Source organism: Thalassotalea sp. PLHSN55 (genome assembly GCF_052030545.1).
In the GTDB taxonomy this organism is placed as follows: domain Bacteria; phylum Pseudomonadota; class Gammaproteobacteria; order Enterobacterales; family Alteromonadaceae; genus CANMXU01.
This window is the reverse complement of the sequence record NZ_JBPDIH010000003.1, coordinates 230,687-346,029: the sequence shown is the minus strand read 5'-3', so window position 1 is coordinate 346,029 and position 115,343 is coordinate 230,687. Positions and strand designations below refer to the sequence as shown.

109 protein-coding genes (2 of these 109 running past the window's edge) are annotated in these 115,343 nt (G+C 39.9%); 68 read left to right on the top strand and 41 right to left on the bottom strand.

The window, feature by feature from the left end; genetic code table 11:
• The 7 genes from ACRRSQ_RS07415 to ACRRSQ_RS07385 form a co-directional block, all read left to right on the top strand.
• Positions 1-233: the end of a hypothetical protein gene (locus tag ACRRSQ_RS07415; RefSeq protein WP_440875077.1), read on the top strand. 703 nt of this gene lie to the left of the window's left edge; only the last 233 of its 936 coding nucleotides appear in the window; its start codon lies beyond the left edge, outside the window; its stop codon occupies positions 231-233.
• Positions 234-767: 534 nt separating this feature from the next.
• Positions 768-2,633: a TonB-dependent receptor plug domain-containing protein gene (locus ACRRSQ_RS07410; RefSeq protein WP_440875076.1), complete on the top strand. Its 1,866-nt coding sequence runs from the start codon at positions 768-770 to the stop codon at positions 2,631-2,633.
• A gap of 115 nt (positions 2,634-2,748) precedes the next feature.
• Positions 2,749-3,699 carry a ThuA domain-containing protein gene (locus ACRRSQ_RS07405; RefSeq protein WP_440875075.1) on the top strand — a complete coding sequence of 317 codons (951 nt, stop codon included), beginning with the start codon at positions 2,749-2,751 and terminating at the stop codon, positions 3,697-3,699.
• A 97-nt stretch (positions 3,700-3,796) separates the two neighbouring features.
• On the top strand, positions 3,797-4,720 hold the full coding sequence (locus tag ACRRSQ_RS07400) for a family 16 glycosylhydrolase (protein ID WP_440875074.1): 924 nt from the start codon (positions 3,797-3,799) through the stop codon (positions 4,718-4,720).
• Between the two features lie 50 nt (positions 4,721-4,770).
• Complete coding sequence (locus ACRRSQ_RS07395) at positions 4,771-4,959, top strand: DUF2065 domain-containing protein (protein ID WP_440875073.1); 189 nt, start codon at positions 4,771-4,773, stop codon at positions 4,957-4,959.
• A 132-nt stretch (positions 4,960-5,091) separates the two neighbouring features.
• Entirely contained in the window at positions 5,092-6,390 is a 1,299-nt protein-coding gene (locus tag ACRRSQ_RS07390; protein ID WP_440875072.1) for an adenylosuccinate synthase, read from the top strand.
• A 509-nt stretch (positions 6,391-6,899) separates the two neighbouring features.
• Complete coding sequence (locus ACRRSQ_RS07385; protein ID WP_440875071.1) at positions 6,900-8,141, top strand: malic enzyme-like NAD(P)-binding protein; 1,242 nt, start codon at positions 6,900-6,902, stop codon at positions 8,139-8,141.
• A 190-nt stretch (positions 8,142-8,331) separates the two neighbouring features.
• Here ACRRSQ_RS07385 and ubiK read toward each other — a convergent pair whose 3' ends face one another.
• Positions 8,332-8,583: a ubiquinone biosynthesis accessory factor UbiK gene (gene ubiK / locus ACRRSQ_RS07380; protein WP_440875070.1), complete on the bottom strand. Its 252-nt coding sequence runs from the start codon at positions 8,581-8,583 to the stop codon at positions 8,332-8,334.
• Between the two features lie 175 nt (positions 8,584-8,758).
• On the opposite strand from ubiK, the gene rep reads away from it, so the two are divergent.
• From rep to hemB, 10 genes are all read left to right on the top strand, one after another.
• Positions 8,759-10,783 carry a DNA helicase Rep gene (gene rep, locus ACRRSQ_RS07375; RefSeq protein ID WP_440875069.1) on the top strand — a complete coding sequence of 675 codons (2,025 nt, stop codon included), beginning with the start codon at positions 8,759-8,761 and terminating at the stop codon, positions 10,781-10,783.
• 335 nt (positions 10,784-11,118) lie between these two features.
• Positions 11,119-13,593: a TonB-dependent receptor plug domain-containing protein gene (locus ACRRSQ_RS07370; protein WP_440875068.1), complete on the top strand. Its 2,475-nt coding sequence runs from the start codon at positions 11,119-11,121 to the stop codon at positions 13,591-13,593.
• A gap of 189 nt (positions 13,594-13,782) precedes the next feature.
• Positions 13,783-16,398: an EAL domain-containing protein gene (locus tag ACRRSQ_RS07365; protein WP_440875067.1), complete on the top strand. Its 2,616-nt coding sequence runs from the start codon at positions 13,783-13,785 to the stop codon at positions 16,396-16,398.
• Positions 16,399-16,641: 243 nt separating this feature from the next.
• Positions 16,642-16,875, top strand: coding sequence for a Sec-independent protein translocase subunit TatA (gene tatA, locus ACRRSQ_RS07360; protein WP_440875066.1), 234 nt, complete (start codon positions 16,642-16,644; stop codon positions 16,873-16,875).
• 3 nt (positions 16,876-16,878) lie between these two features.
• Positions 16,879-17,256, top strand: a complete 378-nt coding sequence (tatB, locus tag ACRRSQ_RS07355) for a Sec-independent protein translocase protein TatB (protein ID WP_440875065.1) — start codon at positions 16,879-16,881, stop codon at positions 17,254-17,256.
• Positions 17,256-18,014 (top strand): twin-arginine translocase subunit TatC, encoded by a 759-nt coding sequence (gene tatC, locus ACRRSQ_RS07350; protein ID WP_440875064.1) that lies wholly within the window; start codon positions 17,256-17,258, stop codon positions 18,012-18,014. Before tatB ends, tatC begins: the two co-directional genes overlap by 1 nt.
• Positions 18,011-18,502 carry a hypothetical protein gene (locus ACRRSQ_RS07345; protein WP_440875063.1) on the top strand — a complete coding sequence of 164 codons (492 nt, stop codon included), beginning with the start codon at positions 18,011-18,013 and terminating at the stop codon, positions 18,500-18,502. Before tatC ends, ACRRSQ_RS07345 begins: the two co-directional genes overlap by 4 nt.
• A gap of 11 nt (positions 18,503-18,513) precedes the next feature.
• Positions 18,514-19,308, top strand: a complete 795-nt coding sequence (locus ACRRSQ_RS07340; RefSeq protein WP_440875062.1) for a TatD family hydrolase — start codon at positions 18,514-18,516, stop codon at positions 19,306-19,308.
• Complete coding sequence (locus ACRRSQ_RS07335; protein ID WP_440875061.1) at positions 19,301-21,163, top strand: sensor domain-containing diguanylate cyclase; 1,863 nt, start codon at positions 19,301-19,303, stop codon at positions 21,161-21,163. The genes ACRRSQ_RS07340 and ACRRSQ_RS07335 overlap by 8 nt, the downstream gene beginning before the upstream one ends.
• Before the next feature lie 3 nt (positions 21,164-21,166).
• Positions 21,167-22,180 (top strand): porphobilinogen synthase, encoded by a 1,014-nt coding sequence (gene hemB, locus ACRRSQ_RS07330; protein WP_440875060.1) that lies wholly within the window; start codon positions 21,167-21,169, stop codon positions 22,178-22,180.
• Between the two features lie 91 nt (positions 22,181-22,271).
• Here the strand turns inward: hemB and ACRRSQ_RS07325 are convergent, their stop codons facing one another.
• Positions 22,272-23,765 (bottom strand): Ppx/GppA phosphatase family protein, encoded by a 1,494-nt coding sequence (locus ACRRSQ_RS07325; protein ID WP_440875059.1) that lies wholly within the window; start codon positions 23,763-23,765, stop codon positions 22,272-22,274.
• 6 nt (positions 23,766-23,771) lie between these two features.
• Positions 23,772-25,037, bottom strand: coding sequence for an ATP-dependent RNA helicase RhlB (rhlB, locus tag ACRRSQ_RS07320; protein WP_440875058.1), 1,266 nt, complete (start codon positions 25,035-25,037; stop codon positions 23,772-23,774).
• Between the two features lie 226 nt (positions 25,038-25,263).
• Between rhlB and trxA the strand changes: the two genes are divergently transcribed.
• From trxA to fre, 6 genes are all read left to right on the top strand, one after another.
• Complete coding sequence (trxA, locus tag ACRRSQ_RS07315; RefSeq protein WP_440875057.1) at positions 25,264-25,590, top strand: thioredoxin TrxA; 327 nt, start codon at positions 25,264-25,266, stop codon at positions 25,588-25,590.
• Positions 25,591-25,834: 244 nt separating this feature from the next.
• The gene (gene rho / locus ACRRSQ_RS07310; protein WP_440875056.1) at positions 25,835-27,094 is read left to right on the top strand and encodes a transcription termination factor Rho; all 1,260 of its coding nucleotides are present in this window, start codon (positions 25,835-25,837) and stop codon (positions 27,092-27,094) included.
• A gap of 123 nt (positions 27,095-27,217) precedes the next feature.
• A complete protein-coding gene (locus ACRRSQ_RS07305) occupies positions 27,218-28,000 on the top strand; it encodes a substrate-binding periplasmic protein (RefSeq protein ID WP_440875055.1) in 783 nt (260 codons plus the stop codon).
• A 37-nt stretch (positions 28,001-28,037) separates the two neighbouring features.
• Complete coding sequence (locus ACRRSQ_RS07300) at positions 28,038-28,739, top strand: substrate-binding periplasmic protein (protein ID WP_440875054.1); 702 nt, start codon at positions 28,038-28,040, stop codon at positions 28,737-28,739.
• 103 nt (positions 28,740-28,842) lie between these two features.
• Positions 28,843-30,312 (top strand): 4-hydroxy-3-polyprenylbenzoate decarboxylase, encoded by a 1,470-nt coding sequence (ubiD, locus tag ACRRSQ_RS07295; protein ID WP_440875053.1) that lies wholly within the window; start codon positions 28,843-28,845, stop codon positions 30,310-30,312.
• Between the two features lie 33 nt (positions 30,313-30,345).
• Complete coding sequence (gene fre, locus ACRRSQ_RS07290; protein WP_440875052.1) at positions 30,346-31,041, top strand: NAD(P)H-flavin reductase; 696 nt, start codon at positions 30,346-30,348, stop codon at positions 31,039-31,041.
• Between the two features lie 88 nt (positions 31,042-31,129).
• Here fre and ACRRSQ_RS07285 read toward each other — a convergent pair whose 3' ends face one another.
• Positions 31,130-31,975, bottom strand: coding sequence for a peptidylprolyl isomerase (locus ACRRSQ_RS07285; RefSeq protein ID WP_440875051.1), 846 nt, complete (start codon positions 31,973-31,975; stop codon positions 31,130-31,132).
• A 187-nt stretch (positions 31,976-32,162) separates the two neighbouring features.
• Here ACRRSQ_RS07285 and ACRRSQ_RS07280 point away from each other — a divergent pair, with 187 nt between their 5' ends.
• From ACRRSQ_RS07280 to ACRRSQ_RS07270, 3 genes are all read left to right on the top strand, one after another.
• A complete protein-coding gene (locus ACRRSQ_RS07280) occupies positions 32,163-32,873 on the top strand; it encodes a DUF445 domain-containing protein (RefSeq protein ID WP_440875050.1) in 711 nt (236 codons plus the stop codon).
• 227 nt (positions 32,874-33,100) lie between these two features.
• Entirely contained in the window at positions 33,101-34,288 is a 1,188-nt protein-coding gene (locus ACRRSQ_RS07275) for an amino acid aminotransferase (protein WP_440875049.1), read from the top strand.
• Positions 34,289-34,565: 277 nt separating this feature from the next.
• On the top strand, positions 34,566-36,914 hold the full coding sequence (locus tag ACRRSQ_RS07270; RefSeq protein ID WP_440875048.1) for a TonB-dependent receptor: 2,349 nt from the start codon (positions 34,566-34,568) through the stop codon (positions 36,912-36,914).
• Between the two features lie 70 nt (positions 36,915-36,984).
• Here the strand turns inward: ACRRSQ_RS07270 and ACRRSQ_RS07265 are convergent, their stop codons facing one another.
• Positions 36,985-38,016, bottom strand: coding sequence for an AraC family transcriptional regulator ligand-binding domain-containing protein (locus ACRRSQ_RS07265; protein WP_440875047.1), 1,032 nt, complete (start codon positions 38,014-38,016; stop codon positions 36,985-36,987).
• Between the two features lie 128 nt (positions 38,017-38,144).
• Between ACRRSQ_RS07265 and ACRRSQ_RS07260 the strand changes: the two genes are divergently transcribed.
• The 3 genes from ACRRSQ_RS07260 to hemE all read left to right on the top strand — a co-directional run bounded on the left by ACRRSQ_RS07260 (position 38,145) and on the right by hemE (position 41,400).
• Positions 38,145-39,125 (top strand): NAD-dependent epimerase/dehydratase family protein, encoded by a 981-nt coding sequence (locus tag ACRRSQ_RS07260; protein ID WP_440875046.1) that lies wholly within the window; start codon positions 38,145-38,147, stop codon positions 39,123-39,125.
• A gap of 52 nt (positions 39,126-39,177) precedes the next feature.
• A complete protein-coding gene (locus ACRRSQ_RS07255; protein ID WP_440875045.1) occupies positions 39,178-39,642 on the top strand; it encodes a cupin domain-containing protein in 465 nt (154 codons plus the stop codon).
• A 690-nt stretch (positions 39,643-40,332) separates the two neighbouring features.
• Positions 40,333-41,400: a uroporphyrinogen decarboxylase gene (gene hemE / locus ACRRSQ_RS07250; protein WP_440875044.1), complete on the top strand. Its 1,068-nt coding sequence runs from the start codon at positions 40,333-40,335 to the stop codon at positions 41,398-41,400.
• Positions 41,401-41,538: 138 nt separating this feature from the next.
• On the opposite strand, the gene hutH is transcribed toward hemE, so the two are convergent.
• Genes hutH through hutC form a run of 3 tightly spaced genes read right to left on the bottom strand, consistent with a single transcriptional unit; the run spans position 41,539 to position 45,537 of the window.
• Positions 41,539-43,074, bottom strand: coding sequence for a histidine ammonia-lyase (gene hutH / locus ACRRSQ_RS07245; RefSeq protein ID WP_440875313.1), 1,536 nt, complete (start codon positions 43,072-43,074; stop codon positions 41,539-41,541).
• A 2-nt stretch (positions 43,075-43,076) separates the two neighbouring features.
• On the bottom strand, positions 43,077-44,783 hold the full coding sequence (gene hutU / locus ACRRSQ_RS07240; RefSeq protein WP_440875043.1) for a urocanate hydratase: 1,707 nt from the start codon (positions 44,781-44,783) through the stop codon (positions 43,077-43,079).
• A gap of 52 nt (positions 44,784-44,835) precedes the next feature.
• Positions 44,836-45,537, bottom strand: a complete 702-nt coding sequence (hutC, locus tag ACRRSQ_RS07235) for a histidine utilization repressor (protein WP_440875042.1) — start codon at positions 45,535-45,537, stop codon at positions 44,836-44,838.
• A 174-nt stretch (positions 45,538-45,711) separates the two neighbouring features.
• On the opposite strand from hutC, the gene hutI reads away from it, so the two are divergent.
• Complete coding sequence (gene hutI / locus ACRRSQ_RS07230) at positions 45,712-46,971, top strand: imidazolonepropionase (protein ID WP_440875041.1); 1,260 nt, start codon at positions 45,712-45,714, stop codon at positions 46,969-46,971.
• Positions 46,972-47,050: 79 nt separating this feature from the next.
• Here hutI and ACRRSQ_RS07225 read toward each other — a convergent pair whose 3' ends face one another.
• Complete coding sequence (locus ACRRSQ_RS07225; protein WP_440875040.1) at positions 47,051-47,287, bottom strand: hypothetical protein; 237 nt, start codon at positions 47,285-47,287, stop codon at positions 47,051-47,053.
• On the opposite strand from ACRRSQ_RS07225, the gene ACRRSQ_RS07220 reads away from it, so the two are divergent.
• The gene (locus tag ACRRSQ_RS07220; protein ID WP_440875039.1) at positions 47,286-49,133 is read left to right on the top strand and encodes an EAL domain-containing protein; all 1,848 of its coding nucleotides are present in this window, start codon (positions 47,286-47,288) and stop codon (positions 49,131-49,133) included. The genes ACRRSQ_RS07225 and ACRRSQ_RS07220 overlap by 2 nt on opposite strands.
• A 22-nt stretch (positions 49,134-49,155) precedes the next feature.
• Here ACRRSQ_RS07220 and rraA read toward each other — a convergent pair whose 3' ends face one another.
• Complete coding sequence (gene rraA / locus ACRRSQ_RS07215) at positions 49,156-49,641, bottom strand: ribonuclease E activity regulator RraA (protein ID WP_440875038.1); 486 nt, start codon at positions 49,639-49,641, stop codon at positions 49,156-49,158.
• 280 nt (positions 49,642-49,921) lie between these two features.
• Here rraA and ACRRSQ_RS07210 point away from each other — a divergent pair, with 280 nt between their 5' ends.
• The gene (locus ACRRSQ_RS07210; protein WP_440875037.1) at positions 49,922-51,781 is read left to right on the top strand and encodes a methyl-accepting chemotaxis protein; all 1,860 of its coding nucleotides are present in this window, start codon (positions 49,922-49,924) and stop codon (positions 51,779-51,781) included.
• Between the two features lie 104 nt (positions 51,782-51,885).
• Here ACRRSQ_RS07210 and ACRRSQ_RS07205 read toward each other — a convergent pair whose 3' ends face one another.
• The 6 genes from ACRRSQ_RS07205 to ACRRSQ_RS07180 all read right to left on the bottom strand — a co-directional run bounded on the left by ACRRSQ_RS07205 (position 51,886) and on the right by ACRRSQ_RS07180 (position 58,123).
• Positions 51,886-52,245, bottom strand: coding sequence for a gamma-butyrobetaine hydroxylase-like domain-containing protein (locus ACRRSQ_RS07205; RefSeq protein ID WP_440875036.1), 360 nt, complete (start codon positions 52,243-52,245; stop codon positions 51,886-51,888).
• 37 nt (positions 52,246-52,282) lie between these two features.
• The gene (gene hslU / locus ACRRSQ_RS07200; protein ID WP_440875035.1) at positions 52,283-53,611 is read right to left on the bottom strand and encodes an HslU--HslV peptidase ATPase subunit; all 1,329 of its coding nucleotides are present in this window, start codon (positions 53,609-53,611) and stop codon (positions 52,283-52,285) included.
• A 60-nt stretch (positions 53,612-53,671) separates the two neighbouring features.
• Positions 53,672-54,190, bottom strand: coding sequence for an ATP-dependent protease subunit HslV (gene hslV, locus ACRRSQ_RS07195; RefSeq protein WP_440875034.1), 519 nt, complete (start codon positions 54,188-54,190; stop codon positions 53,672-53,674).
• Positions 54,191-54,294: 104 nt separating this feature from the next.
• Complete coding sequence (locus ACRRSQ_RS07190; protein WP_440875033.1) at positions 54,295-54,852, bottom strand: SPOR domain-containing protein; 558 nt, start codon at positions 54,850-54,852, stop codon at positions 54,295-54,297.
• Positions 54,853-54,985: 133 nt separating this feature from the next.
• Entirely contained in the window at positions 54,986-57,187 is a 2,202-nt protein-coding gene (gene priA, locus ACRRSQ_RS07185; protein WP_440875032.1) for a primosomal protein N', read from the bottom strand.
• 87 nt (positions 57,188-57,274) lie between these two features.
• Positions 57,275-58,123, bottom strand: coding sequence for a LysR family transcriptional regulator (locus tag ACRRSQ_RS07180; RefSeq protein WP_440875031.1), 849 nt, complete (start codon positions 58,121-58,123; stop codon positions 57,275-57,277).
• A 386-nt stretch (positions 58,124-58,509) separates the two neighbouring features.
• Here ACRRSQ_RS07180 and ACRRSQ_RS07175 point away from each other — a divergent pair, with 386 nt between their 5' ends.
• The 7 genes from ACRRSQ_RS07175 to alr all read left to right on the top strand — a co-directional run bounded on the left by ACRRSQ_RS07175 (position 58,510) and on the right by alr (position 66,199).
• Complete coding sequence (locus ACRRSQ_RS07175) at positions 58,510-60,411, top strand: DUF3604 domain-containing protein (protein ID WP_440875030.1); 1,902 nt, start codon at positions 58,510-58,512, stop codon at positions 60,409-60,411.
• A 304-nt stretch (positions 60,412-60,715) separates the two neighbouring features.
• Complete coding sequence (gene rpmE, locus ACRRSQ_RS07170) at positions 60,716-60,928, top strand: 50S ribosomal protein L31 (protein WP_440875029.1); 213 nt, start codon at positions 60,716-60,718, stop codon at positions 60,926-60,928.
• A 172-nt stretch (positions 60,929-61,100) separates the two neighbouring features.
• The gene (locus ACRRSQ_RS07165; RefSeq protein ID WP_440875028.1) at positions 61,101-61,667 is read left to right on the top strand and encodes an RNA polymerase sigma factor; all 567 of its coding nucleotides are present in this window, start codon (positions 61,101-61,103) and stop codon (positions 61,665-61,667) included.
• A complete protein-coding gene (locus tag ACRRSQ_RS07160) occupies positions 61,664-62,170 on the top strand; it encodes a hypothetical protein (RefSeq protein WP_440875027.1) in 507 nt (168 codons plus the stop codon). Before ACRRSQ_RS07165 ends, ACRRSQ_RS07160 begins: the two co-directional genes overlap by 4 nt.
• A gap of 33 nt (positions 62,171-62,203) precedes the next feature.
• The gene (locus ACRRSQ_RS07155; protein ID WP_440875026.1) at positions 62,204-63,154 is read left to right on the top strand and encodes a DUF4097 family beta strand repeat-containing protein; all 951 of its coding nucleotides are present in this window, start codon (positions 62,204-62,206) and stop codon (positions 63,152-63,154) included.
• 516 nt (positions 63,155-63,670) lie between these two features.
• Positions 63,671-65,089: a replicative DNA helicase gene (dnaB, locus tag ACRRSQ_RS07150; protein ID WP_440875025.1), complete on the top strand. Its 1,419-nt coding sequence runs from the start codon at positions 63,671-63,673 to the stop codon at positions 65,087-65,089.
• 6 nt (positions 65,090-65,095) lie between these two features.
• The gene (alr, locus tag ACRRSQ_RS07145) at positions 65,096-66,199 is read left to right on the top strand and encodes an alanine racemase (protein ID WP_440875024.1); all 1,104 of its coding nucleotides are present in this window, start codon (positions 65,096-65,098) and stop codon (positions 66,197-66,199) included.
• A gap of 65 nt (positions 66,200-66,264) precedes the next feature.
• Here alr and ACRRSQ_RS07140 read toward each other — a convergent pair whose 3' ends face one another.
• The 3 genes from ACRRSQ_RS07140 to ACRRSQ_RS07130 all read right to left on the bottom strand — a co-directional run bounded on the left by ACRRSQ_RS07140 (position 66,265) and on the right by ACRRSQ_RS07130 (position 69,184).
• Positions 66,265-66,684 carry a secondary thiamine-phosphate synthase enzyme YjbQ gene (locus ACRRSQ_RS07140; RefSeq protein ID WP_440875023.1) on the bottom strand — a complete coding sequence of 140 codons (420 nt, stop codon included), beginning with the start codon at positions 66,682-66,684 and terminating at the stop codon, positions 66,265-66,267.
• A 164-nt stretch (positions 66,685-66,848) separates the two neighbouring features.
• Complete coding sequence (hemL, locus tag ACRRSQ_RS07135; RefSeq protein ID WP_440875022.1) at positions 66,849-68,129, bottom strand: glutamate-1-semialdehyde 2,1-aminomutase; 1,281 nt, start codon at positions 68,127-68,129, stop codon at positions 66,849-66,851.
• A 35-nt stretch (positions 68,130-68,164) separates the two neighbouring features.
• The gene (locus tag ACRRSQ_RS07130) at positions 68,165-69,184 is read right to left on the bottom strand and encodes an aspartate carbamoyltransferase (RefSeq protein WP_440875021.1); all 1,020 of its coding nucleotides are present in this window, start codon (positions 69,182-69,184) and stop codon (positions 68,165-68,167) included.
• Between the two features lie 225 nt (positions 69,185-69,409).
• On the opposite strand from ACRRSQ_RS07130, the gene ACRRSQ_RS07125 reads away from it, so the two are divergent.
• Positions 69,410-70,270, top strand: a complete 861-nt coding sequence (locus ACRRSQ_RS07125) for a substrate-binding periplasmic protein (protein ID WP_440875020.1) — start codon at positions 69,410-69,412, stop codon at positions 70,268-70,270.
• A gap of 96 nt (positions 70,271-70,366) precedes the next feature.
• Here ACRRSQ_RS07125 and ACRRSQ_RS07120 read toward each other — a convergent pair whose 3' ends face one another.
• From ACRRSQ_RS07120 to zur, 3 genes are all read right to left on the bottom strand, one after another.
• On the bottom strand, positions 70,367-70,828 hold the full coding sequence (locus ACRRSQ_RS07120; RefSeq protein WP_440875019.1) for a chemotaxis protein CheX: 462 nt from the start codon (positions 70,826-70,828) through the stop codon (positions 70,367-70,369).
• A gap of 302 nt (positions 70,829-71,130) precedes the next feature.
• The gene (locus ACRRSQ_RS07115) at positions 71,131-71,325 is read right to left on the bottom strand and encodes a DUF6702 family protein (protein WP_440875312.1); all 195 of its coding nucleotides are present in this window, start codon (positions 71,323-71,325) and stop codon (positions 71,131-71,133) included.
• A 119-nt stretch (positions 71,326-71,444) separates the two neighbouring features.
• Complete coding sequence (gene zur, locus ACRRSQ_RS07110; RefSeq protein WP_440875018.1) at positions 71,445-71,879, bottom strand: zinc uptake transcriptional repressor Zur; 435 nt, start codon at positions 71,877-71,879, stop codon at positions 71,445-71,447.
• Between the two features lie 220 nt (positions 71,880-72,099).
• Between zur and ACRRSQ_RS07105 the strand changes: the two genes are divergently transcribed.
• The gene (locus ACRRSQ_RS07105) at positions 72,100-73,365 is read left to right on the top strand and encodes a diguanylate cyclase domain-containing protein (RefSeq protein WP_440875017.1); all 1,266 of its coding nucleotides are present in this window, start codon (positions 72,100-72,102) and stop codon (positions 73,363-73,365) included.
• Positions 73,366-73,778: 413 nt separating this feature from the next.
• Here ACRRSQ_RS07105 and ACRRSQ_RS07100 read toward each other — a convergent pair whose 3' ends face one another.
• The 4 genes from ACRRSQ_RS07100 to ACRRSQ_RS07085 are packed head-to-tail and all read right to left on the bottom strand — an operon-like array spanning position 73,779 to position 75,817.
• Positions 73,779-74,366, bottom strand: coding sequence for a hypothetical protein (locus ACRRSQ_RS07100; RefSeq protein ID WP_440875016.1), 588 nt, complete (start codon positions 74,364-74,366; stop codon positions 73,779-73,781).
• Positions 74,366-74,719 carry an STAS-like domain-containing protein gene (locus ACRRSQ_RS07095; RefSeq protein WP_440875015.1) on the bottom strand — a complete coding sequence of 118 codons (354 nt, stop codon included), beginning with the start codon at positions 74,717-74,719 and terminating at the stop codon, positions 74,366-74,368. The genes ACRRSQ_RS07100 and ACRRSQ_RS07095 overlap by 1 nt, the downstream gene beginning before the upstream one ends.
• A complete protein-coding gene (locus ACRRSQ_RS07090; protein WP_440875014.1) occupies positions 74,701-75,588 on the bottom strand; it encodes a hypothetical protein in 888 nt (295 codons plus the stop codon). The genes ACRRSQ_RS07095 and ACRRSQ_RS07090 overlap by 19 nt, the downstream gene beginning before the upstream one ends.
• A 4-nt stretch (positions 75,589-75,592) precedes the next feature.
• Complete coding sequence (locus ACRRSQ_RS07085; RefSeq protein ID WP_440875013.1) at positions 75,593-75,817, bottom strand: S24 family peptidase; 225 nt, start codon at positions 75,815-75,817, stop codon at positions 75,593-75,595.
• 519 nt (positions 75,818-76,336) lie between these two features.
• Here ACRRSQ_RS07085 and dusA point away from each other — a divergent pair.
• The 6 genes from dusA to ACRRSQ_RS07055 all read left to right on the top strand — a co-directional run bounded on the left by dusA (position 76,337) and on the right by ACRRSQ_RS07055 (position 79,483).
• Positions 76,337-77,308: a tRNA dihydrouridine(20/20a) synthase DusA gene (gene dusA / locus ACRRSQ_RS07080; protein ID WP_440875012.1), complete on the top strand. Its 972-nt coding sequence runs from the start codon at positions 76,337-76,339 to the stop codon at positions 77,306-77,308.
• 399 nt (positions 77,309-77,707) lie between these two features.
• Complete coding sequence (locus tag ACRRSQ_RS07075) at positions 77,708-78,052, top strand: hypothetical protein (RefSeq protein ID WP_440875011.1); 345 nt, start codon at positions 77,708-77,710, stop codon at positions 78,050-78,052.
• A gap of 11 nt (positions 78,053-78,063) precedes the next feature.
• Positions 78,064-78,726: a phage shock protein PspA gene (gene pspA, locus ACRRSQ_RS07070; RefSeq protein ID WP_440875010.1), complete on the top strand. Its 663-nt coding sequence runs from the start codon at positions 78,064-78,066 to the stop codon at positions 78,724-78,726.
• An 18-nt stretch (positions 78,727-78,744) separates the two neighbouring features.
• Entirely contained in the window at positions 78,745-78,894 is a 150-nt protein-coding gene (locus ACRRSQ_RS07065; protein WP_440875009.1) for a hypothetical protein, read from the top strand.
• Positions 78,894-79,112, top strand: coding sequence for a PspC domain-containing protein (locus ACRRSQ_RS07060; RefSeq protein WP_440875008.1), 219 nt, complete (start codon positions 78,894-78,896; stop codon positions 79,110-79,112). The genes ACRRSQ_RS07065 and ACRRSQ_RS07060 overlap by 1 nt, the downstream gene beginning before the upstream one ends.
• Before the next feature lie 32 nt (positions 79,113-79,144).
• Positions 79,145-79,483 (top strand): hypothetical protein, encoded by a 339-nt coding sequence (locus ACRRSQ_RS07055; RefSeq protein ID WP_440875007.1) that lies wholly within the window; start codon positions 79,145-79,147, stop codon positions 79,481-79,483.
• Between the two features lie 77 nt (positions 79,484-79,560).
• Here the strand turns inward: ACRRSQ_RS07055 and ACRRSQ_RS07050 are convergent, their stop codons facing one another.
• A complete protein-coding gene (locus ACRRSQ_RS07050) occupies positions 79,561-80,292 on the bottom strand; it encodes an enoyl-CoA hydratase (protein ID WP_440875006.1) in 732 nt (243 codons plus the stop codon).
• A 70-nt stretch (positions 80,293-80,362) separates the two neighbouring features.
• On the opposite strand from ACRRSQ_RS07050, the gene ACRRSQ_RS07045 reads away from it, so the two are divergent.
• The 3 genes from ACRRSQ_RS07045 to ACRRSQ_RS07035 are packed head-to-tail and all read left to right on the top strand — an operon-like array spanning position 80,363 to position 82,582.
• Positions 80,363-80,824: a copper chaperone PCu(A)C gene (locus ACRRSQ_RS07045; protein WP_440875005.1), complete on the top strand. Its 462-nt coding sequence runs from the start codon at positions 80,363-80,365 to the stop codon at positions 80,822-80,824.
• Between the two features lie 9 nt (positions 80,825-80,833).
• Complete coding sequence (locus tag ACRRSQ_RS07040) at positions 80,834-81,826, top strand: DUF2333 family protein (RefSeq protein ID WP_440875004.1); 993 nt, start codon at positions 80,834-80,836, stop codon at positions 81,824-81,826.
• Between the two features lie 3 nt (positions 81,827-81,829).
• The gene (locus ACRRSQ_RS07035) at positions 81,830-82,582 is read left to right on the top strand and encodes a TIGR04219 family outer membrane beta-barrel protein (RefSeq protein WP_440875003.1); all 753 of its coding nucleotides are present in this window, start codon (positions 81,830-81,832) and stop codon (positions 82,580-82,582) included.
• A 268-nt stretch (positions 82,583-82,850) separates the two neighbouring features.
• Here ACRRSQ_RS07035 and ACRRSQ_RS07030 read toward each other — a convergent pair whose 3' ends face one another.
• The 3 genes from ACRRSQ_RS07030 to gshB form a co-directional block, all read right to left on the bottom strand.
• The gene (locus tag ACRRSQ_RS07030; protein ID WP_440875002.1) at positions 82,851-83,351 is read right to left on the bottom strand and encodes a gamma-glutamylcyclotransferase family protein; all 501 of its coding nucleotides are present in this window, start codon (positions 83,349-83,351) and stop codon (positions 82,851-82,853) included.
• Positions 83,352-83,536: 185 nt separating this feature from the next.
• Complete coding sequence (locus tag ACRRSQ_RS07025) at positions 83,537-85,528, bottom strand: flavohemoglobin expression-modulating QEGLA motif protein (RefSeq protein WP_440875001.1); 1,992 nt, start codon at positions 85,526-85,528, stop codon at positions 83,537-83,539.
• Positions 85,512-86,558, bottom strand: a complete 1,047-nt coding sequence (gene gshB, locus ACRRSQ_RS07020) for a glutathione synthase (protein ID WP_440875000.1) — start codon at positions 86,556-86,558, stop codon at positions 85,512-85,514. The genes ACRRSQ_RS07025 and gshB overlap by 17 nt, the downstream gene beginning before the upstream one ends.
• A gap of 341 nt (positions 86,559-86,899) precedes the next feature.
• Here gshB and ACRRSQ_RS07015 point away from each other — a divergent pair, with 341 nt between their 5' ends.
• From ACRRSQ_RS07015 to ACRRSQ_RS07000, 4 genes are all read left to right on the top strand, one after another.
• The gene (locus ACRRSQ_RS07015) at positions 86,900-87,730 is read left to right on the top strand and encodes a LysR family transcriptional regulator (protein ID WP_440874999.1); all 831 of its coding nucleotides are present in this window, start codon (positions 86,900-86,902) and stop codon (positions 87,728-87,730) included.
• A gap of 327 nt (positions 87,731-88,057) precedes the next feature.
• Positions 88,058-89,821, top strand: a complete 1,764-nt coding sequence (locus tag ACRRSQ_RS07010; protein ID WP_440874998.1) for an assimilatory sulfite reductase (NADPH) flavoprotein subunit — start codon at positions 88,058-88,060, stop codon at positions 89,819-89,821.
• A complete protein-coding gene (gene cysI, locus ACRRSQ_RS07005; protein WP_440874997.1) occupies positions 89,821-91,539 on the top strand; it encodes an assimilatory sulfite reductase (NADPH) hemoprotein subunit in 1,719 nt (572 codons plus the stop codon). The genes ACRRSQ_RS07010 and cysI overlap by 1 nt, the downstream gene beginning before the upstream one ends.
• On the top strand, positions 91,532-92,272 hold the full coding sequence (locus ACRRSQ_RS07000; RefSeq protein WP_440874996.1) for a phosphoadenylyl-sulfate reductase: 741 nt from the start codon (positions 91,532-91,534) through the stop codon (positions 92,270-92,272). The genes cysI and ACRRSQ_RS07000 overlap by 8 nt, the downstream gene beginning before the upstream one ends.
• A 95-nt stretch (positions 92,273-92,367) precedes the next feature.
• Here the strand turns inward: ACRRSQ_RS07000 and ACRRSQ_RS06995 are convergent, their stop codons facing one another.
• From ACRRSQ_RS06995 to orn, 4 genes are all read right to left on the bottom strand, one after another.
• A complete protein-coding gene (locus ACRRSQ_RS06995) occupies positions 92,368-93,276 on the bottom strand; it encodes a TIGR03899 family protein (RefSeq protein WP_440874995.1) in 909 nt (302 codons plus the stop codon).
• 213 nt (positions 93,277-93,489) lie between these two features.
• Positions 93,490-93,963, bottom strand: coding sequence for an NYN domain-containing protein (locus ACRRSQ_RS06990; protein WP_440874994.1), 474 nt, complete (start codon positions 93,961-93,963; stop codon positions 93,490-93,492).
• Positions 93,964-94,010: 47 nt separating this feature from the next.
• Positions 94,011-94,502, bottom strand: coding sequence for a DUF4442 domain-containing protein (locus tag ACRRSQ_RS06985; protein WP_440874993.1), 492 nt, complete (start codon positions 94,500-94,502; stop codon positions 94,011-94,013).
• Positions 94,503-94,593: 91 nt separating this feature from the next.
• Positions 94,594-95,139 carry an oligoribonuclease gene (orn, locus tag ACRRSQ_RS06980; RefSeq protein ID WP_440874992.1) on the bottom strand — a complete coding sequence of 182 codons (546 nt, stop codon included), beginning with the start codon at positions 95,137-95,139 and terminating at the stop codon, positions 94,594-94,596.
• A gap of 171 nt (positions 95,140-95,310) precedes the next feature.
• Between orn and rsgA the strand changes: the two genes are divergently transcribed.
• From rsgA to ACRRSQ_RS06955, 5 genes are all read left to right on the top strand, one after another.
• Complete coding sequence (rsgA, locus tag ACRRSQ_RS06975) at positions 95,311-96,348, top strand: small ribosomal subunit biogenesis GTPase RsgA (RefSeq protein ID WP_440874991.1); 1,038 nt, start codon at positions 95,311-95,313, stop codon at positions 96,346-96,348.
• A gap of 70 nt (positions 96,349-96,418) precedes the next feature.
• Entirely contained in the window at positions 96,419-97,273 is an 855-nt protein-coding gene (gene asd / locus ACRRSQ_RS06970) for an archaetidylserine decarboxylase (protein WP_440875311.1), read from the top strand.
• A gap of 15 nt (positions 97,274-97,288) precedes the next feature.
• Positions 97,289-98,005: a glycerophosphodiester phosphodiesterase gene (locus ACRRSQ_RS06965; protein ID WP_440874990.1), complete on the top strand. Its 717-nt coding sequence runs from the start codon at positions 97,289-97,291 to the stop codon at positions 98,003-98,005.
• Positions 98,006-98,258: 253 nt separating this feature from the next.
• On the top strand, positions 98,259-98,645 hold the full coding sequence (locus ACRRSQ_RS06960) for a BlaI/MecI/CopY family transcriptional regulator (protein ID WP_440874989.1): 387 nt from the start codon (positions 98,259-98,261) through the stop codon (positions 98,643-98,645).
• Positions 98,646-98,662: 17 nt separating this feature from the next.
• Positions 98,663-100,597, top strand: a complete 1,935-nt coding sequence (locus ACRRSQ_RS06955; protein ID WP_440874988.1) for a M56 family metallopeptidase — start codon at positions 98,663-98,665, stop codon at positions 100,595-100,597.
• Positions 100,598-100,609: 12 nt separating this feature from the next.
• On the opposite strand, the gene ACRRSQ_RS06950 is transcribed toward ACRRSQ_RS06955, so the two are convergent.
• Positions 100,610-101,101 (bottom strand): Spy/CpxP family protein refolding chaperone, encoded by a 492-nt coding sequence (locus ACRRSQ_RS06950; protein ID WP_440874987.1) that lies wholly within the window; start codon positions 101,099-101,101, stop codon positions 100,610-100,612.
• A gap of 215 nt (positions 101,102-101,316) precedes the next feature.
• Between ACRRSQ_RS06950 and ACRRSQ_RS06945 the strand changes: the two genes are divergently transcribed.
• The 3 genes from ACRRSQ_RS06945 to ACRRSQ_RS06935 are packed head-to-tail and all read left to right on the top strand — an operon-like array spanning position 101,317 to position 104,438.
• Positions 101,317-102,015: a response regulator gene (locus ACRRSQ_RS06945; protein ID WP_440874986.1), complete on the top strand. Its 699-nt coding sequence runs from the start codon at positions 101,317-101,319 to the stop codon at positions 102,013-102,015.
• Positions 102,015-103,403 carry an ATP-binding protein gene (locus tag ACRRSQ_RS06940; RefSeq protein ID WP_440874985.1) on the top strand — a complete coding sequence of 463 codons (1,389 nt, stop codon included), beginning with the start codon at positions 102,015-102,017 and terminating at the stop codon, positions 103,401-103,403. Before ACRRSQ_RS06945 ends, ACRRSQ_RS06940 begins: the two co-directional genes overlap by 1 nt.
• 36 nt (positions 103,404-103,439) lie before the next feature.
• On the top strand, positions 103,440-104,438 hold the full coding sequence (locus tag ACRRSQ_RS06935; RefSeq protein ID WP_440874984.1) for an alpha/beta fold hydrolase: 999 nt from the start codon (positions 103,440-103,442) through the stop codon (positions 104,436-104,438).
• Positions 104,439-104,454: 16 nt separating this feature from the next.
• Here ACRRSQ_RS06935 and ACRRSQ_RS06930 read toward each other — a convergent pair whose 3' ends face one another.
• Positions 104,455-105,396 carry a cation diffusion facilitator family transporter gene (locus ACRRSQ_RS06930; protein ID WP_440874983.1) on the bottom strand — a complete coding sequence of 314 codons (942 nt, stop codon included), beginning with the start codon at positions 105,394-105,396 and terminating at the stop codon, positions 104,455-104,457.
• A gap of 162 nt (positions 105,397-105,558) precedes the next feature.
• Here ACRRSQ_RS06930 and trmL point away from each other — a divergent pair, with 162 nt between their 5' ends.
• Positions 105,559-106,023: a tRNA (uridine(34)/cytosine(34)/5-carboxymethylaminomethyluridine(34)-2'-O)-methyltransferase TrmL gene (gene trmL, locus ACRRSQ_RS06925; protein WP_440874982.1), complete on the top strand. Its 465-nt coding sequence runs from the start codon at positions 105,559-105,561 to the stop codon at positions 106,021-106,023.
• A gap of 111 nt (positions 106,024-106,134) precedes the next feature.
• On the opposite strand, the gene gpsA is transcribed toward trmL, so the two are convergent.
• From gpsA to ACRRSQ_RS06905, 4 genes are all read right to left on the bottom strand, one after another.
• The gene (gpsA, locus tag ACRRSQ_RS06920) at positions 106,135-107,142 is read right to left on the bottom strand and encodes an NAD(P)H-dependent glycerol-3-phosphate dehydrogenase (protein WP_440874981.1); all 1,008 of its coding nucleotides are present in this window, start codon (positions 107,140-107,142) and stop codon (positions 106,135-106,137) included.
• A 3-nt stretch (positions 107,143-107,145) separates the two neighbouring features.
• Positions 107,146-107,643, bottom strand: a complete 498-nt coding sequence (secB, locus tag ACRRSQ_RS06915; protein ID WP_440874980.1) for a protein-export chaperone SecB — start codon at positions 107,641-107,643, stop codon at positions 107,146-107,148.
• 72 nt (positions 107,644-107,715) lie between these two features.
• Complete coding sequence (gene grxC / locus ACRRSQ_RS06910; protein WP_440874979.1) at positions 107,716-107,967, bottom strand: glutaredoxin 3; 252 nt, start codon at positions 107,965-107,967, stop codon at positions 107,716-107,718.
• Positions 107,968-107,977: 10 nt separating this feature from the next.
• A complete protein-coding gene (locus ACRRSQ_RS06905; RefSeq protein WP_440874978.1) occupies positions 107,978-108,406 on the bottom strand; it encodes a rhodanese-like domain-containing protein in 429 nt (142 codons plus the stop codon).
• Between the two features lie 220 nt (positions 108,407-108,626).
• Between ACRRSQ_RS06905 and gpmI the strand changes: the two genes are divergently transcribed.
• The 3 genes from gpmI (at position 108,627) to ACRRSQ_RS06890 (ending at position 112,163) form a co-directional block, all read left to right on the top strand.
• Positions 108,627-110,171, top strand: a complete 1,545-nt coding sequence (gpmI, locus tag ACRRSQ_RS06900) for a 2,3-bisphosphoglycerate-independent phosphoglycerate mutase (protein WP_440874977.1) — start codon at positions 108,627-108,629, stop codon at positions 110,169-110,171.
• A 67-nt stretch (positions 110,172-110,238) separates the two neighbouring features.
• Complete coding sequence (locus ACRRSQ_RS06895) at positions 110,239-111,324, top strand: murein hydrolase activator EnvC family protein (RefSeq protein WP_440874976.1); 1,086 nt, start codon at positions 110,239-110,241, stop codon at positions 111,322-111,324.
• 86 nt (positions 111,325-111,410) lie between these two features.
• Entirely contained in the window at positions 111,411-112,163 is a 753-nt protein-coding gene (locus ACRRSQ_RS06890; RefSeq protein WP_440874975.1) for a divergent polysaccharide deacetylase family protein, read from the top strand.
• Between the two features lie 19 nt (positions 112,164-112,182).
• Here ACRRSQ_RS06890 and ACRRSQ_RS06885 read toward each other — a convergent pair whose 3' ends face one another.
• Positions 112,183-112,947 carry a S1 family peptidase gene (locus ACRRSQ_RS06885; RefSeq protein WP_440874974.1) on the bottom strand — a complete coding sequence of 255 codons (765 nt, stop codon included), beginning with the start codon at positions 112,945-112,947 and terminating at the stop codon, positions 112,183-112,185.
• A 221-nt stretch (positions 112,948-113,168) separates the two neighbouring features.
• Here ACRRSQ_RS06885 and ACRRSQ_RS06880 point away from each other — a divergent pair, with 221 nt between their 5' ends.
• Positions 113,169-113,987, top strand: a complete 819-nt coding sequence (locus tag ACRRSQ_RS06880; RefSeq protein WP_440874973.1) for a patatin-like phospholipase family protein — start codon at positions 113,169-113,171, stop codon at positions 113,985-113,987.
• 388 nt (positions 113,988-114,375) lie between these two features.
• Positions 114,376-115,343 carry the start of a bifunctional diguanylate cyclase/phosphodiesterase gene (locus tag ACRRSQ_RS06875; protein ID WP_440874972.1) on the top strand. The gene runs 1,264 nt beyond the window's last position, so the window shows 968 of its 2,232 coding nt (coding positions 1-968); its start codon is at positions 114,376-114,378; its stop codon lies beyond the right edge, outside the window.

The following is a 115,343-nucleotide window of genomic DNA, read 5'->3' as shown; positions in this document are numbered from 1 at the left end:
CAAAATGGGATGCCAATAAACTTTGGAATTCAGAGCATGACTGGTCTGTTTGGCAATGGATGGTAAAACATCCGGATCCTAGCGTAAGATGGTTACACGAACGACTAAAACGACACACTAAAGGCATTGCTGACTGCTCTGATGCTGGCTTGGTATTTTACTTATTAACTGGCGACGACAATGGCAGCCCGTCTAAACTTCAATCATTCATTGGCTCTGGTATTATTAACTAACGAATAAGGTGTTTTTGTTAATGAGTTAAATCAATTGATTGGGGAGCTTTTTCGCTATTTTTATTTTCGGGGAATAAAAATAGCTCTTATTTCCGAATACTACAATCACGCCACCTGTATTGCTTCTGCAAACTTTTTAGGGTTAACGATAATGCCTAACTGACGCCTATCTGGCGTCGTTACTTCTGCAGTTACAATCATATTTAAAAGCTTTTATTTATTTATAAATCCATGTTAGTCTTTGGCGAAATGTTTTACTTTGTGCATTAAAAGTGACTTTGTGTATGGTTGTAAGAAAGCTGTTATACGCTTTAATGCTACCTCTACAAGGCGTGTTGATTGATAGTAGTGAACGACTAAGCGGCATTCCTGCAATTCAAACTTCCTTTATATTACCGCTTTTGTGTTTTGTTCTTTTTTGTGTATACGGATACCGAGCGCACAACAAATATAACGTTTAATGATCAACCAAATAATAAACCAAGGCAGGTGGCAACTGGTCTTGGTTTTCTGATATAGACCTAAGGTGTATCTATGCAACCTCGAAAATTAAATACGACGCTAACTGCAATTGCATTACTCATCAGTGGTAGCGTATTGGCAAATGACAATCAATCTGCTGCGATTGAAACGATCAGTGTTTACGGTCAACTCAACCCTATTGAAAAAAGTACCTTGCCAAGTACCGTGTTTATTCTGAATAACGAAGATATTGCTCGTATTGTTGGCAACACAGCTCTTGATTTACTTGCGCAAGTCCCAGGTATTAACATTAAAAAATCTGGCAATATTCAAGACATTTCATTACGTGGTGCAGAATCTAATTTTGTCATTATTCAAATTGACGGGGTGCAAGTGAATAACCCTTTGGATGAGCGTGGTGGTAGTTTTGATTTAGCCTCGCTAAGTAAAGATCTCATTTCTCGGGTTGAAGTTATTAAAGGGACACAATCTGCTATATATGGCTCAGACGCACTGGCAGGTGTGATTAACTTTATTACTGTTGATAAAGAACTAAAAGGCGTGAAAACATCGTTAGGTCTAATGGCTGATGGCCAAAAATCAGCCACGGTTAAAGCTGGATTTGATTCATGGGGCCTAGCCCTAAGTGGTATAGATACTGATGAGCAATCTAATGGCGACAGTCAAACTCTAGCTGAGTTGTCGTTATATGGTGACTTTAATTTCACTAAAACTAGCAATACACAATTGAATTGGCGCTTTGCTGACTACAAGCAGTATGCTTTTCCAGACCAAAGTGGTGGGGCAGAATTTGCACAAGATGAAACTAAAGAAAAAAATAAAGGGCAAACATCTAGCGCAAGTATTCGCCATCAAATAAGCATTAATGATGCTTATCAAACTGCGCTGCATTTAGAGCATTATCACGCTCAAGATAATTTAACATCACCGGGTATTTCGCCTTATTTTATGGCGCCTCCTGCATACACATCAAATGATTATACTCTGAACAAATTTCGTTGGTTAAATTCACTTTCCATAAACAATATTTCTGCAAATGCTGGTCTTGACTATAAACATGAAGACGGACAAACCTCAGGTTATTTAACCATGTTTGGCCAGGACATTCCGACTGACTTTGAACTTACTCGAAAAAACTGGGCGGGCTTTATTGATACACGGATCGACTTGGCAAAAGCGAGTATGTTTTTAGGTGTGCGACTAGATAAGCCGGAAGATCATGATAACCAAACAACGTGGAAATTCGGCATAAACTATCCAGTTAGCGACAACATTCGACTTTTTACTAACGCAGGGGAGTCATTTAAGCTTCCGAGTTTATATGCATTAGGCAATAACATGATCGGCAATGCTGAATTGGTTGCCGAAACCGCTAAAAGTGCCGACATAGGCATTGAGTGGACGACAGAACGCACAAATATTAATTTTTCATTATTTGATTACCGTTATAAAAATTTAATCGATTTTGACGGAGAATTATTTTCTTTAGTTAACCGTTCATCTGTAGAAACCCAAGGGGCTGAGTTGGTCCTCGTTAACCATTTAACCAGCGATAGTGTTTTACAATTTAACGTCACCTACGCTGATATTGAAGCAGGTGAAGGAGAGTTGTTAACTGGACGTCCTAAATGGCAAGGTGGGGCGAATCTAAACTGGCAATGGACAGAGCAGTTATCAACTTATATTTCGGCAAATTACGTGGGCGAGTCAACGGCTACAAGCTTACATACGGGCAACTTTAGTGCCGAACTTTTACCGTCATACAGTAAATACGATGTTAGTGGCCGTTGGGTTGCTAATCAGCATTTGTCGGTTGATTTATTTCTAACCAACGCATTAGATAAACAATACTATTATTCAGTTGGCTTTGGCGGACCCGAGCGAGGCGCGGGTATTAAAATAAATTGGTTACTTTAATAAACGATTGCTAATTCATCGTGCGTTAAGCCCATTGAATAAGGTTTAACGCACTAGGTCATCGAATTCACTCTCGCTCATAAGCCACTAACTGTTATTATGGATATTAATTAAAATGATAAAAATATTTTCCGTTTTATTCACTTTATTGACCTTAGTTGCATGTCAACACACAGCGACAGCTCCATTAAAGCAAGCGAAAAAAATCAATGCGTTAATTATCGATGGTCAAAATAATCATCAAGTTTGGCCATTAGCAACACAGTTAATGAAAACACAACTTGAGTCGACAGGGCTGTTTAATGTTGAGATTTATCGAACGCAATATACTTGGCATGGTGAAGAGCATCTAAAAACACATTTTTTAGATGACGGGAAAACCTATCAAGTGGTTTCTAAAGCAAAAACAGATCCTGATTTTTCACCGCAATTTTCAAATTATGATGTTGTGATTTCTAATTTTGGTTGGCAAGCCGCCAGTTGGCCTAAAGCCACACAGCGAGCATTTGAAACCTATATGCGTGACGGCGGCGGTTTAGTGACCATTCATGCAGCCGATAACTCTTTCCCTTTATGGCCCGCATACAATGAAATGATTGGCTTAGGTGGCTGGGGCGGACGTAATGAAAAAAATGGCCCTTACGTGTATTTTGATGACAATGGCAAACGAATCGATGACCACAGTAAAGGCGGTGCTGGTGGACATGGTAAGCAACATCAATTTACTATCAAATCACGCATGCCGTCACACCCGGTAATGAAGGGCTTACCAGCAGAATGGTTACACGGTAAAGATGAACTTTATAACCGATTACGTGGTCCTGCAAAAAATATGACGGTGCTTGCTACGGCCTTTGATGATCCAAAATACAATGGCAAAGGACGACATGAGCCGGTATTAATGACAATCAATTATCATCAGGGCAGAATTTTTCATTCAACTCTAGGTCACGGCAAAGCCGCATTAGAAAGTCAAAGCTTTATAACTACATTTACTCGGGGTACTCAATGGGCTGCAACCGGTGAAGTAACACTTAGCGCATCGAAGAATATTAACAACAACTAATTACCGGCTAACTATGCCTTGAACTCACTAAGCCTTGAACTGAACATGGTGAAATTGTTTGCGCTAGTGTCTGCAGTTTTATACGAATAAGGAAAGTATGAATTATAAATGTGCAATTTTGCTTACAAGCACGCTAGTGGTGGCATGTAAATCACCTATTAATAACTCAACTGAACAAAACGATTGGCTTCAGGTCGAATTGCCGACTTCTCTTCAAGAAAGAGGTGCTTGGCAATTAATAGAAGATAATAGCGATAGTTTTTCATATACAGGTAAAACGGCTGAATTTTATCGTAAATGGCATGATAAGCACCTTCGTGGTTGGTTAGGTCCTGGGGCAACTTACTTTAGCGCTGAGCATAGCGATGTTGTCGAGGGCAAGTTGGTCTTGTCGGCGTCACCTGTACCCGCCGATAAGCAAGGTAAAGTTAAAGATTATGGTAAATTAAAGTCGTCGAAAAAAGTATTTACGGGCTTTGTGACAGGTAAGAAAGCCATACAATACCCAGTATTTATTGAAGCGAAACTAAAAATTTCTCATTTAGCATTAGCTAATAATTTTTGGATGCTAAGCGACGATGATAGAAATGAAATAGATATTACTGAAACTTATGGCAATACCAAAAAGTTAGCCAGTCAGATGTCATCGAACTATCATATCTTCAAGCGAGACCCTGTTACCAATAATATGTTAGGTGATTATGGTCATGTACAAAATCATCATCAAACCGAAAACAAAGACATATTCAACCAAAGTTATCATCGCTTTGGTGTTTATTGGCATTCACCAACGTATATGGAATTTTACTTAGACGGTAAACAAGTACGCATACTCTCTAAAGAAGACGACCTCAACGACCTTGAAGGCTTATTTTTTGATAGAGCTATGCGGGTCATTTTTGATATGGAAGATCATGTCTGGCGTGCCGCAAAGGGGCTAACACCCGCTAAAGCTGAGCTTAATAATGCAAGCATGAACAAAATGTACATCGACTGGATTAGAGCTTATAAACCTATTTAATGTTATAACAATACCACCATAAAGCTTGTTCCTATTATTTGGTAACTATTATGTCGTTAGATACATTTCTTATTGCCATTGCATTGGCATTTATTCTTGAAGGGCTTATTCCCGCTTTATTTCCAAATAAATGGCAAGCTTATGTGACCAAGCTTTCTCAAGAGCCCATTAGCTCGATTCGGTCAATTGGAATAACGGTCGTTTTACTTGGTAGTTTGTTGTTGTGGTTTGTTTCTTAACGAAATAATTTTACTAAGATCAAAATCCCCTAGCTTATATACATTATTGTCTTAAAAAACGACAATATTTACTTGGACAAGATACGCATATTTGGTAGAATCCCCGCCTAATTTTTTTACGAAATTGAAAACATGGGCAAAAACGTAGTTGTTCTAGGAACCCAATGGGGTGACGAAGGTAAAGGTAAGATTGTTGACTTACTAACCGATAAAGCTAAGTACGTAGTACGTTATCAAGGCGGCCACAATGCCGGTCATACTTTGGTAATTGACGGTGAAAAAACCGTTCTTCATTTAATTCCATCTGGCGTTTTACGTGACAACGTTAAATGTTTAATAGGTAATGGCGTAGTTTTATGTCCAAAAGCCTTGATGACAGAAATTGCGATGTTAGAAGATAAAGGCGTACCAGTACGCGAGCGCTTACTTATTAGTGACGCTTGTCCATTAATTCTTCCATATCATAATGCTTTAGATGCAGCTCGTGAAAAAGCGCGTGGCAGCAAAGCTATCGGTACAACTGGTCGTGGTATTGGTCCAGCATATGAAGATAAAGTTGCTCGTCGCGGTTTACGTGTCGGTGACTTGGTTAATGCGGAAACGTTTGCGACTAAGCTAAAAGAAATCGTTGAATACCATAACTTCGCGTTAACTAACTACTATAAAGTAGAAGCCGTTAACTACGAAGAAGTATTAGCTGACGCTTTAGCTGTTCGCGATATTATCGTTGGCATGATCGCTGACATTCCTGAATTACTTGACCAAGCGCGTATTGCTGGTGAGCGTATCATGTTTGAAGGTGCTCAAGGCACGTTACTTGATATTGACCACGGTACATACCCTTACGTGACTTCTTCAAATACTACCGCTGGTGGTGTTTCTACAGGTTGTGGTTTTGGTCCATGTAACATTGATTACGTGTTAGGTATTACTAAAGCCTATACTACACGTGTTGGTTCAGGTCCTTTCCCGACAGAGCTTGACGATGAAATTGGTCATCACTTAGGCACAGTTGGTCATGAATTTGGCGCAACTACGGGTCGTGAACGTCGTTGTGGTTGGTTTGATGCCGTTGCTATGCACCGTGCAACACAAGTGAACAGCGTAACAGGTTTTTGTTTAACTAAGTTAGACGTATTAGATGGCTTGAAAGAGCTAAAAATCTGTACTGGCTACCAAACTAAATCTGGTGAAATCATCACAGTACCGCCAACAGCTGCGGAAGGTTATGAAGAAATCACGCCAGTATATGAAACCATGCCTGGTTGGGATGAAAACACCGTAGGTGCGACATCGATTGATCAATTACCTGCTAATGCTAAAGCTTATATTAAGCGCATTGAAGAAGTGACGGGTGTACCAATTGATATCGTGTCAACAGGTCCTGATCGCAATGAAACAGTTATTCTGGTGAATCCATTCTCAGAATAAATTTTTCAATATGAAGAAACCAGCCAAATGGCTGGTTTTTTTATGCCTACTATTTCTTAAACACTTCCTCTGGATCTCAATTTAATTAAGCTAGCTCGCCTTTTCCTGCGCACTAATTAATCGACCAAAACCTTAAGCTATTAAATAATATAAATCCTGTATGTCGCAGTAAAATGTTACTAACGTGACGACATTTCCCTAATTCACTATGTTTGTGGCGATAACTTGGTTTTAGGCGGCTTAATGTCTTTATCTGCTTTTTAAGTGGTATTTATATAAGAATACTTATGCGAAATAGTAAATATTGTTTTAATTAATATGATATTGAAATGCTCAAGGTGTAGATTAATTATAGCTTGTAGCATTTTTTTATATATAAATGGGGTTGTATTAGGTTACCGCAATGAAATACCATATAAGCTATAAAAATAATGAAAATAAACATAGCTTATCTGTGCACTCACTACACAGCATAATTAAACCAAAATTAATCGCACTAGGAAAACATCATGACAGATCTTCGCCAACAGGCTCTTGACTATCACGCGCTACCAACACCAGGTAAAATTAGCGTTGAAATTACCACCGCAGCTGAAACTAGCCAAGATTTGTCACTCGCCTATAGTCCGGGTGTTGCAGAGCCTTGTCGTGAAATCGCCGCAAATCCGGAAGATGTTTATAAATATACCGGTAAAGGTAATACGGTTGCGGTAATTTCAAATGGTACTGCAGTACTTGGTTTAGGTAATCTAGGGCCAATGGCTTCAAAGCCGGTGATGGAAGGCAAAGCGTTATTGTTTAAACGATTTGCTGGCATTAACTCGTTTGACATTGAAGTAAAGCATCAAACTACAGAAGATTTTATCAGCACCGTTGCAAATATTGCCGATAGCTTTGGCGGCATCAATTTAGAAGACATTAAAGCGCCTGAATGTTTTGTTATCGAAAAAGCGCTGATTGAACGTTGTAAAATCCCCGTATTTCATGATGACCAACACGGTACGGCAATTGTTACTGCCGCAGGCATGTTAAATGCGTTAGATATTCAAGGTAAAAATATCAAGCACGCTAATATTGTCTGCATGGGTGCTGGGGCTGCGGCCATTGCCTGTATGGAGCTATTGATTAAATGTGGTGCACAGCGTGAAAAGATTTACATGCTCGACACAAAAGGCGTAGTGCATACTCGTCGCGATGATTTAAATGAATACAAAAAGTTATTTGCCAATAATACTGATAAACGCACGCTTGAAGATGCGATTGACGGTGCTGATGTTTTTGTTGGCGTTTCAGGACCTAACTTATTATCTGCCGAACATTTAAAACTAATGGCGCCAAACCCAGTAGTTTTTGCTTGTTCAAACCCAGATCCAGAAATTAAACCTGAAATAGCATTAGCAGCACGAGACGATGTTATTATTGCCACTGGCCGTTCAGATTATCCGAACCAAGTGAACAACGTTTTGTGTTTCCCGTTTATTTTCCGCGGTGCATTGGATGTACGCGCACGTACCATTAATGATGAAATGAAAGTTGCAGCGGTACATGCTATTCGAGAACTAGCCAAAGAAGAAGTACCTGCTGAAGTCTTAACCGCTTCAGGCGATAAATCGTTAGTCTTTGGCAAAGACTATATTATTCCTAAACCTATGGATACTCGCTTGTGTGCGCGTGTCGCAAAAGCGGTTGCCCAAGCAGCTGTTGATTCGGGCGTTGCAGCGCTAGAACTGCCAGAAAGTTATATGGCGTAGAAGCTATAAGTGGAAAGCGGCAAGCGGTAAGTGAGAAGCTGTAAGTAACAAACGGCAAGCGGCAAGTGGAAAGCTAGAAGCTGCAAGTAACGAGCTGTAAGTTAATAGCAGTAAGCAAAATCAAAAGCCGATATTATCATGATAATATCGGCTTTTTTTGAACTTAATGTTAGCGCTTAGTTATTGCGGTTTATTCGCCACTCATTTTTGCTTCGAGCTCAGCAATTTTAGCTTCAAGTGCGCTAAGTTTTTCACGGGTTTTAATAAGTACTTGTGTTTGTACGTCGAACTCTTCACGTGACACAACATCAAGTTGTGATAATTTGCGTTGCAATACCGTTTTGGTTTTATCTTCAAAATCATTGGCCAAGTTTTTTAAACCTGGAGGAATTGACTCGGTAACTTGCTTTGCTATTTCTTCAATCTTCTTTGCGTTGATCATTTTTAAAACCGTTAAAGTAATAAGTCCCTATATTGTAATCAATTCTGGGTTAGATGGTAGAAAAAACCGTTTCAAGATGTTCTTTGCCCGCAAAAAAGCGCAATCGCAAATCGATTAATGCCGTTATTTGGTATAAGATCGCGCCACTTTATCATCAGCACTTTTTATCGACGTAATGAAATTAAACCCAGGACAAAATGAAGCAGTAAAATATGTCAGCGGCCCATGCTTAGTGTTAGCAGGTGCAGGTAGTGGTAAAACTGGGGTTATTTGTCAAAAAATTACGTACTTGATCCAAAAGTGTGACTACAAAGCACGCAATATTGCCGCGGTAACTTTTACCAATAAAGCCGCTCGTGAAATGAAAGAGCGTGTTACTAAAATGTTGGGCAAAGATCAAAGTCGCGGCTTAACCGTATCAACCTTCCATTCACTTGGTTTAGATATTATCCGTAAAGAGATTAAAACCTTAGGTTATAAACCCGGTTTTACGCTTTTTGATGACCAAGACACTTTAGCTTTATTAAAAGAACTCACTATCGATGAACTCGACGGCGATAAAGACTTACTGAGTAAGTTACAAATGATGATTTCAAATTGGAAGAATGATTTGTTACTACCAGAACAAGCTATTAAACAAGCCGGTGATGCTGACAGTGCTGAATACGCTGAGTTTTATCAACGTTATCAAAAACACATGAAGGCCTACAATGCGCTCGATTTTGATGACCTTATTTTAATACCGACACTGTTATTTCGAAATTTTACTGAAGTACGTAACCGTTGGCAGCAAAAAATCCGTTATATGCTCGTTGATGAATATCAAGATACCAATGCTAGCCAATATGAGTTAGTAAAATATTTAACGGGTGAGCGTGGTCGATTAACTGTGGTAGGCGACGACGACCAATCGATTTATTCGTGGCGTGGTGCTAAACCACAAAACCTAGTGTTACTTGGTCAAGACTTTCCTAATTTAAAGCTGATTAAGCTTGAGCAAAACTACCGCTCTAGCGGCCGTATTTTAAAATGTGCCAATATTCTTATTGCTAACAACCCTCATGTCTACGATAAAGCACTTTTTAGTGAGCTTGCTTATGGTGTTGAGTTAAGGGTCGTACAGGCTAAAAATGAAGAGCATGAAGTAGAGCGTGTCGTTGGTGAACTGATTGGTCATCGCTTCTTAAGCAAAAGTCATTATAAAGATTATGCGATTTTATATCGCGGCAACCACCAATCGCGTTTATTAGAAAAAGCGCTGATGACCAACCGTATTCCCTATAAAATAAGTGGCGGAACGTCTTTTTTCTCTCGTTCAGAAATTAAAGATGTGATGGCTTATTTGCGCGTACTAGTGAACCCTGATGATGACAATGCTTTTTTGCGTATTGTTAATGTCCCGCGCAGAGAAATTGGTCCGGCAACATTAGAAAAACTGGGCAGTTACGCTAATATTCGTCAAAACAGTATGTTCGCTGCTAGTTTTGAACTGGGTTTAGAGCAACATCTTACCGGCCGGGGCTTAGCTCATGTACAAGGGTTTACCCGCTGGCTAGTTGAAACCGCTGATAATGCTGAGCGTGGTGATACCGCTGCGGTTCTGCGTAGCATGATCCGTGAAATCAACTATGAAGATTGGTTATACGACACTTCACCTAGTGCCAAAGCGGCAGAAATGCGCATGAAGAACGTCACCGAGCTATTTAGTTGGGTCACACAAATGCTTGAAGGCAGTGATGACGAAGATCCGATGACTTTACCTGAAGTTGTTACGCGTTTGACCTTACGCGATATGATGGAACGTAATGAAGAAGAAGAGTTTGCAGATCAAGTGCAATTGATGACCTTGCATGCGTCAAAAGGATTAGAGTTCCCTTATGTTTTCTTAATCGGTATGGAAGAAGGGTTATTACCACACCAAACCAGTATTGACGAAGGTAATGTCGAAGAAGAGCGCAGACTTGCATATGTAGGTATAACACGTGCTCAACGTGAACTTATTTTTACCTATGCGCGTGAGCGCCGCCAGTTTGGTGAAATTGCGCGAACAGAAGCGAGTCGCTTTTTACATGAATTACCACAAGATGATTTAAACTGGGAATTAGGGCAAGTGAAAAAAACACCTGAAAAGCAGCAAGAATCTGCAAAAGTTGGTGTTGCTGGTTTACGTGCCATGCTTGATGCAAAAAAGAAAACCTAAACCTATCTTAACTTCCGCTTAACCAAATTCAGGGTAAATGAACCGAAAACGGTATTTACCCTGCCGCGCTTTTGCTCTTAATAAAGAAATATTTCATCAAGACTTTTATATTTTCCCACTTTTTAGCTAAAGCGCTTTCTTATGCGTTTCGCCAAAAATAAGAAATACTACATTCTGTAACAAGTTGGTGCTCAATTGAGCGCTGGATACATTTAGTAACTCCTCGGTAACGCAATTCGATCAAAACTCTCACAAATTGGAACGAACTCGCTGTTTTTAATGATGCAACATGACAGCAACCAGGTTAATCACCAATAAAAATAGAGAGAGAAGTCATGAAAAACAGAACAATTATTAGCCGTGCTGTAAAGCGAGCGCTAATTGTGGGTGTTGCTGCGTCATCAGCACTAACATTCCAAACTTTGGCACAAGATGGTCAAGAAAGTTCAATAGAACGCATCGAAGTTACCGGATCGCGTATTAACAGAACCGATATGGAAACAGCGAGTCCTGTAACTGTGATTTCTGATGATTTTATCGTTAAAAACGGTTATCAATCAGTTGAAGAAATCTTATCGGCTCAACCTTCTGCAGCAGGCATGAGCTTAGGCGCAAGCTCAAACAACGGCTCAGGTGGTTCTGCGACAGTTAACCTTCGTGGTATGGGCTCACAACGTACTTTAGTATTGTTAAATGGCCGCCGTATGGTGGCATCAGGTATTGGTGCTGACTCTTCAGTTGATTTAAATACCATTCCTGTGGCGATGATCAAATCAATCGAAATTTTAAAAGATGGCGCTTCAGCGGTTTATGGCTCTGACGCTATTGCGGGTGTTGTAAATATCATCACTAAAAAAGACTTTGAAGGCACAGAATTAACTGCTGATGCGAGCATTACTGGCAAGTATGACGGTGAAACAGGCGGCTTTAGCTTGTTACACGGTACTGAAGTTGCCGGTGGTAACTTAGTTGTTGGTTTGCAGTATTCAAACCGTGGTGAAGTTATTCAGTCTGATCGTGATTTTGTACCACCAGGAAGTTCTTCTTACGTACCGGGCGGCAGTTTAGGTGGCAAGGTTAAAGATGAAGAAGGTAACTGGGTTGAGCGCGAAGAAGGCTACGATTACACCACATCAAGCTACGCACAAACGCCAAATGAATTAACTAGCTTGTTTTCAAGCTACACCAAAGAATTCAACAATGATATCGAATTCAGCGCTGATTTAATGTACACCCATCGTGATTCACAGCAGCAAATGGCACCACAGCCAGCATCTATCATGTTAGATACGTCAATGATTGATGATGAGCATTTAAACCATGAAGACTTCTACGGTGAAGATGGTGAATTAGTTGAAGAATTGGAATACCGTCGTCGTATGACAGATGCAGGTCCTCGTATCTATCAACAACAAACAGATACTTACCGTGCATCGATTGGCTTAAAAGGCTATTTAGAAAATGATGACAGCTGGGACATTTCTGCAACTTACGGCCGTAACGACTCTAAAGACAGCATTGCCAACTCTGTACATGCCGGCAACATGGAAAAAAGCATTTACGCTAACCAAGGTGCATGGTTTAGCGGCGATGAATTAAGTCGTGACTTCTTAACCGATGAAGAAATTTTATATACTGAGCAAAATGAAGGTGGTAACGAACAGTTCATCTTAGCTGCTGGTTACAGTGGTTTAACTGAAAGTGATATCGGTTATGCGTTTGGTTTTGAGCACAGATATGACAGTGGTTTCTACACGCCGGATCAAATTATTCAAGACGGTGAAAGCACGGCAGCACAACAAGATCCAACTGAAGGTAGCTACTCAGTAAACTCACTTTACGGTGAAGTTTCTGTGCCAGTGACTGACCAGTTCAGTGTTGAAGGTGCGGCCCGTTACGATGACTATTCAACGTTTGGTGGCGCGGCAACTTGGAAATTAGGTGCTACTTACGAATTTACTGACAGCTTTATGATCCGTGCCGTAGCAGCAACGGGTTTTAGAGCGCCAAACGTAAGTGAACTTTACGGTGGTAACACAGGTTCTTTCGATTACCTAGAAGACCCATGGGGAAATGAAGAAGATCCACAAATCCTAGTAAACTACACCAGTGATGAAAACTTAAAACCAGAAGAAAGTGAGTCTGTTACCTTTGGTATGGTTTGGGAAATTGCTGATGGAATTTCTACAACAATTGATTACTGGAGCTTTGATGTAACTAACGCGATTAGCCGTGTTGACGTGCAAAGCGAAATGAACAAGTGTTTCTTAGGTGACCAAATGGCGTGTGAGACAATTAACATCACACCTGAAGGTGACTTGTCAAACATGACTGCTGCGTTAACTAACATTGGTAGCCAAGATACTGCAGGTATCGACTGGAACCTTTCTATGGTTTTCGATTCTACTCGTGTCATGATCGATACCACTTACTTAACTAAGTTTGAGCAAGACGGTGTTGATTACACAGGTTCTATCGACGGCATGATGGGTGGTTACTCGCAGTTAAAATCTAATATTTCAATTTTCCATGATATTTCTGATGATACTAGCATCCAATACAATGGTCAGTTCATTCAAGGTATGCACGGTAACTACTACGGTGAAGCTTACAGAACCAATGATGTGATTTATCACAATATTTCTGCAACGCACTTCATCAATGATGCGTGGCGTGTAAACGGTGGTATTAAGAACTTATTAGACACCGAGCCAGAAGTTGTACCAGACGGTAACGACATGAACACTGTGCCAAGTATTTACGACGTAATCGGTCGTACTTTCTTCATCAGCACAACCTACAACTTTTAATTAGCAATTAATTAACTTGTTGAATAAACTCCAAAGATGGTGATAACGCTGTCTTTGGAGTTTTATTGTACAAAGGAGTAACGTTTTTAACAAAAAGCGAGCAAAAAGGTCATAATTTGCTAGCCAATTATTTTTATTTTGATAGACTAATCGCACAAAAATAATACTACTTTGAAGTGGAACCCCTTGATGGAGCCAAGGACATTAGACGATACTGTAGCGATTAAGCAAATCCCAAAGCTAAAATCATTATTAAAACGTTATCGTCAAGTTAAAACAATGCAGACTGGGTTACTAAACTTGTCAGAGCTGGCAAGCACGGTAACGCAAATGGCAGAGTTTTATTCCGCGCTCGAAGCCGTGATCAGTAGCCAACTCGTTACTGACAATTTTCATGTTATTTTACTCAACAATGACGGTCACTTAGCCTCCGCTTATTGCCACAACCCGAAAGAAAAGCGAATTTTCGATTTTTTTGATAAAAATCACTGGCAGCAAAGTTTAACCGAAATGGTGTTTACGCAAGGCGAGGTTTTGCATTGCAATGCTCAGCAACGTTTAGCTTACATCAAAAGTGGTGAAATTCTTCCCTATGACACCCCATGCCAAGATTGGTTAGGTGTACCTTTGGTTCGTGCTCGTCAAGTGATTGGCGTTATTGCGGTGCAAAGCTATGACGACAAAATGCAGTTTGACGACAAAGACAGCCAGCTTTTACAGTTCATGGCGACGCATTTAGTCACCGCAATTGATCGCATTCGTAGCCGTGAATTGCTTGAGCAAAACATTTTGCAACGTACGCAAAAGCTCACCGAAACAAATCAGAAACTGCAAAGTGAAATTGCTGAGCGCCAAAAAGCTGAAAAACTGCATACTACGCTATTAAGCATTGCCCAAATAACGGCGTCAGAGCAGAGCTTGTCTAATTTGTTTGTTGCCCTTCACCAAGAACTACAAAAGAATTTGCAAGCTGATAATTTTTATATCTGTTTATTAAATAGTGAAAATGGCCAGTTAGAGTTCCCTTATTACGTTGATAACAAATCACCCAAAGCGCGACCACGCTCTGTTGGTAATGGTTTAACGGAAATGGTGATTAAAAAAGCCAAACCAGTGCTAATTTCTCAAGGCACAATGCACAGTGTGGAACATAATCGTACGGTTACGGAAAAATTAGGTAAGTATGATCTGCACGGCACCATGCCTAAAGCATGGTTGGCTGCACCATTGCTAGAGCAAGGCAGTGTGTTTGGCGTGCTTGTTATTCAAGATTACCAAGACCCCGACGCTTACGCTTCGGTTGATTTACAGCTTATTCAGTTTGTTTCTCAAAATATCGCCATTGCGATTAATCGCGTTCGAGCGCAAGAAAAAATTCAACAAAGTAATGAGCAATTAGAAATTTTAGTCAATGAGCGTACGCAAGCACTGCAAACCACGAATATGAAGTTACGTATGCAAATTGAAGAGCGCCGGAAAGCTGAAGAACAGTTATATTTTGAAGCTCATCATGATGCGTTAACGCAGTTGCCAAATCGGGCCATGTTTTCAGACAGGTTGAGCTATGCACTTCGCCATTTAAAACGTCATCCAAAACATAAATATGCCGTGCTATTTATCGACCTTGATCGTTTTAAAATGATCAACGATACCTTAGGGCATCATGCTGGCGATTTGTTTTTAATTGAAATCGCGAAACGTTTACGAAAATGCGTGCGTGACAACGATATTCTTGCCCGCCTAGGTGGTGATGAATTTGTTATCTTACTTGATTCAGTGCAATGTCATGATGATGTTGAAGAAGTTGCTTCTCGTATTATTGAGTCAGTTGCACAACCTTTTGACTTAGAAGGGCATACTTTATATTCAAACGCGAGTATTGGTATTGCGTTGTGTAGCCAACAATACTCAGATGCCAACGAACTACTGCGTGACGCAGATGCCGCGATGTACCAAGCAAAAAGCTTAGGACGTGGTCGCTATGTATTTTTTGACGAGAGCATGCGTGACCAGCTTATTGCTAGCATGACGCTTGAGCAAGAACTTAGAGTTGCTATTAAAGAAAGACAATTTGAACTGCATTATCAAAAAATATCAGATTTAGAACATACCACCACGATAGGCTTTGAAGGCTTATTACGTTGGAATCATCCTTCTCGAGGCATTCTTACGCCAAGCGAGTTCTTATTCATGGCGGAAGAAACCGGTATGATTTTGGAAATCGAAAACTGGGTGGTTGAATCTGTCGCTAAACAGCTTGTTTACTGGCGAACTGTGCCTGAATATAAAAATGCCTTTATCGGTATTAACTTGTCGGGTCGTCACTTAACGCAATCTAACCAATTAACTAAATTGATCAGTTTATTTAAGCATCACAAAATTGAACCACAGCGACTCATTCTAGAGTTTAATGAATCAGCCTTTACGCAGCACGGTGAACTTGCATTAAAAGGTTTGCGAAAGCTGAAAGAATTTGGCGTTAAATTAGCGCTTGATGACTACGGTGCCGGCATATCTTCGTTTAACTTTTTACACAATTACCCATTTGAGTTTATTAAACTTGATCGCAGTTTTATTAAATCACTGGCGACTGACAGTAAAAACATTACCTTAGTTAAAGTGCTTAATGAGCTTGGTGCTAAGTTTGGTTATCGACTCGTTGCAGAAGGTATTGAAACGGAAGAAACCTTAGCGCAATTAAAAGGTGTCGGTTGTGAATTTGGTCAAGGCTATTATATTAGTCGCCCGTGTAAAATCTTGTGTGAGCAAAAACCTAAACCTCGATTGATCACCGCTATTGGATAGGTTTTCCTAGCAAAACCTAGCTCAACATTCTGTTCTTTGTTTGATTTTTATCCTGTTTTTAAAATTCCACAGAATAAACTTTGTTCTACTTCATAGAATTGTTAATGAAGGGGTGCTTTTTATATTGAAAACTCTATAATGACCTCAATGCTATTAAGGGTTGTTTAACTAATACAAAGTTTTAGCGTTAAACTATTGTAGCCTTATAGCCTAATGAAATAATGAGAAATATAGGAGTTTTCAATGGGTGGTATAAGTATTTGGCAGCTATTAATTATAGCGGTAATTGTTATCTTATTGTTTGGTACTAAGAAACTACGTAATTTAGGTGGTGATTTAGGCTCAGCTGTTAAAGGCTTCAAAGGCGCCCTTAGTGAAGAAGATGATAAACCTAAAGCTGAAAAAACTGACGAAGCAATAGCAAACAAAACTGCTGCTGAAGAAAAAACGTCTGTTAAAGAAAAAGATCAGGCATAAATTATGTTTGATATTGGCTTTTGGGAGCTAATAGTTATAGCGGTTATGGGCTTGCTAGTGCTTGGTCCAGAGCGTTTGCCTGTTGCCATTAGAACAGTAAAAGGCTGGATTAGTGGTGTGCGAAAGTTTAGTGACACTGTTAAAACTGAACTTAGTGAAGAATTACGCATTCATGAAATGCACGCTAACTTAAAAAAAGCCGAAGAAAGTGGCATGAAAAATTTGTCACCTGAAGTTGAAGAGTCGCTGAAATCTTTAAAAGAGGCGGCTGAAATGGTTACTCGTCCTTACGAAACCAAAAAACCACAGCACAGCAATGATGTAACGGTACCAGCAGAACTTTCTTCCAGCGCGCCCTCTGAACAAGAAACTAAAAAGTAATGACAGCCGAAGTAAAAACAACCTACACCCTTTTTGATCACTTACTTGAACTGCGCACCCGTTTGCTGCATGCCGTTGTTGGTGTATTGGTTGTGTTCTGTTGTTTGATCTATTTTGCACAAGATATCTATCAATACATGGCTCAGCCATTGTTAGCTACTATGCCAGCGGGTACGCAAATGATCGCAACAGACGTTGCCTCACCTTTTTTTGCCCCCTTTAAATTAACGATAGTTTTATCTGCTTTTATTGCGATGCCGTATATCTTGTATCAGGTATGGGCATTTGTCGCCCCCGGTTTATACAAAAATGAAAAACGTTTAATTGCGCCATTAATGTTTGGTAGCACGATACTTTTTTATAGTGGCATTGCATTCGCGTACTTTATTGTTTTTCCTGTTGTCTTTGCGTTTTTTAATTCAGTTGCCCCTGAAGGGGTGACCATTGCGACTGATATTAGTAGCTATTTAGATTTTATCTTAAAGCTGTTCTTTGCTTTTGGCGCTGCGTTTGAAATACCCGTTGTTATTATTTTATTGTGTTGGACTGGGGTGACAGACCCAGACAGCTTACGCACCAAACGACCTTATGTTATTGTGTGTGCGTTTATCATCGGCATGTTGTTAACGCCTCCTGATATTATTTCTCAAACAATGTTAGCGATCCCTATGTTGCTGCTGTTTGAGTTAGGGGTGTTTATTGCTTCTTTTTATCATAAACCTGATGAAGATATTGCAGAAGAGGAACAACAGTCGTGAAACTAGCATTTTTAATTCTATGTAGCGCTTTAGTTGCGCCAGTGATGGCAAGTTCACTTAGTAGCCAATTATCGGCCTGTGTCAAAATTAGTGATGGAAAAGAAAGGCTTGCCTGTTTTGACCAAGCAATGGCGACGACAAAAACAGTAGCTGCGATACCTGAGAAAAAAGCAACGCCACCAGTTAATGTTGCCGCGGAGCCAGCAGAAACAAAGCCATTAACTAAAGCTGAAAATTTTGGCCAAGAGCACAAGCAAGTGAGCCAAGGCTTAGATCAGCTTGAATTAACCATCGCTTCAATAAAGAAAAACTCTTACGGCCAATATCGTTTGGTGTCAGAAAATAATCAGGTTTGGCAGCAAAAAGACAGCAGCCACTTGAAACTGCGTGTTGGTGATAAAGTGATTATCAAGCGTGGCGCTTTAAGCTCGTTTTATCTGAAAAAGCCAGAATCGAATCGTTCGATTAAAGTTAAACGTATCAAATAGCGAATAAACGTTTGATTGATATCGGGGTTAATCTTACCAATACTCGATTTGATAAAGATCGTGCCCTTGTGATTGAAAGAGCACAAGAAGCTAACGTTGTCGCAATGTTAGTAACGGGTACTAACGTTTCTGAAAGTATCAAGGCTCATCAACTGTGTTTGCAGTACCCTAATTATCTATACAGTACCGCGGGGGTACATCCTCACGATGCCGACAATGTCAGTGATGACTACCTCGATGAACTACGCCGTTTGGCACAATTTCAGCAAGTTAAAGCGATAGGAGAGTGCGGCTTAGACTTTAACCGTAACTTCTCTAAACCTGAACAACAACTTAAAGTATTTGCCGAGCAAATAGCGCTGGCAAGTGAACTCGAACTGCCGCTATTTTTGCATCAACGAGATGCTTTTGAACCTTGGATGGAACTTCTTCAGCCCTTTATCAATAAAGTGCCCGCGATGGTTTCTCATTGCTTTACTGGCTCTTTATCTGAAGTTAAACAGTGTTTAGATGCTGGTATGTATATTGGCATAACTGGCTGGTTGTGCGATCCCAAAAGAGGGCAAGCATTACGTGATTTGGTCAGCTATATCCCGTTGGACAGGTTGATGATTGAAACTGACGCACCTTATTTAACACCCAAAAATATTCGACCAAAACCAAAAAGTAGTCGAAATGAACCCAGTTATTTATGCCATATTGTTAATAGGTTATCTGAATTAACTGGCTATACTGAACAAGAACTAATTAAAAATAGTGTCGCGAATACGCGCTTGGTTTTCAGTTTGGAATGTGTGAATGACTAGGTTTGTACAACAGTTGGTAGTTATCTTATTGGCACTCGTATCTTGTTTTGCGGTTGCTGATGATCATTATGCTGTTTCGACATCCTTACTTTCACAAGATATTCAAGATTACCGTTTCCTTGCTGATGAAAACTTAAAACAGTTAAGCGACGAAGAAATTATAAATTTACCGCGCTCTTCTTGGGCAATACAAAGTTATGATGGTGAAACCGCGCGTTTAAGTCGAGGAAAAAACTGGCTGCACTTTAGTATTGATAATCAGCAACCAATAGCGCAAACCGTCTATTTGTCAGTTAAGAAAAATCGTTATTTAACTGAGCACCGCCTATTGCAACATACTGGACAAGTGAATCAGTTTTTACCTTTTTCTCGAGATGAAAATAACCGTCTAGTTAAAAAGCTCTATTTACCTGCCAACAGTTCATCTGATATTTATTTATATTTTTCTACGCCAATAGAGCTTTATTTACCGATTGAATTAATGAGTGAACAAGCTTATATCAGTAAAAATAATGAACTTGCTTATTTAAAAGGTGCGGCGATTGGCGGTTATGTTTTTTTGACCGCAAGCTTCTTATTGTTATTTATTGCCAGTACGCGTAAAAGTGTGCTGTATTTGTCTGGATACTTTTGTATTCGAACGCTAATGCTGATGGTGTTGTTAGGTAAAGCTGGTTGGTGGGTGCTTGCCGAATATCCTTGGGTTGAAGCGTTAAAAATTCCGGTATTAACCTCACTATCGATTTTGTTCCTGTTATGGTTTTGCGTTGAGCTCTTTGCCTTAAATAAAAAATTTCCTGCCCTTGCTAAACAAGTAAAATTAACCAGCGTTGTTTTAATTGTTTATATTCCTGTGGGTGCCTTTTTTGACGAAACAACCAACTTTGTTGTTAGCCTATTACTGCATAACTTTACCACCTTACTGCTAGTGGTAACGGGCTGGCAGTTGATGAAAAAAGCGGTGCCGCTTGCCTTAATTTTTACCGTTATTATGGCGGTGCAATTTATCGTCGGAATATTTATTGATGTCGCTATTATCTGGCAAAGCTTACAATTGTTTAATAACAGTGAGCTATTTTTTAGTGTCTCGTTTTGGCTTAACGGTTTACTGTTTATTTTCTTGGTGAGTCGTTTAATGTATTTACAAGTTAAAGCCAGGCAAAAAGCGCAAATAGAAGCACTTAACAGCGCGATGGAAACCAAACAAGCGCAAGAAGAGCTTTTGCAGTTGCAGCAAGAGACGCAAGAGCAATTAGAAGATCGCGTGCAAGAACGTACTCTTGAGCTAAATATTGCCTTTCAAGAGTTAGAAAATTTAAATAAAGAACTGGCGCAAAAAAGTACCACAGATGATTTAACTGGCTTATATAATCGTCGCCATTATGATCAAAAAATTCTTGCTGAATTTAGGCGCAGTCACCGAAATTTAACACCATTATCTTTAGTGCTTATTGATATCGACCATTTCAAACAAGTCAACGATACCTATGGCCATATTGCGGGTGATGAATGCTTAGTCTGGATAGCGAATCGCATGAAAGCCTGCTTAAGGCGAAGTGCTGATTTAAGTTTTCGATACGGCGGTGAAGAGTTTTGTTTTATTTTACCTGAAACAGACGTAGATGGTGCTCGTTCTCTTGCCGAAGAATTGTGTCGACGAGTTCGTAAAGAAGCTGTTCAACATCAAGGAAAAGAAATTCAATTAACGGTAAGTTGTGGCATTACAACCTATCAGCAACAAGACAACATTGAACTGCAAGATTTGTTTTATTGTGCAGATAAAGCATTATATCGCGCAAAAGAATTAGGTCGCGATCAAGTTCAAATTGAAAATTTAATTAGTTCTCAGGAGTAACCCATGAATAACGCTTTTGGCCAGTATCCAGCACGTCGCATGCGCCGTATGCGCGCGGATGATTTTTCTAGACGCTTAATGGCCGAAAATCAGTTAACGGTGAATGATCTTATTTACCCTGTATTTGTACTAGAAGGTGAAAATCAACGTGAAAAGATTGATTCTATGCCTGGCGTTGAACGTAAAAGCATCGATTTACTGCTAGAAGAAGCACAAGAGTTGGTGGATTTAGGTATTCCTGCGCTCGCCATTTTTCCAGTAACGCCTCTTGATAAAAAGACCCTAATGGCGGAAGAAGCATATAACCCAGCAGGATTAGCTCAGCGCACTGTTAAAGCGCTAAAAGCCAAATTTCCTCAGCTTGGTGTTATTACCGATGTTGCATTAGATCCGTTTACTACTCATGGCCAAGACGGCATTATTGACGACGACGGTTATGTTTTAAATGAAGTTACTAAAGATATTTTAGTTAAACAGGCATTGTCTCACGCCGAAGCAGGTGCCGATATTGTTGCGCCATCAGATATGATGGACGGCCGTATAGGTGCAATTCGTGAAGCGTTAGAAGAGCACGGCTATGTTAATACGCGAATTTTATCGTACGCAGCAAAATATGCATCGAACTATTACGGACCATTTCGTGATGCAGTTGGTTCAGCAGGCAACATTAAAGGCGGCAATAAATTCTCATATCAAATGGATCCAGCTAATAGCGATGAAGCGTTACATGAAGTTGCCCAGGACATTGCCGAAGGCGCAGATATGGTGATGGTGAAACCAGGTATGCCCTATTTAGATATCGTTCGCCGCGTTAAAGATAATTTTAAAGTGCCAACGTATGCGTACCAAGTCAGTGGTGAGTACGCAATGCACATGGCCGCAATTCAAAATGGTTGGTTAGCTGAAAAGCCCTGTGTGATGGAAGGATTATTAGCGTTTAAGCGCGCAGGTGCTGATGGCATATTAACTTATTTTGCCAAACAAGTAGGCTACTGGTTAAAAGAAGACAGCCAATAACTTTACCGTTTTATCTCATTAAAAAACCAATGCTCTATGCATTGGTTTTTTTCTGCTTAACGAGTTATTTATAAAAGTAACTTGCTTGGTATTACTCGGTGCCAATAATATCTATGGTATAGTCAATACTGTGTAAGTGTTGGCTTTCTTGTCGTAATTCATCACAAATTAGCGGATGAGCATGTAACCACTTTTTAGGTAGTTGCAACTCGATGGCTTTATCTTTTACCACACAGTTATGATGGGGTAAAACGTCGTCGTTCCTACGTCGACAAATAATAACGGCAAGTCTTAATATCACCAGTAGTTGGCAGGCATGTTCAAAGCTAACAGCAGACTGACTTTTTAAACGCTCAATATCGATATCGGCTTTATAACAAAGCACTAGTACCGCTAATAGTTGTCGATCGGCTTGGTCAAAGCCCGGCAAGTCAGCATTTTCAATAATGTACGTGCCATGTAGTTGATGACGTTTAAATTCAAGCAACAAGCCAATTTCATGTAAAGCACAAGCTGTTTTAAGTAGCTTGTAGCCATTGTCTTTAGTTATTTGCCAATCACTTTGGCAATAATCAAAGATCGCATCAACCGTTTCACTAACGCGATAAGCGTGCTCAGTGTCGATATGAAATTTTTCGGTCAATGAGGTAACCGTTCGTTGCCTTATCGTCAGCGCGCGCATGTCGGGCAACATTTCATAAAGTAAACCTTCACGAATAGCACCACTGGATAGTTGCAGCTCTTTTACATCAAAACATTCAAATAACGTGATAAGTATGGCAATGCCGCTTGCAAATACGGGTTTACGATCGGCAAGCAAGCCAGGTATTTTTAACTGGTCAAGTGATTGGCAGTTAATGATTTGTTTTTTGATTTGCGCAAGAAAGTTTGCACTGATTATTGCCGGTTGTTTTTGATGTAGCAAGATTTCAGCAAGGGCTTGCATCGTACCAGAACCGCCTAATACAATCTGCCAGCCTAAGTTTTTGTAGTCTTCAACATGTGGGCTAATTTCAGTTTTTGCTGCCAGTTGCGCCTTTGAAAAGTTGTTGCTATTAAACAAATCATCACTAAAGAACCGATTTCGAAAGGTAACGCAGCCAATATTTAAACTGAGTACTTTTTGGCAGTCAAACCCTTCACCAGCAACAATTTCCGTACTGGCACCGCCAATATCAAATACCAAGCGATTAGGTTTGCCACAACTGGTATGCGCAACGCCCAAATAAATTGAACTGGCTTCTTGCTCGCCGGTTAATACGGTAATATTTTTACCTAAAATGATATTGGCTTGTTTAATAAACTCGTCGGCATTGGTAGCGATTCTGAGGGTTGCAGTGGCGACAATGCGAATATTTTCTTCAGGGATGTCCTGTAGGCGTTCAGCAAAAAAGCTTAAACATTCAAGCCCGCGACTGATGGATGCTTGATCAAGCTTGTTATGACTATCTAATCCGGAAGCTAAGCGCACTTTGCGCTTAACTTTATCTACCACTTGTACGCTGTCTGCCACTAGCCGGGTGATCAGCATGTGAAAACTATTGGAACCTAAATCGATAACAGCATACAAAGGGTGAGCAGACATACTTATTTAATTCCTGCGACCTCGATTACCACTTTGACTTCTGTTGCGGTTTTGGCCACCATTGTTTGGCTTATGTCGGCGTTGGCGTGGTTTTGGTTTTGGCAGATCCGTTAATAAGGCATCGTGATCGTATTTAGTTACAGGCAAGGTATGTTCAATATACGTTTCAATCGCCGGCAGGTTAAATACATATTCTTCACACGCTAAACTAATGGCATGACCTGTTGCGCCAGCACGACCTGTACGGCCAATACGGTGAACATAATCTTCACAATCATCAGGTAAGTCGTAGTTAAAAACATGGGTTACCGCTGGAATGTGTAAACCGCGCGCGGCTACATCGGTTGCAACTAAAATATCGAGTTGGCCATTGGTAAACTGCTCAAGAATTTTTAAGCGCTTCTTCTGTATAACATCGCCGGTTAATAAACCTACGCGAATTTTGTCCGCTTCAAGGTGAGCAAATATCTTTTCGCAAACATGCTTGGTATTGGCAAAGATAATGGCTTTATCTGGCCACTCTTCTTCAATCAAGGTTTGCAATAACGTCATTTTGTCTTCATTTGAAGGGTAAAATAGCTCTTCGGTAATGCGAATATTAGTTTTTTGCTCAGGAGCAACTTCAACACTAACAGGGTCGTTCATATGTTCAAAAGCCAGTTCTTTTACTCTAAACGATAGCGTTGCCGAAAATAGCATGCTTAATCGTTCAGTTGCTGGCGGCATTTTACGGAACATATAACGAATATCTTTAATGAAACCTAAATCGAACATACGATCTGCTTCATCAAGTACAATAACTTCAATATTATTGAGGTTATATACACCTTGCTTTAGGTAATCGATTAATCGGCCACATGTGCCAATCAAAATATCTACACCTTGTTCAAGTTCTAAACGTTGACTTTCATAACCTTCGCCCCCATACACTATTCCAAGACGCAATCCTGTTGATTTTGCCATCTCAATTGCATCACGATGAATTTGCACAGCAAGCTCACGTGTAGGTGCCATGATCAAAGCTCTAGGCTGGTTATGATCAGGTTTGGGTTGTTGTAATAAACGATGAAATGTAGCCGCTAAAAAGGCGATAGTTTTACCTTCGCCCGTTTGTGCTTGACCTGCAATATCTTTACCTTCCAATAATACCGGAAGTGATTTTGCTTGAATTTCAGTGCATTGTTCGAAGCCCATAGCTTCTAAACCGGATACGACTTGCGGAGCAAGACTTAGATCGGTAAATTTTGTGTTTGATAGATGTGTTTTTTTCATAGCGCTAAGCTTAACAGGTAACGTGGTGAATAAAAAACAGTATTGTCAAATACCTGTATTTATCGTCGAATAAACAAAAATACACTCGAGATCGCTGAAAAAACCTATTTTATGTGATCTAGCTATGCGACTGAGAAAACAGTTATATAGTAGAGTTGGTATAAACCTATGATAGAGGTATAATCTCTATTAATTGGCAGTTAGGCCACCATGAACGGAGAAAGAAATGAGCGATAAAATAGTTCAGCTTACAGATGACAGTTTTGATACTGATGTAATCAATGCATCAGGTTTAGTATTGGTTGATTTTTGGGCTGAATGGTGTGGTCCGTGTAAAATGATCGCGCCACTACTTAACGACATTGCTGAAGAATATGCTGACAGCGTAACAGTTGGTAAATTAAATATTGACGACAATACAGGTACACCACCTAAGTATGGTATTCGTGGTATTCCAACTTTATTACTATTTAAAGATGGCAACGTTATCGACACTAAAGTTGGCGCGTTATCAAAAACACAATTAAAAGAATTTTTAGATAGCAACCTTTAATTCTTCTTTTAATAACATGGCATCAAATTGATAAACGATTTGATGCCAGTGTTTTATTTATTTGATCTATATCGTTAACTAATCAAATGAAATAGTTTTAAAATTAAGCAGTCGCTTTACGAAACTGAATTTTAATGCTAAATTTACTTTTCAAATACGTACATTTCTAACAAATCATACTCTTTTGTCTACACAACGCCAACTTGGCAGTGCACAACAACCATTATAGTTTAAGAACCCCACTATGAACCTTACTGAACTTAAAGAAAAATCGATTAGCGAGTTGCTAGCTCTAGCTGAATCAATGAAGCTTGACCACCTAGCAAGAAACCGTAAACAAGACATTATATTTGCTATTTTAAAAGCGCATGCAAAAAGCGGAGAAGACATTTTTGGCGGCGGCGTGCTTGAAATATTACAAGACGGTTTTGGCTTTCTTCGTTCGGCAGACTCTTCATACTTAGCGGGTCCTGATGATATTTATGTGTCACCTAGCCAAATTAGACGTTTTAGCATGCGCACCGGTGATACTATTCACGGTAAAATTCGCCCACCTAAAGACGGCGAGCGCTATTTTGCTTTATTAAAAGTTGCTGAAGTTAACTTTGATCGTCCAGAAAATTCTCGTAATAAAATCCTTTTTGAAAACTTAACGCCAATTCATCCAAACGGTCGTATTACCATGGAACGTGGTAATGGTAGTACCGAAGATATTACTGCGCGTGTATTAGACCTTGCATCTCCTATTGGTAAAGGTCAACGTGGTTTGATTGTTGCGCCACCAAAAGCGGGTAAAACCTTATTACTACAAAACATTGCGCAAAGTATTGCTCACAACCACCCAGACTGTGAGTTAATGGTATTGCTAATTGATGAGCGTCCAGAAGAAGTTACTGAAATGCAGCGTTTGGTTAAAGGTGAAGTTGTTGCCTCGACCTTCGATGAGCCAGCTAGCCGACATGTACAAGTAGCTGAAATGGTGATTGAAAAAGCAAAACGTTTAGTTGAGCACAAAAAAGACGTGGTGATTTTATTAGATTCAATTACCCGTTTAGCGCGTGCTTATAACACCGTTATTCCTTCATCAGGTAAAATCCTTACTGGTGGTGTTGACGCTAATGCATTACATCGCCCTAAACGTTTCTTTGGCGCGGCACGTAATATTGAAGAAGGCGGCAGCTTAACCATTATTGCCACGGCACTTGTTGATACTGGTTCGAAAATGGATGAAGTTATTTACGAAGAATTTAAAGGTACAGGTAATATGGAATTACACCTTTCTCGTAAAATTGCTGAAAAACGTGTTTTCCCTGCTATTCACTTTAACCGCAGTGGTACACGTCGTGAAGAGCTATTAACTAAGCCTGATGAATTACAAAAAATGTGGATTTTACGTAAAATCGTTCATGAAATGGGTGAAATCGACGCGATGGAATTCATGATTGATAAGTTAGCGATGACTAAAACCAATAATGAATTTTTTGATTCAATGAAACGTAAATAAGTCGTCGTTTTTACGTAAATAGTTAAAGCCAGCATTAGCTGGCTTTTTTATTTCTCTAGCAAAAGTACCATAATAAACGACTTTATCTATACTGTAGGATGAAAGTATTTTTTGGAACATTTAATGTCGCGCAAATCTATCCAGATAATCGTATTGATTATTTTTTGTTGGCTTTTACTGTTAAATAAAGGCAGTGCAAATGATCAGCAAAAATCGTTCGAGCAAAAACAATCAGTAAACCTTTATGCGTATCATCTAAAACCTCCTTTTATTGTTGATAAGAATAACAAAATTGGTTTGTATTACGACTTTGCCGACTACCTTAATAAAAATTCTCAGCATTACTTATTTGAAACTATCTTCATTCCGCGTAAGCGCATTGAAAAAATGCTAGAAGATGACAATTTTGACGGGTTGTTACTTGGGGTTAGCCCAGTATGGTTCAAAGATAAAGAAGAAAAAAAATACTTATGGACATCAAGCTTTTATCGTGACCGAGATGAAGTTATTTCTTCAGTCACTCAACCCATCGAATATAGCCAGCCGCAGTCATTAACAGGACATATTTTTGGTGGCGTGAGAGGGTTTTATTATTTCGGTATTAATGAACTAGTAGCGACAGGGAAAATTAAACGTCAAGACACTATCGGTGAAGCAGAGTTGTTAGATATGGTGCGTTATAAACGTGTAGATGCTGCAATCATTAGTCGTTCAACTTTCGATTTTTTAACGGTTAGCCAGTTCGATCGTCAAGCATTTCATTTGTCAGAAAAACCTCATGATGAATTTGAACGACGAATATTAGTTCCACATCAATATGTAACTATTTATCAACACATCAATGATATTTTGAACGATATTTCTACAGATCCTGATTGGCATAATATATTAGAACAGTATAATTAGTGAGCTGTTATAACGTTGTTGCCAGTTTGGTTTGATTATGCACGCTCGAATTTTTATTATAAGTTTTTTATTAACTTTCACTCTGCAGGCGCAAGCGGCAGAGTCAAATATTCACGTGGTCACCGAAGAGGCTTTTCCTCTGCAATACAGCCAAAATGGCGAAATTTCGGGGCCAACAACCGCGTTAGTTAAAGCGATATTAAATCATGCGCACCTTAATTATGATTTAACCATACTGCCATGGGCAAGAGCATATCAAGCAGCACTTACGTCTCCCAATACCTTAATCTACTCTATTGCGCGTACCGAAGATCGTGAAGACAAGTTTCAATGGATTGGCAGTGTTTTTGAGCTTGAATATCAACTAATGGGGTTAGCGTCTTTGCCATTAACTCAACCTGTAACCCTTGATAGCCTGAAAGATTTACGCATTGGCGTTATTCGAAATAGCGCAACTTATCAATATTTAACCCAGCAAAATTTTACCAATTTGCACGTGCTTGATCGCCCAGAACAAGTGATCCGTATGGTGATATCTAAACGTATTGATTTGTTCCCGATAGACAGTTCAGTATTTAAAGCGGTGTGTCGTCGCTTGTTAATTGATTGTCAGGGAATTTCAGCAAAATTTAAACTAGCACAACCCTCGACGTCATTGTATCTCGCGTTAAGTAACAGTTCAGATCGTCAGTTGGTCGAAAAATTACGCACCTCTTATCAATATATTATGGCGAAATAACGTCAAATTCATTGTCATTATCTACTAGGTTGAAGCGATATTATTATGGTCTACTGCTTCGTTATCGGTATAATGTCGGCAAATTTTTGGATACAAATCTAATATGAAATACAGTGATTTAAGAGATTTCATCGCTCAACTTGAAAAAATAGGTCAGTTAAAACGCATTAGTCAGCCGATTTCGACTGAACTTGCGATGACTGAAATTAGCGATCGTACCTTACGCCAAGAAGGGCCAGCATTATTATTTGAAAATCCAATTGGCTATGATACCCCTGTATTGACCAACCTTTTTGGTACGCCTGAGCGAGTCGCGTTGGCTATGGGTCAAGACGATGTTGCCGCTTTGCGTGAAGTGGGTAAGTTATTGGCAATGTTAAAAGAGCCTGAGCCACCTAAAGGATTTAAAGACGCTTTTAGTAAAATACCTGTCTACAAACAAGTATTGAATATGCCCGTTAAAGTGTTGCGCAAAGCCGCCTGTCAGCAAGAAATATTTGAAGGTGATGCGGTTGACTTAACTAAGCTGCCAATTCAAACCTGTTGGCCAGGTGATGTTGCGCCGCTGATCACTTGGGGACTAACGGTGACTCGTGGTCCACATAAAGAGCGCCAAAATTTAGGTATTTATCGACAACAGTTGCTTGGTCCAAATAAGCTCATTATGCGTTGGTTGTCTCATCGTGGCGGCGCGATTGATTTTCTGGAATGGAAAAAAGAACATCCGGGTGAAAAGTTTCCAGTGTCAGTTGCACTAGGTGCAGACCCTGCTACGATTTTAGGCGCAGTTACGCCAGTGCCAGATACCTTATCAGAATATGCATTCGCAGGTTTATTGCGTGGTAGTAAAACAGAAGTGGTTAAATGCATCAGCAACGATTTAGAAGTGCCAGCATCAGCCGAAATAGTCTTAGAAGGTTATATTGACCCAGAAGAGTTAGCGCCGGAAGGGCCTTATGGCGATCATACTGGTTATTACAACGAAGTTGATGACTTTCCTGTATTTACTGTTACCCATATTACCCAGCGTAAAGATCCTATCTACCATAGCACCTACACTGGACGTCCACCTGATGAACCCGCCATTTTAGGTGTGGCTTTAAATGAAGTCTTTGTGCCGATTTTGCAAAAGCAATTTCCTGAAATTCAAGACTTTTACTTGCCGCCAGAAGGCTGCTCTTATCGCCTTGCGGTGGTAACCATTAAAAAGCAATACGCAGGTCACGCTAAGCGCGTTATGATGGGAGTTTGGTCGTTCTTACGACAATTTATGTATACCAAGTTTGTCATCGTTTGTGATGACGATGTAAATGCCCGCGACTGGAAAGACGTCATTTGGGCAATGACCACACGCATGGATCCAAGCCGAGATACGGTATTAATAGAAAATACGCCTATCGACTATTTAGACTTTGCCTCGCCAGTTTCAGGTTTAGGTTCTAAAATGGGTATGGACGCAACCAATAAATGGCCCGGCGAAACAGATCGTGAGTGGGGTGTACCAATTACTATGCCAGATGACGTCAAACAAGAAGTTGACGATATTTGGGACGAGTTAGCTATTTTTAAATAGTTGTACCGAAAAATTATTTTTAGGGTTATTAAAATGCAAGCAATTGAATGTCAGGTTCAGTCAATATCATCATTAACTGATTATGTGTACAAGGTTTTGTTAAAGCCAAGTAGCGCCGTTGATTTTTTACCCGGTCAGTACCTAAATTTTGTCATGAGCGAAGACGATAAACGTCCATTTTCTATCGCAAGTTCACCTAATGCGGAATTTATTGAATTGCAAATTGGTGCCTTTGGTGAAGACAGCTATGCGATGCAGGTTATCGATCATATTAAAGCATCAGCGACGGTAACTGTTGAAATAGCGGCAGGCAATGCGCATTTACGCAGTGACAGCGAACGTCCAGTTTTATTAGTTGCTGGTGGTACCGGATTTTCTTACATTAAATCTATGTTTACCTACTTAGCTGAGCAAAAGTCGCAACGTGAAGTGATTGTTTATTGGGGCTTGCGTGATGAAAGCGCCTGTTATGAACTTGAACAAACACAAGCAACAATTAATAGTTTAGCTAACGGCAAGTTTATACCTGTTGTTGAAACTACGAGTGCTAGCTGGCAAGGCAAAGAAGGTTTAGTGCATAAAACAGTAATGACGGATATTGCATCGCTTGCCCCTTACGATATTTATATTGCAGGTCGTTTTGATATGGTTGGCATTTTACGCGACGACTTTTTAGCGCATGGCGCTGAAAAAGAGCACATGTATGCAGATGCATTTGCCTTTATCTAAGCTAATTTTTGCAAAACTATTGTTTGAAGGCTAACTGTTCAGTTAGCCTTTTTTGTACCATTGAAAAATAGAAAGCTTGAGAATCCAGCTATTGTATTCGCCTTGCTTTTACCGGTGTTTGGCAAATATCTAACACTGGAGGCGGCTTTTTAAAGAAAAAATCGTGAGGACGCGCTTTTCGTTTAGCCAGCTTTTGTTTGAACGCGTCAGTATTGGTCGCTTCAACTTCAATTAATATTTGTTCAGCTTTTGCAACATCACTCATCAGTTTCATCGAAACTATCGGTGTGTAATTCTTGTTATCAACCGCCTTGTCACCTTCAATCACGCTAGTGCGCACAATGCTTTGTACGTGCTCCATGCCATAAACCACACGACCAAATATCGTCATTAATCTATCTAAATAGCGTGGTGCTTGACCGTTTACAATGTAAAAGTGACTAGAAGCGGAATTGGCTTGGTTACTACGTGCCATGGCGATAACACCCGGGCAGTGGGTTAGCCAAGCCTTTTTCTCGTTAGCGTTATGGCCGATTGCAAAACCATCTTTAAAGCCTGTTTGCAATGCAAATAAATCATTGCTTTGTACTGGCGTAAATTGCCAAGACTTCGTTGTAGACCACTCACCTTCGAGGTTAAGCTTTTTCACACTTAGTTCTTTTCGACTATTTTTTTTAGGACCTGCTTGTGCAACAAAACCATCAATGACTCGGTAAAACTTATTGCCGTCGTAATGACCTTTTTTACTTAACTTAACAAATTGCTGGACATGGTTGGGTGAAAACTGTGGTGCAAGTTCAATCACCACTTTTCCATGGGGCAAAGTCATCAGTACTGTGTGCTCAGGATTTAGGCTTCGCCAAGTTATATCGTTGGCGGCACTTGGTAGTGTCACTAGCGCAATAAAGGCTATTAGCATGCTTGATATTTTCATTGATTTTTTACCTAAAGGTTTGGGACATTTAGTAAAACAAAACTTGCCATAAATTACTATGCCATAAATTACGGTGCCTTCAACTAATAGGTTAACAAGAAAAAACACCCTGCTCTAGATTAGCCTTGTCAGGGTTGCTAACATATCGCCTGTAATTCTTACCTGTCATTTTTTGTTGGAGCAAGTTGTGAACAAAAGCTTAATCACCAATGTTATTGCTATTGCGTTAACTCTTGTCGGCTATTTTGCCGAGCAGTCATTGGTTTTTACTATCGGTATTTTTGCCTTATCGGGCGCGGTGACTAACTGGCTTGCGGTGCATATGTTATTTGAAAAAGTTCCCGGCTTATATGGTTCAGGCGTTATCCCGGCAAGGTTTGACGATTTTAAAATAGCTATTCGTAATTTAATGATGGAGCAGTTTTTTACCGAAGAAAACATCGACCGTTTTTTGTCAGGCAATGCCAGTGCGTCAAATGCTATCGATTTTGCGCCTATTATTGATAAAGTTGATTTGTCTCCTGCCTTTGACAATTTAGTGGAAGTGATCGAAAACTCATCATTCGGCGCTATGTTAGCAATGGTTGGCGGTAAAGAGGCGTTGCAGCCGATGCGTGAACCTTTTATTGAAAAAATGAAGTTAGCCATTGGTGATATCTCTAAATCGGACGATTTCAATCAAGTATTGCGTAACGAGCTTGAACAGCCGTCAGTTATGGCGGGCATGCGTGACAAAGTAAGCGATATTATTGAAAAACGTCTAAATGAACTCACCCCTGAGTTAGTAAAGGAAATTGTGCAAAACATGATCCGTGAACATTTAGGCTGGTTAGTGGTTTGGGGCGGCGTGTTTGGTGGAATTATTGGCGGTTTAGCATCGCTAACTAATACCTTTTAACGGCTGACAAATATCAGTTTTCAACATAGTGATTTGGCGAGTGTGACAAATCGCTATGTGATAGTTTTTTTTATCATAAATATTCCACTATTTTTTTAGCACAAATGCTTTAATTTTCGCCTTATTGTCGTTATGCTGACGCTTTAATCCTCGGGTATTTTATTAACAACTTTTGCGAAGGCGTAATCGTTGTAAAATCCCACATTTTCTAGAAGGTAATTGTTATCATGTTTGGTCGCTTAACTGCTTTACCAGCTGATCCTATTTTAGGCTTATCCATTAAATATCGTGCAGACACTAACCCACTTAAGATTGATTTAGGTGTTGGTGTTTATAAAAATGAAGCCGGTGATACCACCATTTTAAATTGCGTTAAAAAAGCAGAAAAATATCGTTTAGAAAATGAATTAACCAAAACTTATATTGGTGGTACAGGTTCAGCATTATTCAATGAGCAAATGACGGCATTAATTTTTGGTGATCATCAAGTTATTGCCAACAATCGTGTAAAAACGGCTTCTACTCCAGGTGGTACAGGTGCTTTACGTGTTGCTGCAGAGTTTATCGCTCGTTGTAAAACAGGCGCTAAAATCTTTGTCTCAAACCCAACGTGGGCTAACCACAAAGGTGTATTTGAAGCTGCGGGTTTAGACGTACAAGAATACCCGTACTACGATTACGAAAACAAAACCTTAAACTTTGAAGCGATGTTAGCGGCGTTAAAAGAATTATCGAGCGATGATTTTGTTTTACTGCACGCGTGTTGTCATAACCCATCAGGTATGGATCTTAGCCAAGAACAATGGCAGCAAGTAGCACAGGTTGCTAAAGATGTTGGTTTTACACCACTAATTGACATGGCTTATCAAGGTTTTGGTGACGGCTTAGAAGAAGACGCATACGGCGTTCGCTTAATGGCTGATACGGTAACTAACATGATTTTATGTAGCTCATGTTCGAAAAACTTCGGTTTGTACCGTGAGCGTATTGGTGCTTGTACGGTTATTGGTGAAACGCCAGCAACGACTGACATTGCCTTTTCAATTGTATTAGGTGTTGCGCGTACTATTTATTCAATGCCACCAGCGCATGGTGCAGCACTTGTTGAAACTATTTTAAGTTCAGACGAGTTACGTCATGAATGGTTTAACGAACTAACAGAAATGCGTAATCGCATTAATGGTAACCGTAAAATTATTGTTGATAAATTAGTTGAGAAAGGTGTAACGCGCGACTTTAGCTTTATTGCTAATCAAAAAGGTATGTTCTCTTTCTTAGGTATTACCCCAGCGCAAGTACAGCAGTTGCAAGATGAATACAGCATTTATATGGTTGGTTCAAGCCGTATGAGTATTGCTGGTATTGCACCAAGCAATGTTGACTACTTAGCTGAGTCTATTGCTAAAGTACTTTAAGATTCATCGCTAATCCCGTAGATAAAGCCAGCATCTTAGCTGGCTTTTTTGTCTCTGATGTAACGTTATTTCGCCGCTTCCTTAATTTCCATCTTTTCTTGCTTATATAAGCTTTTGATTCATATATCTTGATTGCACTTATGTGTAACTTTGTTTGGTGCTTTTGTCGTAATTTGTCAAGAAATAGGCGTGTTCTGTGTGGTTAGCTATAGGGGAAGATGGTTATATAACAGTGAATTATTACAAATTGAATGCGCTAAAGTGCATCGGGGAAAGTATGAATATAACAACAACATTCAAAAAAACAGCAGTAGCTATTGCTTTATTATCGTCTTTTTCAAGCCAAGGAATATCTGCAGAAGAGGCCAGCGCAGATGAAGATAAAGGCCTTGAAGTTATTATGGTGACGGCGCAAAAACGGGTACAAAATGTTAAAGAAGTACCTATTTCAATGAGCGCGGTTAACCAAGAAAAACTCATGGAAAACAATATTTCTGATACAGAAGAATTATCAGCTTATATTGCTAACTTTTCAGTAAGTGAGTCGGGGCAAGGTTTTAACGTGATAATGCGCGGTTTAGGCTCAGGGCCAAACCAAGGTTTTGAACAAACCGTAGGTACCTTTGTTGATGGTATTTATCGCGGTCGTGGTCACTTAATGCGTAGCGCCTTTCTTGATTTAGAACGTGTCGAAGTATTACGTGGTCCGCAAAGTGCTTTGTTTGGTAAAAACACTACCGCGGGTGCTTTAAATTTAACAACGGCTAAGCCGACAGAAGACTTACAAGGTTACATTAATACTAGTTATGACTTTTCATTTGATGAAACAACAATAGAAGGTGCTGTTTCTAACAGTATTACTGATAACCTACAGGCACGTGTTGCATTGAAGGTTATTGATGGTGGTGGTTACCAAGAAAATACGGTTACCGGAAATGACGAAGTCGGCCATGAAACGTATAACGCTCGTGTAACACTAGCTTGGCAGCCAAGTAGCGATTTGAATGTTACCTTATCCGCACAGCATGATAATGATGAGCTTACCGGTTATGCACCAAGTCAGGTCTATATTGAACCGGCAGTGGCGGGCAGTGGCGCACCAATTTTAGGGATCATAAAAGACTGGGAACTAGATGATAAAAGCCATAAAACTAACCCCGCTTTAGGTGAAGTTGAAGCGGCGACTTTTGAGGCTGACCACGTTACATTAAACCTTGAGTATGACATGGGCGACTTAGTGTTAACGGCGACATCGGGTTATCAAGACTATGAATTAAGCCAAAGCAATGACGCTGACCAAAGTGTTCTGCCTATGGTATATCGAGCTTTAGGTAATGAAGCTTTTACCCAAATAAGCCAAGAAGTGCGTTTAACCTCGGCCAATGACGGTGCTTTTAACTATATTGCCGGTGTTTATTATCAAGAAACTGACCTTGATTATGATGAGATTTATCGCGTATATCCTTTGGTCATTGATGGTGATAGACAGTTCAATGTTGACTCAAAAACTCAAGCAGTATTTGCGCAATTTAACTATCAATTAAGTGAGCAATGGGAGGCGACTTTAGGCTTACGTTATTCGAATGAAGATAAAGACGGCACGCGTGACTTTACGTCTTTATACCTGCCAACAGGCAAGCCAATCGTTGAAACTGATTTAGTGACGCTAGATCCTGCAATCGCTGCAAGATTCGGTCTACCCGCGCAAATGCCTGGAATTAATTATTCAATTGGCGTATTAAAGGGCGCTCAAGATATTATTGATCATAACTTAGCGGAAAGCCGTTCAGAGTCTCATTTTACCCCATCATTAAACATTAAATATAAACTAGATAATATGATGTTTTACGGCTCAATTGCTACAGGTGCAAAAGCGGGCGGTTTTGACTCGCGCTCGAACAATGACAGTAGAGAAAAGTTTGAATTTGATGACGAGTCAGTTATCTCATATGAACTTGGTTCAAAACTGACTTTAGACGACGGCTTGGCGGATATTAACTTTGCCATTTTTAATATGGAGTTTGAAGATTTACAAACGACAATATATGACGGTAGCACGGGCTTTTTTGTTGAAAACGGTGGCCTAGCAACATCACGTGGTATAGAAATGGATGGCCGCTGGGCATTTGCTGATAATTGGTTATTAAGTGGTAGCGTTGGCCTGTTAGACTTTAAATGGGATGAGTTTACCGGTGCTAAGTGCTTTAAAAGTGCAACAGTTACACCCGACAACGTAGAAGAAGGTGGTTTATCGTGTGATATGAAAGGCAAAACTAATGCCTTTGCTCCTGATTTTTCTGGTAGTTTAGCACTGGAATATTATACCGAACTGAATGATTTATTTGAGTTGAAAGCAACTGTTGATTTGATTCATAAATCTGACTACTACACGAATGCGGATTTAAACCCTTGGACACAGCAAGAAGCGTATACCAAGTTAAATGCTCGTGTTTCATTACTTGATATCGGTGGTACCTGGCAAGTGGCTTTATTAGCGAAGAATCTTACCGATGAAACCACAGCCAGTTTCTCAATTGATATGCCATTAATGCCAGCTGGTTTTTACAATGTTTGGACCGAACCTGGACGCAGTGTTTCGATGCAGTTGAGCTATAACTTTGAATAAAGGCTAGTTAATGTAATTGTGTTATAAAAGCTCTAAATGTTTATTTAGAGCTTTTATATTTGAGACTAATTTACATATGTTTTAAGCGGGTAAATCGCTTTCGCGGTGAATGAATAGTACGGTACTCTTTGGGGGAAGTATTATTCCAGCGTTTAAACGCACGCGAAAATTCACTGTAATTTGAAAAACCTAAAACATCAGAAATATGGTTCAAACTTAAGGTTGAATCAATCAAATATTGTGACGCTAATTTGTTACGCACATTATCAACAATCTTTCTAAAACTGGTATTTTGACTGCTTAAATGGCGCTGTAGGCTGCGCACACTTATCGCCATTTGATCAGCAACCGCTTCGATACTCAATGGCGTTATGGCAATATTTTGTCTGATAATATTTTCTACAAACTGCGGTACTTCATCAACATAACCAATGTTGTCACTGTTAAACTGCGCGGCAAGAATATTTAATAAGGTAGGATCGGCTGCCGCTATCGGCAACTCAAGTGCTTTTTTGGAAAAACAAATGCCGTTAAAGGTGCTATTAAAATTGGGCATAATGCCCAAGTAATTTTTAAAGGAAGCTCTATTTTTTGGCGAGCTATGTTGCAAATGTAAACTAGTAATATTGGCGTTGTTAGAGGTTAATGTTGTTAATATATTTACGCCAAGTCCCAATGCCAAATCTGTCGCTTGTGCTGTGCTATCAATGGTATTTAAATTAATTGCATAAGACCAAGTAACCCGATCATTTTCAACCGTTAAGCCAATATCTGCCGAAGTTAAGTGATGATGAAAAAAACGCTTAAAATTAATTAACGCATCGCCTACCGTTTTACAGTTTTTTAATAAGTAACTGATCGACCCCAATAACTCGATATTTTGCATACAACCTAAATGCAAACCAAAATTTGGCTGTTTTAATTCTGTTGAGGTGATATTTAGCAGCTTAATAAAATCATTATATTGCATGTACATATCAGGCGTAGACAATAACTTTTTAGACAAACCGACTTTATGCAAAAAATAGGTATGATCACCGTTAAAATTTTCAACGGCTTGATCAAAATGACTTAATGCTGCTGCACGAACGAGATCTAACATTGACGTTATTAGTCCTTTTCTTGTCGTAATAAGTAAAGCTTTAACCAGTCTACTTTAATAATGTTGTAATCAAATTGAATTGTAAAGTTAATAATTGGTATCTAATTGTTAACTTGTAAGGTGCGTAGATGTCAGCAACTGAATTTCAAAAGGTTTTTATTACGGGTGCTAATGGCTTTATTGGTCGCAAGCTGGCCGAAAAGTTTCGTCAACAAGGTGCGCAAGTATGCGGTATGGATATGGTAGAAAACCTTGAGCAAAATATTGTTAAAGGAACGCTGTCGCATCCAGACACTTGGCGAGATATGCTGCAAGGTTGTGATCTTGTTATTCATACCGCCGCTGTGGTGTCTAACGCACTAAGCTATGAGCAAACATGGCAGGTGAATGTTGAAGGTACTAAAACAGTGCTTGATGAAGCAATTGCTTGTCGCAGCGTAAAGCGCTTTGTGCATATATCGTCGGTAGCCGCTTGTGGTTTTGAGTCGACAACGACAATTGATGAGTCTATGCCTTTAAAAACACAAGGGCACCCCTATCGCGACAGCAAAATTCTTAGTGAACACTTAGTGATGAATTACCATAGCCAAGGCAAAATTGACTGCACTATTGTCCGCCCTGCTGATGTGTACGGTCCTGGCTCCCGACCTTGGGTGATCACCCCGATTGAAGAAATGAAAAAAAATAAATTTATTGTGCCAAAGGGCATGTTTGGTCCAGTTTATATTGACGATTTAGTCGAGGGCATTTATTTAGCGGCGTATAAAGATGCTGGCAAAGGGCAAATTTTTATTATCTCCGGCGATCAAGAAGTCACCAATACTCAATATTTTGGCTACTTAGCAAATATGTTAGGCAAGCACAAAGTACCAACCTTACCCAATAGACTATTAAATTCAGTAGCATTTTTGAATGAGTCTCTATTTCATTTGTTTGGTAAAACGACCGAAATCAACCCAAACACCATGAAAATGTTAAGCCGGCCATGTGCCGATTATAGCCATGCAAAAGCACAGGCGTTATTAGGTTATCAGCCTAAAGTGAGTTTGTCTGATGGCATGGAAAATAGCCGCCAATGGCTGCAAGACAATGGTTACTTACAATCATAATCAAAAATTACAACAAATAGGCTGGTATTAGCCACATTAGAGGAGAACAAGTATGTCTGACGAAATGAGTATATTAAGGCAACCACAAGACTGGTTACCGATAGCAATTCCGGGTGCAGAAGGTACGTCATTAAAAGTATATAAAGCAGATGAAGAAAATCAGCGTGTACTCATAGGCGTAAAATTTGAGCCTAACGCTAAAATGCCACGCCATGTTCATCACTGCACAGCAATTGCCTATACCCTTGCGGGAACCTGGGCTTACGATGAAGGCAGTTTTGAACAAGGTGATGTTGCTTATGAAAGTGTTGGCAATGATCATACGCCGTGGAGTGATGAAGGCGCAGAGCTATTTATTGTCTTTGATAGCCCAGATGGACGATACATTGATAATTACATGCCTGACGGTTCTATATTGCATATGGGCTTCCCTTTTTTAAAAGCATTAGAAGGCCTGTCGTTAACGGATTTTTCCAAGTTAGATATTCATAGCCTAGTGGATATTCGCCAAGCTTAGGCGCTATATACTCATCTACTGCCTGTGCGCTAATTACAGGCAGTAGCAAACGGCTTACTTCTTTTACTTCCCTTCTACCTTTTCTAAATTGTCTACGTCACCAGTTTGCAACTAACTACGTTTAGAATTTATCTTTTCCTGTTGGCATTTTTTTGCAGACACTTATTTGTGTGTTAAATCATTTTTTGAGGTCATTAAATAACGATAAAGCCGTTTGTATGTTAAAAAACTGTCGCTACCTTTAAGCTTGTACGAGTTTTAAAGGTTGTGCGAAAAATAGGGCGTATTGAAAAGCGAGCGAGAGATAAGTGAAAAATAATGGGTCAGAAATAAAAAAGCCTTACCAAACGGTAAGGCCGAAATGCTCGCTGTATGGGCTTGTTTTACAAGCTTCTTATTAATTATTTTCGTTCTTTTATTATTGTTATTATCTAAGCGCGGGGTAATTTATAACAAAGGGATATTTAGCTTGCAACAACTTTAATAGAGCATAAACTCGACGATTATTTTCGTATAACATTGTAAATTTGTGTAAATAACCGTAAGTAATTGAAAATGAGTTTGTTTTAAAAATGACCAACTTTTTTTATCGATTGAAAAAAAATTGCATCAAGAGAATTGATTTGTGTCATAGATCATATTTTAGGGGGGTGCTAGAATGTGCGCCATAAAAGTTATGAGGAAAACTGCGTGACAGAATTAAAAAATGACAACTACTTAAGAGCTTTACTTCGCCAACCTGTTGATTACACCCCTGTGTGGATGATGAGACAAGCAGGTCGTTATTTACCTGAGTACCGTGAAGTACGCAAAGATGCTGGCGATTTCATGTCAGTGTGCCGTAATGCTGAATTGGCTTGTGAAGTGACCATTCAACCATTACGTCGTTTTCCTTTAGACGCAGCTATTTTATTCAGTGATATTTTAACTATTCCTGACGCGATGGGCTTAGGTCTTTATTTTGAAACCGGTGAAGGGCCAAAATTTGAGCGTCCGATCACTTGTAAAGCAGATGTCGATAAAATTGGCATTCCTGATCCTGAAGGTGAATTACAATACGTAATGAATGCGGTTCGTACTATTCGCAAAGAACTCAATGGCTCTGTGCCATTAATTGGTTTTTCTGGTAGTCCATGGACACTAGCGACATACATGGTTGAAGGTGGTAGTTCAAAAGGTTTCACTAAAATCAAAAAAATGATGTTTGCTGAACCACAAACCTTGCACCTATTGCTTGATAAGTTAGCTGACTCAGTTATTTCTTATTTAAATGCGCAAATTGCAGCAGGCGCGCAATCGGTCATGGTATTTGATACTTGGGGTGGCGTATTATCACCTCGTGATTATAAAGAATTCTCATTGCAGTACATGCACAAAATCGTTGACGGTTTAACGCGTCATAACGACGGTCGTCAAGTACCTGTTACCTTGTTTACTAAAAACGGTGGCATGTGGCTAGAAGACATCGCGGCAACAGGTTGTGATGCCGTTGGTCTTGATTGGACCATTGATATTGAAAATGCCAAAGCACGTATTGGTGATAAAGTTGCGCTACAAGGTAATATGGACCCTTCAATGTTATATGCGCCTAAACCACGCATTGAACAAGAAGTATCGAAAATATTAGCTGGCTTTGGTGAAGGTGGTACAGGTCATGTATTTAATCTAGGTCATGGTATTCACCCAGATGTAGATCCTGAGCATGCTGGTCACTTTATCGACTCAGTACATCGCTTAAGTAAGCCATATCATAAATAGATAACAGTAAGTTTATAAACAAAAGCCAGCAATAATATGCTGGCTTTTTTGTTGATGCGTTTTATTTTCGGCTTGTCGCTTGTCGCTTGTCGCTTGTCGCTTGTCGCTTGTAGCTTGTAGCTAAAGCCCTGCGCACGGCTATAAACTTGGCAGTAGTTGCGCAGGCATTAAGGTATTTAATGCACCTTTGGTAATAATTTTAGATGCCTCAACCATGTCTGGTGCAAAGTAACGGTCTTTATCATAAAAACTGACTTTTTCGCGCAATATGGCTTTGGCTTGCTCAATTTTATCTGCTGCTTTTAGTGGCGCTCTAAAGTCTAACCCTTGTGCGGCCGCTAAATACTCAACCGCTAACACACCATTGGTATTTTCGTTCATATCTTTTAAGCGACGTCCTGCAAATGTCGCCATAGAAACGTGATCTTCTTGGTTAGCTGATGTTGGCAGGCTGTCAACAGAAGCAGGGTGTGCTAATGATTTATTTTCAGAAGCAAGTGCTGCAGAGGTTACTTGTGCGATCATAAAACCAGAATTCACACCACCGTTGTCGACTAAAAATGGCGGTAATTTGCTTAAACTCGCATCGATAAGTAACGCCATTCTGCGCTCTGACAAGGCGCCAATTTCAGCAATCGCTAACGCTAAGTTATCTGCTGCCATGGCAACGGGTTCTGCGTGGAAATTACCTGCCGAAATAAAGTCGCCTTCATTGGCAAATACTAACGGGTTATCGGTAACGCCATTCGCCTCAACATGCAGTACTTCAGCGGCTTGGCGAATTTGTTGTAAACATGCGCCCATCACTTGTGGCTGACAGCGCAGTGAATAGGGGTCTTGCACTTTTTCACAGTCGACATGAGAGCGGCCAATTTCAGAGTCACTATCAAGAATATGGCGATAAGCCATGGCGGCGTCAATTTGCCCTTTTTGACCACGTACTTGATGTACGCGAGCATCAAATGGTGCACGACTGCCCTTAGCTGCTTCAACTGACATTGCGCCTACTGTTACGCCTGCAGCAAATAAATCTTCTGCATGGAATAAACCTTCAAGGGCAAAGGCCGTTGATGCCTGCGTGCCGTTCAGTAGCGCTAAACCTTCTTTAGCAGCTAAAGTGAGTGGTGCAATTTCGGCAATTTTTAACCCTTGGTTTGCTGGCATTACTTCACCTTGGTAGCGCATTTCACCTTCACCTAATAGAGGTAAAACCATATGTGATAATGGCGCTAAATCACCGGATGCACCAACAGAACCTTTTTTCGGAATGCACGGGTAAACTTTGGCATTAAGTAAGGTAATTAACGCTTGAATAACTTGTAAACGAATGCCTGAAAAACCACGTGACAATGAATTAATTTTTAATACCATCATCAAACGAACGGTGGCGTCATCCATAAAGTCGCCAAAACCTGCAGAATGGGAAAGTACAATTGAACGTTGTAATAATTCCAGCTCGTCGTTTTTAATGCGGGTACTGGCGAGTAAACCAAAACCGGTATTAATACCATAAACGACGCGATCTTCTTTGATAACTTGTTGCACGGCTGCCGCGCTTTTATTAATTTCGTCAAAAGCCGTTTCATCTAGGCTAAAAGTCATGTCGCTGCGTTTTGCCACTTGGCGTAATTGTGCTAGCGATATTTTACCTGGAATAATATTGAGTGTTGTCATCATTACGCTCCCTTTTGTCCGTTAGCACCGTCAACCATTGGCAAGTCTAACCCTTGTTCTTGTGCGCAATTAATGGCGATGTCATATCCAGCATCGGCATGGCGCATAACACCCGTTGCTGGGTCATTCCACAATACGCGACCTAAACGTGTTGCTGCTGCGTCGGTTCCGTCTGCAACAATCACCACACCAGAGTGTTGACTAAAGCCCATACCAACACCACCGCCGTGATGTAAACTTACCCAAGTTGCACCACCTGAGGTTGATAATAACGCGTTTAATAATGGCCAGTCAGACACAGCGTCTGAACCGTCAAGCATGCTTTCTGTTTCGCGATTTGGCGAGGCAACTGAACCTGAATCTAAATGATCGCGACCAATGACCACTGGCGCTGATAATTCACCATTTTTCACCATTTCATTGAAGGCTAATGCAAGGCGAGCTCGGTCTTTTAAGCCGACCCAACAAATACGTGCAGGTAAGCCTTGAAATTCAATACGCTCACGCGCCATATCTAACCAATTATGTAGATGTGGATTGTCAGGAATAAGCTCTTTTACTTTTGCATCTGTTTTGTAAATGTCTTGTGGATCGCCAGACAATGCGACCCAACGAAATGGCCCAATGCCTTCACAAAATAATGGACGCACATAAGCCGGTACAAAACCTGGGAAGTCAAAGGCATTTTCTACGCCTTCTTCCATTGCCATTTGGCGAATGTTGTTGCCATAATCTGTGGTAGCTGCGCCAGCTTTTTGTAAATCAAGCATGGCTTGCACTTGCACGGCCATAGATTGCTTCGCTGCTTTTACCACTGCGGCTTCATCTTTTTCACGCATTTGCGCGGCAAATTCCATGCTCCAACCTTGCGGTAGGTAACCATTTAATGGATCGTGAGCAGAGGTTTGATCGGTAACAACATCAGGGGTAACACCGCGTTTTACTAATTCTGGAAAAACATCAGCAGCATTACCTAATAGACCCACTGAAACGGCTTCACCTTTGGCTGTCGCTTCATTGATCATCGCTAGCGCTTGGTCAAGATCAGTGGCTTTTTTGTCAACGTAGCGGGTTTTTAAGCGAAAATCGATGCGAGATTCATCACATTCAACCACTAAAGCAGAGTAGCCGGCCATAGTTGCCGCGAGAGGTTGTGCGCCACCCATTCCACCTAAACCACCAGTAAGTACCCACTTACCTTTGGCACTACCACCAAAATGCTGCTTAGCCATAGCAACGAAGGTTTCATAAGTACCTTGCACTATGCCTTGTGAGCCAATGTAGATCCAAGAGCCAGCGGTCATTTGACCGTACATCATCAAACCTTGCTTATCGAGTTCGTTAAAGTGCTCCCAATTTGCCCAGTTAGGTACTAAATTTGAATTAGCAATTAAAACGCGTGGCGCATTTTCGTGGGTTTTAAAAACACCGACGGGTTTGCCTGATTGCACCATCAGGGTTTCATCGTCTTCTAGGCGCTCTAACACTTCAATTATTTTATCGAAACATGCCCAATTGCGCGCGGCACGGCCAATACCACCATAAACTACGAGTGACTGAGGGTGCTCAGCAACTTCTTCATCAAGGTTGTTCATTAGCATGCGTTTAGCGGCTTCTGTTAACCAACTTTTAGTGGTTATTTTACTGCCGCGATCAGCACGTATTTTTCGGCTGCTATCAATACGGCTTTCTGTGATTGATTGAGTCATTGTACTCTCCTCAAATTGGATCTTAATTGCGTTAATTATTGTTGTCGCTTGTTTAAAATACTAAATGGCTGCCTAGGCGATATTTATCACCCGGTGTTGTTAAAATCGCTACGCTGACTACGCCTTGGCGTGACCAGGTTCTGCGTTTTACTTGCAAACAAGCGGTGGGTTTTGAAATGGCAAGTTTTTGGCAAATGTCGTCATCTGCTAATACTGCTTCCACTTCATGTGTTGCTTCGGTTAATGGTGCAACCATAGATAGATATTCGTGTGGTGTTGTTTTGGTAAAGTTCTGAGCGATGTATTCGGGCGTTAATAAACTATTAACAAAGCGCTGCTCTAATTGGATCGGTTGGTCATTTTCAAAGTGCAGTATTTCTGAATAAAAGACTTCAGTGTCTTGGCTAACATTAAGTAAAATAGCCATCTCTTTATCGACTTCAACCGATTTTAGTTGCAGTTGTTGGGCACTGTGTTGGTGGCCGCGATCTTCAATTTCATCGGCAATATTTTTAATTTCCAATAAAGACGATTGCGATTTAAAGGTTGCGACAAAAGTACCTGCACCTTGTGAGCGCACTAAAACACCTTGTTCAGTGAGTTCTTGCAAGGCTCGTCGTGCCGTCATTCTACTAACATGAAATTGGGCAGATAATTCATTTTCTGACGGCACTTTACTGTGTTGCGGCCATTCACCAGATTCAATTTGTTGGCAAATATGCTGCTTTATTTGGCTAAACTTGGGCACTGTCATTATCTTTACCTTGCATAAATTATCTATAATTATGTTACGCATTGTACCTATTTAACTTGTATATACAAGCTTGCTTGTCAATTTAATATCAGCTAAAGTGACAGCATATTAATACAGCTAATTGGTCTAGCCGTTAGCTAGAACTAAAAAATTACCCAATAAACAGAGATATATATGACAATGCAGCAGGCTATCAACAGCACTTCTTGGCAAACGCTTTGGCTAAATGTAAATATAGCCAGTATGAACGACGGCGCCAGTAGTTACGGCATCATTGAGCACGCTGCTCTGGCTATCGCAGAAGGCAAAATTGTTTGGTTAGGAAAAATGCAAGACTTGCCAGACTATGACGAACAACAACCGCAAGTCTTTGATGGTAAAGGTGCATGGCTAACACCCGGCTTAGTTGATTGTCATACCCACCTTGTTTACGGCGGCAATCGCGCCAATGAATTTGAAATGCGCTTACAAGGGGCAAGTTATCAGGAAATTGCCGAAGCAGGCGGTGGTATTGTTTCTACGGTAGCGGCAACCCGAGCAGCAAGTGAACAAGCCTTGTTTGATGCCGCCTTGCCAAGGCTTAAGTGTTTATTTGAACAAGGTGTGACCTGTGTTGAAATAAAATCAGGTTATGGCTTAAATACCGACACCGAAATTAAAATGTTAAAAGTCGCGGAAAAGCTAGCTGAAACATTGCCGGTTACCGTCAAACGAACATTTTTGGGCGCACATGCTCTGCCTGTTGAATATAAAGGACGTGCTGACGATTATATTGAATTAGTTTGCCAAGAAATGTTGCCTATTATTGCCAAAGAAAAGCTGGCTGATGCGGTTGATGTGTTTTGTGAAAGCGTAGGTTTTAGTCTTGAGCAAACACAGCGTGTTTTTGCAAAAGCCAAGGCGCTAGAGTTACCAGTAAAAATTCATGCTGAACAATTGTCAAATTTAGGTGGCAGTGCGCTCGCGGCGAAATACCAAGCGCTGTCAGCAGATCATATTGAATACCTAGACGAAGCTGGCGTAAATGCAATGGCAACCTCGGGCACCACCGCGGTATTGTTACCCGGCGCATTTTATTTTTTACGTGAAAAGCAATTACCACCAATTGAATTACTTCGAAAATATAAAGTGCCAATGGCGATTGCCACTGATGCCAATCCGGGTTCTTCCCCCATTCATTCATTGCAACTTATGCTAAATATGGCGTGTACGCTTTTTCAATTAACGCCGGTTGAAGCCTTAGCGGGTGTTACCTGTAATGGCGCGCAGGCGTTAGGGCTTGGTCAAACAAAAGGTAAAATTGCCTTAGGTTACGATGCCGACTTTGCCTTGTGGAACATTAGCCAGCCAGCAGAGCTATGTTATCAATTTGGCGTAAACCCACTTGTTGCGTTAATTCAAAATGGTAAATTGGTGATAAATCATCAAGCGTAAAGCGGGCTTATTACTGTACAACTTAGGCGCTTTTAAGTAGTCTTAATAGACTGTGTAGATATTTTTTCAGTCAAAGGCTTTAACTGATGAAAAGTTTTCTAATACGCAGGTTATTAACCCCAATAACCTGCGTTTTTTCAAGTATATTATGTGTTTCGTTTCCCGCGTTTGCCGCTGAATTTTCCTTTATAGAATTTAATATTGCCTTTGTTTTAGGCCTCAGTTTGCCTATTCTCATTATCTCTGGACTAATGAAGCCGTTAGTTTCAGTGAAATGGCGTTTTCCTGTTCTAATCTCTTGCTCGTTAATGGTCATGCTTTATTCGTTAGCATACCTTGCACCAATGCAGCCTTTATTCCTGTCTGCAGCGAGTATTTTTCTGGTGCTGCTGTATTTATGGCCGCTCAATATTGAAGAAAAACAACAATCGACATTAGAAAAAACTACCTTAACTGTCGGTTTAGTCACTACATTAGTCTTTATTGCTGTTACTTGGTTAGCGGCAAACGTTGAATTATCTCTCGCTTGGCTAGTGTTTAGTATTATATCTTTGCTATTAAGTGGCCTGCGTATTGTAGATTTTGTTAAGCATTCAAACGTACGCGCCCTGCGTTTGGTGGTGCAATGGTTAGTGGTGTTTACATTTATCGCGAGTGTTTATTTGTGGTTAGGTCAACAAATACATACCGATTGGTTAGTGATCAGCTTAGTGGGCAGTTTTGTTATTACCGTGGTTAACGGTAGTTGGTTACTAGTAAACCTCACGCTTGCTAAATTTGCGTCTGGTAAAGCGGTCTCGCAGTTGGCCGTTGAGGATGTATTTTTATATAGCCACGATCCGGCAACAAATTTGCCTTCATATCAGCATGCCTTGCACCGTTTTGAAAAGGCGCTTAAGGCTAATAATCAGGCCAAGTATGCGGCCATCGTATTTAAACCGACAAATTTTCAGCAAGTTAATACCGTATTAGGGCATCACAACTCTGATTTGCTATTACTGCAATTTGCTTATTGCTTGCAAAAGTTTGTTGAATCAAATGACGCTCTACTTAATTTCGAAAATAAGCCTGAGGCAGTTCGTATTGCTCGCTTGCAGAGCCTGCATTTTTTAGTGGTGCTAGATGTTAGCCAAAGCCATCACCCAGAAAAAACGGTGATTGAAAATTTATGTCAGCAAATTAGCGCCGCAGTGCCAGAAGCGATGAGCTTCAAGAGTTTTTCACTGCATTTTGAGTTGGCCTTTGGCATTGCTATGTCAGGTGAGCACGGCGTTGACGTTGACGAACTTATTTCATTTGCTGGCGATGCGCTATTGTCTGCCGAAGAAAATGGTGCCTTATTACGTTATTTTGATCACCAACGCACTATTTATGCTGAGCAGCAGCTGAGTCAAATGGAGCAGTTAAAAGCGGATATTCGCGCTGACAATTTACACTGGCACCTTCAACCTAAAGTGCATACAAAAGAGCGCTCATTTAAAGGGTTTGAACTTATGGTTAATTGGCGAATTGGTGAAACTAAGCCGATTCAATTGCAACAATTTAACCAAATCGTAGAGCACAGTGGCGACGCCTATCTTTTAACCAAGCTTATGATTGAAAAAGCGTTTGACGCCTTAGTCATCCTTCAGCAACACCAAGTTTTTGAACCAGTGGCTATTAATTTAGTTAGTAAACAAGTGCTTGAGCCTGATTTGATCGAATTTATTGAAGCACAAATTGAGCAACGTGGTATTGCGGGTCAATATTTAATGATTGAATTGACTGAGTCTGTGCTTTTAGATGCTTCGGCGAAAGCAAAATCGATTATTGATCAGCTTAAAACGCTTGACGTTAAAGTGGCAATAGATGCCTTTTCGGGAAGTTATGAATCGCTGCGATATATTCGAAAAATGTCGATAGACCAAGTGAAAATAGACTGTCAGCTGTTGGGAAATCCAGAAAAAACTACAGACAAAGCGATTATCAATGCGCTGATAAGTTTAACTCGCTCGATGCAGTTACCTTTGGTTGGTGTTGGTATTGATACTACCGAAGTTGAGCGAATATTTTCATCGATTGGTGGTGAATTAGTGCAAGGACAAGCGGTTGGCCGTGGTATTGCCATCGATGATTTTGACAACTGGTTACAGCATTCGCTCAATAACGAGAGCCAACCTTAAGTGCGCATTTATTATTAAGCACTTACTCAATATCGAGTGGTTCAGGTGATAAAATAATACCGGTATTATCCACGTAAACAAGATCATCAGGTAGAAACGTCACGCCACCAAAGTTAATGGCTAAGTCGCTTTCACCGGTTAAGCTGTCGGTTGCACCAACTGGAATTGATACTAACCCTTGAATGCCGATGTCAATATCTTCTAGGGCGTCAACGTCTCTAACGCTACCGTAACAAATAATGCCTTCCCAGCCATTTTTTGCTGCCGCTTCAGCAATATAAACATCGATTAACGCTCTGCGTGTTGAGCCGCCTCCGTCAATCACTAAGACTTTTCCACTGCCATCACTTTCTGCGAGTTGACTGATCAAGCCGTTATTTTCGAAACACTTAACGGTGACAACTTGCCCACCAAAAGAGCTTATACCGCCATAATTACTAAAAATAGGTTCTACCACATCGACTAAGTCGGCATAGGTGTTACATAATTCTGAAGTATTATATTCCATGGATTCACTCGTTTAAGTTTTGCCTAGTATCAACAGTAATTAGTATAACTTGCTCAGATTAAGGTACAACGTTTTAAACAATACTTTACCAAAAAATCAGCGAAGTATTGATTTATATGCCGTTGGCACGCTAACTAAAAGCAACGCTAAGTCTATGTTGCTTAATTATTAATGAAAAAACCGCAATTTTCCCTAACAATCAAGCATTAATCACTAGCTTTAATTGACGTTGTACTATACTCATTTGAAACTGTAATTCATTAACGTTTGGACTTTTACTATGTTAATAAAGCACAAAATGCTCGCCAATACGCTAATCGCGGTTGTTTCAATGGGCATCATGATTGGTTTGTTAGTTTATACTATGAATTCGCTACAAGCTGATATTGCCATAGCACGAGATATTGGAAAACTTGAAAGCTCTATTTTAGAGCTTAGGCGCAATGAGAAAGATTTTATTGCACGTAAAGATTTAAAGTATTTAGATAAGTTTAAAAAGACCATGGCTTTTACGCAAAAGCATGTTGGCAGTATTGCGCAACAATTAGCAGCGCAAAATATTGATGCCAAAGAAACGGCATCAGTACTGAACGTATTAAAAACATATCAGCAAAAATTTGAACAGCTAGTTCAACAGCAGCAAAAAATTGGTTTACATCCAAAAGACGCTCTTTATGGTGAGCTGCGAGCTGCGGTGCATAATATAGAAGAGTTAATTGGCGACCAAGATTTTAGGCTGCTCAGTGATATGCTGCAATTACGACGTAATGAAAAAGACTTTATGTTGCGCCTTGACGATAAGTATGTCGATAAACTCAAAACCAATGCCATCCATTTAGCTGATGATGTTAGTGCCAGTGATTTACCCGAACAGCAAAAAGACACGATTAAGCAGCTAATTAACGTTTATCAAACCAAATTTATCAATTTAGTCGACGCGCAAAAAGTGTTTGGTTATAAGGCTGACCAAGGCTTGCTAGGTGAAATGCGCTCTGCTGTGCATCAACTTGATGTCATGCTAGAAAAAATGCTAGTTAACAGTAAGCAATCGGTTGATGAACATACCAGCTTTATTAGCACATTAGCGATAGTTGTTTTTATCATTGTGGTACTCATTGCGGTTACTTCAGCATTTTTATTAAGCCGTAATATTCTCAATAACATCGACAGCATGAACGGTTCGATGAACACCATAGGTATTGAAAACGATTTATCGATTGAAGTGAATACCAGCAGTGGTGACGAGCTTGCGCAAATGGCTGCGGTGTTTAATTCAATGATCGGCAATTTTAGAAACCTTATTAATGAAGTGAGCTTATCCGTGACTACTGTTAATCAAGCGACTCAAGGTTTGTCAGAAAACATTCATACTGCAAACGAAGGGGTGGAAGTACAAGTTCAGCAAACCGATATGGTGGCAACTGCAGTTACGGAAATGGTAGCGACGGTTGATGAAATTGCGAAAAATACCCAAGAAGCCGCTAAAAAAGCAGAAACCACTAACATCAACGCTGAGCAAGGGCATCAAGGTGTTTCGCGTACTATTGAGCAAATAGATTTGCTGTCTGAAAAATTGATTGAGTCCGAAAATGTGGTTCAAGAGCTTGCTAAAGACAGCATTACCATTGGCTCTGTGCTCGACGTTATTCGCGGCATTGCAGAGCAAACTAATTTACTAGCACTAAATGCCGCGATAGAAGCGGCTCGTGCTGGTGAACAAGGGCGAGGATTTGCAGTGGTGGCTGATGAAGTAAGAACGCTTGCCAGTCGAACACAAGACTCGACCCAAGAAATTGAAAGCATTATTCATTCATTGCAAGCAAGAACTAAATCGATTGTTGAGCATATGAACACCTGTCGATTGCAAGGGGAAGAAAGTGCCAACCAAGCAAGCTCTGCCGGTGAAATGCTCATTGAAATTGCCAGTGATGTGTCAACCATTATGGAAATGAATACTGCGATTGCCACGGCAATTCAAGAGCAAAGTACCGTAGCTTCTGAAATGAACGAACATGTTATTTCTATTCGTGATGTTGCTGAACAAGCGGGCGAGTCAGCGAAGAGCAATGCGCAGATGAGTGAAGAGCTGAGCCAACAAGCGCAAGTGTTAAAAACGGAAGTAAGCCGCTTTAAAGTATAAAAGCGGGTAATGTTTCGCTAAAACAAGCTAAAAAAAAGCCTAAAATCTTGACGGATTTTAGGCTTTTTACTGTTAATTATTTAAACCGAAGTCAGGTTAGTTAGCTACAGTTGTTTAATATCGATATTTGCTTCGCGATTATGAGCACTATTTGCGATATTGGCTAAATAACCCTTCCAGCGAATATCGTATTCATGAAACAACTGAATTAGATACGTTGTGCCATAAATCGCGCTATGGTCATCATCAAAAAGAAAACGGTAACCGTGTTTGCCGACCGATTCTATTTTTCTAATTTGCACCATTTTTTTGTGACTAACGATGTTGTTACCTTGGTGACTTTGCACTAAAGGTGAAAATACCCGTAAGTACTCAAAAGGTAAGGTGATCACCGACTGCTGATCTAATTCAACTAAGAGCAGTTTTTCATCTTTTTTAAGGGTAAAACAGCTGATCTGAGACATAGTGTCACCTTGTATTTTGAGTATTTAGTTAAGCCGACTATAAAATAAAGCGGCTTAAATCTTCATTTTTAACCAATTCGGTTAATGTGCGCTCAACAAAATCTTGGTCGATAACAACTTTTTCACCACTGCGATCGTTGGCAGTAAACGATAATTCTTCAATTAAGCGTTCCATCATAGTATGTAGTCGGCGAGCACCAATGTTTTCAGTGCTTTCGTTAACTTGCCATGCAGCATTGGCAATAGCACTAATACCACATTCACTAAATGAAATATCAACACCTTCAGTGGCAAGTAATGCAATATACTGCTCAGTTAGTGAAGCGTTTGGTTCAGTTAAAATGCGCACAAAATCATCGGTGGTTAACGCTTTAAGTTCAACACGAATTGGCAAGCGACCTTGTAATTCAGGGATCAAATCAGACGGTTTTGCCATTTGAAAAGCGCCTGAGGCGATAAATAAAATGTGGTCAGTTTTTACCATGCCGTGTTTAGTACTAACGGTAGAGCCTTCAACTAATGGCAGTAAATCACGTTGTACACCTTCACGAGAAACGTCTGGGCCTGAGGTATCGCCACGTTTACAAATTTTGTCAATTTCATCAATAAAAACAATGCCATTTTGTTCAACAGACTCGATGGCTTTTTGTTTGATGTCTTCTTGATTAACAATTTTGGCTGCTTCTTCTTCTTGCAACGCTTTAAAGGCATCTTTGATTTTTAATTTACGTTTGTTCTTTTTCTCGCTCGACATGCTTTGGAACATGTTTTGTAATTGCGAGGTCATATCTTCCATGCCAGGCGGTGCCATAATTTCAACGCCAACAGGTTGTGCCGCTAAGTCGAGCTCAATTTCTTTGTCGTCTAACTTACCTTCACGTAATTTTTTGCGGAAAATTTGGCGGGTACTGCTGTTGTCAGGTTGTTCTTCTGCGCCAAAACTATCGCGTGGATTTGGCAATAGCACATCTAAAATGCGCTCTTCTGCCGCTTCTTCGGCTAAGTGTTTTACTCGTGCCATTTCTTGCTCTTTAGTGAGCTTAATCGCCATATCGGCTAAATCACGAATAATGGTTTCAACTTCTTTACCTACATAGCCGACTTCAGTAAATTTAGTCGCTTCTACTTTGATAAATGGTGCGTTGGCAAGTTTGGCAAGGCGTCTTGCAATTTCCGTTTTACCAACACCAGTTGGTCCGATCATCAAAATATTTTTTGGCGTAACTTCGCTGCGCAATTCTTCATTTAATTGCATACGGCGCCAGCGATTTCTTAAGGCAATAGCAACGGCACGTTTGGCGTCGCTTTGACCAACAATGTGGCTGTCTAGTTCATGAACAATTTCACGAGGTGTCATATTCGACATAAATAATTCCTTGGCTTTACTTAATACGCACATCATTTACGTGTGCGTAGTCGCTAATAGTTAAAGTTCGTCAATTGTTTGCTGATGATTGGTAAAGACACAAATGTCACCGGCAATTTTTAATGACTTTTCAACAATTTCTTTGGCAGATAATTCGGTATTTTCTAATAGAGCGGTTGCTGCAGATTGGGCGTAATTTCCGCCACTGCCGATAGCAATAAGGTCGTGCTCTGGCTGAACTACATCACCATTACCCGTAATAATCAGTGAAGCAGTTTCATCGGCAACCGCTAGCAGCGCTTCAAGCTTTCTTAATGCGCGGTCACTGCGCCAGTCTTTGGCTAGCTCAACTGCGGCTTTGGTCAAATGGCCTTGATGTTGTTCAAGTTTGCTTTCAAAACGCTCAAAAAGGGTAAAGGCATCAGCAGTACCGCCAGCAAAACCAGCCAGTACTTTGTCGTTGTATAAACGGCGCACTTTGCGAGCATTGCCTTTCATTACTGTATTGCCTAAAGATACTTGGCCATCACCGCCAATGGCAACTTTGCCATTGCGTCTTACTGAAACGATAGTAGTCACATTAAACCTCAAATTTCTTAACCGACAATGGCATTATTGTCGGTCGTTATCTATGAACAAGAAATAGGGGCAGTGTTGAAAAAATCAAGGGTCTCGGGGTGAGATTATCGCCATAAACTAATTTGGCAATGATTTACATTGTTGTTTTTAAGCTTGTGTTTATCGGCTTCTGCTAAACGTTTACGGGCATAAGGACCTAAACGTACTTGATACCAAGTGCTTGAACTGCCTTCGGCAGCGCGAATAAATGACTCTAAACCAGCAAAGGCAATATTGGCTTTTAATACTTCGGCTTGTTTACGGGTTCTAAACGAGCCACATTGCATTTTATACGGACCTTTATTTTCGACTTGATATTGGCCAACTTCAATTTCTTTTTCTGCTAGCTCTTTACGGTAAGCCCATTTCTCTTTTGGCGGCTCGGGAAGTTTTGCTTTTTCGGCGGTTTTTGTCGTTTGTTCAGCTGCTGGCGTTGCGGTTTCGCTAGGTTGAGTATCTTTTATTTCCCATAAAAAGTAGCCAAAAGCACTACCGGCTATTAAGGTAATAACGATGATAAGTTTTAATTTCAACGGTATGCCATTGCTTTGCTCAGCAGGCTTTTTCTTATATGGGTTGCTTTTTTTCTTGGAACTGCGGGAAACGTAATCTTGATGTGCCATGGGAAATTTTAACCGAGGAAAACAAAAATTCAATTCGAACTATTCTAGCGAATCTGAATGAAGATTACAGTACTTTGTTTACGCAACTTGTAAGTGATTATTTTGCTAAGCTGTAGCTCAACTACTCGCTGAATTACCAGCTTAAATCCGTTGGGTCGATATCAACCGACCAGCGCACCTTAGTTTGTAACTCGTTCACCATAATTTGCTGTAGTAAAGCTTGCACGCCTAAGTGCAATGCTTTGCGTGACTTTGCTTGCACAATTAAATGATAACGAAATTTACCGGCTTTTTTCTCCATCGCTGCAGGAATAGGGCCTGCTAATTCACAGCCTTGGTATTGTACTTGGCAGAGCTGGCGAATGAACTTTTCTGGGTAGGAAGGATAGTTAGCTTCGGCACGAAATAGCGCTTGAAAAGTGAATGGCGGCAATAGCGCTTGGCTGCGCTCGGTTAATGCTTGACGGGCAAAATGATTATAACCATTGTGCACTAAATCTTGTAAAAGTGGGTGCTCTGGGAAATAACTTTGCACCATCACTTTACCCGGCTTGCTTGCACGACCTGCACGACCTGCCACCTGCACCAGTAATTGCGCCATATTTTCTGCAGCGCGAAAGTCATAACTAAAAAGGGCGCCATCAATATCTAGCATTAAAACTAAAGTAACGTTAGGGAAGTGGTGCCCTTTGGCTAGCATTTGTGTACCAATAAGTAATTGATGTTTATTGTCAGTTACTTCTTGTAGTAGCTTCGCTAATTCGCCTTTTCGTCGCGTACTGTCGCGGTCAATACGCACCACGGAGTAGTCGGCAAACATATCGCTAATTCGGTGTTCTAACTGTTCGGTGCCTTGACCAAGTGGCGCAATACGAGGGCTACCACAGCTCGGACATTGCAGAGGTATGCGCTTTTGACTACCACAATGATGACATATCAGTAATTGCTGACCTTGGTGCAAAGTGTACGGTTTATCACAGCGCTGACAATCCGCGATCCAGTGACATTCTTTGCAGTTAATTGCAGGTGCATAGCCTCGACGATTCAAAAATAGCAGTACTTGTTCACCACGGGCTAAGGTTTGCTTCATCGCCTTTTTGATATTTGACGACAAACCAAACTCGGTTGGTTGATTGGCCATATCTACCAATTCTATTTTGGCTTTACTGCTATTACCGGCACGTTTTAATAATTGGTGATAATGATATTTACCCGACAAGGCATTTTGTAAGCTTTCTAAACTGGGTGTCGCGCTGCCTAACACAATAGGAATGTTTAACTGCCTAGCGCGCATTATCGCCATATCACGCCCGTGGTAACGGAAACTGTCTTGTTGTTTAAAAGAACTGTCGTGCTCTTCATCAACAATAATAAGACCAAGCTTATGCAAAGGTGTAAATATCGCTGAACGAGTACCAATAATAATGGCGGCATTGCCACGCTGGGCACTTAACCATGTGTCTAGCCGTTCTTTATCGTTTAGCCCAGAATGGTGTAAATAAATGGGCACTTTAAAGCGTTGTTCAAATCGGCTAAGGGTTTGCGGCGTTAAGCCAATTTCCGGCACTAATACTAAAACTTGTTGATGACTCGCGAGTACTTGTTCCATTGCTTGCAAGTAAACTTCAGTTTTACCGCTGCCGGTGACCCCTTCAACAAGGTGGCAAGCATATTGATTGAGCGACTGTTTAACTGCCGCAACAATAACCGCCTGTTCAACCGACAAGTTAAGCTTATTGTCGGTGGCCAAGGCATTTTCTTGCCAAGCAAAGGTTTTGATCTCGGCAGGTTTTTTAATAATGAGTGCTTTGTCGGCTAATGCTTTTAATTGCGCTTTGTTGTAGTTGAGTGTTCTGAGCTCAGGCCAAGATAACCCCTGGTGTGAGGCAATTAATTGAAACAAGGCAAGCTGTTTTGAAGCGCGCTTTTTGAGTTTGCTTAGTGCGTCATCAGTAATGTCAGTTGCGCTATGCCAAAGCTGAGTGGGGGCAACGTCCGGTTGTTCAACTTGTCTAAGTAATACCGGTAGCGCTTGCTGAAATACGTCGCCAATTGGGTGATGATAATATTCGGCGCAGCGGCGCACAAATGCCAACAGTAGTGGGTCGAAATGATAATTGTCATTAATACGGGACAAAATCGTTTTCAGTTTGTTTTCGGGAACATCACAATGGCTTTGTATTTCAAGCACAATGCCGATCACTTGGCGATTAGCAAAAGGCACAATAACGCGTTCGCCTACGTTAATTTCAGAGATTAATTCCTCTGGAACTTTATACGTAAACAATTGACGCATTGGAACAGGAACGGCGACTTGTAAATACTGTGCAGACATGACATTTCTAGTGATGAACAATACTCTATTTTGACGTGCTAAAGCATAACTGCCAAGAGGCAATTTGCAGAATGAGCAGATTATTGATTATTCATTGATGCTTTGCAGTTGCTGTTTTAGTTTGTCTCGCATGGTTTTGTGCGCTTTGTCGTTGATATATCGGCGATGGTAAACAAAGCTATAACTAAGATCTTTCAAAGGGATCGGGCATGGAAAGATATTCAATGCCAACATCTTTTGCCATTTTTTGGCAAAGGCGCGCGAAACAATACCCAAACTGTCACTTTGAGAAACATGCATGGCAAGTGCCGATACTGAACTGATGGTTAAGCTGGCTTGTCGCTCTTTGGTTGGCCCCAAAGCGCCATATTCAAAGCCGCTCATTTTGTCCCATTTTAACGTGTGCACGATATGCTTTTCTTGATAAAAGTCTTGTTCGGTGAGCTGCGTTTGTATTCTAGGGTGATGTTTTCGGCAAATAACCACAGCCGGCTCACTGTAAGCTTCTTCAAAGACTAATGAAGAATCTTTGTTGGTTACTACACCAATGGCAAGGTCTACTTTTTGTAATCGAATGTCTTGAAAAATTTCGTATTGATTTAGCGGAGGCTCTTTATATACCAAGCTGTCTGACAGTGGCATTACATGCAGTAGAACTTCGGAAACATACAAGTTAAACGTTTCTCGCTCGACAATTGCATTTTCAATATCGTCAAGTGCTTGATGAAATCGGTTGGCAAGTTTATCGGCTTGCGCTGTCGCTTTAATGCCACGACCATGTTTAATAAATAGCTGACTGTTTATCTCACGCTCTAACCTTTTTATCGCGGCACTAATGGCAGGCTGAGTTAAATTTAACTGCTCAGCTGCTGTGGTATAAGAGCCACTTTGATGTACTTGCAAAAAGGTTTTAATTAAGTTCAGGTCTAAATTCATTAACTCTTACTTATAAATTTCATTTATGAAACATAAAAATATCGCGCTATATATTCAATATTTAACCAATAGTATTATCTAACTGAAGCCAAAACATTAAAAGTATTTATAAATCCTGGTTGATTTTATAGAAACAATTAATGAATAACTAAACATATAATGTAACACATTATTTTACAATTTAGCTTGCTGAACCCCAAAGGTCCGACTAGTCTTAAGCTGTTATAAAATTAAACAGTTTATTCTGACCATTTTATAGGCTGAAATAGCAAAAAAGGTCTAAGCTAAATATTATTTGTCGCCATGGATTGGGGCTTAATTTAAATGTTTTGGTAAAAACTTTGAAACATGAACATTATTTTTAACTACTTATCGCGGTAAACATTATGAAAATCAAAAAGATTAACTATCTGATCATGTTAGCGCTTCTTGGCCAAGGCTCTGTTGCTTTAGCTAACGAAGGCGGCATTGAGTATGCTTCAAACGATGTAAGATATTCGCCAAATGCGGATAGAGAGCATGCAACTGATGTATATTTCGGTGATACGCATTTACATACAAGCTATTCTACTGATGCTGGCTTAATTGGTAATACGTTAGGCCCAGAAGAAGCGTATAAATTTGCTCGTGGCGAGCAAGTGGTATCAAGCCACGGAATTAGCACACGTTTAACACGTGCTCTTGATTTCTTGGTGGTTGCCGATCACGCAGAAAACATGGGTCTTTCAGTATTAATCGAAGAATCTAACCCTTCATTACTAGCAAGTAAATGGGGTAAAGAAATTCATGATATCTCTAAAGTTGGTACGGCTGAGTCTATTGGTATCGCATACGACATGTGGGCTAAAAGATTAAACGACTTAGATGATCCACTAAAAGAGCAATCTGAGTTATTAACCACTATGTGGCATCGTTCAACAACGGCTGCAGAAAAATACAATACACCAGGTTTATTTACTGCGTTTATTGGTTTTGAGTGGACGTTACAAGAACGTGGTAACAACTTACACCGTAACGTAATTTTCCGTGACGGCAAAACCAAAGCTGACCAAATTACACCTATCTCTCAATACGATGCTCAAGACCCTGAGCGTTTATGGGATTGGATGGAAGCGTATGAAAAAGATACTGGCGGTAGAATGCTTGCTATCCCTCATAACGGTAACCTTTCAAACGGCTTAATGTTTGACGATATTACGTTACGTACTAAAAAAGCATTCGACAAAGAATACGCAGAGCGTCGTATGAAGTGGGAACCACTTTACGAAGTTACGCAAATGAAAGGTGACGGTGAAGCGCATCCTTTCTTATCGCCTGAAGATGAATTTGCTGATTTTGAAACCATGGACAAAGGTAGCTTTGGTCCAGAGCCTAAACAGCCGGATATGTTACGTCGTGAATACGCACGTGAAGCATACAAGCGCGGTTTAGAATACACTGAAAAACTAGGTGCTAACCCATTTAAATTCGGTATGGTAGGTTCAACTGACTCCCACACCAGTATTGCTTCTGCTGAAGAAGACAACTACTTCGGTAAAGTAAGTTTATTAGAGCCAACGGCTCACCCAATTCGCTTTAAAGAAGTGATTACTGCACGTACCGGTGTTGAAGAAATTAAGCAATACGCTTCTGAAATTTCAGGCTCTGGTTTAGCGGCTGTCTGGGCACGTGAAAACACCCGTGAAGCACTTTGGGATGCGATGGCAAACAAAGAAACTTACGCGACTACCGGCCCAAGAATGCGTGTTCGTGTATTCGGTGGTTATGATTTCACTGAAGAAGATTTAACCCGCTCTGACTTTGCTGATCACGGCTACGATAACGGTGTACCTATGGGTGGTGATTTAGCGCATAGCAACAAAGCGCCTAAGTTACTGATCAAAGCACTTAAAGATTCTTACAGTGCAAACCTAGACCGTGTACAAGTGGTTAAAGGTTGGTTCGACAAAAACGGTAAGAAACATGAGCGTATTTATGACGTAGCCGTATCTGATGATCGTAAGATCGGTAGTGATGGTCGTTGTAAAACACCTGTTGGCAATACTGTTAACGTGAAAGACTCTAGCTACAATAACTCTATTGGTGCTGCTTCTTTACAAGCATACTGGCAAGACCCTGATTTCGACGCAGCTGAGCATGCTTTCTACTACGTACGTGTATTAGAAATTCCTACTCCGCGTTGGACAACAAGAGATGCGAAAGTATTTGGTAAAGAATTACCACCAGAAGTTGCTACTACGATTCAAGAGCGTGCTTACACAACACCAATTTGGTACACGCCTAAGTAACTTGGTCGTTAACTTAAGACCTAAGTAAGCTGTTAAGTAAATGACTAAACAGTGAAATGAAAGCCTTAAATAGTATTATTTAAGGCTTTTTTTATTGGCACATAAGGGTGTTTACAACCAAAGCATTGCGCTTTTAACGGGAATTTTTTTGTATTTTTACTTTGAATGGTTTTTTGTTCAAAAAATTACCGATTTAAGTTGCAGTAGTGGTAACGATCCTTTATTATTCGCCCCCATTATTTTTAACTCGTATGGTGCTTAGCAATAGACTAAGTGGCGATGCGGCCTTAAACAGAGGTATCCCATGAAAGAAGGTATTCATCCTAAATACGTAGAGATCAAAGCAAATTGTTCTTGCGGTAACGTTATTACAACTCGCTCTACTCGCGGTAAAGATATTCACTTAGATGTTTGTTCAGAATGTCACCCGTTCTACACTGGTAAGCAAAAAGCTGCTGAAACTGGTGGTCGTGTTGATAAATTCAACAAACGTTTTGGCGCACTTAGCTCGAAGTAATTCCAGCTTAATTAGCCGAAAAAAAGCGCCTGTTTGGCGCTTTTTTTATGCCTGAGATTTGCCCAAAGCTGTTTGTCTTTTAACTTTTATAAAAAAACTGAACTTTTATTTAAACCTTTTTCCTGCATACTGCATCTAATCATTTAACTAACAAAAACAACGAGTATATCGATTGGATAATACCAACATCAGTAGCAGCCAAGTGCTGGTTTTGCCAACGACAGAGCACAATGAGCTTGAATGGATTGCTAAAGCTCAGCAAGGCGACCGTGATGCTTTTCATCAGCTTTATATAAGCCACCAAGGCAAAGTGTACGCATTGTGTTTTCGTATGTTAGCCAATAAAGAAAGTGCTGAAGATGTTTGCCAAGAAGCTTTTGTCAAAGTTTGGCAAAACCTCGGCAGTTTTCGAGGCGATAGCAAATTTTCGACTTGGCTACATAGCGTTGCCACACGTGTGGTATTAGCGCATATTCGTGCCCAAAAAAACTGGTTGCAACGTGTATTTAGTATTGAAGAGCAACAAGGTGTTGAGTCAACAACTGAGCTGTCTGAACTTGACGAACTTGATAAACATATTTTGAGATTACCCGAGCGAGCCAGATTAGTGTTTGTTTTGTTTGCGGTGGAAGGTTATCGCCATGAAGAAATTGCCAATATGCTAGGTATGGCGGTTGGCACAAGTAAGGCGCAATACCATAGAGCCAAGCAATTATTAAAAGAGTGGATTGAGCAATGAAAAAATTAACTGCTGAGCAGGCATTAGCACAAAAAATTGCCCAATTACCGGATGAAATTAATCCCGATAGAGATTTATGGTTAGGTATTGAACGAGCGATAGAGCAGCAATCTCATGCGCCTGTTGTTGATGAAAAGAAAGGTCCCTTAGCGGTTGTTTGGGCTACGGCAGCATCATTTGCAGCGGTCATGCTTATCGGCTATCTCGTTAATCTATCGCCGACAACTGGGGTAAGTTCAGGTGAACTTGTCGCCTTGATGCAGCAAAATTTTGAGCAACAAAAAGTGACGCTATTAGTGAGCCTAGGTCAGCCGAAAATAAATGAATTACCGAGTGCGATGCAGGAGCAACTTAAGCAACTAAAAAGTGCACGCTTGGCAATTAAACAAGCATTAGCAAATGATGAAAACAATGTCGATTTAATTAATCTGCTTGATTGGACTCAAAAGCAAGAACTCGAATTAATTGAGAAACTTTATACCCCGCAATGGCAACACATTTAGCGGTACTGTTAACTATGGATGATAGAGGCGAATATGAATATTGTTAAAAACATAACGTTAGGTCTAGTAATGGCGGCAGTTTTGCCAGTAAGTGCTGGCGAAAAAATTGACCAAAGCCTTTCGGCTTCAGGGGTGAGCCAAATAGAGATTGAAAATGTACGTGGCGATATAAAGGTTACTGGTGGCTCATCAGATAAAGTTACCGTAACAGGTGAGTTAGATGATCAAACGGAAGACTTTATTTTTAAGCAACAAGGGTCACAATTACTGATAAAAGTTAAAGTGCCTCGTCATTTAGATGGCAATGATCGCGGTAACGGCTCAAAGCTAGATATTAATATACCGCAGGGCATTAAAGTGATTTTTAATGGTGTTTCAACAGATCTTAGCGTAACCAATACCAACAGTAGCGCTGAGATACGCACAGTGAGTGGAGATGTAAAGGTAGATCAACTTGTTGACTATATTGAACTTACCACCGTAAGTGGTGACGTTGAAAGTAAAGATTTATCGGGAAAAATCAATATATCAACCGTGAGCGGTGAAATTGACGACCAGAGCTCTCAAGGGCGCCTGCAACTTAAAACGGTTAGTGGCAGTATTGAAACCTCATCAGATGCCAATGAAGTTTTTCTTAATACCGTTTCAGGCGATGTTGAAGCGAACTTGGCAAAAATAGACGAATTAGTGGTGGCTACTGTTAGTGGTGATGTTGACAGTCAGTTCGAATTAAACGACGACGGCAATGTTAAATTATCAAGTGTTAGCGGCGACTACAAACTTGGATTGCAAGAAAATGTTCAAGCAAGTTTTCGATTGAGTAGCAGCGCTGGTGGTAGTTTTTCTAACAAGATTACCCATGACAAAGCTCAAGAGGCTAAATATGGTCCAAGTGCTAAGCTTAATTTTGAAACTGGCAATGCGAGCAGCTCAATACGAGCAACCACTGTCAGTGGCGACGTTGAACTCTATACTAAAAAATAACTGACACTCATATTGTAAGTTCTGAGCTAGTACAGATTAAGGCAAGAGCGTGTTGAGCTAATGCGGCATTAGGCGGCAAGGTTCAGCCCGCTCTTATTATCATTCAATATCCTCACTCAATATTCTCTTGATATATTTCCTAGCCAAATTCCTATCGACAACTCATTAAACAGGATGATTAATTGCCGCGACATTCGTTGAGTTTAATTGTCTTTTTATGTGAATTAATAGCGTAATCTGCTACATTAGCAGCCCTAAAAATTACGCATTTATTAGAGCGTGTTGACCTTTTGCGGTATAAATTTAGTTTAAAAAAATCTTAATGACAGCGTTTATCGCCTATTTATGTGGAACAACCACACTGCATAGGCGCTGCCTTGTCTAAATACGCAATATACTGCTGCAAAAAGATACACCAAAGATCAACACGCGCTAAATTAATTGCGCTAAAATACCCGTTCAGCAGGTGATGACATTTAGACACCTAGATGAAAGGTATAAGTGAAAGGTAAGCCAATGGCCGACAATAAGGCAGCAAAATTTTCTAAAAATAAGTCTTTTTTGCAAGATAAAAAAGTTGATGATTTAAAAGTACCACCTCACTCGTTAGAGGCTGAGCAGTCAGTACTTGGCGGTTTATTACTTGATAACGAAACTTGGGATCGTGTGAGTGAAAGAGTCGTCGCACAAGACTTTTATTCACGTTCACATCGTATTGCTTTTGAATGCATTGCGTCATTAATTGAACTGGGTAATCCAGTCGATTTGGTTACGTTATCGGAAGCGTTAGAAAACGATCAAAAATTAGAAGATGCCGGCGGTTTTGTCTATCTCGCTGAAATGATGAAAAACACGCCAAGTGCCGCTAACATTGTTGCCTATGCAGAAATTGTGCGTGAGCGCGCGGTTACGCGCGAAATGATTTCTGTCGCTAATGAAATTGCCGAAGCAGGGTACGATACTCAAGGGCGCACTAGTGCTGAGCTACTCGATTTTGCTGAAACCAAAGTGTTTGCCATTGCCGAGCAACGCGCTAATAAATCTGAAGGCCCAGAAAACCTAACCACCATTTTAGAAAAAACCGTCGACCGTATTGAAAAGCTTTGTTCGGCGCCATCAGGTGGTGTTACCGGTGTGCCAAGTGGTTATGCTGATTTAGATAAAATGACCGCAGGTTTGCAAAAGTCTGATTTGATCATTGTTGCCGCACGTCCTTCCATGGGTAAAACCACCTTTGCGATGAACTTGGCCGAACACGCCGCGATGACGCAAGAACATCCCGCGCTTATTTTCTCGCTGGAAATGCCTTCAGAACAAATTATGATGAGGATGCTCGCCTCATTGGGCCGTATTGACCAAACTAAAATTCGTACCGGTCAGCTAGAAGATGAAGACTGGGCGCGTTTATCGTCAACCATGGGGTTATTGATAGAAAGTGGCAAAATGTATATTGATGACGCTGCTGGTTTAACGCCAACGGAAGTTCGTTCGCGTGCCCGTCGTATTGCTCGTGATCATGGCGGTATTAGCCTGATCATGATTGATTATTTGCAATTAATGCGTGCACCGCAATTCTCTGATAACCGTACTCTAGAAATTGCTGAAATTTCTCGCTCGTTAAAAGCCTTAGCAAAAGAATTACAAGTGCCGGTAGTTGCGCTTTCTCAGCTGAACCGTGGCTTGGAGCAACGTTCGGACAAACGTCCAATTAACTCAGATTTACGTGAGTCAGGTTCGATTGAGCAAGATGCCGATTTAATCATGTTCATTTACCGTGATGAGGTTTATCACGACGATTCTGAATTTAAAGGCATGGCAGAAATTATTATTGGTAAACAGCGTAACGGTCCAATTGGGCGTGTGCCGCTTACCTTCCAAGGCCAGTTCTCACGTTTTGACAACTATGCAGGTTCACATGTACTTGAGGAAGACTAAACAAGTATGAGTTTACGAACTGCTACCGCGTTAATCGATCGTCAAGCGTTAGCCAATAACTTTAACGTAGTAAAAGCGCTCGCGCCAACAGCCAATATTCTAGCCGTACTCAAAGCAAATGCATACGGGCATGGCTTAGAATTAATTGCGAAAACACTGATCGAACAAAATAGCCAAGCCGATGCATTTGGTGTTGCGCGACTCGATGAAGCGCTCGCACTAAGATCGACCGGAGTGGTAAAGCCGATTGTTTTGCTTGAAGGCTTTTTTGATGCCAAAGATATCTCAAAGCTTGCTGAACATAACTTGCAAACTATCGTGCATAATCATGAGCAACTTGAAGCTATTACCGATGACAATTTAAGCTTAGCTGAACCGTTAAAGGTATGGCTTAAAATCGACACCGGCATGCACCGTTTAGGGATTAACCCTGAAGATTTTGACATTTTTTATCAAAAGCTGAGCCAATCAAAAAATGTTCATGCTGATCTTATTTTAATGAGTCATATGGCTTGTGCAGATGAAAAAAACAATCAAGCAACCACACAGCAGATCGCTATATTTGAAAAATTAACGGCAAATTATCAAGAACAAAAATCTATGGCCAATTCGGCCGGGTGTTTTGCTTGGCCAGAAAGCCATTATCAGTGGTTACGCCCCGGTTTAATGCTTTATGGTGTATCGCCGATGATTTCAACTCAAGACAGTGCCAATGAAATTGGTATTGAACCGGTAATGACCTTGCAATCAAGTCTAATTGCGCTGCGTAAAATTCCAGCGGGTGAAGCCGTAGGTTATGGTGGAGCTTGGGTAAGCGATAAAGAAACCATTATTGGCGTAATTGCCATCGGTTATGGCGACGGTTATCCGCGCCATGCCGGCAATGGCACACCCGTATTAATTAATGGCCGAAAAGTGCCTTTAGTTGGCCGCGTGGCAATGGATATGATCACCGTAGATTTAGGTATAAATGCGCAAGAGAACATTGGTGATATCGCCACGCTTTGGGGTAAAGGTTTACCGGTTGAAGAAATTGCTGAACACGCAGACACCATTCCTTATGAGCTTTTGTGTAATATTACTCGTCGTGTGCAGGTAGACGTGCTTTAGAGCTGCAAGTTTTTAGCTGCAAGTGGAAAGTTTAAAGCTAGAAACTAAAAACCGAAAACTAAGCGCTATTCGCCTTGTAAGGTCAAAACCAAGGTTCTGCTGCTAGCATGGTCACGATGTTCGCCTAAATAAATGCCCTGCCAAATGCCCATATTTAAACGCCCACTTGTTACCGGAATCGTAATGCTACTGCCGAGGGTACTGGCTTTAATGTGGGCGGGCATATCGTCTGGTCCTTCATAGGTATGGCGATAATACGGAGCATTTTCAGGGACAAATTTATTAAAGTGTGACTCCATATCAACTCGAACGGTCGGGTCGGCATTTTCATTTATGGTCAGCGAAGCTGACGAATGCTTGATAAAGATATGCGCCATGCCAACTTCTACCGCAGGAAATTGATTAAGCTGTCGTTCAACCTCGTCGGTAATAAGATGGAATCCACGTTTTTTCGCCGCGATTGAAAATTCAATTTGTTGCCACATCTTAAATTATCCCTATTGCTATATTGTCATTTACAACGTTAATTTTGTATCTTAGCAAACTCTTTTACAGGTCGTTAAACATTGTTTAAAGACAAAAGAAAACCCCTAGCGAATCTCGATAGGGGTTTTATGCTTTCTAGCTTCTAGCTTCTAGCTTCTAGCTGTTAAAGTTTAGCGAAACAACGGTCTGCTGCAGCTAATGTCGCTTCTAGTTCTTTTTCTGTATGCGCTGTTGATAAAAAGCTCGCTTCAAACGCTGATGGTGCAAGGTAAACACCTTCATCAAGCATTAAGTGGAAGAAGCGTTTGAATTTTTCACCGTCACAGGCGGTTGCTTGTGCGTAGCTAGTAATTTTTTCTTCATCAGTGAAGAAGAAACCAAACATAGCGCCAACGTAGTTAATACTAAGGGATACACCGTTACGTTCAGCAGCAGCTTTAAAGCCCATCGCTAATTTTTCAGTGGCTGCGCTAAGTGCAGCATGTTTATCACCTTGTGATAATTCGTTTAATGCGGCTAAGCCAGCAGCCATCGCGATTGGGTTGCCTGACAACGTACCTGCTTGGTACACAGGGCCAACTGGGGCAATGTAATCCATAATTTCTTTTTTACCGCCAAATGCGCCTACAGGCATGCCGCCGCCAATAACTTTACCTAAGGTGGTTAAGTCTGGCACAACATTATAGTGTGCTTGTGCGCCGCCTAATGCGACACGAAAACCGGTCATGACTTCATCAAGAATTAATACGCTTTTATATTCGTCACAAATAGCGCGTAAGCCTTCTAAGAAGCCAGGTACTGGCGGAATACAGTTCATGTTACCGGCAACGGGTTCAACAATAATACAGGCGATTTCGTCGCTATATTGTTCAAATACCGCTTTAACTTCTTCAATATTATTGTAGCTAACAGTTAATGTGTGCTTGGCAAAATCTTCTGGAATACCTGGTGAATTTGGTACGCCTAAGGTTAATGCGCCAGAGCCGGCTTTTACTAATAACGAGTCAGCGTGACCGTGGTAACAACCTTCAAATTTTAAAATTTTATCGCGGCCGGTGTAACCACGGGCTAAGCGAATTGCGCTCATGGTGGCTTCGGTGCCAGAGCTTACCATGCGTAATTTTTCCATAGACGGCACAAGTTCACGCACTTTTTCTGCCATGGTAATTTCAAGCTCGGTTGGTGCACCAAAGCTTAAACCGTTTTGCGCAGTTTCAATGACGGCATTCAAAATCGCAGGGTGGTTATGACCTAAAATCATTGGTCCCCAAGAACCTACATAATCGATGTAAGCTTTGTCGTCAGCGTCGTAAATATAAGCGCCTTCAGCACGTTTAATAAAGCATGGCGTTCCACCTACGCCATTAAAAGCGCGTACTGGCGAATTTACGCCACCAGGAATAATTTGTTTTGCATTTTCAAATAATTGATCAGAATGTTGCATAATTGTTGTTCGCTTTTGTATAGATTAAAGGGCTGTTATTTACGAGCCTGTTTATTAGTAAACCAAGTCACTGGTTTTTCATATTGAGTTAACTTTTCGTCAACGCCTAATGTTAAGGCAAATAGTGCCATGCGCACTAATACGCCATTTTGGGCTTGACGGAAAATAGCTAAATTGTCTAATTCGTTTAAGTCGGTGTCTAATTCGTTTGCTTCAGGTCTAGAGTCACGCGGCAGCGGATGCATGATCACCGTGTGCTCTTTGCAGTACTGTTGATAAATTTCTTTATTTAAGCTGAAGTGACCGCGGTATAAATCAGCTTCGTCTTTACTGGCAAAGCGTTCTTGTTGAATACGTGTTTGATAAATGACGTCGCAGGCCAAATTACCTTCGATTTTATCAGTGACGACAATTTCATGACCAGCATTGCTCAGTGTTGAAATGACATTATCTGGCATTTGCAATGCGTTAGGTGAAATCATAGTCACTTTGACATTGTTATATAAACTTAACAGCTTGGACAATGAATGCACCGTTCGGCCATGTTTTAAATCACCCATTAAGGTAATGTGCAAGTTGTCTAAGCCTTTTTGATAAGGCGCCATTTCAGACTGAATAGTAAATAAATCAAGTAAAGCTTGTGTTGGGTGTTCATTTGCACCGTCACCACCATTAATTACCGGTACCGTGCTACCTTCGGCAAATTCTGCGACCGAGTGCATTTTAGGGTGACGCATGGCGATCACATCGGAATAGCCGCTAATCACTTGCGCGGTATCAAATAATGATTCGCCTTTGCTAAGTGAGGAGTTCTCTTCGCCAACGGTTTCTCTAACAAAACCACCGAGTAAATTGAAGGCAGCGCCAAAGCTTACTCGGGTGCGGGTGCTTGGTTCAAAAAATAGATTATTTAAAATCGCACCGTCTAATACATGACAACGTTTTTCGCGTAACGCGTAAGGCGCCATTTGACCTGCAACTTGTAAAATTCGAGCAATTGCTTCTCGGTCAAGTTGGGAAACAGATAAAATATGACTACCTTGAAAATTCATCATTAAAGAAATACCTAAGTGTACGAAATAAGCTAATTAACTGCTGTTAACTTAGCCAAATTAAAACCGGAAAATTTGGAGCAAGAATATAGCATAATTCAAAAATGTTGAGAATGTTTAATACGTGATAATGCAGAATCTTTGATCCAAATAAACTTTATAAATACCGAACTTTGGCTATAGTTAAATTGTTTCGACTTAAGAAAAATAATTATACAAGGACAGCGTTTGAATAAATTACTCTGGCTCGCTCTGTTTTGTTTTTTCAGCGTTCACTGCACAGCAAATGACGAAATTCGCTATGTCGACTCTAAAGAATACCCAGACCCTAAAACACGTTATTTTGTTGACTTATTAACCCTAGCGTTAGAGAAAACTAAAAAGGACTTTGGTGAATACACCTTAACCCCTGTCGCCATTGAAATGGCACAGGCTAGAACCTCAAGCATGTTGGAAAATAATAAGATCATCGACCTAACATGGCGAATGACCAGTAAAGACCTAGAGCAACGGTTAACGGCGATTTACGTGCCTTTGTTAAAAGGCATGATGGGTTATCGTATTTTTATTATACGAGCCAATGAACAAAATAAATTTTCGAAAAATATCAGTTTTGAACAACTAACGAGTATGTCTGTTGGTCAAGGTTACAATTGGCCTGATAGTGACATTCTCGAACATAACAGCTTTGATGTGGTTAGAGGTTACGACAATTATCTGCTTAAAATGCTAGCCAAAAAGCGATTTGATTACTTTCCTAGAGCGCTACATGAGCCTTGGCATGAGGTGCAAGGCAATAGTGACCTAACTGTTGAACAGCATTTATTATTAAAATACGTTTCGCCTATTTATTTCTTTGTTAATAACAACAATAAGCGGTTAATTGACCGTTTAAATAAAGGCATGGCGGCAATAGTGGCTAGTGGTGAAATGGATGAGCTTTTTAATAACCATCCAATAACGGCTAATATTATTGAAAAATCAAAGCCGAACAGACGTAGTGTCTTTGTGCTAGAGAACCCACTTATTTCTGAAAAAACCAAGCAGATCACACACGATAAACGTTTATGGCTAGAAGTGATTGATTAAGGTTGGGCAAAAAGAAAGTCTATTTGATAGCAACAAATGGTTAGCCATAAAAAAACCGCAATAAAATGCGGTTTTTATTTGGCTGTTATTGGTCGATTAGTCGAAACTAAATTCGATATAGGCTTTACCAAATTCAGAGCCTAGCGGAATGATAACTACGGCGCCTTCAGCTTTATGTTTAATGCTATGGTTTTTTCCAGAAACTACCATAGGTGTCGCCATATCAAACTCGATGCCTTTTTCACTTAACATACGTTTGGCACCGCCGGTAACCATATTGGTGATTTCACCCACTAAATCGGTAATTTCTTCGTTCACTTCATCAGGTGCTTCACCAACCATATTTTTCATGGTGGCTAACGCTAAGCTGCCTTCAAACGTTATAGACAGAGAGCCTTTCGCCTGATCACTCACCATGCCAATTAAACCGGAAACATCACCTTGCGCTACTTCATTTTTCTTTAGCTTGGGTTTTTCTGGTTTCAATTCCATTTGAGCCATCGTAGACATTACGTTTAGCATCGAAGATAAAAAGGGGTTGATAAACTCTACATTCATGAAAGTTACCTAAGGCTTAAGTTTTTTTATAATACTGTTCTGATTCTGCAAGCTTTTATAGTAAATGTAAATGAATCAATTACATTAATTGTTAGCAATTTTTACACTACATTGAATTGCCGTAAAAGTTAGACTTCCACTTACGACAGCATCTTGATAATTCACAGTATTTATTTATTTAGCATAAGTATCGACGAGGATCTGGTTTTTTACCACTAAACTGCCTAAAAAGTTTTGCTTTTTCACGGCTTGGTCAACAAAAGTCAGTCCTTTGTTTAACTCGATTCCTACTCAGTTAATGGTCAGCTTATTACCTTTGTCATATAAATTAAAGTGTTGTTCGACATATTCTTGAATGTTTTTTTCATCTTCGCGATCAGCAACTGAAAACTATTTCTGGTTTTATTGGCAACTGCGTGTGTTATGTCGTGCAATGTAATTTGATGAATAATTTCAAGATGTTGTGTCTTTTCATTCACTTGAAGTTCACAGAGGATAAAAACGTGTACGTTTCAGTGCGAGTTAATAGCTGTGGTTTATGAAATCTGTGGTGTGATGTGCCAAACATGGCGTACATAAAACGATGGCCTATTATTGGATAAAAATAGGCGCTAGTTTACTGACAAGTTTGACATTTTCCATGCGCTTCAACGATTTGATGACTTATGCTAAAACGACTGGCATCCGCCATTGAACGCAAAGCAAGATCTAAGTTGGTTGACTGAATCTCTTCAACATGACCGCAAGTATCACAAATAAGTAACTGCACTGGATGGTTGCATTCACTAAAGTGGTGACATAAAACAAACGCATTGATAGATTCAATTTTATGCACAAAGCCTTGTTGGCTTAAAAAATCGAGTGCTCGATAAATGGTTGCCGGCTTGGCTGAAGGGTCAATTGCTTTTAATTCGTCGAGTAGATCGTATGCTCCAACGGCATTTTCATGCTGCGCTAACAATAAAAATACTTGCTCTCTTGCTGGCGTTAAACGTGCGCCGCGTTGTTGGCATACTTCTTTTGCTTGTTCTAAAAGTGTTTCAGTTGACATGTTCACTAAACTTAGACGATTTTTTTCAGTGTACCATAGCCAAGCAAAAGCTGAAATCGGCTTTTTGTTTTCAACATTTTACCGCGCAGTTTTAAAACGCTTTTATGAACTTCTTAGCCAGCGCAGAAAAATTATTATGATGAACTATACTTATAGGCTAGGATGATTTCGTGTTGTTAAAGGAGAAGATAACTTAGCATTAATGACGTAGTGAGAAGTAATGAAGTCAGAGTATTCTCAATTAGAAGATTCTATTTATCGGTTGTTTGAGGTTACCCCGGTACCAATGATCCTTTCGTATCCAGACGGTAAGTTTGAATATGTTAATCCTGCCTTGTGTAAAATGCTGGGGTATGAAGGCGATTCGATTTATGCCGATGAGGTTATTATTACTCATGCTGACGATATTGAAGTAAACAAAGAAATTCGCTCACACCTGAAAAAAGCACCATTCACACCAATAAAAATTGAAAAACGCTACAAGCATAAACTCGGTCATACCATTTATGCACAGCTAAATATTGTTGCGCAAGCTGACCCAAACGGGACAATTAAACGTTATGTCTCGCAAATAATCGACTTAACGGCAATTAAAAAATCTGATGCTGCTGAAATCTTATTAAACCAGCTTGTTAATCAATCTAACGATGCCATTTATGTGATTGATGGGAAATTTGGGCGGATCTTAAATTGCAATGATTTAGCCTTTACCAGACTTGGTTACACAAAAGCTGAACTGCTCAGTATGAAAGTCTCAGATATCAATCATAACTTTGACGACCAACAGCGCTGGCAAACGCATGTCGAGCGCATGAAAAAAGTCGGTAATATCTTAATCGAGTCAAGCCACACGCGTAAAGACGGTACCGAGTTTCCTATCGAGGTAAATGTAAGTATTCAAGAATACAATAACGCCAGTTACTTGTTGGCCATTGCGCGCGATATATCAAAACGTAAACAAAAAGAAATCGAAACCTATCAACGACTAAATTTAGATCCGCTGACTAATTTACCTAACCGAAGAGTACTGAACGAGAAACTTAAACGCTTGGAACAAGAAAAGCAGCGTAAAAAATGTTACACCGCTTTTGTTTATATTGACCTTGATAATTTTAAACAGCTTAACGATACCCATGGTCATACAGTCGGTGACAGCGTATTGGTTCAAACAGCGAAGCGACTAAAAAACTGTATTCGAGAGTCTGATATTATTAGCCGTTTAGGTGGCGATGAATTTCTTGTGGTGATGTGTAATCTTGATTCGCAACATTTAGTTAAGCGAATGGCGACCAAGCTTGAGCAAGAATTTAATTCGCCATATAAAATTCAAAAAAAGCTGTTAACCGTTGAAGCAAGTATTGGTGTTGCCGTGCATTTTGAAGGTGACTTATCAACGAAAACACAAATTCAATTAGCAGATAAAGCTATGTATAAAGCCAAGGAACAAGCCGGTTTGAGTATTTATTATGGGGATGAATTATCTTAGCTCACTTAACACCTTTTAAAATGCTTATACTGCAGTGTTTTGGACAATGGATATATTAGTTAATTTTCATGCGAGTTTTTACAGAATGTTTTTATTTTCCTCTGTATAATTGGTGTGTTTTTTTAGCGGCGATGACTTCAGTTCGGCATTACAGAGCGTGTTTGGCTTTACTCAATTATCATCGTCACGAAACAGTTAATTCTTCAAGGTAAAAAAGTGTCTAATCCAGTAAAACCGCTAAACACAGTTAATCCTATCAGTCACAAGCTTTCCATTGCGCCCATGCTTGATTGGACAGATTTTAAGCTAATATAAGGTTTATGAGCTAGCAAGGTGTACTAATGGTGTGTTTTGCTTTTTTTCAGGTGTACTTTAATCAATTTAAATCGCCATTTTATATAAGTTCTAGATGATTAACCTAAGATCGCTTTTCCGGTCAAAAAATAGATAACCATAGTTATTGCCCCATAAAGAAGGCCTGTGACATAGTTTAATTTGAAAAGATTTTCTATTAATGGTTTTCTAGTCGGTGGATATTTGTCTAAAAAGGCTTGGTGAATAGAATGTATATATTTACTTCCTTCACGATGAGCCATTGAAGTTTTTTTTAGGATGTAAGACTTCAATTTAATGGGGTCTTCGATTATATGAGTTTCTGGCGATAATGTTAAATTATCCTTAATTTTCTTTAGTTTATGTGAATTTAAAATAATTATATCGTAGTTTTCTAATAGTTTTTTGTAATCTCTGATTTGACGTATTTTTAGATCGTTTGTTTTATAAAATGTGTTTCTTTCTTCAACGGTTTTAGCCGAGAAAACACTCCAAAACTCAATCGATTCTTTGAAAGCGTTTTCTAATAAAGAAGTTAAATCATTTATATAAGATTTTGCTTCGTTTCTTGATGTTATATATTTTGTCGAATTAAGTAAAACAAACCACCCAAGAATGAGCATTATGAGGGAAATTAATCCACCATAGTCTTTAAAGAAATCAGTCATTATTTGTCTTTTAATTCATCTAAATACGATTGAGCTTCTTTTTCCCACTCTTTATTGACAGACTTAAATTTTAATCTTTTGCATAACTCAGAATACTTATAACCTTTTTTTCTAATTAAATTGGCGAATGCTTCATCTAAAAATGAGGAGTTATATTCATCGTCTAAAATTCCATCTAAATTAATTATAAGGTCATTACCTTTTTCAAGCTCTGGAACTATATAATTATCTCTAAATTCAGCCCCATTACCTTCTCCGTCAGATTGATAACGTCCAAAAGGATCATTAGTATAATCTATAACGTTAATTGTAACTGTGGACATATTGTTGCCTCCTAATAATAAAGCTTCCATTCTACTAATGTACCCTTAAATGCTTGTGTTAAATCCAAGGTTGTTTTACCGTTTTGGATAGTTTCATCATAATATGCATAAGATACCTTATCACTAATGATAAGCAAAACATCATTTTTGTTCGAATATATCGGACTTTGAATATCCTTTGACCCTCTTCCTCTGCCTTTTTCTTTAGTTGTTGTTACAAATTCGGTCATTGCATGTTTTAAACAAGCACTATCGCTTTGGTGTTCAAATAAAGGAAGTTCATTTCTAATATTAAAAGGTATCCCGCTGCCTCTATCAAGTATGACGGCTGAAAGATAACTGCCTTTATCATCCTTACGAATTTGAAAATAACACCACCACGTATAATCAAGTAGCTTTGTAGGTCCTTGATATGCATGATGATGTATATTTAAAAGAGTCTCTTTAATTGCTGTGATTAGTTTTGGTGGTAAAGCATTAAGGTCTAATCTTTTTCTAATTTCGGCTAAAAATTTAGCTCTATCATTGTTATTCCCACAAAGAAAATTTGAATTCTTCCATAATTTTTTTAATTTAGATTTTCCTCCAGGTTTAAGAGCCGTATGTAAGCCTGTATCGGAAAATACTCTCTTTAACTCCTTGTTTTTTGGTTGTGTAATTTTAAAATAATCAATTGATACATATGCTTGCATGGCTGAAACTAAAGCGAATAAGTAAGTTGCTGTAGCAGAGTTAATATATTTCAAATCTGATAAATCGATTGTTACAGCATAATTTGGGTTATTTGATAGTGATTCAATTTCATTAAAAAATTCGATTGTATCTTCTATACGGTCAGGGTTATAAAGACAAAGCTTTTTTGGGGACGTGACTGTCTTTCTTTTTATTTTGTATTCCATAAAATCACATCCTCTGTCCTGACCACACTACGCGGCCTATTAATTCGATATCCGTACCATTTAAATGTTTTTTGTTTATTTCCCATGGTTCGTACATGTTGTTATCCGATTTTACTTTGATAATCCCCTCGGGTAATAACTGTAGTCTTTTCACGAGTAAATTATTGTCGTGACGCATTACGTAAATACCATCACTTAAGCCGTTAAGGTTTCGGTTTGCTATTATCATATTAACGTTGTTTACTGCTCCAAACCCTTTCAAAATGGTAGGCTTTATCATTTCGTTGTTTAATGCAGGCTTCCCGCTTTTTCTCTGTTGACGGGTTTTTACAATACTGTGGTGTTCGGTAGTATTTAAGCCAAGCCTTTTGTTTTTTGCCGCTGTATATATTTTCTAAATTAAGTTTATTTTTCTTTTTATTGTACGTTTTATTTTTACCTTTACGGCAATTTTGATAGGTATTGTGCTTTTTATGCTCAAGATCTCTTAGCCTTTGAGTGCTTTGTTTTCTTAGTAGTTCTTGAACTTTTTTTAGGGCATTCCACTCATATTGGCACTTCGATACTGCATATGCATGATTACTGAAAAATATGAGTATTATTAAAAACAACCTAGCCGTATGCACTTTTATATCCTTATAAAAATTAACTTTGTTCCATATTGATTAAGCCAGTATAATTTAACAAATTTTTTGTCAAAAATGCATTGAATAAATTACTTATTTCAAATGCCAAGTTAATTAACTTTATGATTTCTCACAAACTATCTATTGCGCCCATGTTGGATTGGACAGATCGTCACTGTCGCTACTTTTACCGCACTATGTCTAAACATACGGTGTTGTATACTGAAATGGTGACTACTGGCGCGATTTTATTTGGCAAAGGTGACTACCTTTCTTATAACGAGGAAGAGCATCCGGTTGTTTTGCAACTCGGTGGTAGCGATGTTAAAGCGATGACTGAATGCGCAAAAATTGCTCAGCAACGCGGTTATGACGAAGTTAACATTAATGTTGGCTGTCCGTCTGATCGTGTGCAAAATGGTCGCTTTGGTGCTTGTTTAATGGCTGAGCCGAATTTGGTTGCCGACTGTGTAAGTGAAATGCAAGCGGCGGTTGATATTCCGATCACAGTAAAATCTCGCATTGGTATTGATGAGCAAGACAGCTATGAGTTTTTGCATCAATTTATCACCACTGTCAGTGGTGCAGGTTGTCAGCACTTTATAGTGCATGCGCGCAAAGCGTGGCTTACCGGTTTAAGTCCTAAACAAAATCGTGATGTGCCACCGCTAGATTATGATCGTGTTTATCAGGTGAAAAAAGATTTTGCTAACTTAGACATTTCAATTAACGGCGGCATTAAAACCTTAGATGAAACTAAAGCGCACCTTGAACATCTTGATGGTGTGATGATCGGCCGCGAGGTTTATCAAAACCCATATATGCTCAGCCAAGCGGATCAGGTGTTATGGCAAGAAAATACGCCAGTGATCAGCCGTGCTGACGTGATTGAGCAAATGGCGGACTATGTTGATCGTCATGTCGCTAATGGCGGTAAAGCGCAACATGTCTTTAGACACATGCTAGGATTGTGTAACGGTTTACCGGGCGCGAGGCAGTTTCGTCGTACCTTAAGTGAATGTGCCGGCGATCTGAGCGCCAATGGTCAAACCTTGCAACAAGCGTATAACCAAGTGGTCGCTGCCAGTTTGTAATGTCTGTTTAAAATAATGAGCAGCGTGATGTTTTCATGCTGCTGTTAACTTTCTGCTCCCTTATCCTTTTCTTGCTACTTGCTACTTGCTACTTGCTACTTGCTTATTAGCGCTTCTTTCTTATTTTCCTGCTCTTTTTAGCGATTCGTGACTGACTAAATGCCAATTGCCGCTTTTTGATTTTTCTTGTTGGTCAAATTCACCACATCAGTTGTTATTTTCACCAAAAATTAGCTTGACATATTATGTCTTGTTTTTAGCTGTTGCTCGGATAAAAAATAAAATCCTTATTAATTAACGAATTAAAGTTTTTTACAAGGTTGGCACAAGCCTTGTAATAACTAAGTCACGCTAAGTCGAGAAGTCTAGCAACCCAATTTAACTATAAGGATGAAGATAATGAACAAGTTAACTAAACAAAACTCAGTGGTAAAAACTTTAATCGTTGCTGGCTTATTTGCCGCGGGTATGACAACTGCAACATCAGCAAATGCTGAAGCGGTTTCACTTGAAACAGCCATTGCACAAACTATTGCAGCGCAAGGTCAACGTTTAATTAATGAAGTTAGCCAAAACGTGCAAAGCAATATTCAACAAGAAATCGATACTTTTTCAATTGATGCAGCATGGCAATGGCTTACCAGTGAAGAAACTGAACAAGTTATCACTGAACAAACTATCGAAGTTGAAGAAGCGTTAGAAGATAACAACCAACCACAACTTATTGCAGCGAACAAGGCATAGGAGATTAGACAATGGGAATTTTTGCACGTTTTACCGACATCGTTAATGCAAATTTAAACAGCATGTTAGACAAGGCTGAGCATCCAGAAAAAATGATCCGTTTGATCATTCAAGAAATGGAAGAAACCTTGGTTGAAGTACGAGCGACAGCAGCGCAGCAAATCGCACAGAAAAAAGGTTTGCAGCGTAAAATACTTAACCTGAATAAAACTGTCGCTAACTGGCAAGCTAAAGCTGAAATCGCAATTGGCAAGGGTAGAGAAGACCTAGCAAAATCAGCGTTAACAGAAAAGCATAAAGCGGCTGCGCAACTGGAACAAGTGCAAGCTGAAATGGTGGAACTTGACGATATTTTAACGAAGATCCAAGACGATAGTGCCAGATTACAAGAAAAGTTAACTGAAGCTAAACGTCGACAAGAAGCTTATGTTATGCGCCAAAAATCAGCGGAAGTTCGATTAAAGGTGCGTCATCAAGCTGTGGTACACAATATCGAAGATGCGATAACTAAGTTTGAACGTTATCAGCAAAAAGTGGATGCCGTTGAAGCGCAAGTTGAAGCGTTTGATATGACAACAAACCAAGATTTGTCTAGCCAAATTAATGCATTAGAAACACAAGATACTATTGAAAAAGAGTTACAAGAAATTAAGCAACGTGTAGCCAATAGTTAGGTAAAAGTAGAGGCGATTATGTCAAATTCACAACTATTTGCTTTGTATTTTTGTTTAGCGCCAACGGTAATATTTTTTATCGTTGCTGCTGCGCTTCAATATGGTCAGTCAGGCGTTAGTCTATTTAAGCAAAATATAAAGCATTTATCGCAAGCAGGAGAAAAATAATGAGTTATCAGCGTAATTATTCAGTGGAAAAAACGTTAGCTAAAGATGTGGTACATAAAAAACTTACTGGCGTATGTGCCGGTGTCGCAAATTATTATCAGTTACCACGCTGGGGTGTTCGAGTTGCAGCAATATGCGCACTAATTACTTTACCGGCCGCAACGGGTGTGGCTTATGTTGTTGCCACTGTGTTAATGCCAAACAGCAAAACTTATTGAACTATACATAAAATCAACAAATAGGAGTATCTATGTCTTTTTTTAAATCGTTAATGCTCGCCATTCTTGCCACGCTATTTTTAACCTATGTATTGGGCGCAAGCATAATTGACCTATTTAATGTTGATGTATACATGGACAATGAGCTTATTGAGCCAATTAAAGCAATAAGCGTTTCAGCATTGGTTGCCGTGGTTTTAGTGGTAGTGGCTTTAGGTATTGTATTGAGCGTATTTGGCACCATGATATTCATTGGTATGCTCATTGTCGGCTGTTTCGCGATGTTTGCTATTGGCGTGTTTTGGCCGGTATTGTTAATAGCCTTGTTAATTTGGTTATTTACCCGAGACCCTAAACGTCAATCAGCTTAATTATGAGCAAAGTGTTAGAAAAGTTTAGGTGACTATAAATCACCTAAACCTAATAGGCAGACGAGGTAAAGCGCTAATTACTTAAAAAATGATGTTAAAATGGCTTTGCAGTCAGGAGTATTGACTAAACGAATAAACTCTTCAGCCTCACTTGCCATCATCATTTTTAAGGTTTCATCGCTTGCTTGGCGAATTAAGCTACGACTGGTACTTACCGCATCAGCGGGCAATTTAGCGATGGTTTGAGCAATTTTTGTTGCTGTAGCAATAACGTCATCTTTTGCAGTGACTTGATTGACAATGCCATAGTTTTTCGCGTCTTCAGCAAAAAATAATTCACCTAATACTAAAAGTTCAAACGCTTTGTTATAGCCTAAACGTTGAGTCAGTAAATAGCTGGAACCTGCTTCAGGGCATAAACCTAACTGAGTAAAAGGTAATTTAAATTTACTATTATCGGCGGCAATCACCATGTCACAATGCAGCAATAAGGTAGTACCAATGCCAACAGCAACACCGGCAACTGCTGCGATAAGTGGCTTGTTAAATTCAGCCAACTTTTTAATAAATTTAAGTGCGACGATATCGTCGCTATTTTCGAGAAAGTCTTGTAAGTCGTTGCCGGCACAAAAACACTCGTTGTTACCTTGAATTAATAAACAGCGTACAGATTCGCTAGTATTGGCATATTCAAATGCATCACAAAGTTGCAAATACATAGATGAATTTAGGGCATTTTTTTTATCAAAACGATTTATAGTGACGGTAAATACGCCTTGATCTTCATTTGTGAGAATTAAGTTATTCATTTGCTCTTAGCTTAGTTACAATGCAGATGCATAAACCTTAATTGTTATAAAAAAGGATGTATAGCAAGTTATGAAAAAAAATGTGATATTTTTGACTTTATTACTGAAAGTTTTCAGTATTTCTTTCTTAGCAAGTGCTGAACAAGCAATTACGGTGAGTTCGGGCTATGTTAAAGAAACGATCCCCGGCACCACTATTTCAGCCGCATATATGACCATATCGAATAAAAGTGACCAAACCATTAAACTTATTGGCGCAAAAAGTCGCTTAAGTGATCGTATTGAAATACATCAGCACTTAATGGCTGATGGGATGATGAAGATGCGGCAAACAGATTTCATCGCTATTGCTGCCAATGAGCAGGTTAAATTGCAGCCTTCAGGTTACCATTTAATGATTTTTGATCTAAAAAATCCATTATCTAATGGTGAAACCATGCCAATCACGTTATATTTTGACAACCAAAAGGATGTCAGTCTTAACTTGCCTATTCAAGGGCTTAAACGAAAAACATCTCATCACCATCATTAGGAGCATATAATGGTTATTAATTTCTCCACCAAAACATTTGTCTCAATTATTTCTGCTCTTATTATCTGCTTTTATTTACTTGGGGTGTTTTGGAGTTTTGAACCAGACAATATCGATCTTCAAACTGAAGTCACGCAAGATGCCAGTGCAGATAATGTGGCGCCTGTCATTGGCTATACCACCACAACAGCCCTTATTCGTGTTGCCGAAACCTTATTAGAAAAACCGGGTGGTTATTTGTCTAACGACGCCTTACCGCCGTCAGTATTCTTAGATAACATTCCGTCATGGGAGTTTGGCGCGCTAGAGATGATCCGTGATTTATCTTTGGTGATGCGTCAGGAGTTTAGCCGCTCACAATCGCAATCAAAGGAAAATATTCATTTAAAGTCCGCTCATCCAAAATTTAATATTGATCACGCCAGTTGGGCAATGCCGAGTGCGGAAAGTGAATACAAAAAAGCGATTAAAGCGCTTTATTCGTATCGACAAGAACTAACCGAGGTCAATAGCCAAAGCTCACAATTTTATGCACGTGCAGATAATTTACGCGATTGGATCGCCAAAGTGCAAAAGCGTTTAGGTAGCTACTCGCAACGCTTAAGTGCCAGTGTTGGTCGCGACCAAGTTAATATTGACTTAGCCGGCGACGCACAAGCAAAACAATCGACGCATACGGCTAGCAATATGCAGGTAAAAACCAGTTGGTGGCAAATTGACAATGAATTTTATGAAGCGCGTGGTGCTTGTTGGGCTTTACTTCACTTTTTAAAAGCAGTAGAAATAGACTTTAATGACGTATTAGAAAATAAAAACGCAAAAATAAGCGTAGAACAAATCATTCGTGAATTGGAATATAGCCAGCAAGCCGTGTGGAGCCCTATGGTGTTAAACGGTGATGGTTTTGGTTTAGTTGCTAACCATTCTTTGGTAATGGCCAATTATATTTCGCGCGCGAATGCCGCCTTAATCGACTTAAATGAATTACTTAGTAAGGGATAAAACATGAAAAAAGCAGTAATTGCAGCAGGTGTTGCAGCTATGATGTCTGCCAGTGTTCAAGCAGATGTATTAGGACTATACATTGGTGGCCAGTATTGGGATAACGAAGCAACTGGCGTATTTGGCGACGGCCCTAATGCCGACGACCAAGAAGATTTTGGTTTACAAGGTGAATCGCAAAGCAGCTTTCATATTGCTTTTGAACACCCAATTCCAATTATTCCAAACATCAAAATAGCATCAACTACGCTTGATACTACAGGTAATGCGGTTATCGATACCGATTTTGGTTTTGGCGACACAGTAACGGGTGAAGTTGACTCAGTATTTGACGTTAACTATGTCGATTATACTTTTTACTATGAAGTATTTTCGAATGACTTATTGGCGTTTGACTTTGGTTTAACCGGTCGTGATATTTCAGGTGATATTGTGATTACTGAAACCGCTAACCCAGGTAATTCAACCGACACTGACTTTTCTGCAATCATTCCGATGCTTTATGTTAAAACAGTAATTGGCCTACCGTTTACCGGTTTTAATGTATTTGCTGAAGGTAATATTGTCAGTTACGACGACAGTAAATTACAAGATTACCAAGTAGGTATTGCTTACGAATTGTTAGATAACTTAGCGATTGATTTAGATATTCAACTTGGTTATCGCTCTGTTGATATGGAATTATCAGATATAGATGATTTCTACTCAGACATTAAATTTGACGGTGTTTTCTTAGGCGCTATCGCTCACTTTTAATGGCGAGTTAACTCGTGTTTTATAAAAAATGCCGCGTTGTTTTTAGTGAACAACGCGGCATTTTTGTTAACCTGAACTCGGTTTAAGAGATATTTAACTAGTTGAAATATAAGATTATATTTTCATGTTAACCTCTAGCTTGCTGGTTTTGCTTACTTCAAGGCAAATTTACGCGTCAATAGCTGGTCTATTGCAAGTGAATTTAACGCGGAAGTTAGTAAAAGTAGTGGCTAGAGAAGTATTTATTAAGCCGAGCTCAGGTTAGTTGTTAAGTCTTTGTTAAATATATTGCCCGTTCACGTTCATCTCGCGCTAAATCTTTATCTTCTTGGCTAACGGTGCTCAGAATATTGTTTAGCTGTTCAGTGGGCAGCTTGGTTTCTTTCGCGCCAATGGCTACATGGTTTACGTACCAAGAATAAGGCGCTAGGTTAGCGTTAATATTGGTGGCGATATAAAGTAATGCGTTAACATATTCGCCGTCATCATTGACAACTTGCACCATTTTTTCGTCATAACCAAAGCCTAAGCCTTCCGCTTTATCTAAAAAAACTTTATCGCTTTTATCCATCTCAAATAATGCGCCAATAACTTGGTCGGTATGATTATCTGTAAAATAAGCATCACACTTTGCTGAGCCATCGGTGCTCGCTTTATGAAAACGTAATTGATGTTTATTTAAGGTATAGCGACCAATTTTTTTTGCACTTGGCACGCGTTGTTGTAATCGTAAGGTCGACATATTTGAGCCATAGGCAAAATACTTCATTGCGTCACTTATATAATAGTTATTAACCGATGACGTTTACTTTATACCAAATTGACTAAATATTTAATCAAATTGGTATTAGGGCAGCAAGTTAAAGGGAGCAAGTGAAAATGGCAGACCCCTCGACTTTATCTTAATGATGTAAAGAGGCCTACGTGATAGCAAAGAGGTTAATGACCTAAGCGCTATTTAATTGAATTGACAACAAAATCGAGTACCTCGTTGCCAGAAGGGCGATAAGCTGTGTCAAATAGTGGTTTTGGTTTATTTAACATGCCACGAGCTACCATTTCTGAGATCACTTCAAAGTCGAGTAATCCGGTTTTACCGACAAGTAGGTTGTCGATAGATTGTTGTTTTGCCGTGGTTAAAATGTCTCTAAAGCCAGTTAAATATAAGTAGTCTTTGGTAAAGCCACCGCCGCGGTAAACCCGGGTGGTTAAGGTAAATGCAAACTCTTTTTCAAGTGAAAACTCGGTCATTAACGCATGGTAAGTTTTAACAAAATCGCCATGGGCAAGCATGTATTGCACGGCGATAACACGCAGCGCAATAACCTTTAAACGAGCAATAGTTAAACTCCCCGAGCAATATTCACTATAAAGGGCAATGCCTTCTTGGGTGTGCGTATTGCCTGCTAACCCTAAACTAAATACTTTCAACGCATGCTTTTTGGCGTTAATGGTGGTTAACATATGAATGCCAAGTTCGTGATAGGCAAAAGCGTGTAATTCTTTTTCGCTAAACTGGGCATTTTTATTAATTAAAAGTAATGCTTTTTCATTATTCACCATGGCTTTAGCAACCACTTTGCCTGACTTTTCAACTTTGCACTTTAATCCCCACGCTTGTGCTTGGTTTCTAAAGTAGTCAATGGCTTGGTCAGCGTTTAAAAGCTCGCTTTGTTCACTGTGCTGTTCGTCATTTAAATGCAAAATAAAACGCGCATTGGCGATATCGGTTTGGCTAGGTTCACCATAATATTTCAGTGAATTATAAACAAAGTCGCTAGTTCCAATCGAGGTGAGCAAATCAATTTTACTGGCAAGGTTATCTATAACATGTCGATATAACTGTTGAATGTCAGCATCATTAACGTCGTCTACCGGCAGTTGGTATAGATTTTCTCTAAACTTATACGGGTTAATGTTGAGTTGCTTGTAGTTAAAATTGGGCGGCAGATAACTGTTCTTTTTTAAAAAACGATTTTTTTGCGCGTTTAAATTTATCGGGTTGATAAAGTTTAAGGTTTCAACCTGCTTGCACAGGGCAAATAAACGTTTATCAAGATTAAGCACTTCTGGGCTAATGTTTGACGATAAAATATCGGCTTTTTGCGTGCGTGTTTTTTTAGTGTAGCGACGCATGAAAAACGCGGCGGTTTCACTAATGGCATTTTTAAAACCGGCTTTTAGCTCTTCAAGTACTAATGGATATACTTCGCCAGAGCTTTCATCCATGAAGACTTTCTTCACTTCAGTGGGTAATACCAAGGTATTGTCAAAATGCGCGTTAATATGTGAAATTAAATAACCTCTGCCGTGAAAAACTTCGTCGGTTGCCGCGCGCACATCAATATTGGGTAAGTTAATTTTGTTAAGCTGGCGTTCAAATTGGCCTACAACTTTGCCCCAGCGTTCAACGTCGATTTGCCCTGCGCCAATGTTAAAGGTCGGTGTGTTTTGTTCAATTCGTTTGTAATTGTAGGAATGAATATCAAAGACAATCGCATTGCTATATTGTTGTTCAATAACACTAACAATGGCTTCTAATACGTTGTAAAATGCTTGATGCTTGGCATGGCTAGTCGCCCGCTGTTTTTGCGTTAATGGCTTTTGCCAAACTTGTTTGTTCCAAGCGGTTTTAAAGTAGGTCGATAACGTTTTTGCGCGATTGAGATCGTATTCAAAGCGCGAATCGTTGCCAATTAACTGAATGGGAAACGAAGAAATTAGCTCATCGGTATAAGGATCTTCTTCATAAAAACGTTCTTGCGTTGACAACAAGAACGCCTTATTTAACTCAGCACGCAAATTGTGCCCGTTGTGGATCGCAGCGCAAATGAGCGGTGTGTATTCGTCAATTTTTACAATAAAAGAGCCATTGTTAACCTCAGCATGAAAACACTGGCGCTTTTTGATCAGCGATATGCATTCTTTTTCAGACAGCGTTTGCATCTTCAATTACCTGTCTAAATTGCGATTTACGGTTAATAACTAACTCTTTTGCTTGCACCACGCTTTCAACAAAATCGATCACCTGTGCTTGTAATCGAGTACGGTTTAAGCGATTGATACGGACAATGCCGCCCGGGCTTAATACGTTAACTTCAATCAGTTTGCCACCAATTACATCAATACCAGTAAAGTACAAACCATCTCTGACTAATTTAGGGCCTATGTATCTACAGAGTTTTTTCTCTTGTGCGGTTAATTTATGTTTCACCACTTTGCCACCAGCATGCACGTTTGAGCGAACATCATTTGAATCTGGCACGCGTTTCATTGCGCCAATGGGTTCACCGTTTAACATTAAAATGCGCACATCGCCTTCTTCTGCGCCATGAACATAATCTTGTAAAATAACGTAGTTACTACCTTTACCGTGTTCGTCGCCGCCAATATAAAAGTCGAGTAACGAACGGAAACTTTGGCGAGCACTTTTTTCTAAGACGATCACGCCTCTACCACCATAACCATCTAGTGGTTTTAAGATCATTTTATCGCTGTCAGATTCTTCAAAAATACGCTCTAAATAATCTCTGTTTTTTGATACATGGGTTGCTGGAATGTATTCACTTTCGGTGTCTTGAAAAGAAGCGGTATAAACCTTGTTATTGGCAACACGTAAACCATCAAGGTCGTTCATGATAAAAGTATCACCACGTATAGAGTCTAAGAAATTAAGAGCAAAGGTATCTAGTGGCGGATTTGCGCGCATTATTATTGCGTCAAAACCTGCTAATGGTAGTTGAGCGCGTTTAAAGTTGGCCGATTTATAAAAGCTGACAATGTTATCTGAGAATTTTGTTTTTTTGGTAAACACGTCACAAAACGCACTAGCGACACTGTCGCGAATAGTGAGATTGTTTACCGTTGCAAGTGCTACCGTATGATTTCGTTTCACACATTCATGTATTAATCTTAGGGTAGAGTCTGTTTCAGGATCAACGCGATCCCACGGGTACATGATAAAACAAATTTTCATAAGCTTAGCCCAGCAAAAAGTGAATAAATGAGTATGGTGAATTTTTGCCGGAGCTTACAGAAATCCTGATGTATTTACTGCTAAAAAATATTTATCGACAGGTAAAAAAATATCTATCAATCGTTAACAGCTGCTAGGATGAAAAGCCGATTAGAGCCAAGTTGTTTATTTCAGTGCTAACAGATATAACCCTTGTTTAAATCAATAATATCAACGGCAATGATTGCTGCAGTTAAAGATGACGATTTTTATGAATAAGTTCACATTTACGCTACAAATAATATTTGTCGCGTCGTTAGTTTTTAATTACATTAGCAGCAATTATTTTATTTGGGGCTGACATGGATATACGCGTTTTTAAAACCTTTATTGCGGTTGCTGAACATAAGCATTTTGGCCATGCGGCAGAAACCTTATATATTACGCAAGCTGCAGTAAGTGCACGCATTAAACAGCTAGAAGAGTTTTATTCAACTCAGCTCATTATTAGAGATAAAAATAATTTACGCTTAACGCCATCGGGTGAGGCGTTGTTAGGGCATGCGCATTTAATGGTTAGCCAAATGACGCAGTCGAAAGTCGCGGTTTCTATTGCTAATGCTCAAAAAGCGTCTTTTAGTATTGCCGCCACGCCGAATGTTTGGGATGCTTTTTTTAGCCATCGAATTCACGAAGCGATTGAGTTATTTGATAACCTCGTATTAGGCACGGAAATTTCGGTGCGCGAAGCAATACAGCGTAAACTCGATGATCGAAGTCTCGATGTCGGCTTATTAACCGATCCCATTAAAGATGATGATTATGTCAGTGAATTAATTGGTCACTTTGATTTATCGCTAGTTGGCACTCGTTCAGTTTTTGATAAAGCAATTGAAGACTATATATTTATCGATTGGGGACTTACGTTTCAAAAAGAGCACGCACTTCATCATAAAGTGGTGCCAAGCCTTAAAACCTCAACGGCGATGATTGCGCTAGAAGTGCTATTGTCAAAAGGTGGTTTTGCCTATTTACCTGCCGAGCTAGTTAAAAGCCAATTAGACTCGCAAGCGCTATTTCAAGTTGAGGCGCCAATGCAAATTAAACGGCCGATATTTATGGTGTATCGAAAAAACAATAACAATGAAGAACTTATCAACCAGTTCAAAAGTTTACTGACCAACATACAATAGTCATTATTTAGCAGGCTTATTTAGCCTTAAACTCGTTTCAATTTGGCGAATTTTCTTGTTGAAGATGTGCCTTTTAGTCGTAGCGAATAAGAGCTAACTTGATGATATAGATATAATTACACCTATTGCGGTGTATCAATAGCTTGCTTGTTCTTCTTTCCTAATATATTGGCATTTGTTTAATACAGCTTTCTATATTCTTTTTTTGAATAAAAAGGCGTTTTCTATTCTTTTTAATTTTTATGATCAGCCGCTATCCTTGCTGCATTAATTTGAAATGGGCGAGTTGACCTTATGTTGCCGGATCAGCAAAATTTGAATCAAACAATGTTAGACGCAAACCAATTGGCGTCGTTAAAAGAAACTATCGGTAGTTATACTCCGCTGCAACTTGCGTGGGCAAGTGGCTATTTAGCAGCAAAAAGTGAAGGATCTTCAGTCGCTGTATTACCTACAGCCGCTGCTGCACAACCTGCATCTACCTTAACCATACTTTACGGTTCACAAACCGGTAATGCTAAAGGCGTAGCCAAAGCGTTAGCTGAGCAAGCTGAAGCGGCCGGCATTATGGTTGAATTAAAAGGCATGGGGCAATTCAAGCCAAAAAGCATTAAAAATGTCACTCACCTATTAATTGTGACCAGTACCAATGGTGAAGGCGAGCCGCCTGATGACGCCATTGCCTTGCATGAGTTTTTAGCGTCGAAAAAAGCACCTAAACTGAATGACTTGCAATACAGTGTTTTAGCCCTTGGTGATACCAGCTACGAATACTACTGCCAAACCGGTAAAGACTTTGATCAATACCTAACCAAACTTGGCGCAACAGCGATTGCTCCTCGTGTTGATTGTGACGTTGATTATGAAGACGCCGCTAAAGCTTGGTCTGATGAGATTATCGAAAAAGCAAAAGATTTAGTTGCTGCCAAAGAAGCTGCTGCGCCAGTGGTTAGCTTAGCGGCTTCAGGTGTTGCTGCAAGCTTTACTAAGCAAAATCCGTATGCAGCTGAGTTAAGCGTTAGTCAAAAAATTACCGGTCGCGATTCAGCCAAAGATGTTCGTCATGTAGAAATTGACTTAGGCGACTCTGGTATTACTTATCAAGCAGGTGATGCTTTAGGTGTGTGGTTTGAAAACGACAGCGCCCTTGTTGAAGAATTAATTGCGGCACTTGGTTTATCAGCTGAAGATGAAATTGACGCCTCAGGTGAAAAACTTTCACTAAGCCAAGCGCTTATCGAGAAATTTGAAATTACCCAAACAGCGGTTAACTTCATTACTTTTTGGGCTGAAAAATCTCAAAACAAAGAATTATTAGCGTTAGCTGAAGATAAAAACGCAGCGCGTGAATACGCAGCTAATCATCAAGTGGTTGACGTAGTCAAAGCGGCTCCTGCAACGGTTAGCGCACAAGAATTTGTTGATAGCCTACGTAAAATTACCCCGCGTTTATATTCAATTGCGTCAAGCCAAGCGGAAGTTGACGAAGAAGTCCACTTAACCGTTGGTTTAGTATCTTACCAAGCAGGCGAACAAACGCGTGTTGGTGGTGCGTCTGGTTTCTTAGGTCAACGTTTAGAAGATGGCGACACTGTTAAAGTATTTATTGAGCATAACGATAACTTCCGTCTGCCAAGCGATGGCAATACGCCAGTGATCATGGTGGGTCCTGGTACAGGTGTTGCACCGTTTAGAGCTTTCATGCAAGAGCGTGAAGCACAAGGCGCTGAAGGTGATAACTGGTTATTGTTTGGCGATCAAACCTTCACTCAAGATTTCCTATATCAAGTGGAATGGCAAGCGTATTTAGCTTCAGGTTTATTAACCAAAATTGATTTGGCTTTCTCTCGTGACCAAGCTGAGAAAATTTATGTACAAGATCGTTTGCGTGAAAATGCCGCAGAAGTTTTTGCTTGGTTAGAGCGTGGCGCGCATTTCTATATTTGTGGGGACATGAGCCGCATGGCAAAAGATGTTGAAAGCACCTTACTTACCATTATTGAAGAGCAAGGCAAGTTAAGCAGCGAAGACGCACAGCAATATTTAAAAGATTTACGTAACGCCAAGCGTTATCAGAAGGACGTATACTAATGACTACTACGAATGATCAAAACGGCCCATTGGTTGTTGAAGGTAAGCTTGCTGATAACGAACGTTTAAAGCGTGAAAGTAATTTTTTGCGTGGCACTATTGAGCAAGACTTAAGCGACCCTGTAACGGGTGGTTTTACCGCTGATAACTTCCAGCTTATTCGTTTTCACGGCATGTATCAGCAAGATGATCGTGACATTCGTGGTGAGCGTACTAAGCAAAAATTAGAACCATTACATAACGTGATGTTACGTGCCCGTATGCCTGGCGGTATTATTACGCCAAAACAGTGGTTAGCGATTGATAAATTTGCCGCTGACAAAACCATGTATGGCAGCATTCGTTTAACTACCCGTCAAACGTTTCAGTTTCACGGCGTATTAAAGCCAAACATTAAGTTAATGCACCAAACGCTTAACAGCATTGGTATTGACTCTATCGCGACCGCTGGTGACGTTAACCGTAACGTGTTATGTACCACTAACCCGGTTGAATCTGAACTGCATTTAGAAGCTTACGAATGGGCGAAGAAAATCAGTGAGCACTTACTACCTAAAACTAAAGCGTATGCTGAAATTTGGTTAAATGGTGAGAAAGCTGAAAGCACTGAAGAGCCAATTTTAGGCAGCAACTACTTACCACGTAAATTTAAAACCACGGTAGTTATTCCGCCGCAAAACGATGTTGATGTACATGCCAATGACCTTAACTTTGTTGCCATTGCAGATAACGGCAAATTAGTTGGTTTTAACGTTCTTGTGGGTGGTGGCTTAGCCATGACACACGGTGATAAATCAACCTATCCACGTCGTGCTGACGATTTTGGTTTTGTGCCATTAGCCAATGTTTTAGACGTAGCGGCGGCTGTTGTGACGACACAACGTGATTGGGGTAACCGAGTCAACCGTAAAAACGCAAAAACTAAATACACCTTAGATCGTGTTGGCATTGATACGTTTAAAGCCGAAGTTGAAAAACGTGCGGGCATTGCTTTTGAAGAAAGCCGTCCGTATGAATTTACCGACCGTGGCGACCGTTTAGGTTGGGTTGAAGGTTTTGATGGCAAGCATCATTTAGCGCTATTTATTGAAAATGGTCGACTTTTAGATTTCCCAAATAAGCCACTGAAAACCGGTGTTGCGGAAATCGCTAAAGTACATAAAGGTGACTTCCGCATGACCGCAAATCAAAACTTGATTATTGCGGGTGTTGCTGAAGAAGACAAAGCGCAAATCGAACAACTGGCGCGAGAGTACGGTTTATTAGACGACGGCGTTAGCGAACAACGTAAAAACTCAATGGCGTGTGTAGCCTTTCCTACCTGTCCATTAGCGATGGCAGAAGCTGAGCGCTATTTACCAGGTTTAGTAACTGACGTTGAAAAGATTTTTGAAAAATACTACATGCAAGATGAGTCGATTATTCTACGGGTTACCGGTTGTCCAAATGGCTGTGGCCGTGCGATGTTGGCTGAAATTGGCTTAGTAGGTAAAGGCCCTGGTAAGTACAACATGTATTTAGGTGGTAACCTTGCAGGTACCCGCATACCAGCACTTTTCAAAGAAAATATAGACGAGAAAACTATCCTCAAAGAAATTGACGGCTTAGTTGCGCATTGGGTTAGTGGTCGCCGTGAAGGTGAAGCCTTTGGTGACTACGTAGTTCGCAAAGAAATTGTGCGCGAAATTAAAGTCAGTAAGCGAGATTTTCATGACTAAACCAGCAATTAATAACCGCTTTCCTGCTTCATTACCAAAACCTTGGTTGAATCAGTGGAATGAATTACTTGAAAAAGAAACTGCCACCGCCCGTGTCGAATGGGCGATGGAAAATTTGCCTGCGCAATTTGTATTGTCGTCAAGTTTTGGCATTCAATCAGCGGTTATGTTGCATATGTTAACGCAAGTGGATAAAAATATTCCGGTGTTGTTAACCGACACGGGACATTTATTTCCAGAAACATACCAGTTTATTGAGCAGTTAACAGAGCGTTTAGACTTGAATTTACACGTATTTAGCGCAAAAGAAAGTGCTGCATGGCAACGTGCTAAATACGGTGAAGAATGGGCCAAAGGTGAAGATGAGCTTAAAGCCTATAATCGTCGTAACAAAGTTGAGCCGTTAGAACGTGGTTTGAATGAACTTGAAGCGAGCACTTGGTTTTCAGGTGTACGTCGTCAACAATCTAGCCACAGAGAAGGTTTGTCTGTGGTGAGCATTTTACGTGGTCGCTTTAAAGTACACCCCATTATTGATTGGAGTAATCGTGACGTTCATCAATATCTAACCAAACACAACCTGCCGTACCACCCATTATGGGATCACGGTTACGTGTCGGTGGGTGATGTGCACAGCACACGCCCATTAGAATTAGGAATGGATGAAAGTGAAACGCGTTTCTCAGGTATGCAGCGTGAATGTGGCTTGCATACTGACGGTGATGGTATTTAAACCTTCATTGCGATAACAACTATTTATTGATGTTATGAGAAAATCATTACTTTGGTAATGGTTTTCTAACTTCCTTGCTTATTTTGTCTATTCCCTTAGCTTTCACAGTTAAAATGGGTGCTCAATTCACGCTTTAATGACTGATAAAAATCTTCGTCAGCTTTATCACCAATTAAGTTCATTAACTCAACGCCAACCGGTGTAAATTTATAAAAACATAAAACGCTATCGGCCTTTTTAGCTGATAAACTAAGTGCCAAGCCGTTGTAACTAAAGGTCAGTACCTCGCCTTTAGCTAATACGCTAGACTCAGCTTCTTGAATAAATAATAAGTGATTGTCATCAAGGTTTAGTAAGTCGCTATAACTTAACCCATATTGATTGAGGTTAATTTTATGCTGACGACTTTTACTGAAAAAGTTGAATAAATTGGGTGTTTGATAGCTACCAGAAAGTATTCTTAAATTTTTTCGCGCTTTATCACGCACGGTAAACTTAGCCACTTTAGCTAATAACTTCGCATCTTGAATGCTTAATTCGCGAAATGTTTTTAATGCCTTTAACGAAAATGAACCTGGGCTGGCAATTTCTTTGGCTAATATTCTCGCCCATAAATCTTGCATGGTTTTATTGCTAATGCTCTCTGCAAGCGATAGGAAACGATCAAACCAGTCTTGGTCGGTTCTATCAGGTACTTGACTATCTGAGCTTAGACCAACTGCCTTTTGAATAATACGTTCTAGGTTTTGTTGATGGCGCAAATGATTTAAGCGATCGCGTTTTCGTGCTCTATCTTCAATTGGAATTTGTTTTTCAGGCGGAAGGAATTGTCCGTCGAGGCTAAATTGCTTGGCTAAACCGAGCAGTTGCATTTGCGATGAGGCATTCGACGAACCTTTACTAGTTGCCGCAGTTTTGTCTTCTGCTGCTTGGCTTTCAACCACCACAGTGTGCTCGTTATTGCTCACTACGATATCGTTTTTATTGTCGTCGCTTGAACTCATGCCTATCTCCAAAGGAAAAGGTTGGGCTGGTTAAAAGTCATTTTTTATTTTTTAAGTATAGAAGGTATTTATTGTTGAGTTAACAGACAAATACCTTGCTTAGTATTTCAAAACAAACGGTGTGTTTCAAATTTGTTTCAATTAAGTCGGAAAGGAAATATGAGATGGATAGTGTAATGTTAAAATTTTAAATTGAATTAAGCTAAGTAATAGCTACAACAATAATTCTTCATCTATTGCGCTATAGTAATCTGCGGCATTAATTAGCGCTTGTGCGGTGAGGCTTCTTACACCATAAACATGTGTTGTCGCGCCATAGTTGTTTCGCATTTTACTGAGTAATAAATCAAAGTCGCCATCGCCTGATAACAATACAATGTATTCAGCGTCTTTGGCGGCGTCGAGCATATCAATGGTAATACCAACGTCCCAGTCACCTTTTGCGCTGCCGTCTCTTCGTTGAATAAAAGGTTTTAGCTTAACGTTAAAGCCAATATGTTTGAGCGCTTTTTGAAATTTATGTTGCTGGTCGTCACTGCGCTGAATTGCGTAGGCATTTGCTAAAACAATATCTCCCTGTTCACTTAGTTTTTGCCAAAGTTTACGGTAGTTAAATTGTTTGCCGAATGCGTCGCGCGTGGTGTAGTAAATGTTTTGCACATCAACAAAAATGGCGATTTTTTTCATGTGTGATCCTTTTTGTTGATGTGTTTGTTGAACTTTCGTAGCTGGGTTTAGCTTTTAGTGCGCTTTGTTACCCACGCCCAGTCCATTTCACATACTATGGGTTGTTCGCCAGTTTCGTCGAAGATCTTCACTTCAACAAAAAAGCTACCTTTTTCATCTTGTTCAATGGCTTGAATACCACTGTCATCAATCGTAGCAATGGCTTTTAGATCACCTTGCATGCGGCGTTGATATTCAATTTTCATCGATTTTAACAGCGGTAATTTATTGTCAGGCACGTTCATACCAAAAACAATGCCACTGGCTGATTCCGCAAGCAATGCTGCCGCAATGGCATGTACACCACCAATGTGATTTTGCACGCGTTTAACGTTTTTTACGCCCAGCTCAACTTTATGGTTGCTTACAGCATAAAGCTTAATTTTTGATGTTTTGGCGTACTTTACCTGTGAACAAAAAAGCTTAGTTAACAAATAAGGTTGTATTGATTTAGGCAGGCGGTGTATACCTGCCACAGCACGTGAAAATCGATTTGCCATGGTACTCTCAGATTATTTAGTGATTAAATCATTCTATCTAAACTGGTCAGACCTGCAAGTTTTTTGTGTGAATAGTAAGCTTATTACCCGCTTATACGTTAAAAAAGTGTGCCTGATAGACCTTTAATTCGGCAATCGACTCGCGAATATCATCAAGGGCTAAATGTGCACCTGTTTTTTCAACTTTTGCTAAAACCTCAGGTTTCCAGCGACGGGCAAGTTCTTTAACTGTGCTGACATCGAGGTTGCGGTAATGAAAGTAGTCTTCAAAGTCTGGCATGTATTTATTAATGAAACGGCGATCTTGGCCAATGCTGTTGCCGCACATCGGCGAGACACCTTTAGGTACATATTGCTCAACAAAGCGTATGGTTTCTTCAGTCGCTTGCGCGAGAGTGGTTGTGCTTTTTTTGCAACGTTCGGTTAAACCCGATTTGCCGTGATGTTCGATGCACCAAGGGCTCATATTATCGAGCACTTCATCAGCATGTTTAATAGCAAACACAGGACCTTCGGCCAGAATATTGAGTTGACTATCAGTAACAATGGTCGCGATTTCCAAAATCACATCCGTTTGTGGTTCTAGGCCTGTCATCTCCAGATCAAGCCAAATCAAATTTGAATCGCTACACGCCATAATTAACCTTTAGTCACCTTAACTTTTTCTTTGTTGTTCGAAATTTTCACTATAGTGCCATTAAAAGAAGACAAAATTAGATGAAACCTTAATTAAACAGTATACTACGTGACAATTAATGTTGTTAAAAAATCTTTATCAAATTTAAGCAAAATAAAATGAAACAAGCTCGTGGCTAAAACTAAAAAGCTGACTAAAGGTCAGGCACGGCGAATTAAAGCCAATCAAGACAAAAAACTGCGCAATAAAGCCGATCAAGTGCATTGGCAAGATGATGAACTCGGTGAAGCACAAAGCGGTGTTGTTATTAGCCGGTTTGGTCAGCATGCAGACGTTGAAGCGCAAGATGGAACCTGTTATCGCTGTAACCTTAGACGTTCAGTAAAATCACTTGTCTGTGGTGATAAAGTGCTGTGGCGTTTAGGAAAAGAAACCGAGCATAGTATTCGTGGCGTGATTGAAGCGGTGCATGAACGTGACTCCGTATTGTCTCGCCCTGATGTTTATGACGGCGTGAAACCTATTGCGGCTAATATAAGCCAAATTATTATTGTCTCGTCTGTATTACCCGTTTTTAATGCCGATATTATTGACCGTTACCTAGTTGCTGCCGAGCAAACCGGTATCACGCCAGTATTATTGTTAAACAAAGTTGATTTGCTTGATGAGGCGGTAAAAGCCGAAATAGAGAAACAGTTACAAATTTATCGCGATATTGGTTACAAAATTATTTATGCTAGCAGCAAAACTGCACAGGGCATTGATGATGTGCGAGCGCAGTTAAGCGATCACACCAGCATTTTTGTGGGTCAGTCAGGGGTTGGTAAGTCGACTTTGGTGAATAGTTTAATGCCAGAATTAGGTTTGCTTACTCAAGAAGTTTCTGAAAATTCAGGCTTAGGGCAGCATACCACCACAGTAGCGCGTTTATATCATTTTAGTGATGGCGGCGACTTAATTGACTCGCCTGGTATTCGTGAGTTTGGCTTGTGGCATTTAACACCAGAGCAAGTCTATCGCGGCTTTATTGAGTTTGCTGATTACTTGGGCGGCTGTAAATTTCGCGATTGCAAACATCAAACCGACCCTGGTTGTGCGTTAGTTGAAGCTAGTGAGCAAGGTAAAATACGCGCTGAACGTTTAGCCAGTTTTCAACGAATATTAGCCAGTTTAGATGGCAACAAGTTAACCTCGCGGTTTAATCATTAAATTAATTAATAAGTAGTGTAAGGAACCTTTAGTGTCACTCGATAAAGTAAAAATTGCTTTGCAATATATAATGCCAAAGCATGCAATTTCACGTTTAGTTGGTAAGTTAGCAGCAGCAGAAGCCGGTTGGTTAACCACTAAACTTATTTCTGCTTTCATTAAAGCTTACGGCATTAATATGGCGGAAGCTAAGTTAAAAAACGCCAGCGACTTTAAAACCTTTAATGATTTTTTTACCCGAGAATTAGAAGAAGGTGCACGTACCATTGACCCAGATGAAAATGCATTATGTTACCCAGTGGATGGCGCAATTAGTCAGCAAGGCGATATTGTCGACGGGCAGCTTATTCAAGCGAAAGGGTTCAATTATAGTTTGACCAGTTTACTTGGTGGCGACGAAGCAACAGCAAAGCCATTTCAAGGCGGTAGCTTCTCTTGCATTTATTTAGCGCCAAAAGATTATCACCGCATTCATATGCCGATGGCAGCAACGTTACGTGAAATGATTTACGTACCTGGCGAGCTTTTTTCGGTGAATCCATTAACCGCCAATAACGTGCCAGATTTATTTGCCCGCAATGAACGTGTTGTTGCTATTTTTGATACTGCACATGGTGAAATGGCGATGGTATTGGTTGGTGCGACAATTGTAGCAAGTATAGAAACAACGTGGGCTGGCACCATCACACCGCCTGCGGGTAAAGATATTTTTAGATGGCAATATCCAGCAACGGGTGTTGGCGCAGTTACCTTTGAAAAAGGTGATGAAATGGGGCGCTTTAAGTTAGGCTCTACCGTTGTATCAACGTTTGCGCCAAGCATGATTAAATTTAATGAAACTGCTGGTCCTGAAACCGTGACCCGTTTAGGTGAGCATTATGCTGACTTATGTTCTGCTAAAACTAATGAAAGCGGCGCTGAATAAGCCGTTGTAGTTATTATGCATATTATTGCTCATCGAGGTGCCAGTGGCGAGTATCCAGAAAATACCCTTCTGGCGTTTGAGCATGCAATTAAACAACAAGCCGATGCGATAGAGTTTGACGTTTTTTACCATCACAGTGGTGAATTTATTGTTCGTCATGATGTTTACTTAGAAGAAACAACCGATGGCAAAGGGCATTTTGATCAGTTCTCTTTGGCTCAGCTGCAAAATTTAGATGCGGGTAATAACCAACAAATTATTACCCTAAATCAAGCCCTGTCTTTTATCCACGGGCGCTGTGTGGTGAATATTGAATTAAAAGATACCACCACAAAACCAGACCAACTTGCCCATCTTGTGCAAGCTTTGGCGAAGCAAATTCACCAAGCAATAGCGCAACATCATTTTTCACTTGAGCAATTTGTAATCTCTGCCTTTAATCATCACTTACTTGTCGCGACAAAGTCGGTAATACCTGAGATTAAAACGGCCGCGCTTATTGCGTGTTGCCCGATAGATTACGCCGCGTTTACCGAAAAATTAGCCTTGAATAGCCTAAATCTTGCAATTGAATGTTTAAACCAAGGCCTAGTCGACGATGCCCATCAACGTGGTTTAACCGTAAATGTGTATACGGTAGATAAACCCCAAGATATTGCCTTTTGTCAGCTGATAGGAGTTGATGGTATTTTTACTAATTTCCCCGAATTAGCGCGAAAATCATTGTTGTAATTTGATTTTTATCAACGACTTATTCTAGGTATATATCTCCTTCAGAAATCAATAAGTGCGACTACTCTTAAGCTTATTTGTTGCTCCAATAAAAGCGAGTTATTGGTGTAAACATCATAAAAATGTAATCATCCTGTTTAACTGCTGTAATAAAGTGTTGCTCATTTTATCTTCACAAGATACGATGTTATTCGTAACTCTTTATTCTGGCGCTAACTCTAGTTAGTTGTTTTATTGTTAAGGAAGTAATTATATGGCTCGTGAAAGTTCGAGACAAAAACCTACTGAAGCTGAATTGTCGCTGTTGAACGTTTTATGGAAAATAGGACCTGCAACGGTAAGGCAAATTCATGATGCAGTCAGTGAAACACAAAGTACCGGTTATACAACCGTATTAAAAATATTACAAATTATGCACGACAAAACACTGGTAACACGAGATGAAACTAATCGTGCTCATGTATACTCTCCTGCGAACAGTGAAGTATCGACTCAGTCGTCGTTATTGAAAGACTTAGCCGCAAAAGCGTTTGGCGGTTCAACGTCTAAACTGGTGATGCGTGCTATTGGCGATTCAACCAGTAAAGAAGAAATTGAAGATATTCGTCAATTGTTAAATAAATTAGAAAAACAGGCCTAGTGTAAAGCGAAATATTGATGCTGGAAAATTTTTTAAGTAGTCCACTTTTATACAGTTTAGCCTTAACCTTGATGCACTTTGTGTGGCAAGGCTGCATGGTTGCGCTCGTATTAAAGTGTGTGCTTGCCATTATTCCTCATCAAAAAGCTCAAGCTCGGTATTTGGCTTCATCTGTTGCCATGCTTGCGCACTTTTTAATGCCGATATCAACGTTTTTCTGGATTTATCAACCTCATTCTCTGCAACAGCTTAATCCGCTTGAATTTCTCGCCGTAGAACATTCGGTATTAGGCATTTCAACGGATATGAGCAATGCATGGTCGCATAGTTTATTAGAGTTTGCGCCTTATATAAGTCTTGCTTGGCTTGCGGTGGTTTTGTTATTGGTAAGCAAATTATTGCTTGAGCTATACAACGTTCATCAATTACCTAAGCATGGCATAGTGCCAACCAATGAACAGCTGCAACAGCGCTTTGTTGAGTTTAGCCAGCAATTAAAAATTACCAAGACACCACGTTTATTAATCTCGCTAAAAGTGAAAGTGCCAATGGCAATTGGTTGGTTAAAACCTGTTGTTATTATTCCTGCGAGTATGCTTTCAGGATTGACGCCTGCTCAGCTCGATATGTTAATTTTGCACGAGTTGGCACACATTCGACGCCATGACTATTTGGTTAATTTTTTACAAACGCTAGTAGAAACCTTGCTGTTTTTTCACCCTTGCGTGCATTGGGTGGCTAAAAAAATGCGTAATGAGCGTGAATATTGTAGTGACGATATTGCCGTGCATCATTGTGGAAACCCTGTTGCTTATGCTCATACGCTTGCAGATACCGCCAGTCATTGTAAAAAACACCGCGCACATACAATTCCATCAATTGCTATGGCTGCCTCGGGTGGCGACTTAAAACAACGAGTATTGCGTTTGATCGATCACCATCATTGCGTAAATGAAAATCAAACGGCAAAACTATTAACATCGGTAGCAATTATTGCCACCTTAGCTTTGGTTGCCTTGAGCCAATTTATTCACTTACCTATGTATGACTTTAACTCAGGCCAGCTTTTATTTAAGCCTGAAAGCATAAGCCGTGATGTCTCAAGTTATCAAACTGAGCAGCAATTATCGCAAACATCGATTGCACAAAATTTACTTGAACAAGATACGGTGCTAGCACCGACTGTAGTAATTAGTAACGATAGCGAGTCTTTGGCTAAAGAGTATTTATCGGAAAATAACGCTGCGGTTGACAATGATATTGTGCTTCCTCGTCAAAACCCATCAGCGGCTGAGTTACAGCAAAAAGACGTGGTAGCTTATCAACCAACAACAGTCAAAGCGGTTATTGATGAGTCGACTACCGAGAAAGTGGTTGTTGAACCAGCTATCGCTAAAAATGAATCTTTTTCAATAACAGAACATATACCAAGTGAGACACCGTCAAAGGTTGAATCTGCTTTTGAGCGCACTAACTCTTCAAATAACAACTCAGTAGTGAACAACCCTTATGCACTGCAAATTGCATCACTTTCTGAAGATGTTCCGGCAGATGACGTTATAGCAGCAGAGCCACTCAAGCAAAGCGCCGTACAGAATAATTACCTTAGTTTTAATAGCGAACCTGAAAACACGGTTATTGCTAATCAAGAATATTCAAATACGCCTGTGGCTTATCAAAAAAGCAAAGCGACATTAATTAAGTCGGTAGATCCAAAATATCCGTCAGCGGCAAAACGTCGAGGCATTGAGTTAGATATTTTTGTAAGCTTCACCATAGATACCAATGGTAAAGTGAAGGATATTTTCTTTGAACGAAAAAACAAAATGAGCTATTTCAAAAGCTCAGTAAAAAACGCCATGTCTAAATGGCGTTTTATACCGGCTAAAGAGAATGACAAAGCCGTAGAAAGTAAAATGTCTAAAATATTCTCTTTTAGCTTAACTCACTAAGCAAACGATTTATTAAAGCGTTCTGTGCTTATTGCCACGTTTTTTGAATTTACTTTTTATCTTCATCCACTTGTCTTTTTGCTCTTGCGTAAGCACTTGTAACACAGCATGCTTAACTTTAGCTTTTTCAACTTTAGCGGCTAAAAAGGTCTGCTGATTTTCTTGGTGTAAATTAACAAAATCACTTTCGTTAAACTCTTCTGCTTCCATAATCGCTTTCATCGACAGTTTAAAGGCTTCTTTTGTTGCTTGGTTTTCAGCTTTACTTGCTTCTCTTGTTTCTTTGGCGCGGCTCAGGATATCTTTTATCTGAGTGCGCTGTTCGTCAGTAAGATCTAGTGCTTTTGACATACGTTTTAGCTCGTGACCATGGTGATGATGGGCACCGTCACGCATACCGCGCATATCACTTTCAGCGATTGAGATAGTCGATGTTAATAAAATTGCACTCGTAGATAGGGCAATAACTAACGGCTTTAACTTACTTGCTTTAATAATACTCATTTCTTGCTCCTCAACAATGAAACTGTGTTTGATATGATATTAAGTCACGTAAGGGGAAGGTCACTTAATAGCCATATAGTTACTATAGAGAAATATAAGCAAAGAAACGCAAAGCAGTGTAAAGCTTGTGTAAATTATTCTTGGTAGAAAAAGACATGCCTTATGATACAGTTAGTAATAGCTTCAAACGCGCCTAAACACGAGGTATTGGCACCATGAAACCACAACATATTTTATTAATAGACGATGATCACGAACTGGTCGAGTTACTGTCTGAGTATTTGGTCAGCGAAGGTTTTGAAGTCAGTGCTTGTTATGATGGCGTTTCTGGATTAGAAACCGCCTATAGTGACAATATTGATCTTATTTTATTAGATGTAATGATGCCTGAGCTGAATGGTTTTGAAGTATTAAAAGCGCTCGGCGGGCATCATAAAACCCCTATTTTAATGTTAACAGCACGTGGCGATGAAACCGATCGAATTTTAGGGCTAGAGTTAGGTGCGGATGATTACCTTGCTAAGCCATTTCAACACCGTGAATTATTAGCTCGTATTAAAGCCATCTTGCGCCGAATTGATATTGTTAAGCATAACAAAGAAGAGTCGTCGCTTTTAGAAGTTAATCATGTGGTGTTAAATCATGCAACGCGAGAGGTCAGCTGCCATCAGCAGGATGTTGAATTAACGGGGACTGAATATCAACTTTTACATGTGCTTATGTCTAAAACAGGTCAAATTGTCACTAAAGAATTATTGTCTGAAGAAGTGCTTGGTAGAAAGTTAACGGCTTTTGATCGTAGTATCGATATGCATATCAGTAATATTCGCCGCAAACTTTTGCCATTAAGCCCAAGCGACAAATTTAAAACTATCCGCGGGGCAGGATATATCTTCCTTTCTGGAGACTTGTAATGGCGCGCGGTTTTTTATCAGGCTTTATGTCGATTAACGTTAAGTTATTTTTGTGGTTTTGGCTGATCACAATTACCTCTGTTATCGCCACTATTGCAATAACTAATCAACTGAATAAGTCATCCACTCGCTTAAGTCTTTACCGTGGCGATGCCAAGCAGTTAGAGCAAATAGAAACGCATTTACTCAATGCTCGCCCCAATAATATCAAACGTTTTGTCATGTTTTCCCCGCGCAGGTATGGCGATGCGATTGTCATTAAAGATATGCTCACCGGTAAAGTGGTGTCGAATGTGCGTGAAAAAATAACACCGTTTGCAGACTACATTGCTAAAAACGATTTCGACAACGAAATGAAAACCATTCGGTTAGCATTTGGAAGAATTACCGGCCCTAAAATGGTATCTTTTAATAATAAAGAATATCAACTTTTCTATACCGGTAGAGCGCCATCTCCGAGTATTGCCCGTAAATTTATGAAGTTACCTGCTTGGTTAAGGTTAATGGTGCCATTATTTATTAGTTTCGTGTTGTGTTGGTTCTTAGCGCGCACCTTAAATAAGCCATTGCGTCGAATTCAAAATGCGGCAACGCAATTAGGCGACGGTGATTTAACGGTGCGTGTAGAGCGTGACAGCGCTCGTAGCGATGAATTAGGCAGTTTAGCGACCAGCTTTAATTTGATGGCGGAAAAGCTTCAGTCAAGCATGTCAGCACAACAACGGCTGATTGCCGATGTTTCCCATGAATTGCGTTCGCCAATGACACGACTGCAATTGGCATTAGGTTTAGCGCAAAAATCGTCAAGCAAACCTGATGAGCTGATTAAATACTTACTGCGTTGTGAAATGGAAGTAGAGCGTTTAGACCAAATGATTGCTAACGTATTGTCGTTGTCGAAATTAGAAAATTCACTATATGCGCTGAATGTTGAAACAATTGATATAAAAACATTACTCGAACCTATTATTCAAGATACGCAATTTATTGCTGATAATAAGCATATCGTTATTCATTTTAATTTGAATGTTGAAGGCAGTTTGTCGGTAGATGTGCAGTTGTTAACGAGTGCGATTAATAACGTGTTAACCAACGCCGTAAAATATAGCCCTGAAAATAGCTCGATAAGCTGCACAGTAGAAGTCATCGCACAGCGTTTATTGATTAAAGTCATCGATACTGGTCCTGGTGTTCCAGAGCAGAACATCAATCAGTTATTTGAACCTTTTTATCGGGTTGCAGACGCGCGAGATAGAAAAACAGGTGGTACGGGGTTAGGCTTGGCTATTGCCAAACAGGCCATTGTTGCCCATCAAGGCACCATTAGCGCAAAAAATAATAGTGAAAAAGGCTTGACGGTAACTATAGAACTACCGTTAACTATTTGATAATTTAAAGATAAAAACTATGGAAGGTGAGAATTCATGACAAAGGACAAGTTGTTTACTAACGAACAGTTGTTGTTATCTGGTAGTGATAATGCAATTAGTCGTTTTTGGCGTCAGGGAACCTTTTCTGAATTTGTTGGCAAAGATCAGCTTCGAATTAACTTTTGCCAGTTTAGCTTTGCTCAGTTTGAAAAAACAGTCGTGATTGTGCCGGGGCGAGTCGAGAGCTATTTAAAATACAAAGAGCTCGCTTACGAATTTCATCAACAGCAATTTAATGTCTTTATTCTTGACCATCGCGGCCAAGGTTTGTCGGGACGAATGCTACCTAACCCACACAAGGGCTATGTTGAATCGTTTGATGATTATGTTGCCGATTTAAATTATTTTGTTGAACATTATGTTGTTAGCGAGCACCAGCATAAACCCTACATCTTAGCGCACTCCATGGGAGGCGCTATTGCTTGTCGATTTATGCAAACCTATCCTGATAAAGTGCAAGCGGCAGTACTCTCCTCACCTATGATCGCGATTAATAGCGGATTAATTCCTCACAATATTGCCAATGGTGCGGTTAAGTTTCTTGATAAAGTTAACCGCATGTTTAGTAAAACTAGGTGGTATTTTTTAGGCCAAGGCAATTATAAAGCGACACCGTTTAAGCGAAATCATTTGATGCAATCACAAGTGCGTTATCAACAATTTCTTGATCTTTATCGGCAGATCCCGAGCCTACAATTGGGTGGTGTTACGATAAAATGGCTGATTGAAGCTGAAAAAGTTCGCCTAAAAATATTCAACAACTTAGCCAAATTAACGACACCTATTATGGTGTTGCAAGGCAGTGAAGACGTTATTGTTGATAATAACGCGCAGGATGACTTTTGCCAGCAGCTTCATCAGCAAAATGCCAACTCTTGCCCTAAAGGTGAACCCACCGTTATTCATGGTGGGCAACATGAAATATTGTTTGAAAAAGATGTATTACGTCAACATGCACTTAGACAAGTGTTTAAGTGGTTTAACAAGCATTAGCTTTTCAGGCATATATTTAGTTATTTTTGCCCTTATATTTAAGCTCTTCAGGTACCACAGAGCTTGGATCATGGTGAATAAAAACCTCGCATGGCGAAAAGGCTGCCATTAATTCCTGTTCTATCGCATCGCCAATTTTGTGCGCATCAATTAATAATAATGAATCATCTAACTCTAAATGGAACTGAATAAAGCGTTGTGCACCAGCTTTTCGTGTGCGCAGCTCATGAATACCTAGCGCATCTTTATTGCTTAAAACGATTTTTTCTATGGTGTTAAGTTCGTCAATATTAAGTTCTTTATCCATTAAATGATCAACACTCATCCAGATAATTTTACTTGCGCCGGAGAGCAGAAAAATACCGACCCCAACCGTGAAAATACCATCAGCATATAGCCAAGTGCCTTGACTTAAAAATAGCGCGATTAATACCCCTAAATTGAGTAATAAATCTGACTGATAATGCAGAGCGTCTGCGCCAATGGCAACTGAGTCGGTTTTTTTGATAACCCACTTTTGCAGCAATACCAACAACAAGGTTAAGGCGATAGCGATAACACTGACCCAAATACCTATAGCGCTATGTTCAATAACTTTAGGTGTATGAATGCGTTCAATGCCGTTAATAATTAATAAAAATGCCGAGCCTAATACGAAGGCTGACTGAGCAAGACCTGCCAGGCTTTCTGCTTTGCCATGGCCAAAACGATGATCGTCATCGGCTGGGGCTAGGGCGTAACGCAGAATAATAACATTGGTAATCGATGCAAATAAATCGAGCATGGAGTCGGTGGCAGAGGCGAGCATTGAACTTGCGTCACTAACAAACCAGGCATAAAGTTTTAAGATAACTAGTAGCAATGCTGTGCCTGATGCGGCGATTGCGGCTAAACGAACGAGAAAAATGTAATTTTCATGCTGACTATTGGTCGATGTTTTTAATTGCTCTTGGCTCATGTTTTATCAATTTATCGGTAAAATAAGAAAATGGTATAACGCCTACGCGTTAGGGCTTATTGTAGCCTTTTTTACTTGAGGATAAATGAAAATAGTTAACTTAGCGCAAAGTAAGGTACAATATCGCCTTAGTTATTTTGGACAGAATTTGAGTTAGATTTCATGTTAGACGTTGTTTTATTTCAACCACAGATCCCACCTAATACAGGTAATATTATTCGTTTGTGCGCAAATTCAGGCTTTCGCTTGCATTTAATCGAGCCACTAGGGTTTGACTTTGATGACAAAAAATTGCGCCGAGCAGGGCTTGATTACCATGAATTTGCTGCAACCAAAAAACACAAAAGCTTTGAAGATTTTGTTGCCAACGAGCAACCAAATAGAATTTTAGCGATCACCACCAAAGCGACCAACTATTACGGTGACGTCACTTTTAAAGAAGGTGACTATGTACTGTTTGGCTCAGAAACGGCGGGGTTGCCTGATTCAGTACGCGATCAAATTCCTGATCAAGACAAAATTAGAATTCCGATGTTAAAAGATAGCCGTAGTATGAACTTATCTAATGCAACCGCGGTTATTGTTTATGAAGCTTGGCGTCAATTTGGTTTTGCTGGTTCGGTATAGTTAGCCGTCTGTCATAGTTACAAGTTACAAGCTAAAAGCCAAAAGCTAAAAGCTAAAAAAAAGCCAAACAATTTAACTGTTTGGCTTTTTTGAACATGACAAAAAATACTGTTATTCGTATTTACGCTCGCGAGAAAGCAAATCAGCCGCAGCTAATTTTGCATTTTTGTTGCAGTATAAAACTTGATATACCTGTTCAACGATGGGCATTTCAACATTCATGCGTTGCGCTAACATGTGAACTTCTTTGGTATTACGATAGCCTTCAACAACTTGTCCAATATCTGTCATTGCCTGTTCAACACTAATGCCATTACCTAGCGCTAAGCCAAAGCGTCGATTACGTGACTGATTATCAGTACAGGTTAGTACTAAATCACCTAAGCCTGCCATACCCATAAAAGTTTCAGGCTCTGCGCCTAGGGCGCTGCCTAAACGTGTCATTTCGGCTAAACCACGGGTGATAAGTGCAGTTCTTGCATTAGCACCAAAACCTATGCCGTCGGCCATACCTGCGCCAATGGCAATTACATTTTTAACTGCGCCACCAAGTTGTACACCAATAAAGTCGTTATTACTGTATACGCGAAACGCTTTTTCGCAGTGCAGTAAATCAGATATTTCGCCGACAAAACTGTCATCGGTTGATGAAAGTGAAATCGCGGTAGGTAAACCAGCAGCCATTTCTTTGGCAAATGTTGGCCCCGATAATACGGCTAAGCTGACTTGCTCCCCCAATATTTCTCGAGCGACATCTTGCAATAAACGACCCGATTCATGATCTAAACCTTTTGTTGCCCATGCAACTTTCGCATGTGCTTTTAAGTGAGGTTTAATTTGCATCAACATGTCGCCAAATGCATGGCTAGGCACAACCACTAGAATAATATCGCTAGCAGTTACCGCTGTAGCTAAATCTGCTTCAAGCTGCAGTTTTTCCGGGAATTGGCAATCAGGTAAGTACCTGTCATTGCTGCGCTGCGCTGCCATATTAGCAACGTGTTGGCTATCGCGTCCCCACAATATGGTACTGTTATTATTACGTGCTAAACAAATAGCTAGAGCGGTGCCATAAGACCCCGCACCTAATACCGTAATTTTTGCCGAACAGTTTGACATTGACTAGTGAGTTTCTGTGCTAGTTTGAGTTTGCTGTTCTTCAGCGGCTCTTTGTTGAACGTAAGAAGCGAATAATGCTTCAAAGTTAACTGGCGCTAAGTTTAATTGTGGGAATGAACCACGGTTAACTAAGTTAGCAACTGTTTCACGAGCGTATGGGAATAAGGTTGTTGGGCAAAATGCACCAATGGTGTGTGCTAACTGCGCTTCTGGTAGGTTACCAATAGTGAAGATACCCGCTTGTTGTACTTCCGCTAAAAATGCAGTTTTACCTTCAATTTCAGCAGTAACAGTTACTGATAATACAACTTCATAAGTATTGTCTGCTAATTTTGCTGAACGAGTGTCTAGGTCTAATTTAACTTCTGGCTTCCATTCTTTTTGGAAAACTTCAGGAGAGTTAGGTGTTTCAAAAGAAACATCTTTAGTGTAAACACGTTGAATTGCAAATTGTGGGCCTTGAGCACCTTCTTGAGCGCCGTTTTGAATTTCGTCAGCCATTTATCTATTTCCTATTGTTTGGCGAGGCATCTTTACTTGAACGAGAAGCGGATGCGTCATTAAGTTAATTTGTTAAACCAGTAGAGAGTCGAGCTCGTTTTTAGCATGTAAGGCAAATAAGTCATCGCAACCGCCAACAGGCTGGTCGTTAATAAATATTTGCGGCACGGTATAACCACCGCTGCGTTCAATCATTTCTGGACGTAACTCTGGCTGAGCATCAATTTTATACTCGGTAAAGTCGACACCTTTTTGTTCAAGCAATGCTTTTGCTCGGTGACAAAAAAAGCAGGTCGCTTTGGTATAAATTTCAACGTTTGCCATGATTAATTCCTTACTTCTTTGCTACTGGCATGCTGGCGTTAAGCCATGAATTCATACCACCTTTCAGTAAGCTTACTTGGCTAAAACCTGCTTTGCTTAGCTGATTTGCGACTTTGCTAGCAGTAATACCAGCAGTGCATACTACAATGATGGGTTTATCTTTGTGCTTTTCAAGGCTAGCGAAGTCATTGTTGTTGATTTTTTCTTGTGAAATATGTTTTGCATCAAGAATGTGACTTTGTTTAAAGTCTTTCTCTGCACGAATGTCTAATACTAATCCGTCTTTTCTGTTAACTAAAAAAGTGAGCTCTTGTGCACTTAATTGCTTGATAGGTGACATTTTCATTTTGATAGAGGTAAATATTATCATCAAAAATATAGCAACCCAAGCTGCGCTAAGTACTGCATTGTTGCTGACGAATAATGTAAATTGTTCCATAGTGTACCGCTTAAATAATACTGTAGTTATCTCGTTAGTTTGCGCTAACGAGCGAAAAATTTGACACAGTATAACGTTTACTAATTAGATAACACAATCTAATCAAGGCTCTCTATATAGCTAAGTTAAAATAAATTGATAAATTGAGCATTTAAAACTAAGCGCTATAGTTGATATACTCTTGCGTGATAATCAAAATTAAGTCTCAAGGGAAGTAGTAATGCCACACAAAAAATCGACCGTACTCATTATTCTAGATGGATGGGGATATCGAGAAAATACAGATGCCAACGCCATTTCACAAGCCAATACGCCTGTGCTTGATAACCTAATCGCTAACTACCCTAATATGCTTATTCAAACCTCAGGCATGGCAGTTGGTTTACCTGAAGGTCAAATGGGTAACTCTGAAGTAGGTCATGTTAATTTAGGCGCTGGACGTATTGTTTATCAAGATTTCACTCGTATTACCAAATCCATTGATGATGGTGATTTTTATGAAAACAGTACTCTTTGTCAGTCGGTTGATAATGCAGTTGCTGGCGATAACGCTGTTCATATTTTTGGATTAATGTCACCAGGTGGTGTGCATAGTCATGAAGAGCATATCTTTGCCATGATGGATTTGGCGCAAAAACGTGGCGCTACTAAAATTTATTTACATGCGTTTTTAGATGGCCGTGATACTCCGCCACGCAGCGCCAAGGCGTCGCTAGAAAAAGCACAGCAAAAATTTGCCCAAATGGGCGTTGGTCAAGTTGCTTCAATTATTGGCCGTTATTATGCCATGGATCGCGACCAACGTTGGGAACGTGTTGAAACGGCATACAACCTAATGGTTGATGGCGACGCTAGTTTTGAATTTACTAATGCGGTAGACGCATTAGCAGCAGCATACCAACGCGATGAAAACGATGAGTTTGTGCAAGCAAGCGCAATTGTTGATGCTGGCGGCGAACGTATTAAGGTTAACGATGGCGATGCGTTAATTTTTATGAACTTCCGCGCTGATCGTGCTCGTCAATTTACCCGTTGTTTTACTGACGCTGGATTTGATGGTTTTGCTCGTAAACGTACGCCAGAAATTTCAAGCTTTGTCATGTTAACCGAATTTGCAGCTGATATTGACGCACCTAGTGCATTTCCTACCGAACCGTTAGTGAACGTCATGGGCGAATGGTTAGAAAAGCATGATAAAACGCAATTGCGTATTTCTGAAACGGAAAAGTACGCGCATGTCACTTTCTTTTTTAGTGGCGGTAAAGAAGATGAATTTAACGGTGAACAGCGTATTTTAATTCCGTCACCTCAGGTTGCGACTTACGATCTTCAGCCAGAAATGAACTCTCAATTATTAACAGACAAATTAGTGGCGGCGATTGAAAGTGGTGAACATGACTTAATTGTATGTAACTACCCTAATGGTGACATGGTTGGTCATACCGGAAAGCTAGACGCGGCTGTAAAAGCATGTGAAGCGGTTGATGTTGCTATTGGTCGTGTTGTTGCTGCATTAGAGAAAACAGGTAGTGAGTGTTTGATCACCGCAGATCACGGTAACGCAGAACAAATGAAAGATGAAGTATCAGGGCAAGCACACACTGCACATACCTGTGAACCAGTGCCATTAATTTATGTTGGCCGTGAAGCTACCGTTGCCAAAACTGGTGCATTAAGTGACATTTCACCAACCTTGTTGCATTTAATGGGCATGGAACAACCTGAAGAAATGACAGGTTCAACATTAATGACAGTAAACAAGTAGTTTGTTAATGAGCATATTGCGCACCATAAGTTATTGTCTGGGATTTTTTGTATGGTCTCTCCTAGCAATGCCTTCATGGGCGCAAGATGCAAAAGCAAGCGAAAAACATAATCAACAGCTTAATGATGTTAAGCGGGCAATTGCTAAGCAAAAGCTGGCAATTTCAAATGTGAGTAAAAAGCGGCAACAACTGGAAAATCAATTAAAAAAAGATGATCTGGCTATTGCTGCTGTCGCAAAATCGATTAATAACACTGAAAAAAAACTAATTGTTGTGCAACAAAAGTTAATTGAATTAACTAAGCAAAAACAGCAATTGACTAAAGAAAAACAGAAGCAAGAAGCATTATTAGCTAAGCAACTAAAAGCGGCTTATGCCAGTGGTCATCACGATTACCTCAAGCTTATTCTCAATCAAGAACAACCTGCCAATGTACAGCGCACTGTTACTTACTACGACTATTTAAATAAAGCACGTATCGAGCATATTGATGAATTTCAACATACCTTAACGGCGTTGTTAGAAGTCACTACGCAACATCAAGAGCAAGAGCAACAACTAAACGAACTAAAGCAACAACAAGCGGCTGAGCAGCAAACACTTAAATCCAATAAAACAGCACGCAGTCAAACCATTGCTTCACTGCAAAAAGAGCTACTTACGAGCAAGCAACAGCTAGCAAAACTTGAGGCTGAAGAAAATAACCTAGTGGCAGCGTTAGCAAAGCTTGCCGCAGCGGCAAGAGCTGAAATTGACTTAAAAGGTTTAGCCAAGTTACGCAACAAGCTACGTTGGCCGGTTAACGGTAAAATGCGTCATCGATTTGGCACTAAAAAACAAGGCTATTTAAAATGGAAGGGCGTATTAATTGGCGCTAATGTTGGTAGCCAAGTAAAAACTATTCATAACGGTACCGTGCTATTTTCTGATTGGTTAAAAGGTTATGGTTTAGTGACGGTTATTGATCATGGCAATGGCTATATGAGCTTGTACGGACATAATCAAGCCTTACTTAAAAAGGTCGGTGATCGCGTGGAAACGGGCGAGCCTATTGCGCTGGTGGGCCAAAGTGGTGGCCAACAAAGTTCGGGTTTGTATTTTGAAATTCGCCACCAAGGCAAAGCGGTTAACCCGCGTTTGTGGTGTAAATAATTCAAGGTTAATAATTCCTTTTTTACATGCTTTTAACATTACATACTGTTACCCTGTAACTTCATTTTTTATACATCTTCAAGTTAATGCGTAATTTTCCCTCATTGTTTTTTGTTTTCTCAGTTTTATTTTTAAGTGAAGCGCAAGCGGCCAAAGTCGCCATTGTTATTGACGATATTGGTTATCGTTATACCGATCACCGTGTGCTTGAGCTGCCTAATCAGGTCACCTTTTCGGTATTACCTCATACGCCGTATGGGAAAAAAATTGCGTTACAAGGATATGAAAAATCGCGTGATATTTTTTTGCATATCCCAATGGAAGCTGAAAATGGTAAAAAGTTAGGTCCTGGCGGCTTAACAACGTCGATGAATGAGCAAGATATTCATCAAAGCTTAAATAAGGCTTTTACCGAAATTCCTTTTGCACTAGGCATTAATAATCACATGGGCAGCAAACTGACGAAGTTATATCAGCCCATGGCGTGGACAATGTCTTATCTCAAACAGAATCAATTGCTGTTTCTTGACAGTAAAACGATTAGTGGCTCACAAGCTGAACAGGCGGCGCTAGATGTTGGCGTGCCGGTAAGAAATAGACATGTCTTTTTAGATAATCAGCTTGATGAAGGTTATATCAGGCAACAGTTTAGTGAAATGGTTGCTAAAGCATCAAAAAACGATATCGCTATTGCCATTGCGCATCCACATCCTGAAACGGTAGATGCGCTAAAAAAACTGATCCCGCTTTTAGCTGAGCACAACATAGAACTGGTGCCCTTATCACAGTTATATCAGCAGCAATCGCATCAAAGTAGCATCGCAAGTACTGCTGAATAGCCGTTTATCATTGTGATACCTATAGGGTTACTTTCGCCTTTTTTAATAGTTGGTGAAGGTATTTGACCGGTATCGCATAGGTAATGCCGCTTGGCTTAGAAATTACTGCTTCTTTACTTTCCTGAATAAAAACCTTGTTGATCACCCCTAACACTTCACCCGTGTTAATGTCATACATCGCACTACCGCTGTTTCCCGGGTATGCGGTGGCATCAAGTTGATACACTAAATAAGGGTTTCGCATCCGTTTTAGCATTTTTATGCTTATTTGTTCGGAATTTGCTGCAGGCACTATCGTCGGCGTGATACTGGCAATGATACCGCGGTGGGTTACAGGGTATAAACCCAGTACCGCGCCAATAGGAAAGCCGGTAAAAGCAATATAACTGCCTTCGCGGATGAATTCTTCAGCGGCTAATTTCATTGCAGGGAGTGGCGCTCCAAAAATTTTCAATAAAGCCAAATCGTGCTCTTGTGATGAAGCAATGATTTCAGCTTTTCTCACTTTTGCATTTTTACCTGAACCAACAAATACCGCCATAGTTTGTCGAAGCGCTGGATCAAGTAATTCAGGTAAAACATGATGATTAGTAACGACGTATTGACCATTACCTATGACAAAGCCACTACCTTGAAGGTTATTTTGCGGTCTACCAGTTGGTGTATGAACGCCAATGCCAACGACAGAGGGTTTAATTTTAGCAACTGTGTCAGCAAGTTCGGCGAAACTATGTGATGAAAACAAACAGCTAAAAACGATGAGTAAATAAATTCCGTAATGCATAGGCATTTTCCATTTTAATAAATCATTTGATAATAGTTTGCGCTTAGCAAGGTAAAAATACAAACCCGTAAGTGACTTTAATTTACTTTATAGCTAAGCACTAAGGCGAGTTATTGGCTGAGAAAAAAATGCAATTAACTCAGTACTTAAATTAACATCAGTTAGTTTTCGCTAAAACGCATAACTTCAACCATAATTATTGCTGATTAAAAGGAGATTTTATGGCAAAAAAAATTGTACCTATATTGGCGGGTGGTGGCACTCGTTTACCAGCGCATATCGGTGTATTAAAAGCGCTAAACGACTTAAGTATTGATTATGACCATATCGTTGGCGTTTCTGGTGGAAGCATTATTGCGAGTCTTTATGCCTCAGGTTTATCTATCGAGCAAATAAAAGATATTGCTTTTAATACTAATTACAATCAATTTAGAGAGTTTTCGCTGATTAAACTTATTCGCAATGGCGGCTTAAGCTCGGGGGATGTATTTGAAAAATGGGTTGATAAACACTTGCAAGGCAAAACGTTTATTGAAATGGAAAAGTCACTTCATGTTGTCGCAACAGATGTAAAAAGTGGTAAGCCGGTTATTTTCAATAAAGAAAATACACCATCAATGAAAGTTTCAAAAGCGGTACGGTTTTCAATGTCTATTCCGTTGGTTTTTAGCTTTAAATCATTCGGCAAACACCTCATGGTTGATGGCAGCATATTGTCGGAAGACGCTTTGCATCGTGACTGGGGAAAAAATGGTACACCTGTATTATGTTTTCGCCTAAGAGGTGAGCATGAATATGATGAAATAAAAACCGATGGCTTATTTCCAATTTTTAATTACGTCACTATGCTAATTCGCACTTTTATGACTACAATTTCAAGAGAATATATAAACGAAGCGTTTTGGCACAATACGATTATTATCAATACGGGGGACTGTTCTGCCGTTGATTTTACAATGGATAGCCAACAGAAGCAGACTTTATTTGAAATTGGTTACGACACTGCTATTGAGATCATTCCAATTAAAGTCGATGGTTAAAATCGAATCTATGTTAAATTTATGTAAATTAATAAAAATGTTAATTATTTAAATGAATAGAACTAATCTGTATATTTGCAGAAAGTGCAATCAACAAATGGGTTCCTGTTAAGGTTTTATTTGTTTGATAATAAAGGAATTATTTGTTTTATCTACATTTGTTTATTATATTCATATACAGAGCTTTAATTAACTGATTATGTTTTTACAAAGAAAGCAAAGAGTTAATATCGTAAACTCATTGTTTTTTTAGCGTGATTAGTTGAATATTGTTACAACGACTTTTATTATGTAATTGTGTGTTAGGTGAGTCATGAGTTTACAGTCATGGTGCATTGTATCTATAACGAATTGTAACTAAAGAGGTCTTTAGTTATTTGAGGGCTATATGCAGGCTTCAGAAAATACGAATGATGATTTTTTATTTATCGATGACAGCGATGGTAATGAAAGTCATGAAGAGATAAGCGGTGATGCTTGGAAAGTATTGATTGTTGATGATGATCCTGAAATACATTCCGTCACTAAACTTGCCTTATCTGATCTAATTGTTTTAGGTAGTCCTTTAGAGTATCTTCACGCCTATTCAGGAGAAGAAGCTTGTAAAATCGTTCACGATAATCCTGATATTGTTCTGGTGCTACTTGATGTGGTCATGGAAACTGACGATGCGGGTTTAAATGTTGTTAAACATATTCGTAAAGAGCTTGACCGTGAAGATATTAGAATCGTTCTTAGAACTGGCCAACCGGGTTACGCTCCAGAAGAAAGTGTCATAAAAGATTATGATATTAATGACTATAAAACTAAAACTGAGCTAACTCGTCGAAAACTCGTCACGACTGTGTATGCCGCAATTCGTTCATACCAACAAATCAACATCGTGAGTAACAACCGTAAAGGGCTTGAAAAAGTTATTTTGGCCTCTGCGGAATTGCTTGAATTTCATTCAGTGCAAGATTACGTGCAGGGCGTACTTACTCAGCTTCATTCATTAAGTCATAGTGAGTTAAGTCTATTTTGCGCGCGCGGCCATGGTATCGTCGCTAAAGCCGATGACTTGAGTTACTACATTTTAGGTCAACAAGGCGCGTCTGCTTTATTGGTTAATCAAAAGTTAGATACTTTAAAAAATGATCAGGCATCTCGTGTTGTCAACAATTGCTTTATTCAAAAGCAACATTATTTTTCTGATGAATGTGCCGCTTTGTATATAAGCAGTGGTGGCTACCGCGCCGCGATTTATTTGCAACTTAATGAACCTATTCCTGAATTAGATCGCCAACTTATTGAAGTGTTTTTAAGTAATATTTCTATAGGTTATGAAAATGTCCATTTATTCCAAAAACTCAGTAA

Bases quoted from the DNA above. Each gene is read 5' to 3' on its own strand.
- hutC (WP_440875042.1), bottom strand. From the start codon at position 45,537: ATGACAGTGCCCAAGTTTAGCCAAATAAAGCAGCATATTTGCCAACAA.
- gpsA (WP_440874981.1), bottom strand. From the start codon at position 107,142: ATGTCAAACTGTTCGGCAAAAATTACGGTATTAGGTGCGGGGTCTTAT.
- cysI (WP_440874997.1), top strand. From the start codon at position 89,821: ATGACTACTACGAATGATCAAAACGGCCCATTGGTTGTTGAAGGTAAG.
- grxC (WP_440874979.1), bottom strand. From the start codon at position 107,967: ATGGCAAACGTTGAAATTTATACCAAAGCGACCTGCTTTTTTTGTCAC.
- ACRRSQ_RS07325 (WP_440875059.1), bottom strand. From the start codon at position 23,765: ATGTCTGCTCACCCTTTGTATGCTGTTATCGATTTAGGTTCCAATAGT.
- gpmI (WP_440874977.1), top strand. From the start codon at position 108,627: ATGCCACACAAAAAATCGACCGTACTCATTATTCTAGATGGATGGGGA.
- fre (WP_440875052.1), top strand. From the start codon at position 30,346: ATGCAAGCAATTGAATGTCAGGTTCAGTCAATATCATCATTAACTGAT.
- hutU (WP_440875043.1), bottom strand. From the start codon at position 44,783: ATGACTCAATCAATCACAGAAAGCCGTATTGATAGCAGCCGAAAAATA.
- zur (WP_440875018.1), bottom strand. From the start codon at position 71,879: ATGTCAACTGAAACACTTTTAGAACAAGCAAAAGAAGTATGCCAACAA.
- ACRRSQ_RS06955 (WP_440874988.1), top strand. From the start codon at position 98,663: ATGCTGGAAAATTTTTTAAGTAGTCCACTTTTATACAGTTTAGCCTTA.
- ACRRSQ_RS07075 (WP_440875011.1), top strand. From the start codon at position 77,708: ATGAACAAGTTAACTAAACAAAACTCAGTGGTAAAAACTTTAATCGTT.
- ACRRSQ_RS06930 (WP_440874983.1), bottom strand. From the start codon at position 105,396: ATGAGCCAAGAGCAATTAAAAACATCGACCAATAGTCAGCATGAAAAT.
- ACRRSQ_RS06960 (WP_440874989.1), top strand. From the start codon at position 98,259: ATGGCTCGTGAAAGTTCGAGACAAAAACCTACTGAAGCTGAATTGTCG.
- ACRRSQ_RS07410 (WP_440875076.1), top strand. From the start codon at position 768: ATGCAACCTCGAAAATTAAATACGACGCTAACTGCAATTGCATTACTC.
- ACRRSQ_RS06935 (WP_440874984.1), top strand. From the start codon at position 103,440: ATGACAAAGGACAAGTTGTTTACTAACGAACAGTTGTTGTTATCTGGT.
- ACRRSQ_RS07015 (WP_440874999.1), top strand. From the start codon at position 86,900: ATGGATATACGCGTTTTTAAAACCTTTATTGCGGTTGCTGAACATAAG.
- ACRRSQ_RS06990 (WP_440874994.1), bottom strand. From the start codon at position 93,963: ATGAAAAAAATCGCCATTTTTGTTGATGTGCAAAACATTTACTACACC.
- ACRRSQ_RS06950 (WP_440874987.1), bottom strand. From the start codon at position 101,101: ATGAGTATTATTAAAGCAAGTAAGTTAAAGCCGTTAGTTATTGCCCTA.
- hutH (WP_440875313.1), bottom strand. From the start codon at position 43,074: ATGACAACACTCAATATTATTCCAGGTAAAATATCGCTAGCACAATTA.
- ACRRSQ_RS07025 (WP_440875001.1), bottom strand. From the start codon at position 85,528: ATGCAAACGCTGTCTGAAAAAGAATGCATATCGCTGATCAAAAAGCGC.
- ACRRSQ_RS07270 (WP_440875048.1), top strand. From the start codon at position 34,566: ATGAATATAACAACAACATTCAAAAAAACAGCAGTAGCTATTGCTTTA.
- ACRRSQ_RS07285 (WP_440875051.1), bottom strand. From the start codon at position 31,975: ATGAAAATATCAAGCATGCTAATAGCCTTTATTGCGCTAGTGACACTA.
- ACRRSQ_RS07400 (WP_440875074.1), top strand. From the start codon at position 3,797: ATGAATTATAAATGTGCAATTTTGCTTACAAGCACGCTAGTGGTGGCA.
- ACRRSQ_RS06985 (WP_440874993.1), bottom strand. From the start codon at position 94,502: ATGGCAAATCGATTTTCACGTGCTGTGGCAGGTATACACCGCCTGCCT.
- ACRRSQ_RS07305 (WP_440875055.1), top strand. From the start codon at position 27,218: ATGTCGCGCAAATCTATCCAGATAATCGTATTGATTATTTTTTGTTGG.
- rep (WP_440875069.1), top strand. From the start codon at position 8,759: ATGAAATTAAACCCAGGACAAAATGAAGCAGTAAAATATGTCAGCGGC.
- ACRRSQ_RS07180 (WP_440875031.1), bottom strand. From the start codon at position 58,123: ATGAATTTAGACCTGAACTTAATTAAAACCTTTTTGCAAGTACATCAA.
- ACRRSQ_RS06890 (WP_440874975.1), top strand. From the start codon at position 111,411: ATGCGTAATTTTCCCTCATTGTTTTTTGTTTTCTCAGTTTTATTTTTA.
- ACRRSQ_RS06880 (WP_440874973.1), top strand. From the start codon at position 113,169: ATGGCAAAAAAAATTGTACCTATATTGGCGGGTGGTGGCACTCGTTTA.
- rho (WP_440875056.1), top strand. From the start codon at position 25,835: ATGAACCTTACTGAACTTAAAGAAAAATCGATTAGCGAGTTGCTAGCT.
- dnaB (WP_440875025.1), top strand. From the start codon at position 63,671: ATGGCCGACAATAAGGCAGCAAAATTTTCTAAAAATAAGTCTTTTTTG.
- ACRRSQ_RS07100 (WP_440875016.1), bottom strand. From the start codon at position 74,366: ATGACTGATTTCTTTAAAGACTATGGTGGATTAATTTCCCTCATAATG.
- ubiK (WP_440875070.1), bottom strand. From the start codon at position 8,583: ATGATCAACGCAAAGAAGATTGAAGAAATAGCAAAGCAAGTTACCGAG.
- ACRRSQ_RS07140 (WP_440875023.1), bottom strand. From the start codon at position 66,684: ATGTGGCAACAAATTGAATTTTCAATCGCGGCGAAAAAACGTGGATTC.
- ACRRSQ_RS07040 (WP_440875004.1), top strand. From the start codon at position 80,834: ATGGTTATTAATTTCTCCACCAAAACATTTGTCTCAATTATTTCTGCT.
- ACRRSQ_RS07155 (WP_440875026.1), top strand. From the start codon at position 62,204: ATGAATATTGTTAAAAACATAACGTTAGGTCTAGTAATGGCGGCAGTT.
- ACRRSQ_RS07210 (WP_440875037.1), top strand. From the start codon at position 49,922: ATGTTAATAAAGCACAAAATGCTCGCCAATACGCTAATCGCGGTTGTT.
- gshB (WP_440875000.1), bottom strand. From the start codon at position 86,558: ATGAAAATTTGTTTTATCATGTACCCGTGGGATCGCGTTGATCCTGAA.
- ACRRSQ_RS07225 (WP_440875040.1), bottom strand. From the start codon at position 47,287: ATGACCATTAACGAGCAAGAGATTAGAACAGGAAAACGCCATTTCACT.
- ACRRSQ_RS07390 (WP_440875072.1), top strand. From the start codon at position 5,092: ATGGGCAAAAACGTAGTTGTTCTAGGAACCCAATGGGGTGACGAAGGT.
- ACRRSQ_RS07120 (WP_440875019.1), bottom strand. From the start codon at position 70,828: ATGAATGTAGAGTTTATCAACCCCTTTTTATCTTCGATGCTAAACGTA.
- ACRRSQ_RS07000 (WP_440874996.1), top strand. From the start codon at position 91,532: ATGACTAAACCAGCAATTAATAACCGCTTTCCTGCTTCATTACCAAAA.
- ACRRSQ_RS07055 (WP_440875007.1), top strand. From the start codon at position 79,145: ATGTCTTTTTTTAAATCGTTAATGCTCGCCATTCTTGCCACGCTATTT.
- ACRRSQ_RS07370 (WP_440875068.1), top strand. From the start codon at position 11,119: ATGAAAAACAGAACAATTATTAGCCGTGCTGTAAAGCGAGCGCTAATT.
- ubiD (WP_440875053.1), top strand. From the start codon at position 28,843: ATGAAATACAGTGATTTAAGAGATTTCATCGCTCAACTTGAAAAAATA.
- ACRRSQ_RS07105 (WP_440875017.1), top strand. From the start codon at position 72,100: ATGAAGTCAGAGTATTCTCAATTAGAAGATTCTATTTATCGGTTGTTT.
- ACRRSQ_RS07385 (WP_440875071.1), top strand. From the start codon at position 6,900: ATGACAGATCTTCGCCAACAGGCTCTTGACTATCACGCGCTACCAACA.
- ACRRSQ_RS07405 (WP_440875075.1), top strand. From the start codon at position 2,749: ATGATAAAAATATTTTCCGTTTTATTCACTTTATTGACCTTAGTTGCA.
- hutI (WP_440875041.1), top strand. From the start codon at position 45,712: ATGACAATGCAGCAGGCTATCAACAGCACTTCTTGGCAAACGCTTTGG.
- alr (WP_440875024.1), top strand. From the start codon at position 65,096: ATGAGTTTACGAACTGCTACCGCGTTAATCGATCGTCAAGCGTTAGCC.
- secB (WP_440874980.1), bottom strand. From the start codon at position 107,643: ATGGCTGACGAAATTCAAAACGGCGCTCAAGAAGGTGCTCAAGGCCCA.
- ACRRSQ_RS06995 (WP_440874995.1), bottom strand. From the start codon at position 93,276: ATGAGTTCAAGCGACGACAATAAAAACGATATCGTAGTGAGCAATAAC.
- ACRRSQ_RS07090 (WP_440875014.1), bottom strand. From the start codon at position 75,588: ATGGAATACAAAATAAAAAGAAAGACAGTCACGTCCCCAAAAAAGCTT.
- ACRRSQ_RS07050 (WP_440875006.1), bottom strand. From the start codon at position 80,292: ATGAATAACTTAATTCTCACAAATGAAGATCAAGGCGTATTTACCGTC.
- hslU (WP_440875035.1), bottom strand. From the start codon at position 53,611: ATGTCGAATATGACACCTCGTGAAATTGTTCATGAACTAGACAGCCAC.
- ACRRSQ_RS07065 (WP_440875009.1), top strand. From the start codon at position 78,745: ATGTCAAATTCACAACTATTTGCTTTGTATTTTTGTTTAGCGCCAACG.
- ACRRSQ_RS07335 (WP_440875061.1), top strand. From the start codon at position 19,301: ATGACTAGGTTTGTACAACAGTTGGTAGTTATCTTATTGGCACTCGTA.
- priA (WP_440875032.1), bottom strand. From the start codon at position 57,187: ATGTCTGCACAGTATTTACAAGTCGCCGTTCCTGTTCCAATGCGTCAA.
- ACRRSQ_RS07265 (WP_440875047.1), bottom strand. From the start codon at position 38,016: ATGTTAGATCTCGTTCGTGCAGCAGCATTAAGTCATTTTGATCAAGCC.
- ACRRSQ_RS06895 (WP_440874976.1), top strand. From the start codon at position 110,239: ATGCCTTCATGGGCGCAAGATGCAAAAGCAAGCGAAAAACATAATCAA.
- ACRRSQ_RS06965 (WP_440874990.1), top strand. From the start codon at position 97,289: ATGCATATTATTGCTCATCGAGGTGCCAGTGGCGAGTATCCAGAAAAT.
- ACRRSQ_RS07160 (WP_440875027.1), top strand. From the start codon at position 61,664: ATGAAAAAATTAACTGCTGAGCAGGCATTAGCACAAAAAATTGCCCAA.
- ACRRSQ_RS07085 (WP_440875013.1), bottom strand. From the start codon at position 75,817: ATGATAATAGCAAACCGAAACCTTAACGGCTTAAGTGATGGTATTTAC.
- tatB (WP_440875065.1), top strand. From the start codon at position 16,879: ATGTTTGATATTGGCTTTTGGGAGCTAATAGTTATAGCGGTTATGGGC.
- asd (WP_440875311.1), top strand. From the start codon at position 96,419: ATGCCAAAGCATGCAATTTCACGTTTAGTTGGTAAGTTAGCAGCAGCA.
- ACRRSQ_RS07205 (WP_440875036.1), bottom strand. From the start codon at position 52,245: ATGTCTCAGATCAGCTGTTTTACCCTTAAAAAAGATGAAAAACTGCTC.
- dusA (WP_440875012.1), top strand. From the start codon at position 76,337: ATGATTTCTCACAAACTATCTATTGCGCCCATGTTGGATTGGACAGAT.
- hemB (WP_440875060.1), top strand. From the start codon at position 21,167: ATGAATAACGCTTTTGGCCAGTATCCAGCACGTCGCATGCGCCGTATG.
- ACRRSQ_RS06905 (WP_440874978.1), bottom strand. From the start codon at position 108,406: ATGGAACAATTTACATTATTCGTCAGCAACAATGCAGTACTTAGCGCA.
- rraA (WP_440875038.1), bottom strand. From the start codon at position 49,641: ATGGAATATAATACTTCAGAATTATGTAACACCTATGCCGACTTAGTC.
- ACRRSQ_RS07275 (WP_440875049.1), top strand. From the start codon at position 33,101: ATGTTTGGTCGCTTAACTGCTTTACCAGCTGATCCTATTTTAGGCTTA.
- rhlB (WP_440875058.1), bottom strand. From the start codon at position 25,037: ATGAAAAAAACACATCTATCAAACACAAAATTTACCGATCTAAGTCTT.
- ACRRSQ_RS07060 (WP_440875008.1), top strand. From the start codon at position 78,894: ATGAGTTATCAGCGTAATTATTCAGTGGAAAAAACGTTAGCTAAAGAT.
- orn (WP_440874992.1), bottom strand. From the start codon at position 95,139: ATGGCGTGTAGCGATTCAAATTTGATTTGGCTTGATCTGGAGATGACA.
- ACRRSQ_RS07035 (WP_440875003.1), top strand. From the start codon at position 81,830: ATGAAAAAAGCAGTAATTGCAGCAGGTGTTGCAGCTATGATGTCTGCC.
- ACRRSQ_RS07365 (WP_440875067.1), top strand. From the start codon at position 13,783: ATGGAGCCAAGGACATTAGACGATACTGTAGCGATTAAGCAAATCCCA.
- rpmE (WP_440875029.1), top strand. From the start codon at position 60,716: ATGAAAGAAGGTATTCATCCTAAATACGTAGAGATCAAAGCAAATTGT.
- ACRRSQ_RS07190 (WP_440875033.1), bottom strand. From the start codon at position 54,852: ATGGCACATCAAGATTACGTTTCCCGCAGTTCCAAGAAAAAAAGCAAC.
- hemL (WP_440875022.1), bottom strand. From the start codon at position 68,129: ATGCAACATTCTGATCAATTATTTGAAAATGCAAAACAAATTATTCCT.
- ACRRSQ_RS07095 (WP_440875015.1), bottom strand. From the start codon at position 74,719: ATGGAAGCTTTATTATTAGGAGGCAACAATATGTCCACAGTTACAATT.
- trmL (WP_440874982.1), top strand. From the start codon at position 105,559: ATGTTAGACGTTGTTTTATTTCAACCACAGATCCCACCTAATACAGGT.
- ACRRSQ_RS07255 (WP_440875045.1), top strand. From the start codon at position 39,178: ATGTCTGACGAAATGAGTATATTAAGGCAACCACAAGACTGGTTACCG.
- ACRRSQ_RS07260 (WP_440875046.1), top strand. From the start codon at position 38,145: ATGTCAGCAACTGAATTTCAAAAGGTTTTTATTACGGGTGCTAATGGC.
- tatA (WP_440875066.1), top strand. From the start codon at position 16,642: ATGGGTGGTATAAGTATTTGGCAGCTATTAATTATAGCGGTAATTGTT.
- trxA (WP_440875057.1), top strand. From the start codon at position 25,264: ATGAGCGATAAAATAGTTCAGCTTACAGATGACAGTTTTGATACTGAT.
- ACRRSQ_RS06945 (WP_440874986.1), top strand. From the start codon at position 101,317: ATGAAACCACAACATATTTTATTAATAGACGATGATCACGAACTGGTC.
- tatC (WP_440875064.1), top strand. From the start codon at position 17,256: ATGACAGCCGAAGTAAAAACAACCTACACCCTTTTTGATCACTTACTT.
- ACRRSQ_RS07130 (WP_440875021.1), bottom strand. From the start codon at position 69,184: ATGATGAATTTTCAAGGTAGTCATATTTTATCTGTTTCCCAACTTGAC.
- ACRRSQ_RS07030 (WP_440875002.1), bottom strand. From the start codon at position 83,351: ATGAAGTATTTTGCCTATGGCTCAAATATGTCGACCTTACGATTACAA.
- ACRRSQ_RS07175 (WP_440875030.1), top strand. From the start codon at position 58,510: ATGAAAATCAAAAAGATTAACTATCTGATCATGTTAGCGCTTCTTGGC.
- ACRRSQ_RS07010 (WP_440874998.1), top strand. From the start codon at position 88,058: ATGTTAGACGCAAACCAATTGGCGTCGTTAAAAGAAACTATCGGTAGT.
- ACRRSQ_RS06885 (WP_440874974.1), bottom strand. From the start codon at position 112,947: ATGCATTACGGAATTTATTTACTCATCGTTTTTAGCTGTTTGTTTTCA.
- ACRRSQ_RS07395 (WP_440875073.1), top strand. From the start codon at position 4,771: ATGTCGTTAGATACATTTCTTATTGCCATTGCATTGGCATTTATTCTT.
- ACRRSQ_RS07220 (WP_440875039.1), top strand. From the start codon at position 47,286: ATGCTTTATTCGTTAGCATACCTTGCACCAATGCAGCCTTTATTCCTG.
- ACRRSQ_RS07045 (WP_440875005.1), top strand. From the start codon at position 80,363: ATGAAAAAAAATGTGATATTTTTGACTTTATTACTGAAAGTTTTCAGT.
- ACRRSQ_RS06940 (WP_440874985.1), top strand. From the start codon at position 102,015: ATGGCGCGCGGTTTTTTATCAGGCTTTATGTCGATTAACGTTAAGTTA.
- ACRRSQ_RS07300 (WP_440875054.1), top strand. From the start codon at position 28,038: ATGCACGCTCGAATTTTTATTATAAGTTTTTTATTAACTTTCACTCTG.
- pspA (WP_440875010.1), top strand. From the start codon at position 78,064: ATGGGAATTTTTGCACGTTTTACCGACATCGTTAATGCAAATTTAAAC.